The sequence below is a fragment of the Streptomyces axinellae genome (assembly GCF_039532135.1).
Lineage (GTDB): Bacteria > Actinomycetota > Actinomycetes > Streptomycetales > Streptomycetaceae > Streptomyces > Streptomyces axinellae.
In genome coordinates this window covers 113,653-225,845 of sequence record NZ_BAAARJ010000009.1, presented here as the reverse complement: position 1 = coordinate 225,845, position 112,193 = coordinate 113,653, and the positions used below count along the sequence as shown (strand labels likewise).

Below are 112,193 nucleotides of genomic sequence, written 5' to 3'. Positions count from 1 at the left end.
TCTCACGGGGGAGATGGTGATCATGTCAGGAGGCGGATTCGTCAGGCTGCCGGACGGCAGCGTGATCGTCGCGCTGACCCTGCCCGTCCCGCGTCGGCACGGCGCGGGGCACGGCACCGTCCCGCCGGCCCGGAGCGCGGGCGGAACCCGTCGCTCCGGTTCTGCCGGTGTGTCCGGCGCCGAGGGGCTGCTGCCCTCCCGTCGCTGGTCGGCGGCGGCGGACGAACCACACACGGTGCGCGAGGCCGTCCCGCGCAGACCCGGCGACGAGCAGTGCGTCCGGGTCCTGGTGCACGCCGGGAACCGGGCGCGCGCCCTGACCAGGCTGCGCAATCTCGGCCTGCGCGCGATCTATCTGAGAGGGAACGCGGAGCCGCCCTCGGCGGACGAGATCACCGCGGTCCTCCACCACCCGGAGGGCTTGGTGTGGCGCGCGGTTCCCGACGACGACAGGGAGTCGTGGCGCCCCATCGCCGCCCTGCTGCGCACCAGCGCCGCCTGACACCGGGTGGCGTCGGCCGAAGCCGTCCGGCGCGGCCTGACACCGACTGGTGCGAACCCACGCCGCGTGGTGCTGCCTGATGTCGGCTGACGAGGCCCTGCGGCTGCGGTGCGGCAGCGCTGTCCGGGGTCCTGCGGCGCATCGGCCCGGCCCCGCAACGCCGCCCGCCCCGCCCGGGAGCCCCTGGGCGCCCCGCCCGGGAGCCCCTGGGCGGGGCCTCAGCGCTCTGCCGGGGCCCCTGCGGCCCCGCGCCGCCCGGCGGCCGGGCGCGCTCGTGGGCGCGGGGAGAGCCGTACTCGTGCGGCATGGCGGTCCGGCCGCGTGCCGCGGGTGTGCTACGTCCCGGCGCGCGGGAGGCCGGGCGCCCGGTACCGGCCGGGTCAGGTACCGGGTGCGACGGGCTTGCCCGTCAGCTCGACGCCCGCGTCCCGCAGCTCGTCCAGCGCCCGCAGCACGGTGCCCTCGGCGACCCCGGCGGTCAGGTCGAGCAGCACCTGGGTCCGGAAGCCCTCGCGGGCCGCGTCCAGCGCCGTCTCGCGTACGCAGTGGTCGGTGGCGAGGCCGACCACGTCCACCTCGGCCACCTCGCGCGCCCGCAGCCAGTCGCCGAGCGAGACGCCGTTCTCGTCCGCGCCCTCGAAGCCGCTGTAGGCGGCCGAGTACGCGCCCTTGTCGAAGACCGCCTCGATCGAGCCGGAGGCGACGGCCGGGGCGAAGTTCGGGTGGAAGCCGATACCCTCCGTGCCCGCCACGCAGTGCGGCGGCCAGGAGTGCTCGTAATCCGGCTGTTCGGAGAAGTGGTCGCCGGGGGCGATGTGGGCGTCCCGGGTCGCGACGATGTGGCGGTATCCGGCCGACGCGTCACCGACCAGATCGGTGATGGCCGCCGCCACGTCGGCGCCGCCCGCGACCGCGAGGCTGCCGCCCTCGCAGAAGTCGTTCTGCACATCAACGACGATCAGTGCCCGGTGCATGGTGCACACCTTTCGGCTGGGTGGGTCGGCTGGATCGGCTCGGTCGGAGGGGTCGGCGCGCTTGCCGGGCTGCCGGCCGCGACCGCCGCGAACCGCCGCCCTTCACTTCCGAGACTAGACACTCCCCGCCGGGCGCGGCAGGGCACCCCGCCCCGCCGTCGCCCGCATGCGGCGCCCGTCCCCGCTGAGACGCGGCTCACACCTGCGCCGCCGGACCCGCCTGCGCCACCGCTCACACGTGCTCCACCGGCAACACCGGCTCCCCGCGCGAGAGCTGCATCGCCGACATGGGCAGCCGCGCCATGGCCGCCAGGTGCCGCTCCCGCGCCGTCTCCAGCGGCTCTCTGGCCACCACGCTGCCGCCCCGCACCAGCCGCACCTGGAGCTGGTGGTCGGCCAGCTCGGGCGGTACGGGGCCGGTGCCGACCACCTCCGACTCGGCCACCCCGGCCGAGTCCAGCGGACGTGCCGCCCACTTCGCGCCGCCCAGCGAGGACTTGCCGCCCATCGACCGCTTCGCCACCGGCCGCAGGGGCGCGCCCGGCTCGTCCGAGTCGGCCCGCGCCACCAGCTTGTAGACCATCGAGCAGGTCGGATGCCCGCTGCCGGTGACCAGCTGGGTGCCCACCCCGTAGGCGTCCACGGGCGCGGCGGCCAGGGACGCGATGGCGTACTCGTCCAGATCGCTGGTCACCACGATGCGGGTCTTCTCGGCGCCCAGGTCGTCCAGCTGCTGGCGGACCCGGTGGGCGAGCAGCAGCAGGTCGCCCGAGTCGATCCGGACGGCGCCCAGCTCCGGTCCGGCGACCTCCACGGCGGTGCGGACCGCTTCGGCCACGTCGTAGGTGTCCACCAGGAGGGTCGTGCCGCTGCCCAGCGAGGCGACCTGCGCGCTGAAGGCGTCGCGCTCGGTGTCGTGCAGCAGGGTGAAGGCGTGGGCGCTGGTGCCGACGGTGGGGATGCCGTAGCGGAAGCCGGCGGCCAGGTCCGAGGTGGAGTTGAAGCCGCCGACATAGGCGGCCCGGGAGGCGGCGACGGCGGCCAGCTCGTGGGTGCGGCGGGCGCCCATCTCGATGAGGGGGCGCCCGGCGGCGGCCACGGCCATGCGCGAGGCGGCGGCGGCCACGGCCGAGTCGTGGTTGAGGATGGAGAGGATCACCGTCTCCAGCAGGACGCACTCCGCGAAGGTGCCCTCCACGCGCAGCAGCGGCGAGCCGGGGAAGTACACCTCGCCCTCCGGATAGCCGAGGATGTCGCCCCGGAAGCGGTATCCGGCCAGCCACTCCAGCGTCGGCCCGTCCACCACGCCCTGCTCGCTCAGGAACGTGAGCATCCGGTCGTCGAAGCGGAAGTTCTCCACCGCGTCCAGCACGCGGCCGGTGCCCGCGACCACGCCGTAGCGGCGGCCCTCGGGGAGTCTGCGGGTGAAGACCTCGAAGGCCGAGCGCCGCTCGGCCGTCCCGGAGCGCAGCGCGGCCTGGAGCATCGTCAGCTCGTACTGGTCGGTGAACAGCGCCGTGGACGGCACCGCCACCGGCAGCCCCGTTTCCGGCTGCCGGGGATCTTCTGGGGGCAGGGCCCCGGGGGAATCCAGCACTGGTGGCTCACTTCGTGTGTTCGGGTCGGTCGCCTGTGAGCGTACCCCGCATCTCGTCATCTTGACGATATGCATCCGCGCGGCGGACCGGCGCCCGCCACGTCCGCCGGGCGAGCGGTGGCGCCGTGACCGTTCCGGCCGTCGGCGTTTCGGCACGCGGGCCCGCAGGGTGGCAGCATGGGGACCGTGAGTGTCGCCCCCACGGAGATCGAGCGCCCGGAAGCCGTCGAGGAACCCGTCGAGCTGCCAGAGCCCGACGTGCCCTGGGTCACCGTCGTGCACAACGACCCGGTCAATCTCATGAGCTATGTGACCTATGTGTTCCAGGCGTACTTCGGCTATTCGAAGGAGAAGGCGAAAAAGCTGATGCTCGACGTGCACCACAAGGGCCGCGCCATCGTCTCCAGCGGGAGCCGCGAGGAGATGGAGCGCGATGTGCAGGCCATGCACGGCTACGGCCTGTGGGCCACGCTGACGCAGGAGCGCTGATGGCGGGGCACTTCGAGCCGACGTCCGACGGCGGCGCGGCGATCGCGCTGGACGAGGTGGAGATCTCCATCCTCCGCAGCCTCGCCGTGCAGCTCGTGGAGCTGATCGGGCCGGGCAGCGAGCCCGCGTCCGGCCCCCCGCCCGCTCCCGCGTCCGATCCCGGATCCGGCGCCGGGGAGGGCCCGCAGGAAAGCCCCGCTCCCGGCGGCATCGACGAGGAGCTGGCGGGCATCGAGGGCGTCTCCTGGCCCCCGTTCGGCGAGGGCCCCACCGAGCCTCCCGCCGACCCCGCGCTGGCCCGGCTCTTCCCTGACGCCTACGGGCCAGGGCCCGAGGGGAAACCGGACGAGAAGTCCGGCGGCGGCATGTCCTCCTGCGGCGATGACGCGCCGGGCACGCCGGGTGCGTCGGCCCACGAGTCGAGCGCCGCGCGCGCCGCCGAGGTCCGGTCCGCCTCGGCCGAATTCCGCCGCTACACCGAGAACGACCTCCGCGCCCGCAAGCGCGCGGACGGGCTCGCCATGGTCCGGGCCCTGGACGGGCTGGAGCCGGGGGAGCAGGGCGCCGTGCTGACGCTGGCACCGGATGATTCCCGCCAGTGGCTGGGCGCGCTCAACGACCTGCGGCTGGCCATCGGGACGCGCCTCGAGGTGAGGGACGACAGCGACAGTGAGCTGTACCGGCTGCCCGACTCGGATCCCCGTAAGCCGATGATCATGGCGTATCTGTGGCTCGGCGGCCTCCAGGAGACCCTCATCGAGACGCTGATGCCCTGAGCGGCCAGGGGGCGGCGGGCCCGGCGGACACCGGGGTCGCGGGCGGGCACCGGAGGGGGCGTCCGTCAGGCGCTAGAGGGGCGATTTCAGGCCACTCCTCGCCCGTTAAATGAAGGGTAAAGACCGCTTAACGAACAGATCACGATGGCGACTCTTACGAGAACCATGTCCACGCCTGTCCTTTCTGGGCGTGGCATGCGTCACAAAAGCGGGGTCGATGTTCGTGGTAAACCTTCACGATCCGTATCCGGACACCACCCATGCCCGGATGCGGAGCGACGCCGGCCGACCGCCGGTACGCACAACTCCATCCGGGGGAAATCGGGAATTGACCCGGGGGCAGTCCGGGTCGGCATGGAGAAAGGCGCACCACATGACCTCCGAGCAGGTCGCGGACGACAAGGGGAACCCCGAGTCCGCAAGTAGGGGCGAGAACAGCGGCGTGGCAGGCGGTCCTTCCGACGAGGGCTACCAGCGAGGGCTGGGAAGCCGCCAGGTCCAGATGATCGCCATCGGCGGCGCCATCGGTGTCGGCCTGTTCATGGGAGCCGGGGCGAACATCGCCAAGGCCGGCCCCAGCATCATCCTGATGTACGCGCTCGCGGGCGTCGTCATCTTCTTCATCATGCGGGCGCTGGGCGAACTGCTCATGTACCGCCCGGTCTCCGGCAGCTTCGCGGAGTACGCGCGAGAGTTCATGGGGCCGTTCTTCGGCTTCGTGACGGGCTGGACGTACTGGCTGCTGTGGGTCGTGACCGGCATGGCCGAGCTGACCGCCGCGGCGATCTACATCCATTTCTGGTTCCCGGACATTCCGCAGTGGGTCAGTGCGCTGGTCTTCCTGGTGGTGCTGTTCGGCGTGAACCTGATCTCGGTGAAGGTCTTCGGCGAGGTCGAGTTCTGGTTCTCGATGATCAAGGTCACCGCGATCATCGGCATGATCGTGATCGGTCTCGGCGTGGTCACCCTGGGCTTCTCCCAGGCCGGTGACACCGCCTCCTTCACCAACTTGTGGGAGTTCGACGGCATCTTCCCCAAGGGCATCGGCTCCAGCCTGATGACGCTCCAGGGCGTGATGTTCGCCTACATCGCGGTGGAGCTGGTCGGCATCACCGCGGGCGAGAGCCAGGACCCGGAGAAGACGCTGCCCAAGGCGATCAACACGCTGCCGTGGCGCATCATCATCTTCTACGTCGGCTCGCTCGTCGTGATCCTGTCCGTGGTCAAGTGGACGGAGTTCGCCGAGGGCGTCAGCCCCTTCGTGGAGGCGTTCAGCAAGATCGGCATTCCGCTCGGCGCCGGCATCGTCAACTTCGTCGTGCTGACCGCCGCGCTCTCCTCCTGCAACTCCGGGATGTACTCCACCGGCCGCATGCTGCGCGACCTGGCGGAGAACAAGGAGGCCCCCGGCATCTTCGAGCGCCTCAACTCGCGGCAGTCCCCCGCGGTGGGCATCACCATCTCGGTGGCGCTCATGGGCATCGGTGTGATCCTCAACTACATGGTCCCGGAGAAGGCGTTCGCCTACGTGACCTCGGTCGCCACCGCGTGCGGTATCTGGACCTGGATGATGATCCTCATCAGCCACATCAAGTACCGCCGTGCCGTCGTGGCCGGGCGGCTGCCGAAGTCCTCGTTCCCCGCACCGGGCGGCAGCGTCCTCTCCTGGGTCGCGCTGTTCTTCCTGACCATGGTCCTGGTGATCGTGGCCATCGACGAGACGGCGCGGATCTCGCTGTACGTCGGCGCCGGCTGGGCCGTCGTACTGGGCGCGTACTGGCTGCTGCACGCACGCGGCACCGCGCACGCGCACCGCTCCTCGCGGGCCCCCATCGGAGCGGCGGCGGCCCCCGCCGCCGGCGTGCTGGAGCCCGAGGCCGCCACCGGCCAGGACTGATCCCGCCACCGGCCGGGACGGATCCGTCACCGGCCGGGCAGCGGCTCATCAGGGGCCGGACCGTACCGCTCACGCGTACGGTCCGGCCCTTCCGTGTGCCCGGACCGCGCCACCGCCGGTGAGGGGCGCGGAGGGGGTGGGAGGGGGCGGGCCCGGACCCGTGTGCGCGGGCACGCATATCCTGGCGGTCATGCTGACCATCACCCAGGAGCTGCACGACAAGATCGTCGCCCACGCCCGCCAGGACCACCCGGACGAGGCATGCGGCGTGATCGCGGGCCCGGCGGGGAAGGGCCGCGCCGAGCGCTTCATCCCCATGCTGAACGCCGCGCGCTCCCCGACCTTCTACGAGTTCGACTCGACCGACCTGCTCAGGCTCTACCGCGAGATGGACGACCGCGACGAGGAACCCGTCGTGATCTACCACTCGCACACCGCCACCGAGGCGTACCCCTCGCGCACCGACATCAGCTACGCCAACGAGCCCGGCGCGCACTATGTCCTCGTCTCCACCGCCGAGTGCGGCAACGACGAAGGCCCCTTCTCCTTCCGCTCGTTCCGGATCGTGGACGGTGAGGTCACCGAGGAGGAAGTGAAGCTCGTAGAGGCGTACTGATCCGCGAGTCTGAGACGGAACGGACCACATGCTGAAACCGGCATCCGGAACCGCGTCCGGGAATCGTTACGATGAGCCCATGGTTGTCCACGACGTGAGCGCATTCGGCAAGACCCCGGGCACGCTGCTCGTGGCGCGCCTGCACGTCGACCTGTGCCGCCTCGCCAGCGCGATCTGTCCGCGCCGAGCCCAGCGGGCCCCGCTCCCGTAGGTCCGGCCGGACCAGCTGGACACAGCCGCCGCCCGAGCCCGCCCGGCCCCCGGGCGGGCCCGCGCCGCCGCCCCGCGCGGCACAAGGTCCCGCACCCACCGCCGCACCCGCACACCCGCACAGCGCAGTCCCGCGGGCGCGGACCGGCCCGGCGGCCGTACAGCACCGCACAGTCGCACAAGCCGCACAGCCAGCCCTCCTCTCTCCTCTCCGATCTCTCCGACGGGAGCACACCATGGCCATCGAGGTCCGCATTCCGACCATCCTCCGCACCTACACCGACGGGCAGAAGGCAGTCCAGGGCACGGGCGCGACCGTGGGTGAGCTCTTCGCCGACCTGGAGAGCCGCCACACCGGCATCCAGGACCGCCTCGTGGACGGAGGAGAGCTGCGCCGCTTCGTGAACGTCTACCTGAACGACGAGGACGTCCGCTTCCTGGGCGGCATCTCCACCGAACTGAGCGACGGCGACAGCGTCACGATCCTCCCGGCCGTGGCCGGGGGCTCCGGGGCCCAGAGCTGATGCGCTACGACTCCCCGCTGGACGCCGTCGGCAACACGCCCCTCGTCCGGCTTCCCCGCCTCTCGCCCTCGGACGAGGTGCGGGTCTGGGCGAAGCTGGAGGACCGCAACCCGACCGGCTCCGTCAAGGACCGTCCGGCCCTGCACATGGTCGAACAGGCCGAGAAGGACGGGCGGTTGACCCCGGGCTGCACCATCTTGGAGCCGACCTCGGGCAACACCGGCATCTCGCTGGCGATGGCGGCCAAGCTCAAGGGCTACCGCATCGTGTGCGTCATGCCGGAGAACACCAGCGAGGAGCGGCGCCAGCTGCTGGCCATGTGGGGTGCCGAGATCATCTCCTCCCCCGCGGCCGGCGGCTCCAACACGGCGGTACGTGTCGCCAAGGAGAAAGCGGCCGAGAATCCGGACTGGGTGATGCTCTACCAGTACGGCAATCCGGACAACGCGGGCGCCCACTACGCCACCACGGGCCCCGAGATCCTCGCCGACCTGCCCTCGGTCACCCACTTCGTCGCCGGACTCGGCACCACCGGCACCCTCATGGGCGCGGGCCGCTATCTGCGCGAGCACCGCCCCGACATCAAGATCGTCGCCGCCGAACCGCGCTACGACGACCTCGTCTACGGGCTGCGCAACCTGGACGAGGGCTTCGTGCCCGAGTTGTACGACGAGTCCGTGCTCACGACCCGCTTCTCCGTCGGCTCCGAGGACGCGGTGACCCGCACCCGCGAACTCCTCGAACAGGAAGGCATCTTCGCCGGAGTCTCCAGCGGCGCCGCACTGCACGCGGCGATCGGGGTGGGCCGCAAGGCGGAGCGCGCGGGGGAGAGCGCCGACATCGTCTTCGTCGTGGCCGACGGTGGCTGGAAATACCTCTCGACGGGCCTGTACACGGCGGAGACCACGGATGAGGCGATAGCCGCCGTACAGGGCCAGCTTTGGGCATGACCTGACGCGGCGCCACGTGGACTGTGGCAGGGCGCACGCCGGTGCGGGCCCCGCATCGGCGTACGCCCCGGCACCGACGGCCACCCGGGCCTCCGGCCAGCCGGTCGTTCGGCCACCTGGCTGCCCGGCCACCCGGTCATTCGGCCAGATGCCTGACGTTCTCCCACGTCCGCGCGTCCACCTCGCCGACGCGCTCCAGCAGCCGGGCGAGGCCCGCCTCGGCCAGTCCGTCCGCCGCCAGATAGGCGGGCCCGGACGGGTCCTGGGGCGGCAGTACCGGATCGGGTGAGGGCTCGGAGGTCAGCCGGGCGAGCCTCGCCGAGTCGCCGCGTACCGCCAGCACGAGGAAGAGCCGCTCCTGGCCGTCCGGCAGGCTCGTACGCCAGACCTCCCCGGGGCGGGGCAGCGGCGCACCGTGCGCCCTTGCGGCGCGCGCCGCGTCCGCCGCGCCCTTGCGCCGGGGCCCGAGCCGCCCCCGTCCGTCCGCGACCGCCGCCACGAGGGCGAGCAGGACGACCACCGCGCCGAGCGCCGGCCACCACGACGTATCCATCCGAGCCCCGCCTTCCCCGCCTCTTCGGGATGTACGGCTTCGATGTACGGCCTGCCAAGATCCGCAGTCGGCACGACGCTACCCCCGGGCTGGTGATTCCGCCCACACCAGCGCTCTACCGAGGAGTCAGCCGGACCCGCGCGGCTTACGCTCGGAATTCCCCCTCGTCCACGACGTCCCGTCCACGGGCTGGGGACCACCCCGCAGGCCGCCAACGGAGGTTCCCGCTCAATGAAGCTCACCGTCGTCGGCTGTTCCGGGTCGTTTCCGTCAACGGAGTCGGCCTGTTCGAGCTATCTCGTCGAGGCCGACGGCTTCCGGCTGCTCCTGGACATGGGCAACGGCGCACTCGGCGAGTTGCAGCGCCACATCGGCCTGTACGACCTGGACGCCATCGCGCTCAGCCATCTGCACGCGGACCACTGCATCGACATGTGCGGCTATTTCGTCGCGCGCTACTACCGTCACGAGGGCGGCCGTTGTGCCCCCCTGCCGGTGTACGGGCCGGACGGCACCGAGGAACGGCTCACCACCGCCTACGCCGACGCCCCCTCCGACTCCTCGATGAGCGAGGTCTTCGCCTTTCGCCGGCTCACCCCGCACGGCGGCTTCGAACTGGGGCCCTTCCGGATCACCTCGGAACTGGTGGACCATCCGGTGGAGTCCTACGCGTTCCGCATCGAACACAAGGACAGCGGCCAGGTTCTCACGTACTCGGGCGACACGGGCCCCTGCGCCTCGCTCGAACTCGCCGCGCGGGACGCCGCGCTGTTCCTGTGCGAGGCGTCCTTCACCGACGGGAAGGAACACATCCCCGGGCTGCACCTCAACGGGCGCGAAGCGGGAGAGGCGGCGGCGCGGGCCGGCGCCGGACGGCTCGTCCTCACCCACGTGCCGCCGTGGACGGATCCGCAGATCAACCTGCGCGACGCGAAGGCCGCCTTCGGCGGACCGGTGGAGATGGCGCGGCCCGGAGCGGTCTACGAACTGTGAGCGGGCGCGCCCGCCCGTCTGCCCGTCTGCCCGGCGGGTGGGCGGGCGGGACGGGAACGGGCTACGAGAACCGTGCCGATAAAAGACCGTCCCCCGCCTCTTCGACGGGAGACGGGGGACGGGCGACGGGAGTGAGAGGGCTCCGCTACTTGGTGAGATCCTCGACCTCTTCGTCGGGCTCGCGGCCCGGGGTCTTGATGTCGAGGCGGACGATCAGGAAGCGGAAGAGCGCGTAGTAGACCGCCGCGAAACACAGGCCGATCGGGATGATCAGCCAGGGTTTTTCGGCGAGGCTCCAGTTGATGGCGTAATCGATGAAGCCCGCCGAGAAACTGAATCCGTCGTGCACGCCCAGCGCCCACGTCACCGCCATCGAGACGGCCGTCAGCACCGCGTGCACCACGTACAGCACCGGCGCGATGAACATGAAGGAGAACTCGATCGGTTCGGTGATGCCGGTCACGAACGAGGTCAGCGCCAGCGAAATCATCATGCCCAGCACGGCCTTGCGGCGGTGCGGCTTGGCACAGTGGGCGATGGCGAGCGCGGCGGCCGGCAGGCCGAACATCATGATCGGGAAGAAGCCGGACATGAATTGCCCCGCCGTCGGATCGCCCGCGAAGAACCGCGCGATGTCGCCGTGTACGACGTCACCCGAGGCATTCTTGAAATCGCCGAGCTGGAACCAGGCGACGGTGTTGAGGAATTGGTGCATGCCCACGGGGATCAGCGCACGGTTGATCAGACCGAAAATGCCCGCCCCGGCCGCGCCCAGCCCCGTCATCCACTCACCGAACGAGGTGATCGCGTCGCCGATGGGGCCCCAGATGAGAGTGAAGAGCACGCCGACGGCCAGGCCGACGAAGGCCATGATGATCGGCACCAGCCGGCGCCCGTTGAAGAAGCCGAGCCAGTCCACGAGTTTGGTGCGGTGGAAGCGCTGCCAGACGACGGCGGATATCAGCCCCATGAGCACGCCGCCCAGCACGCCCGGGTCGTTGTAGACGGCCGGGGTGTCCTCGCCCGCCTTGACGACGGCCTCGTGCACGGGGAACGCCTCAAGGACGTTCTTGTAGACCAGGAATCCGACGAGCGCGGCGAGCGCCGTGGAACCGTCGGACTTCTTGGCGAAGCCGATCGCGACGCCGATGCAGAACAGCAGCGCCAGATTGTCGAAGATCGCGCCGCCCGCGCCTGCGAAGGCAGCCGCGACGTCGTGCCACTTCAGCCCGTCGTCGCCGAAGACGTCGGGCTGCCCCAGCCGGTTCAGGATGCCGGCGGCGGGCAGCACCGCGATCGGCAGCTGCAGGCTGCGGCCGACCTTCTGCAACCCCTGGAACAGGCCGGAGCCCCGCTTCTTCGCGGGAGCAGCGGTGTCCGTGCTCATTGCGGTTTCCTCCAGATGAAGCGGGCGCCGCGCAGGGAGGAGGCCCGCTGATGGTCTAGTCCACGAGGGTGGTTTAGACCATTAGTAGCACGGCCATGTCGCGGCATGGAACGGCCAGTTCCGCGTGATATTGACCGCATGCGCGACCGCGTGCCCGCGTCCCCGGGAGGCCGGCGCGCCGCCGGCCGTCCGCTCTCTGCCGCGCCTCCCCCATGTCAGGAATTTGACATGGGGGAGGCGCGTATTTACGGTCACTGATGTCAAAGTCCTGACATTCGCTCTTCGCCGCCCGCCCGATCGCCGGAGGAACCGACCATGAGCACCCCCACAACGACAATCTCGGCCGACGCCGACCTGATCACCTTGGTGAACGTCTTCACCGTCGCCCCGGAACGGCAGAACGAGCTCGCCGACGCCCTCGACCGGGCGACCAACGGCGTATTCCTGGCCGTGCCCGGCTTCGTCTCCGCGAACCTGCACGTCAGCCTGGACGGTCAACGCGTCGTCAACTATGCGCAGTGGGCCGGGGAGCAGCAGTACAAAGAAGCGCTCCAGCGCCCCGACGTCCGCGAACACATCGCCGAGGTGGCGGCGATCGCGCAGGCATACGACCCGACCCTCACGCGGGTCCGCTCGGTCCACCGCCCCCACGGGCGGCGCGCGTGACCCCGTCGGCCGCTGTCCGGTGGCGTCGCCCGGTGGCGCCGCCCCGGTCGCCGACGGGCCCCGGGTCGGCGGGGCCGTCTCAGGCGCGGGTGTTCTCGTCCTCGATTTCCTCGGAGAGTTCCTCCGGTTCGCGGCCCGGTGTCTTCAGGTCGAACTTGGCGATCACGATCCGGAAGAGCGCGTAGTAGACCACCGCGAAGCCCAGGCCGATCGGGATGATCAGCCATGGCTTGGTCGCCAGGCTCCAGTTGATGACGTAGTCGATCAGTCCGGCCGAGAAGCTGAAGCCGTCGTGCACGCCCAGCGCCCAGGTCAACGCCATCGACACCCCGGTGAGCAGCACGTGGATGACGAACAGCGCGGGCGCCACGAACAAGAACGCGAATTCGATCGGCTCGGTGATGCCCGTCACGAACGACGTCAGGCCCACCGAGAGCATCAGGCCGCCGACCACCTTGCGCCGGCCGGGCCGTGCGGCGTGGGTGATGGCCAGCGCGGCGGCGGGCAGGGCGAACATCATGATCGGGAAGAAGCCCGAGGTGAACTGGCCGGCCGTCGGGTCCCCTGCCAGGAAGCGGTTGATGTCACCGTGGACGACCGTGCCGTCCGGTTTCTTGAAGTCCCCGAACTGAAACCACATGAAGGTGTTCAGGAACTGGTGCAGGCCGACCGGAATCAGCGCTCGGTTGGCCACACCGAAGATGCCCGAGCCCCAGGCCCCGAGGTCCGACATCCACTTCGAGAAGCTGGTGAGCGCGTCGCCCACCGGCGGCCACACCCACTGGCACAGCACCGCGAAGGCCAGCGCGACGAAGGCCATGATGATCGGCACCAGCCGGCGCCCGTTGAAGAAGCCGAGCCAGTCCACCAGCTTGACCCGGTGGAAGCGCTGCCAGAACCACGCGGACAGCAGGCCGACGATGATGCCGCCGAAGACCCCGGGATTCTGGAAGGTCTCCGCGCCGGCGGGCTTGCCGTTCTTGGCGAGGCAGGTGCCCTGCTCCGGATCGAAGACCGCGCCGGCGGCGCAGTCGGGAAACTGGTGGAGGATGTTGTAGTAGACGAGGAAGCCGGTGACGGCCGCCAGCGCGGTCGAGCCGTCCGCCTTCTTGGCCATGCCGATCGCCACACCCACGCAGAACAGCAGCGGCAATCCGAGCGCCGAGTCCAGCAGCGCGCCGCCCGCGCCCAGGAAGACCTTGGCCACATCCGTCCAGCCCAGCCCGTCGTCCCCGAAGATGTCGGGCTGGCCGAGCCGGTTGAGGATGCCGGCGGCGGGGAGCACCGCGATGGGCAACTGAAGGCTGCGGCCCATTTTCTGAAGGCCCGGGAAGAATCCGGAAGTCCACCTCTTCCACGGTCCCGGGGCGTTGGCTACGGTGCCGCTCACGAGCCTCCTCCTGACCGGTCGGTCCCTGGGGCCGGCCGTGCAGACGGTTGACGCATACTGGTGTAGACCTCTAATGCACGTCCACGGAGCGGCCGAGGGGGTGCTCCGCGACGCCAGTTAAACGTCATCTGTCGGCAGGGCGCGGACAGGCGCGCCCGCAGAGATGGGCTGAACGTGGGCTAATGTGACAAACGTGTCCTGAGGTCCACCGGCTCTGAACACCAGGAGAAGCACATGGCCACCAAGGCTGAGAAGATCGTCGCCGGACTCGGCGGACTCGACAACATCGAAGAGGTCGAGGGCTGCATCACCCGGCTCCGCACCGAGGTCAAGGACGCCTCCCTCGTCGACGAGAAGGCGCTGAAGGCCGCCGGCGCCCACGGTGTCGTCAAGATGGGCTCCGCGATCCAGGTCGTCATCGGCACCGACGCCGACCCGATCGCGGCGGACATCGAAGACATGATGTAAGGGGCGGCGTGCGGGCGCGCCGCTGCCGGGCCCCCGGCCGAACCTCCCCGGCCCGCCGCCGTGTTCGGCCCGCCCACCGTCGCGTTCGGCCGGTGCCGCGGGCCCGGATAGGCTCGCCTCATGTCACGAATCGACGGCCGTACGGCCGAGGAACTGCGCCCTGTCACCATCGAACGCGGCTGGAACAAGCACGCGGAGGGCTCCGTCCTGGTCTCCTTCGGTGACACCAAGGTGCTGTGCAACGCGAGCATGACCGAGGGAGTCCCGCGCTGGCGCAAGGGCAGCGGCCAGGGCTGGGTCACCGCCGAGTACGCCATGCTGCCGCGCTCCACCAATACCCGCGGTGACCGCGAGTCCGTCCGCGGCAAGATCGGCGGACGCACTCATGAGATCTCCCGCCTCATCGGCCGCTCCCTGCGTGCCGTGATCGACTACCGGGCGCTGGGCGAGAACACCGTCGTCCTGGACTGCGACGTCCTCCAGGCCGACGGCGGCACCCGCACCGCCGCCATCACCGGCGCCTATGTCGCGCTCGCCGACGCGGTGGCCTGGGCGCAGGAACGCAAGGTCGTCAAGTCCAAGGCCCAGCCGCTGACCGGCACCGTCGCAGCCGTCAGCGTCGGCATCGTGGACGGCACCCCGCTGCTGGACCTGTGCTACGAGGAGGACGTGCGCGCCGAGACCGACATGAACGTGGTCTGCACCGGCGAAGGCCACTTCATCGAGGTCCAGGGCACCGCCGAGGGCGCCCCCTTCGCCCGGACCGAACTGAACGGCCTTCTCGACCTGGCCGTGGCAGGCTGCGCCCAACTGGACGGGGCCCAGCGCACGGCACTGGGGCGCTAGCGGTTCGACGGCGCCGGGGCGTTCACCCGCTCCCGCCCGCCCGCTCCCGCCCGCCCGCTCCCGCCCGCTCCGGTGTTCGCCGTGGCGCGAATTTCGGAGGGGCGCCGCAGGTCAGGGGGTCGGCCCGGAACAGTCGGGCGCGGAGGGAAACTTTGCGCCCGCTTTGCACGTCTGTAGGGGTGCGGGCCGCACGTGTCGAACCGTGCGGTCCGACCAGCTTTTCGGGGGGCCGGCCCAAGGGAGCCGGGAAAACGGAGGGGGAAGCGGTGCTCCGCAAGACCACTGTCGCCGTCGCGGCGGCTGTCGTCCTGGGCATACCGGTGGTGTCCGGTTGTTCCGCGGTCGACAAGGCGCTCGACTGCGCCAACACGGCGGCCACCGTCGCCCAGGCGGCCGACGACCTCCAGCAGGCGGCGTCCGACGCGGGCGAGGACCCCACCCAGGCCAAGCGCTCCCTCGACAAGATCGACAAGAACCTGAAGACGATCGAGGAGGAGACCGACGAGGGAGATGTGCGCAAGGCCGTCACCAAGCTCGGCGACGCGGTGGACAGCGTCCGCACGGACGTGGACGCGGGCCGCACCCCCCGGACCGGTCCCGTGGGCGACGCGGCCGACGAGCTGACGAAGGTCTGCACCCCAGGCTGACCGGGCCCGGCCCAGCACGAAGGGCCCACCGGCGCCCCATGACGTGCCCTGCCCGCGCCGGACGGGATAATCGGTGCCCATGAGCACCCAGCGCCTGATCCTCGCCACCCGCAACGCCCACAAGGTCACCGAGCTGAAGGCGATCCTCGCCGAGGCGGGTCTCGACCTCGACCTGGTCGGCGCCGACGCCTACCCCGAGATCCCCGACGTCAAGGAGACCGGGGTGACCTTCGCCGAGAACGCCCTCCTCAAGGCGCACGCCCTGGCCCAGGCCACCGCGCTGCCCGCCGTCGCCGACGACTCGGGCCTGTGCGTGGACGTGCTCGGCGGCGCCCCCGGCATCTTCTCCGCGCGCTGGGCGGGCCGGCACGGGGACGATGACGCGAACTTGAACCTGCTGCTCGCCCAGCTCTCCGACATCGAGGACGCCCACCGCGCCGCCCACTTCGAGTGCGCGGCGGCCCTCGCCCTGCCCGACGGCACCGAGCGCGTCGTCAACGGCCGCCTGCGCGGCACCCTGCGCCACACCCCGGCAGGCGGCAACGGCTTCGGCTACGACCCGATCCTCCAGCCCGACGGCGAGACCAGGACCTGCGCCGAGCTGCACCCGGATGAGAAGAACGCCATCAGCCACCGCGGCCAGGCATTCCGCGCCCTGGCCCCCCTCGTCCGCACCTTGCTGACGGCGGACTGAAGGCCGCGCGCCGTGCGCCACTCGGGAGCGCGGGCGCGCGGCAGTGCGGAAGGTCAAGAAGGCCGGGGCGCGCGGCGCCGGGCCAAGCCGGGGGCAAGGGGCGCGCGAGGTCGTATCGGGCGCCGGGGGCTGCCGGGGCGTGCGCGGGTGTGCGCTGTGCGCGAGGGGGGACTCGAACCCCCACGTCCGAAGACACCGGCACCTAAAGCCGTCCCGTCTACCAATTCCGGCACTCGCGCGCGCAGATATCGTACTGCGCGCGCCCGCGCACTCACGGGGCCGGGGGTGAATCGGCACGGCACCGTGCGAGGCGGGCGCGGCGGGGTGGTGGGCGGGGTCAGAAGGTGGGCTCGTTGGCCTGGGCTCGGGCGAGGGCGCGGGCTTCCTCGTCGGTGCTGACCGAGGGCGGGGAGCCCTCCAGCGGCTGCTGGGCGGTTTCCTTCATGCACAGCACGGCAATGATGCCGATCACCGCGGCGCCCGACGCGTAGTACGCGGGGGCCAGCTTGTCGCCGGTCGAGTCGACCAGGGCCGTCATCACGCCGGGCGCGGTACCGCCGAAGAGCGCCGTGGCGACGTTGTAGCCGATGGACAGCGAGCCGTAGCGCACATCCGTGGGGAACAGCGCGGGCAGCGTCGCCGACATCGTGCCCAGCAGACAGACCAGGCAGGCGCCGAGCACCAGCAGGCCGCCCACGACCGCGATGAAGCTGCCCTGCTGGAACAGGGCGAAGGCGGGGATCGTCAGGACGGCGGAGCCGACCATGCCCGCCATCAGCACGGGCTTGCGGCCGAAGCGGTCGTTGAGGTGGCCCACCCGCTGGAGGACCAGGGCCATCGCCACCATGGCGATGATCGCCGCGACCAGTTCCATCGAGTTCTTGTAGCCGAGGGCGTCGGTGAGGTAGGCGGGCATGTAGGACAGCAGCATGTAGTCGATGACGTTGTACGCCGCCACCAGGCCGATGCACAGGAGCAGGGTGCGCCACTGCTCGGCGAAGATCGTCTTCAGTTCCTTCTGCGGCACGTTCTCCGAGAGCCGGGGCGTGCTGGCCTCCTCCACGCCCGCCTCCACCGGGTGCGACATCTCAGCGGCGCGCTTCTGGAAGGCCGGGGTCTCATCGAGCCTCATCCGCAGGTACAGGCCGATGACGCCGATCGGCCCGCCGACCAGGAACGGGATGCGCCAGCCCCAGGCGAGCATCGTGTCGGGGCCCAGCGTGGTGTTCAGGAGCAGCACGAGCGCGGCGGCGCCGGTGTAGCCGGTGAGGGTGCCCAACTCCAGGAAGCTGCCGAAATAGCCGCGCTTCTTGTCCGGCGCGTACTCGGCGATGAAGGTGGCGGCGCCGCCGTACTCGCCGCCCGTGGAGAAGCCCTGCACCAGGCGGCAGGTCAGCAGCAGCGCGGGCGAGGCGAGCCCGATGCTGGCGTAGGACGGGATGAGCCCGATGCAGAAGGTGCCCAGCGCCATCAGGATCATCGTCGTGGCCAGGACCTTTTTGCGCCCGATACGGTCGCCGAGCGGGCCGAAGAACAGCCCGCCGAGCGGCCGTACCAGGAAGGAGGCGGCGAAGGCGGTGAAGGACGCGAGAAGCTGGGTGCTGCCGGCCGGGAAGAAGACCTTGCCGATGGTGACCGCGAGATACGCGTAGATCCCGAAGTCGAACCATTCCATCGCATTACCGACCGCGGCGGCTTTGGTGGCCGTGCGGACCGTCTTCTCGTCCGTGACGGTGATATCGCTGCGGCGGATGCGGGGGCGCATCCGCCGTCTGACGGCGCGGAAGAGACTGCGGTGCCGCTTGAGGGCAGCCGGGTCGGGGGCCGGATCCTCGTGGTTCATCCCTCATGAGTACCGCACGGCGCCCGTCTTATACGGCACCAGGGGGCCTGCCGCCGATCGGGCGCTCAGGACAGCGGGCACGCGCTCATCAGGCGTCCGACGAGGCCAGGCCCAGGTCCTTGAGGAGCTTGGCGACGTGGCCGGTGGCCTTGACGTTGTAGAGGGCCCGCTCGACCTTGCCCTCCTCATCGACGATCACCGTGGAGCGGATGACGCCCGTGACCGTCTTGCCGTACAGCTTCTTCTCGCCGAAGGCGCCGTACGCCTCCATCGTCTCCTTGGACGGGTCGCCGGCCAGCGTGACCTTCAAGGACTCCTGCTCGCGAAACTTCGCCAGCTTCTCCGGCTTGTCGGGGGAGACGCCGATGACGTCGTAGCCCTGGCCGGCCAGCAGTTCGAGGTTGTCGGTGAAGTCGCACGCCTGCTTCGTGCAGCCCGGGGTCAGCGCGGCGGGGTAGAAGTACACGATCACCTTGCGGCCCCGGTGCGCGGCGAGGGAGACGTCCTTCCCGTCGGCGTCCGGCAGCGTGAAGTCGGGGGCGGTGTCGCCGGGCTCAAGTCGCTCGCTCATCGGGGCTCCTCTGCTGCTGGTTCACAGGTGGTTCTCACAGTGGCTCCCACCGGTCGTGATCACTCTCGGTGGGACCCTGCCCGAGCGTAGCCGGGTGGCGCCGATCGGGGGTGCCGTGGGGCGTCGGGCCCGGCGAGCTGACAGGATGTCCGGTAACACGGTAGGACGCAGGACTGACAGCGACAGCGACGGAGGCAGCTCGGTGCCGGAAGCCAGGACCCCCGCGGACATCGAGGCGGATATCGTCCGCAGGCGAGCCGACCTCGCCGCGGCGCTGGACGAGATCGCCGTACGCGTTCACCCGAAGACGGTCGTGGGAGACGCCAAGGCGAAGGCCGCGGCGGCGCTCGACCGCACCGCGGGCCGCGCGTACGTCGCCGCCAACCGCGTCGTCACCGACGTACGCGGGCAGTTCGTCGACCAGGAGGGCTCGCCCCGGCTGGAGCGCGTGGTCCCCGTCGCCCTCATCGGGGTCGCCCTCGTGGGCGGTGTGTTCGCACTCTCGGCTCGGCGCCGCCGCCGCTGAGGGGCTGAGATACGGTCGTGCCGTGAGCCCTGAGACCCCTGCCTCCCCGCCCCATGACAAGCTGCCCATCCGGATGCTGCACGACCGCGTGCTCGTACGGACGGACACCAGCGAGGGCGAACGCCGCTCCTCCGGCGGCATCGTGATCCCCGCGACGGCCGCCGTCGGGCGCAGGCTGGACTGGGCCGAAGTCGTCGCCGTCGGCCAGAACGTACGGACGGTCGAGCCGGGGGACCGCGTGCTGTACGACCCGGAGGACCGGGCCGAGGTGGAGGTTCGGGGGGTCGCCTATTACCTGATGCGGGAGCGGGACCTCCACGCCGTGGCCGCCGAACGCCTCCAGGGTTCGGAGGACTCGACAGGGCTGTACCTGTAAGGGCCCTGTGAGTCGTGAGAGCCCGTGATGAGCTGAGCCCGTGATTGAGCTGTGAGAGCCCTCGGACCGCGAGGGCCGGGGGCCTTTGAGGGCCCTCGACAGGTGAGGGCCCTCAGCTCGCGGGGGCCGGGCGGCCCGGCCGGTCAGTGGCCCGAGGTGGCCTTCAGGCCGACGACGGCCACCAGCAGCAGGCAGACGAAGAAGATCCGGGCCGCGGTGACGGGTTCGCCGAGGGCGAGCATGCCGATGACGGCAGCCCCCGCCGCGCCGATGCCGACCCATACGCCGTACGCCGTCCCGATGGGCAGCGACTTGGCGGCCAGCGACAGCAACACCATGCTCGTGGCGAATCCGGCCACGGTGAACACGCTCGGCCACAGCCGGGTGAAGCCCTCGGTGAACTTGAGTCCGATCGCCCAGGCGACCTCGACGAGACCGGCGGCGATGAGCAGGATCCAGGCCATGACGGCACCTCCGTGAGTGGGACTTCGGGGGTGCGTCGTCTTCGCTGGGCCCGGTACGGCGCGTCTCGTCGGGACCGGTCAGCGCACGCGGGCCGACCGGTCCTGGAACCGTAGCAAAGGGGGCGGGCGCGGGTGGTGGCCCAAGTCACCCTCCGGTTCACCGGTGGTGCGCGGGGCCGCTGAGGCACGTGGTCAGGCGGGGCCACCCGTGGTGAGGCCCACCAGCCCGCTCTCGTAGGCCAGGACAACCGCCTGCGTGCGGTTGGCGGCACCCAGCTTGGACAGCACATTGCCCACGTGGGTTTTGACGGTCTCCAGGCTCACCCGCAGTTCCGCCGCCGCCTCCTGGTTGGAGCGGCCCTGCGCCATGAGGCGGAGGATCTCGCGTTCCCGGACGGTGAGGGCGGGGGCCGCGGCGGAGACGGCGCGGGCGGCCGGGGCCGCGCGGCCGGTCGCCAGGCGGCGGACCGCCTCCGGGAAGAGGACGGAGTCGCCGGTGGCCACCAGCCGGATGGCGTGGGCGATCTGCCGGGCGGGCGCGCTCTTGCGGATGAAGCCGGCGGCCCCGGCGCGCAGCGCGTCGTAGACGTACTCGTCGTTCTCGAACGTGGTGATCACGACGATCTTCGGCGGATCGGCCGACGCGGTGCGCAGCAGCCGGGTCGCCTCGATGCCGTCCAGCCGGGGCATCCGGACGTCCATCAGCACGACGTCGGGGCGCAGCCGCTCGGCCATCCCGAGCACCTCGGCGCCGTCCGCCGCCTCGCCCACGACGTCGAGATCGGGTTTGGCCGAGAGCAGGGCGCGCAGCCCGGTGCGGGTCAGCTCCTCGTCATCAGCGATGAGCAACGTGATCACTGGCTCGGCGTCCGTGGTCATGGCGCCGACCGTAGCGGTATGCGGGCGGTCAGCCGCCAGCGCCCGCCTGGTTCGCCGTCCGGCCCGGCGGACAGTTCGCCGCGCAGCAGCCGGACCCGCTCGGCGACGCCCGTCAGGCCGTTTCCCCCGGCGGCCCTGCTGGAACTGCCGCAGCTGTCGGGGCCGGCGGTGCCGGGACGGGAGGGCTCGGCGGTGTCCAATGGATTGGTGAGCGTCACCTCCAGATGGCCGTCCCGTACGGCGATCAGCAGGCTGATCCGCGAATCCGGCCCGGGGACCGTACGTGTGCCGTGACGCAGGGCGTTGGTCAGGCCCTCCTGGACGATGCGGTACGCCTCCCGGGAGACCGCCGACGGGACTTTGGACAAGTCGCCCGAGGTCTCCACCCGGAGGTCCGCGCCCGCCTGCCGGACCCGTTCCGTCAGCGGGCCGAGGTCGGCGAGAGCGCGCTGCGGGGCGGTGGCCGGCTGCCGGGCGCGCAGGACGCCGAGCACATGGTCGAGGTCGTCCATGGCGGCGCGTGAGGTCTCCTCGATGCTGGTGAGAGCACGCCGGGCCGCGACCGGGTCGCTCTCCATCAGCTCTCCGGCGACGGCGGCCTGGATGGTGGCGGCGGTCAGAGTGTGGCCGATCGAGTCGTGCAACTCCTGGGCCAGCCTGTTGCGTTGGGCCAGCAGATCCCGCTGTTCCTCGACGGCCGCCAGCCGCTCGGCGGCGCGGTGGCCGAGCAGGGCGCGGGCGAGCGGTCGCGCCGCCGCCGCGCCGCCCACGGCGGACGCCCAGCCCAGTGCCAGGCTGGCGGCACCGACAGCCGCCGCCCACAAGCCCGGCCATCCGGCGGGCAGGTGCGCGGTCCCGCCGAAGACCGTGACCGCCCCGCCGCCGCCGAGCCATACGGCGGGAAAGAGTACGGCCGCGAACAGCGCGAGCCCGGCCACCGCCGTCGCCGCCGCGCCGAGCGCCATGTGTGCGGCCAGCCAGGCAGAGGCGCGTGCCGGATTCGCCCACCGGTCGGCGAAGGCGGGCCGGGCGACTGACCGGCGCGCGGCCGGACGCACTGCCGCCGACTGCTCAGCGGCCGAACGGCGGGTGGCCCTGCCGGCCGGGTCGGCGGGGGCGGGGAGTCCGGCGTCCAGCAGCAGGTTGGCCAGCCGCACCGCCGCGCGGCGGGACGCGCGGGGAGCGCCCATGGCGCCGACGGTCGCGCACAGGGCCAGCCCGAACACCGGGAGACGGAGCGCCGTCGGCCAGTCCGGCGGGGTGACGGCCAGTGCCACGGCCAGCGGCGGAATGCCGAGGAGCGCGCCGACGACCGCGTGGCTGCCGCCCCTGACGGCGCGCTTGCCGCCCCTGCCCAGGCGCTCGGCCAAGCCCGCGCCCAGGCCCCGGCCTGGGCCCGCGACTTTGCCCATGCCCGCGACTTTGCCCATGCCCTCGACCTTGCCCATGCCCTCGCCCTCGCCCCCGCCTGTGCTCACGGACCGCACCGTACCTTCGGGCCCCTCGGCGCACTTCCCCCGGAAGAGCCGGCTGGTCCCCCCGCCGATGGGGGAGCGCCGGATTCCCTCCCTGGGGGATGCGAGGGAACGGCGTCCGCTGGGAGGGTCGGCGGGGCCGAAGGCCGTGCCGCGAAATCCCCGTTCCCGAACTCTCGAAAGGCCGCCGTGAATTCGTCGCTCTTCTCATCCGCCAAATACCGCATACCCGCTGGGCCTCCGGTATCGGGAGCCGCCCGGGTGGGCGCGGCGGTGTGGCTTGTCGCCGTCGCGCAGTTCTTCGCCGTTCAGCTTGTTGTGCAGTCCGGCTGGCGCACGTCCTACAGTTGGGCGACCTTCAACATCAGCGATCTGGGCAACGTCCATTGCGGGATGTGGGATGTCTCCAGGCCGCGCTATGTGTGTTCGCCGCTGCACGACGTCATGAACGTCTCGTTCGCCGTGCACGGAGTGCTGTTGTCGGCCGGGGCGCTGCTGCTCGGTGGCTGCTGGGGGCCGGGCGGAATGTCGGTGACCGCCAGGGTGCTGCTCCTGATCGGTTGCGGCGGGTGGATTCTGGTCGGTTCCGTGCCCGCCGATGTGAACGAGAATCTGCATGTGCTGGGCGCGCTCTTCATCATGGGTCTGGGAAACATCGGGCTCGTGTGCGCGGGATTTCTGCGCCGGGATTCGCTTTTCGGGCGCGGCCGTCCGCGCGTGGTGACCCTCGCGATCGCCGCTGCCGCGCAGTTGGCGACATGGCTGTTCTTCGCGCAGGCCGACCCCGGTATCGGACTGGGCGCCATGGAAAGGGCGGCCGCGTTCGCGCTGGACGCGTGGGTGTCCGTGATGGCGGTATCGGTCATCCGCGCCGGAAATCCCGCCGGCCGGGCGCCCCGTGGCGCCCGGCCGGTCCCGGCTGCGGGGTGAGCCTGCGTCACCCCTGTCGCGCGCGCACCCTCACCAGCTTCGCTGGCTCTGGGTCCGTGGTACGCCGCCGCCTCCGCCGCCCTGGGCGCCGTTCTGGCCGATGCCGCCGTTCCCCGGGTCGCCGCCGCCGTTGACTCCGCCGGGGTCGTTCCCGCCGTTGGGGTTGCCGCCGTCCACTCCGCCGATGCCGGGGTCGCCGGTCGGGGGCGGGGGGGTCGTCGGGACGCTGGGCGGGGCCGTGGGCGTGGTGGGGCGGTCGGTGGGCCGGTCCGTGGAGGGGGGCGGTGAGACGGGGGTGTCCGAGGAGGGCGGCTGGGTGGTGGGGCCGTTGGTGCTGGGCGACTGGGTGCTGGGCAGGTCGGCGTTGCCCTTGGTGTCCAGCTTGAAGTCCTTGGCGGGGCGGCCCTTGAGGGCCGTCTTCGTGTAGGAGCCCCAGATCTTCGCGGGGAAGCCGCCGCCGTTGACGCGGGTTTCGCCCGCGGCGCCGTACAGCGGCTTTTGCACGCCGCTGTTCGAGTCCTGGCCCATGACGCTGACGACGGTGGCCAGGTCGGGGGTGTAGCCCGCGAACCAGGCCGCCTTGTCCTCCTCGGCGGTGCCCGTCTTGCCCGCCGCCGGGCGGCCCGCCGACTGGGCCGCCGTGCCGGTGCCGCTCTTGACGACGCTGCGCAGGATGGCCGTCGTGGTGTCGGCGGCGTCCCGGGGGATGGCCTGCTTCGGGTCGTGGTCGGGCAGGTTGACGACCTCGCCGCCGCGGGTGGCCTTGCGCACGAGACTGTAGGTGCCGTGCTTGCCGTGGTTGGCGAGCGTCGCGTACGCCTCGGCCATGTCCAAGGTGGAGGCCGTGGTGACGCCGAGGGCGATCGAGCCGTCGTCGGGCATGTTCGGCACGGACTCGGGGATGCCCAGATCGACCGCGGTGTCCTTGACCCGCTTGGGGCCGACGTCGATGCCCATCTGCGCGAAGACGCTGTTGACCGACTTGTCCATGGCCGTGGTGACGGGGATCTGGCCGTAGGACCTGTCGTCCTCGTTGGCGGGCGAGTAGTCCGTGCCGTGGCCGTCGCTGACGACCTCGCGCTTGTTGGTGCCGTCGTAGATGGTGCGCGGCGTGATGGGCGAGCCGCTCTGGGTCTTGGACTTGTTCTGGAGGGCCGAGGCGAAGATGAACGGCTTGAAGGTGGAGCCCACTTGGTAGTCGCGCCGCGTGGCGTTGTTGACGTACTGCTTGGTGTAGCCGATACCGCCGTACATCGCGACGACCTCGCCGGTCTTCGGGTCCACCGAGGAGCCGCCGGCCCGGACGTGCTTGTCGATCTTGCGGTTCTTCTTGTCGAGCCGGGACATCAGCTCCTTGTCGACTGCCTCGCGCATGGCCTTCTGCTTCTTCGGCTGGATCGTTGTGGTGATCCGGAAGCCGCCGGCGGCCAGCCGCCGCTCGTCGATGATGTCGTTGCCGATGAGGTGGTTCTTGACCGCTTCCACGAGATAGCCGCGCTCACCCGCCATGTTCCCCGGCGGCTTGGCCTTGTCGGGCTCGGGGAACTTCGCCCCGTCGCGGGACGCCTTGCTGAGCCAGCCCTTCTTGACCATGCCGTCCATCACGTACTCCCAGCGCGCGACGGCCCGGCGCTTGTTCTCCGGGTGGGCGCGGGTGTCGTACGCGTTGGGGGAGTTGACCAGCGCGGCGAGGTAGGCGCCCTCCTCCGGGGTGAGCTTGCCGACGTCCTTGCCGTAGTAGGCGTGGGCCGCCGACTGGATGCCGTAGGCGTTGCGGCCGAAGTAGCTGGTGTTCAGGTAGCCCTGGAGGATGTCGTTCTTGCTCACTTCGCGGTCGAGCTTGAGCGCGATGAAGAACTCCTTGGCCTTGCGGGAGACGGTCTGCTCCTGCTCCAGGTAGTAGTTCTTCACATACTGCTGGGTGATGGTGGAGCCGGACTGGCGGCCCTTGCCGGTGACCATGTTCCAGCCCGCGCGGACCATCGCCTTGGGGTCGATCGCCGACTCGTGGTAGAAGTCGCGGTCCTCGGCGGCCAGTACCGCGCGCTGGGTGGTCTTGGGCACCTGGCTGAGAGTGACGTTCTCCCGGTTGACCTCGCCGTCCCGGGCGATCTGGGTGCCGTCCGCGTACAGGAAGACGTTCGTCTGCGCGGCGGCGGCCTTGTTCGGCGCCGGAATGCTGACGAGCAGATATCCGGCGACCAGCGCACCGGAGACCAGCAGGACGATCAGCAGCACCCCGCCCAGCACCATCCGCCAGGTGGGCAGGAGGCGGCGCCAGCCGGTGCGGCGGCGTTTTCCGCCGGCCGTGGCAGGGGCGTTCGCCTCCTTCTCCTGGCCGTCGGCCTCGCTGTTCTGCTCGTCGCTCATGTCTGCAGGGACTCCTCGTCCAGGGTCGGGCGATGCGCGTGTACGCCCCGTAGAACACTGTCGCACCCTCCGCACCCGAGAACGAGGCGGGGCCACACCGGGAGTGACCGGCGCCAGGGCCGATCGGCCGGGGGTCTCACCCGGCCCGGTGATTAATCGGTGGCCGCTCACCCGGGGGTGAACTAGGCTCCGGCGCTTCGGTCTCGTACGGAAGTGCTACTTGGAAGACGGTGGAGGAGCTCGAAAGGATGCGCATACTCCGCCTCTATTTCGCCGTGGCCCTGAGTGGGTTCCGGCGCTACGCCACCTACCGGGTGGCCACGGCGGCCGGAGTCTTCACCAACACCGTCTTCGGATTCATCCTCGCGTTCACCTTCATCGCCCTGTGGCACGAGCGACCCCACCTGGGGGGTTACGACCAGTCCCAGGCGTTGACGTTCGTGTGGACCGGGCAGGCGCTGCTGGCCGCCGCCGCGCTGATGGGCGGCGGGTTCCAGGAGGAGTTCCACGAGCGGATCCGCAACGGGGACGTGGCCATCGACCTGTACCGGCCGGTGGACCTCCAGCTGTGGTGGCTCGCGTCCGACCTGGGGCGGGCCGCCTTCCACCTGCTGGGCCGCGGCGTCGCCCCGCTGACCGTCGGGGCACTGGCGTTCGACCTGGCACTGCCGGGGTCCCCGGCGGTGTGGCTGCTGTTCCTGGTGTCGGTGTGGGCGGGCGTGGTGGTGAGCTTCGCGCTGCGCTACCTCTTCGCGCTCTGCGGCTTCTGGCTGCTGGACGCGAGCGGGCTCGCCGCCCTCTCCTCACTGCTGAGCGTCTTCTTCTCCGGAATGCTGCTGCCGCTGACCCTCTTCCCCGGCGCGCTCGGCGAGGCCGTCCGGTGGCTGCCGTGGGCCGCCACGCTCCAAGTCCCGGCCGACATGCTGCTGGGCGTACGCCACGGCGGCTCGGCGGTGAGCGGCCTCGCCTTCCAGGCCGGCTGGGCGCTGGCCCTGCTCGGCGCCGGCCGGCTCCTCCAGTCGGCCGCCACGCGCAAGGTGGTGGTCCAGGGTGGCTGAACCGGACCGCCGGACGGCGAACGGGGTGCGGGAGGGGTGGCGGGAGGGGTGGCCGGATGAGGGGGGAGCGCGCCGCGTGCTGTGGGGGCTGCGCGCGTACGGCTTCATCGTGGCGATGTGGGTGCGCTCGACGATGGCGTACCGGACCTCCTTCGTGATCATGCTGGTCGTCAGCTTCGCCACGACGTTCCTCGACTTCGCCGCGATCGTGATCATGTTCTCCCACGTGAAGGAGCTGGGCGGCTTCTCGCTGCCCGAGGTGGCCTTCCTCTACGGCACCTCCAACGTCGCCTTCGGCTTGGCCGACCTGCTGCTCGGCCAGGCCGAACGGATCGGCCGCCGGGTGCGCGACGGCACGCTGGACGTCCTGCTCACCCGGCCCGTGCCGGTCCTCAGCCAGGTGGCGGCCGACCGCTTCGCGCTGCGCAGACTGGGGCGGATCTGCCAAGGGGGGCTGGTGCTGGGCTGGTCGCTCGTCCGGCTGGACCTGGACTGGAGCGTGGGCAAGGTGCTGCTGACGGTCTCGATGGTGCTGTGCGGCGGCGCCATCTTCGGCTGTGTGTTCGTCCTCGGCGGCGCTTTCCAATTCTGGGCGCAGGATGCCACGGAGGTGCAGAGCGCCTTCACCTACGGCGGCACGACGATGCTCCAGTACCCGCCCACCGTCTTCGCCGAGGACCTGGTGCGCGGGGTGACGTTCGTGGTGCCGCTGGCCTTCGTCAACTGGCTGCCCGCGCTGCGCGTCCTGGGCCGCGACGACCCGCTGGGCCTGCCCGGCTGGGTGGACTTCGCCGCCCCCGCCGTCGCACTGCTGTGCTGCGCGGTGACGGGCCTGGCCTGGCGGGCCGGGCTGCGCGCGTACCGCAGCACGGGCAGTTGACAGTCAGCTGACCGGCGGTCGAACGAGGTGACGTGGCAGCCGGCGGCGGTGAGCAGCGGGCAGCGGCACAGAGCAGGGGCGGCGCCCAGTCGCGGCGGCACGGAGCAGCGGTGGAGCAGAACAGCGGCGGCACACAGAGAAGGCACAGAGAAAGGGCGGGAGACCCGTGACGGCGAGCGATGAGGGCTTCATCGATGTGCGCGGCCTGGAGAAGTCCTTCACGGTCCGCCGCCGCGGCGGCCTCTGGCGGCGCACGGCCGAGCAGGTGCGGGCTGTGGACGGCGTCTCCTTCGCGCTGCGGCGCGGCGAGATGGCCGGGTTCATCGGACCCAACGGCGCCGGGAAGTCCACCACCGTCAAGATGCTCACCGGCATCCTGACCCCCACCGGCGGACGGCTCCGCGTCGCGGGCCTGGACCCGCAGCGGGAGCGCACCCGGCTGGTGCGGCGCATCGGCGTCGTCTTCGGACAGCGCACCACCTTGTGGTGGGACCTGCCGCTGCGCGACTCCTACGGGCTCGTACGCCGCATGTACCGCATCCCGAAGGCCCGCTACGAGGCCAACCTGGAGCGCTGCGTCGAACTGCTGGAACTGGGCGCGCTGCTGGACGTCCCGGTGCGCCAGCTCTCGCTCGGCCAGCGGATGCGCGGCGACATCGCCGCGGCCCTGCTGCACGAACCCGATGTGCTCTACCTGGACGAGCCGACCATCGGCCTCGATGTGGTCAGCAAGGCCAAGGTGCGGGACTTCCTGGTGGACCTGAACGCCGAGCGGGGCACCACGGTGCTGCTGACCACCCACGACCTGAGCGATATCGAGCACCTGTGCAAGCGGGTGGTGGTCATCGACCACGGCCGCCTCATGTACGACGGGGCGCTGGCCGGACTGCACGAGATCGGGCAGAGCCGGCGCACCCTGGTGGTGGATCTCGAACGCGAACTGCCCCCGATCGAGAAAGTGGACGGCGCCCGCACCGTGCGCACGGAAGGCCCCCGCCAGTGGCTCACCTTCCCCGCCTCGGCCAGCGCGGCCCCCTTGGTCGCCCAGATCGCGGCACGCTACCCGCTTGTTGACCTCTCGGTCAGGGAGCCGGACATCGAGGACGTGATCGCCCGGATGTACGGAACCTGAGAACGGCGGCCGGGATCCAGGGGCGGGGGCGAAGCCCCGTCGCCCTGCCCGGCGACGGCCCCGCGGCCGGGGGAGCGAACGGCGGACTCGTCGCCCTGCCCGGGCCGCAGCCTGCCCGGGGCCGAAGGGGTTTCGAAGGGGCGAAGCCCCTTCGTCGTCTCCGGCCGCGACGGCGCCCGGCCACGGCACCAGAGGGCCCGGCCGCATCACCGACAACAGCCACCACACCGCCCGCGCCCAATCCCCAGGCGGGAGCCGTCACAGCTTGGCGGGGCTGGCGCCCTTCAGGGCCGTGAGGTCCATGGCCTGTGCCATCGCGCGGTAGCCGTTGTCGCTCGGGTGCAGGTGGTCGCCCGAGTCGTAGGCCGCGCGCAGCCGCTCGGGGTGCGCCGGGTCGCGCAGGGCCGCGTCGAAGTCGACGACGGCGTCGAAGACCTTGCCCGCGCGGATCTGCTCGTTGACCGCCCGGCGTGTGGCATCCAGGCGCGGGGTGTAGCCCCGGTGGCCGCCGAAGGGCGTGAGCGTCGAGCCGACGACCCGCAGTCCGCGCGCGTGCGCCTGACGTACCAGATCCCGCAGCCCGTTCACGATCTTGTTCGGGTCGCGCTGGCGGGGCGGCTTGAGGATGTCGTTGAGGCCCATCTCGATGACCACGGCCTTCACGCCCGTACGGGAGAGCACGTCGCGGTTCATCCGGGCCAGCCCGCTGGGCCCGTTGTTGGGCGAGAACTTGCTGCCGTCCACCAGCACGCGGTTGCCGCTGACGCCGCCGTTGAGGACGCTCAGCCGGGGCGCGTCCCGTTCGGTGCGCAGCCGCTCGGCCAGGAAGTCGGTCCAGCGGCGGTTGGCGCCGGGGCTTGAGGTGATGCCGTCGGTGATCGAGTCGCCCAGCACGGCGACGGCGCCCTGGGTCTCGCTGCTCCACACATCGACCCCGGTGAGGTAACGCCAGTACGGGCTCTGCTGGTTGAAGGCCGTGCCGGCGGTCTCCTCGGCCCGGTCTCCCTCGGCGACGTAGCTGGTCTGACGCGCGTAGGGGTGGTAGGTGACGGGGCCGGAGGGGCTGGGCGAGTAGGTGGTGACCAGCAGGTCGGCGGCGTGCGGCACGTTGAGCCGGACCGCGTCGCTGGTGACCTCGCCGCCCGCGGGGATGGTGACCGCCGTCTTGTTGCCGAAGGTGAGCCGGCGCATGGTGCCCGCGGCGGCGGTGGGGTTGCTGGGCGCCGCCGCCAGGGCGACCGTCGCGTGCGAGATGGTCAGCGGGCGGTTGCCGAAGAGGTTGGAGAGCTGGATGCGGGCGCCGGTGCCGCCGACCGAGGTGTGCACCACGTTCCGTATCGACATGTTCGTGAAGCCGTCGCGGCTGTTCGGCTCGGCGGCGGCGGGGGAGGCCGACCAGCTGCCGACCCAGTTGCCCGAGGAGGCCGGGGAGGCGTTGTTGCGGGCCTGGGAGGATCCTCCGCCCTGGCCGCTGTCGTTGTCTCCGACCCCGATGAATATCGCGGTCGAGACGAGGACCACGATCGCCGCCAATCCGGCGAGCAGGGCATAACCCATGTTCCTGGTCACGCGCGGTCTGTCTCCTCGTCGAGCTGACGGAGCCCCCGGGCTCCGAATGGTCGGCAGTGCCATGATCCCACGATCGGGGCACGGCCTCCGTCGGGGGCCGCGCGCGGGAAGGGGCGCGTGGTACGCGGTGCCGCGCGGCCACAGCCTGCTGTCGGCGTCACATTCCGAAGCGCCCGAACAGACAGACGCGACAGAGGCGGAGTCCGTTCCACCCACCGCCTCGCGAAGGGGGCGGGGGAGAATGGGTGAGGGACGCTCCGGGTGACATGGGCATTTGGGGCTACGGACCTGGCTGACCTGGCGTTTCGCGCCGGGACTCCTCCGGGGTACGGAGAGTCCTGGCGGTGTCCAGGGGGACGGTGGAAGCGGATGGAACGGACAAACGAGGGTGAGCTGCCCACCCGTGAGGATGCCCACGTGAGGGCGATCACACGCGGAGACGCCGACCCTGACCCGGACTCCGGCGGGATCGGACCAGAGGGGGATCCCGCGTTGGGCCGTCCGGGCGAGGCCCCCGCGTCGGGGCGCCCCGAAGGGGCGCGGGACAGTGTCACGAGCGGCTCCGCCGCGCGGGGCGCGCCCCGCCCAGGGGCACCTCCCCACCCGGAGAGTTTGGGGGAGAACCCGCACCCTGCGAAGCACGGAGAGGGGCACCCCCTGCCCAGCACCAAAAATGAGGGCAGCAAAAAGACGCCGACAGACCCCGGCAAGCTCACCCCGGCCGACGAAGAGCGGCGGCGGGGCGTGCGGCGGATGAAGGGGATCGCCACCGGGGCGCTGCTGCTGATGGCCACCGTTTTCGTGCTGGCCAAGTGGGCGGGCCACACCGGCGCCGGTGGCTGGACGGGGTACGTCGCGGCGGCGGCAGAGGCGGGCATGGTCGGTGCGCTGGCCGACTGGTTCGCGGTCACCGCGCTCTTCCGCCGTCCGATGGGCCTGCCCATCCCGCACACCGCCATCATTCCGACGAAGAAGGACCAACTCGGGCAGAGCCTAGGAGAGTTCGTCGGTGAGAACTTCCTCTCCTCCGACGTGGTGCGCACCCGGCTGCGTGCCGTCGGCATCGGCAACCGGCTCGGCGCCTGGCTGGCCGAGCCCGCGCACGCCGACCGGGTCACCGCCGAGCTGGCCACGGCGCTGCGCGGGGCGCTGACCGTCCTGCGCGACGCGGACGTGCAGGCCATCGTCAGCGAGGCCGTCACCCGCCGTGCCACGGCCCAGGAGGTGGCGCCGGGGCTGGGCACGATGCTGGAGAAGGTCGTCGCGGACGGCGGTCACCGGCGCATCGTCGATCTGGTGTGCGTCCGCGCGGCGGAGTGGCTGGAGCTGCACAGCGACTCGGTGATGGACGCGGTCACCGGCGGGGCGCCCGGCTGGACGCCGAGGTTCGTGGACCGCAAGATCGGCGATCGCGTGTACCGCGAACTGCTGCGCTTCGTCACGGAGATGCGGGACATGCCCGACCACCCCGCGCGCGGCGCCGTCGATCGCTTCTTGTCCGACTTCGCCGCAGATCTCCAGTCCGATCCGGAGACCCGGGCCCGGGTCGAGCGGCTCAAGAACGAGGTCCTGGGCCGGGGCGAGGTGCAGGACCTGATCGCCTCCGCGTGGGGCGCCGTGCGCTCGATGCTGGTGGCCGCCGCCGAGGACGAGCGCAGCGAGCTGCGGGTGCGGGCGCGGACGGCGCTGCTGTCGCTGGGGCAGCGGATGTCCGGGGACGGGCGCCTCCAGGGCAAGGTGGACGGCTGGGTCGAGGGCGCGGCGGTCTATCTGGTGACCACCTACCGCGACGAGATCACCTCGCTGATCTCGGAGACCGTCGCGGGGTGGGACGCGGAGCACACCTCGAAGAAGATCGAGGCCCACATCGGCCGTGACCTCCAGTTCATCCGGATCAACGGCACCGTCGTCGGCGCGCTGGCCGGGCTCGCGATCTACACGGTGGCGCGGCTCTTGGGCGGATAGGCGGGGTCGCGGTGGCGGACCTCGCCGGACGTGGCCGCGACGCAGGCGGAGGCGCACCGCGGCTGCGGCCGGGCGCCTGGTCCGGTGTGTGAACACGGTCTTGTGGTTCTGAACGCCCTCTTGGAGGATCGGCTGATTCGTCTGGAGGGCTGGAGGGAGTACGACGTGAAACTGCTGCGCGTCGGATCGGTGGGAGCTGAACGCCCCGCGCTGCTGGACGAGTCCGGCACCCTGCGCGATCTGTCGGGCCTGGTCCGCGACATCGACGGAGCCCTGCTCGCGGATGCCGCCGCGCTCGACGGCATCCGCGAGGCCGCCGCCGCCGGAACGCTGCCGGAGCTGTCCGCGTCCCGCACCGGGACGGCGGGCACCGGCACCGGAACCGGCGCGGGTGCGGGTGCGGAGAGCCTGCGGATCGGGCCGCCGCTGGCCGGTATCGGCAAGATCGTGTGCATCGGGCTGAACTACCACGATCACGCCCGGGAGACCGGAGCACCCGTACCCGCGGAGCCGATCCTCTTCATGAAGGCCCCCGACACCGTCGTCGGCCCGCACGACACCGTGCTGATCCCGCGCGGCAGCGAGAAGACGGACTGGGAGGTGGAGCTGGCCGTCGTCATCGGGCGCACCGCGCGCTACCTCGGCTCGCACGAGGAGGCGCTGGCCTCGGTGGTGGGCTACGCCCTCGCCAACGACGTGTCCGAGCGCGCCTTCCAGACCGAGCGCGGCGGCCAGTGGGACAAGGGGAAGAACTGCGAGACGTTCAACCCCCTGGGCCCCTGGCTGGTGACCGCCGACGAGGTGCCGGACCCGCAGGCGCTGGCGATGCGCCTGTGGGTCAACGGCGAGCTGCGGCAGGACGGTTCGACCGGTGGCCAGATCTTCCCCGTCGCCGAGGTCGTGCGCTACGTCAGCCAGTTCATGACGCTGTACCCCGGCGATGTGATCAGCACCGGGACCCCCGCCGGAGTGGCCATGGGCATGGCCGAGCCCAAGCCGTATCTGCGCGAGGGCGACGTCGTCGAGCTGGAGATCACGGGCCTGGGCCGGCAACGGCAGGTCATGAAGTCCGCTTGAGCGAGGACCACATGGCAGGTCATGAAGTCGGCGTGCGCGCGGACCACATGACGTCCGCGTGGCCGCCGGTCACGCCTTCCGCGTGAACGAGCGTGCCGTCTCCAGCACCTGAAGGACCGCCGCCGCCTCGTGTGCCGTCACGGGCGGCGGTGTGCCCTCGTGCAGAGCGACGGCCACCGCGTCGTAGAAGGCCGGGTAGTCGCCGTCCAGCGTCGGCACCGTACGCACCTCGTCCAGCGCGCCGAGTGTGCCCCAGGCGAACTCCGGCTCCACACCCCACGGCATGCCCTCGGCGGGCCGGGCCCCCTCGCGCAGCGCGGCCTCCTGCGGGTCGAGCCCGGACTTCACATACGCCGCGCGGCTGCCCAGCACCCGGAAGCGCGGCCCGAGCTGGGCCGCCGTCGCGCTCATCCACAGATGGGAGCGGACGCCGTTGTCATGGGTCAGGGCGATGAAGGTGTCGTCATCGGCCCCGGCGCCCGCCCGGCGCACATCGGACTCGGCGTAGACCGAGGCGGCCGGGCCGAAGAGGGTCAGCGCCTGATCGACCAGGTGGCTGCCCAGGTCGTAGAGCAGCCCGCCCACCTCCGCCGGGTCGCCCGACTCGCGCCAGCCGCCCTTGGGCCGGGGCCGCCAGCGCTCGAAGCGGGACTCGAAGCGGTGCACCTCGCCCAGCGCGTCCTCGGCCAGGAGCGAGCGCAGGGTCAGGAAGTCGTTGTCCCAGCGCCGGTTCTGGAACGGCGCCAGCAGCAGCCCGCGGTCCTCGGCGAGCGCCGCCAGCTCGCGGGCCTCGGCCGCTGTGGGCGCCAGCGGCTTGTCCACGACCACCGGCAGCCCGGCCTCCAACGCGCGGCGGGTCAGCTCGACATGGGTGCGGTTGGGGGTGGCGACGACGACGAGGTCGAGCCGGTCCGCGTCGTCGAACAGCTCGTCGGCGGTGGCGAGGGTGCGGACCTCCCCGGTGCCGGGGCCGCCCGCGGCGCGCGCCCGCTTCTGGCGTTCGGGGTCGGAGGTGACGACCGTATCCAGTGCCAGCCCCGGCGTCGTGGCGATCAGCGGGGCGTGGAAGACCGATCCGGCCAGGCCGTAGCCGAGCAGGCCGACGCGGAGCGGGGTGACGGAGGTGTCCATGCGGTTCATGGGCCCCACCCTGGCAAAGCCCGCGCCCCGGAGCACACATCCGGCCCGCACGGATGGCGGGCGGCCCCTCCGCGCGGTCGGCCTCTCCGCGGGCCATGCGGGTCCTGAGCGGACCGGACGGCTGTCCGCGTGACCGGTGCGGTTGGCCGTCCCGTACGGGCGGGCGGGCCGGCGGCCTGTACCACCATCCGATGGGCCGTCACGTGCGTCCCGTCCGTCCTGTGCGTCCCGTGCGGGGCGGTGGGCCGGTCCGTTCGAGCGGCGCGCCCTGCCGGGTCCGGGCCCCGGCCTCCGCTCCGGCCCCCGTCCGGTCCGGGCGGGGCCCCGGGTCTCCGTCCCCTCCTGCCGGACTCCCGGCCCGCCGACGGCCGGACGGCGCGGCTCCCGGTGCCTTACGGCGTGCGTCCGGGCTGACCCCGCCCTCCCCTGCGGTTACGCTGAACGCGGCGGCCGGTCGTACACCGAGGTACCCCCCGCCGGCCGGACCACCACGAACCTGGCAGGAGCCCGCCCGTGGCAGAGCGCAAGCCCATCGAGTCCTGGCTCACCGACATGGACGGTGTGCTGATGCACGAGGGGATCCCCGTCCCCGGAGCCGACTCCTTCATCAAGCGCCTCAAGGAATCCGGACGCCCGTTCCTGGTGCTCACGAACAATTCGATGTACACCCCCAGGGACCTGCACGCCCGCCTGGCCCGCATCGGGCTGGACGTGCCCACGGAGAACATCTGGACCTCGGCGCTGGCCACGGCGCAGTTCCTGGACGACCAGCGCCCCGGCGGCACCGCCTACGTCATAGGAGAGGCCGGGCTGACGACCGCGCTGCACGACATCGGCTACGTCCTCTCGGACGCCGACCCCGACTACGTCGTCCTCGGTGAGACCCGCACCTACAGCTTCGAGGCGCTGACCAGGGCCATCCGCCTCATCAACGACGGCGCCCGGTTCATCGCCACCAACCCCGACGAGACCGGCCCCTCCGCCGAGGGCGCACTGCCCGCCACCGGCTCCGTCGCGGCGCTCATCACCAAGGCCACCGGCCAGCACCCCTATTTCGTGGGCAAGCCCAACCCGCTGATGATGCGCGCCGGCCTCAACGCGATCGGCGCGCACTCGGAGACCAGCGCCATGATCGGCGACCGGATGGACACCGACGTCCGCGCGGGCATGGAGGCGGGTCTGGAGACCTTCCTCGTCCTCACCGGCCTGACCAGGCCCGACGAGATCGAGCGGTACCCGTACCGGGCCTCCAGCGTCGTCGACTCCATCGCCGACCTGGTCGACAAGGTCTGAGCCGTACCGGATCCGGGGCCCGCCCGGCCGATGCCGGGCGGGCCCCCGGTCACAGGTCTGCCGTGGCCCTGGATCCGGCGCCCGTGCCCCTGCCCGGACGGATGCTGCCCGCCAGTCGGGTACTGAGCAGCGCGAAGAGCGCGCCCAGCGCCGCCCACAGGACCGCGTGCGCCGCGAGGGAGAGCACCCGGAAGTCCCACAGCAAGGTGGCGGAGACCGGTACCGCGTCGGGGTTGTCCGGGAGCAGGAAGAGCGCGGCGAGGGTGGCCACCACGGCGGCTGCCGCCGCCGACTGCCGCGCGGGCAGACCGTGTCCGGCGCGGCCGAGCCGCAGATGGAGCTGGCGTGCGAGCACCAGCCCCAGCACGCCGATCACCAGCGCGGCCACCCACAGCCCCTGCCGTTCGGTGACGGTGCCGCTGTCCCCGACGCCCGGCGGGTTGGCCGGGTAGCGCAGTCCGGGTAGCAGCGAGAGCGCGAGGAAACCGGCCCCGGCCAGCCCGAGGCCGCGCTGCCAGGCACGGCCGTCGTCCATGGGGGCGGTGCGGTGGACCAGCACGTAGGCGAGGGTGAAGAAGACACCGATGGCCAGGCCCACCACCACCGCGGTCACCACGAGACCGAAGTGCTGGGTGCCCCGGGTGAAGACCTCCTCGGCCTCGGCGGCGTGGGAGTGTCCCGCGTGTCCAGTGGGCCCCGCGTGCGCGGCGGCCGAGCGCTTCTCCTCCAGCCGGATCGCCCGGTCCATCAAGGGCTCGGCCAGCAGCAGCGAGAAGAGCCCGGAGGCCAGCCCGGCGAGCCCGCCGGCGCCCAGCCCTCGGCCGAGCAGGGGCAGCAGCGGGTAGGGAGTTGTCTCAGCGGAGACGGACATGTGTGCGCGCCCCGATCAGTGGCAGGGGGCGCCGAAGAGGTGGCGTCCGTCGTGCGAGAACTCGTGCAGGTAGTTGCCGGTGGCCGAGACGAGGTTGCCGTTGTCGACGAAGACGGCGTAGAGCGCGATCAGTGCCACGATCGCCGCCGCCGCGACGATCAGCCAGTCTCGCGTCCTGACCGTCGCGGAGTGGACGGCCGCCGGGTCGGCGGTGCCCGCTCCCGAGGCCGCCGTGGGTGTGCTGTGCGCGATGTGCGGGGACATTCGCCTGCCTCCTCCTGGGGTTTCCACGCCCCGTTGGCGGAGAAGCGACGGGTCAGTTCCTGACTCCCGTACGCGGCGCACGCGTACGGACACAGTGGCGGGACCGTCCCGGATTCGCACCGGCTTCCTGCGCACCGTCGCCTCGGTATGGAAATGTACTGCTCGGAGCGTTGCAGCCTGACATGTGCACTGTCAACAAGGCATCCGGCGCGCAGCGTTGTCCCACAGCCGCGCCCCGGCGCCCCCGCAGAGGCGGGACCAGCGCCCGTAACAGCTCTTCGACAGCTTCCGTGCCGTGAAAAACCGTGTGACACGATAGAGCGACGATTTGTCCATGGGGGCCGGGACGTTCCCGGGAGTTCGGCCAAAGGGGAGTGGATGTACGGCAGTTACGACCGTCGGCTGCCGCGCGCGGCCCGCGCCCGGCGCATCGCGTCCGTCGCGGCGGTGGGGGCGACGCTGCTGCTCGCCGGGTGTTCCTCGTCCTCGGACGACAACTCCGGCGGCGGTTCCGGAGGCGGCTCCGCCATCGGGCAGCGCCCCAAGTCAGAGTCCCCGTACTGGGTCAACCCCTCGGGAAGCGCCGCCAAGCAGGTCAGCGCGTACGAACGGGACGGCAGGAGCGGCGACGCCAAGCTCATAAAGAAGATCGCGAGCCGGCCGGTCGCCGACTGGATCACCCGCCCCGAGCCCCGCGCCGAGGTCGAACGGCTGACCAAGTCGGCCGACAAGGCCGACCGCAGCGCGCTGCTCGTCCTCTACAACCTTCCGCACCGCGACTGCGGCCAGTACAGCCAAGGCGGCGCCAAGAGCGCCGACACGTACCGCGCGTGGCTCGACAACATCGTGAAGGGCATCGGCGACCGCTCCGCCACGGTGGTGGTCGAACCGGACGCCATCCCGCACCTGCTGGCCGAGGGCTGCACCCCGCAGGAGTTCCACGAGGAGCGCTACCAGCTGCTGAACGAGGCCGTCAGCAAGCTCAAGCAGCTCCCGGGAACCAAGGTCTACCTCGACGGGGGCAACCCCGACTGGGTACGCGACCCCGGCGGCCTGGTCGAGCCCCTGAACCGCGCGGGCATCGCCAAGGCCGACGGCTTCGCGCTGAACGTCTCCAACTACCAGACCACAGCCTCCAACCGCGCCTACGGCAACAAGGTCTCCCCGATGGTCGGCAACAAGCCGTTCGTCATCGACACCAGCCGCAACGGCAACGGCCCCGTCGAGGGCACCGGCGACGAACAGACCTGGTGCAACCCCCCGGGCCGCGCCCTGGGCGAGACCCCCACCACGAAGACGGGCGACAAGCGGGTGGACGCCTACCTGTGGATCAAGCGGCCCGGCGAGTCGGACGGCGAATGCAAGGGCGGCCCGAAGGCGGGCCAGTGGTGGCCCAAGTACGCGCTGGGGCTGGCCCGCAACGCGGAGCGCTACTGATCTTTTCGTAAGTTAGGTGGGTGTGGTGGCCTCGTGGGTGGGAGGCTGTCGGGGTGGCTTATCGACCGTCGCCCTCTGCGGCGGGTTCTTCTCTTCCTCCTTTGTCCCGGCCGCAGTTGGCGGAGGCACGTCGTGTTCGGGCGGTCGAGTTGTTCGAGCAGGGTGTCTCGAATGCGGAGATCGCGCGGGCGGTGGGGGTGTGTGCCGAGAGCGTGCGGCGGTGGCGCCGGGTGTGGGAGACAGGCGGTGTGTCGGCCCTGCGCCGGCGTGCGGCCACCGGTCGTCCGCCCAAGCTGGACGACGCCCAGGTCGAGGCTGTTCGGGCCGCGTTGATACGAGGAGCCCAAGCTCATGGTTTCGAGGCCGGCCTGTGGACCCTGGAGCGAGTCGGAGAGGTCGTCACCCGGGTGACGGGGATGGTGCTGTCGCGGGCGTCGGTGTGGCGGGCCCGGACCGCCGAACAGGACTGGCTCACCCTGGAGCGATTACCCGCCTACGCTCCCGAACTGAATCCGGTGGAGCTGTTGTGGTCCTCTCTCAAGAAGCGTGAACTCGCCAACCTCGCCGATGTCACCGACGCCACCGAGCAAGGCATCCACCGCATCAACGCCAACCCCCGACTGCCATGGTCATTCCTCGCCCACACCGGCCTGACCATCCACCCACCACATCCACCGAACTTACGAAAAGATCAGTAGTGCGTTTGGTTTGGGTCATCTGGACGGTGGTCCGGGTATGCCGTTGGCGGACGCGCAGTGAGCGCGGATCGGGCCGCTACTCCCAGACCGGACGCCGAGGCGAGGCGGCCGGTGGCGGGACCACCGGCAGGTGATCGACGCGATCGCCTTCAAGGTCCAGACCGGATCACGGTGGGTTCACTTGCCCGAGAGATGCGGCAACTGGCGAGGCGTCTACAACCGATTACGGATGTGGGCCCTCGACGGCGCACCTGGAAGCGGGTGTTCACCGCACTGATGGCGCAAGCCGGCGCGGACGAGGACCTGAACTGGGCGGTCTTCACGTCGCTGGCATCTTTTTCCGGTCTGCCCGATGAGCACCTTCATCCTCAGACGTGACTGTGCACATTGATGACACTCCCGTCGGGTGCTTGGACAAAGAAGCGCCGGATCCCCCAGGGCTCCGTGGTCAAGGGATAGACCACCTGGTATCCACGGCGCTCGGCTGCGGTGTACGCGGCATCAACATCTTCGACTTCGACGGCCAGTCTCGATTGGGACGTATGAGGGTCCCATGGGTCTGCGGCAGGGGATACGACGGTCATCTGCGCCGTCGGATTATCCGGCGAGGCCAACATCAAGAAGCCGGGCTCGTCCATGCGCACGTCCATACCCAGGAAATCGCTGTAGAAGCTCCGGCTCTCCTCGATGTCTTGGGCCGCGACATTGGGCATGATTCGGCGAATTGTCATGCGCGCACTGTAGCTGAGGGCCGCTCCGACGATTTGATCCAAACGACAGGCCCTGCCCTGGCTGAGGGGGTCGGTGGCCTGGGCAGTATGCCCAGGGACCGTAGCGCGGCCTCCAAAGCCAGGGGTGGACTGATTCAGGCTGCCCCCCGGGGCACCGCGCCTGGCCAGGGATCAGTTGTCCGGGTTCACCTTCGGGTCGCCCGCTGTCACCGTCGTGTGCTGGGCTGTCGGGTCCACGTTGACCTTGAGCCACTTGGCCTTGGACGGGATGCCGTTCTTGTCGATGCCGTAGACCATCCACCAGCCGGGGGTCACCAGCGAGGGGTCGTCGGGGATGGTGGTGCGCAGGGTGCCGTCGGCGGACTTGCTCATCTTCAGGGCGACGGAGGACTGTTCGACGTTGGTCACGTGGGTGAAGGACCCGGGGCGTACCAGCCGCAGTTTCTTCAGTTTCGCCGCGTCCGTGCTCTTGAAGGACACGCTGTCGCCCAGCGACAGTGTCTTGCGGCTCTTGCCGACGTCCTGGAGGTCGGGCTGCTTTTTGCCCTTGTTGAGGTAGGGCGGGGTGTAGATCTCGATGCGCTGGTCGAACTGGCCGGGCTTGGTGTTGGCCTTGTCGGAGTAGAGCGAGTCCGAGCCGAAGGTCATCACGCGGCCGTCGGGCAGCAGCAGGCCGCCGGAGTGGTAGTTGCGGCCGACCAGGGGGGCCGCGGCCTCGGCGAAGGTGTTCTTCTTGGGGTCGTAGATCCCGGCCTTGAGTACGTTGCTGTCGCTCTTGCCCCGGTACTGGCCCGAGCCGTTGGTCGTCAGCACGGTGTCGTTCGGCAGGATGACGGAGCTGGGGTAGCGGACCTTGTCGTAGAGCCTGGGGCCGTCCTGGAAGCTCGGGTTGCTGGTACTCAGGTCAACGATGCGGGTCTTGTCGGTGGTCTTGTCGGACTCGCCGACCCCGCCGCCGCCCTCGACCATGTACTTGCGCGACTGCGTGGGCGGCAGCGGCACGGACATGGAGGTCTCCAGGGTGTCCGGGTCGCTCATGCCGGGGATCTTGGTGAACCGGTTGGTCTCCAGGTCCCAGACGCCGGGGATACGCCCCCTGTTGTCGGGGCCGTAGCCGGCGGTGGTGCCGCTGAAGAAGATCCGGTTCTGGCCGATCAGATGCAGTCCCGGATAGGTCGGGAAGAAGCGCGTCTTGGGCAGGTAGTGCCACTTCTTGGTGTCCGGGTTGTAGATCTCGTTCTTGCCCGGCACGACCTGGCCGATGTCGTCGAGTCCGGAGACGGTGAGCACCCTGCCGTCCTGGAGGGTGACCTGGGTGGGGTACCAGCGGGCCTCGTGCATCGGATCGACGGTGATGTAGCGCTCGGCCACCGGGTCGAACTCGTAGGCGTCCTTGATGCCCTGGAAGTCCTTCTTGTCGAAGGACATCTTCTGCGCGATGCCGTAGATGTTCCGCTTCTCGGCGCCTTGCAGCCCGCTGACCCGGTACTTGTCCTGGGAGCCCGTGGAGAACTCGCGGCCCTTGTGCGACGCCTCGGCGTAGACGCGGGCCAAGCTGGCCTCCACATGGACGCGGCCCATGGCGTCGGCCTTCTTCTTCGCGCGAGGAATGATCACGTCGTTCTGCGCGACGAAGGTCTTGCCGTTCTCCCGGCCGGTGAAGCGGGTGCCCTTCTTGATGGTCTTGGCCCGGTCGGGGTTCTCGTTGTAGAGGAACATCAGCCCGCCGGCCTTCTTCACATCGCCCTTGAGCGTCTCGTAACGCTGGGTGCCGCCCGCGACCAGCAGCTTTCCGTCGGGGAGCTGGTTGTGCCCGGAGCAGAAGAGGTCGTTGGGGGTGGGGATGTTCTTGAAGGAGTTCTTGACCGGATCCCACAGGACGGTACGGAAGGTCTTCGCGTCGAAGTTCTTGGCGTTGTTGCCGGAGCCCGCGACGAGCAGCACCTTGCCGGTGTTGAGCAGGGCCGCGTGGATCGTGTTGATCCGGTACTTCTCGGGGATGTCGACGATCTGCCAGTGGCCCTTCTCGGCCTTGTACTCCGGCTGGTTGATCTTGTACTCGTGGTACTGCGACGAGGCGAAGCCGTACAGCGCCGGCCCGTTGAATCCGGCGATCACGAGTACGACCGCCGTGCCGATGGCTATGCGCCTGGCCCGGCGGCTCGGTCGGTACTTCATTTCTTACGTCCCCCAAGGGCGATCTGCTTGGTCTCGTCGGGCGAGCCGGGCCTGCCGACGGCGCGGCCCTGCGCGGGCGGGCCCTGCGCGGGCGCGGGTGTCACGGGAAGCTGGGCCGTGGCCGCCGCCTCGTCGCCGTGGACGTCGTAGCCGGAGCCGCCGGAGCCGCCGGAGCCGCCGGAGCCGCCGGGGGTGGCGGACTGGGGGGCCTGTCCGGAACCGTGCCGGTGTTTCGTTCCCTGCTTGCGCTTCTTCTTCTCCGCGCGGACGGTGAAGCGCCACCCGATGATCGGCGCCGCCGTGATCAGCAGCGCGAGCGCGGCCCAGGTGAGCATCGCGGGGTGGTCGTGGCCCAGGTAGAGCGAGCCCACGAACGAGCCGCCGAAGATCAGGATGAAGAACAGGTGCACCCGGAAGGTGCCGAAGAGCGTGTCGGGGCTGGCCGAGTCGCCCTTGGGGGTCACCACGAACTTGCTCTTGCGCCGCAGCAGGGTGTCGAACAGGGAGCGGGCGTAGATCGGCGCGGACAGCGCGGACATCAGCATGCCGGCCAGGCCGCCGGAGCCTTCGGGCTCGTGCGGGGAGACGTTGTGCCGCCGGTTCCAGATGTAGAGGCCGATCTGGAGGGCCGTGGCGTTGCCGTACAGCGCCATCCACACGGTCGGGTCGATCTGCACGCCGGAGGCGCCCATGCCCAGGAAGAGGGCGCAGGAGAGGGCGGCGAGGATCCAGTTGAGCGCCGAGATCGGGTAGAAGATCATCAGCATCGTGTAGTTGAAGAGCTTCCCGAACGGCATGGTGCCCAGGCCGCGCCAGTACTGCTTGAGGATCGTCTCGTAGGTGCCGCGCGACCAGCGCAGCTGCTGGGTGAAGAAGTCCGTCCAGGCGTTGGGGCCTTCGCCGACGGCGAGCACGTCGGGGGTGTAGACCGAGCGCCACTTGTTGCCGGTGGCCGGGTTCTTGTGGCGGTGCATCTCGAAGCCGGTGGCCATGTCCTCCGTGATGGAGTCGTAGAGGCCGCCGATGGCCTTGAGGGCCGTGATGCGTACGGCGTTGCTGGTGCCGACGAACATCGGCGCGTCGTAGCGGTTGCCCGCGCGCTGGATGAGCGCGTGGAAGAGGAACTGCTGGCTCTCGGCCGCCTTGGTGACGAAGTTGTCGTAGTTGCCGTAGACCTGGGGGCCGATGACGAAGCCGACGTCCGGGTCGCGGAAGTATCCGAGCATCCGCTCCAGGTAGTTGGGCAGCGGGACGTGGTCGGTATCGACGCCCGCGAAGAAGTCGTAGTCGTCGCCGTGCGCGTCCAGCCAGGCGTTGTAGTTGCCGTGCTTGGTCTTGGCGCGGAAGGCGCCCTTGGCGGTGTTCCACTCCGGGACGCCCTTGCGGGAGAAGTGGTGTACGCCCAGGCGCAGGCACACGTCCTTGACCTCGGGATCGTCACCCTCGTCCAGCAGCCACACGTGCATGGTGCCCCGGTGCCGGACCCGGACGGCCGCCTCCAGGGTCTTGGTGACCATCTCGATCGGCTCCTTGCCGGGCACGAACGAGGTGAGGAAGGCGACGCGGGTGCCGGACTCGGGCACCACGGGTATCGGGTCGCGCGCGACCAGCGTGGCGTGCGCGTTGGAGACGACGTTCATCGTGCGGAACAGCTCGATCAGGCCGATGGAGACCAGCATGACGATGTCGAGCTGGAGCACCAGGTCGGAGACCTCGCCCTTGTCGCGGTGGGTCCAGTGCTGGGGCTGCATCAGCCACACGAGAAGCCCCGCCGACAGCAGCGGGGCGAGGCACAGGAGGAAGGCGGCGCGTATGCGGTGCGGTTCGTCGGCCAGCAGGCTGCGGTATCTGACGCGGTAGGGCTTGCCGGGGTCGGGCTGGTTCAGGGGCCCCGCCAGCCTGCTGTAGTGCTCGTAGTCGTAGCGGGGCAGGGCCTTGCGGGTCCAGCGGATGCCGCGCCCGGAGGTGCCGCCCGCTCTGCGCTGTCCCGGGATCCGCAGCTGCGTCGTCCGGCTGGAGTCCTGGCCGGCCTCCGGCGGTTGGGGGCCGGTTGGCGGCGTGGTCATCAGTACATCCCCCCACACGCGGCGCACCGCGTGTTCTCGTGCTGGCCCGCGTCCTCGGCCCCCTAGACGCTGGCGCGGCGTGGTTCGGCCGCTGGGTGCTGAGACAGCGACGGGCCGACTTCCGGTTCCATGGCGGCGGTCACGCTTCACCACGCTGCCTCCCCCCGGCGCGTGGTGCGGGATGCTCTGCCGCCCTGGCCCCCTCACCTGGGCGTCTACGCGGTTTTGTGGAGCGGTGACCCTACGTCAGGCTCCCGGACTCGCCGCTTGAACGCAAGGGCGGTAGCGGGCGGTTAAGCGCCATTATGGCGATATGGGCGTGACCGATGTGACGGATGCGTCATCGAAATATGGCTGCGACGTGCGTATTTGAGCCAGTCCGGCCGCACCTTCGGCCGTCTCTTGTCCGTACTCTGCCTGCCCTCTGCCTCGCTCCGGGCCCGCCCCTCGCTCACGCCCCGCTCATCCCGCGCCCACGCCGCCGGATCCGGCCGGCCGGACGAACTCGACCGCGTACGGGCCCGGACCGGCGTCCGTGGCGAAGGCCAGCAGCCGCTCGCCCTCCTCGGCCAGCGAGCGTTCCTCCTCGTCGGTGAGGCGGCCGAAGGGCGTCAGGGTGAGGGTGGCGGCCCGGCGCCGGGTGTCGGCCTTCCAGGTGCCGCGCACCCGGCCGTCCAGCAGGAAAGTGCCGGGCACCTGGCCGTTCCTGGTGGCCAGCGAGCGGCGCACGGTGTCGTCCATGAGGCGGGAGCGGTCGGCGTGGGAGAGGACGAGATTGTCGTACTCCGCCAGGAAGCGGGCGGGCAGCGGCAGTTCGGGGTCCGGGCGCGGTGCGTCGGGCAGGTCGAACAGCTCGCGGCCCTCCTCGTCGGCGAAGACCCGCAGCTGGGGCCGCAGCCGCTCCAGCACCTCCGCCAGCCGGGTCAGGCCCGACCAGGTCTGCGCGTCCCGCGCGGAGGCGGGCCCGAAGGCGCCCAGGTAGCGCAGCACCATCGTCTCCACGCAGGGCTCGGCGGCCGGGGGAGCGCCCAGCCACCTCTCCAGGGTCTCCAGCGCGGGCGGGCCCGAGCGGTCCCACAGCCCGCGCGGCGGCACCTGCACCAGCGGCAGCAGGTAGCGCGCCGCCATCGACAGGGCGCGCGCCTCCAGGTGGGGCCGGCGCTCCTGGAGCAGGGCACCCAGCTCGCTGCCGGTGAGCGGGCCCCCGGCCAGCAGTTCGCGGGCGGTCTGGGCGATCTGCCCGAGGTCCTCGCCGGCCAGTGCCCTGCCGTAGTTGGTGCGCAGGGCGCTCTCGTGGATGCGCTGGGTGAGGGGGCGCAGCTGACGGGCGTCGCGGTCGCTGACCAGGTGGACCGTGCCGCGCATGACGCTGATACGGACCAGCTCGCGCTCCGCCAGCTGCCGGGACAGCTCGTACGGGTCGAAGTCCGCCAGCCGCGTCCACAGGGCGAAGTAGGGCGGCTTGGGCGCCTGGGCCTGGATCCCGACGAGGTGTTCGACCGCCGCTCGTACGGGCATCCGGGCGCGCTCGATGAGGAGTTGACGGGCGAGCAGGGCCCGGGACAGCGCGGGCCGGGTGAGTCGGGTGAGTCGGGTGGGGTGCGCGGAGGACATGGCAGGAGTCTCGCCGATGCCCGGGCCGCCTGCTACGGACACGGCCGCGAGGCGCGGGGGCGGTGACCGGTCAGGTGGTGACGTGGAGAACCGTCACCGGTCAAGGTGGTGACGTGGAGATCCGTCACCGGTCAAGGCGGTGACGTGGAGAACCGTCACCGGTCAAGGTGGTGACGCTGAGATCCGTCACCGGTCAAGGCGGTGACGCTGAGATCCGTCACCGGTCACGGCGGTGACGGTGCGGGTCGGGTCCCGCGAGGGCGCCCCGGGCCATCGCTCGCCACGCGAGGGCCGGACCGCGTCGTGCGGCCCGGCCCTCGGTGTGGGGGGTGGCGTCCGTGGTGCGCCGTCTGGGGCGCCGTTCAGACAGCCGCGGTCAGAATTCGACGTCCGCGCAGGAGTAGAAGGCGTTGGCGGTGTCGGCGATCGTCCAGACGCCGACGATCATGTGCCGACCGGACTTGCCCTCGGGCAGCTTGCCCTCCGCCGTCCAAGTGGCGTCCGGTTTCTGCCCGTTCATCGGGACGGTCAAGAAGGGCTTGGACTCCAGGTCGGCACGGGTCAGCGGCTTGTCCGGGTCCCAGCCGTCCTTGGTGACGTAGTACGAGAAGTCGGTGGTGGAGTGCCGGGCGGTGATGGTCCAGCTGAAGGTGTGGTTCTGGCCCGCCTGGAGCTTGGTGGCCGGCCACTTCCCGCCGCGCGGGTCATCCAGTTCCTTGAAGCTCTCGTTGCCGGCGGAACAGATGGCGCCGTCCTTGGGCCCGGCCTCGGGGAAGCCCTTGGGGCCTTCGACACTCTGGGGCTCGTGCTGGATGGCGCCGCAGTCGGCCACCGTGCCGTCGGCGCAGAACGCCTGACGGCTCGTCGGATCCTGGCTGTAGCCGTGGCCCTGGGCCGAGCCGCTGGTGAACAGCATGGCGGCCCCTCCGAGGCCGAGTCCGACGACGGCAGCGGCGATCTTCTTGCGCATGCTCGCTCCTGGTGGTTCGTGGGGGTTCGGAGTTGCTCTGCGTGTGGGAGTGCTCTGCGGATGTGGGGGCGTACCGCTCTCGGTGGCCCTCATCGGTCTAGACCAAGTCGGAATGTAGTGGTGTCCGCAACGTCATGTCCAGACCAATGCAAGAGGAAGTTCTGTCTCCGTCCGCCCCTTCGCTGCTCGGGATGAACCGGGCCATGCGGTATGGATGGGGAAAATCACCGAAAAGAGATTGAGGTCATGCTCAACGCCACCCCCGGCGCCGGAGTCCGCGGCGCCCCCTCGCCCGGTGCCCTCGTGCTCGTCATCGGCGTGCTCTTCATCCAACTCGGCTTCCTGCTCTCCTACATCGGCGCCTTCCACCACCCCGACCCGCAGGGCATCCCGGTCGCCGCCGCCGCGCCCCGGCAGGCAGCCGAAAAGCTCGACAGGCTGCCCGGCCACCCCCTGGAGGTCACCGCGGTCAAGGACGAGAAGGAGGCCCGCCGGCGCATCGCCGAGCGGGACGACGAGGGCGCCTACGTGATGAACCCGCGCGGCAAGCAGGACACCTTGCTGGTCGCCTCCGCGGCAGGCGGACCACAGGCCCAAGCCCTGCGCAGAGTCGGCGAAAAGGCGGCAGTCGGCCAGGGGCGTCAACTGAAGGTCGAGGACGTCACCCCCACCGGAGACCAGGATTACGAGAGCCTCACCGCCTTCTATCTCATCGTCGGCTGGCTGGTGGGCGGCTACCTGATGGCCTCCCTGCTCGGCGTGACCCTCGGCACCCGGCCGGCCAGACCGGGCGCCGGGGCGCTGCGGCTGTCCGGCGTCGCCCTCTACTCCGTCCTCTCCGGACTGGGCGGCGCGATCATCGTCGATCCCGTACTGCACGCGCTGCCCGGCCACTTCGTGGCGCTGTGGTGGACCGGCGCGCTCATCGTCTTCGGGACGGCGGCCTTCACGATGGCGCTCCAGGCGTTCTTCGGGATCGTCGGCATCGGACTGGCCGTCGTCATCTTCGTCGTCCTGGGCAACCCCAGCGCGGGCGGCGCCTTCCAGAAGCACCTGGTCCCGTCCTTCTGGCGGGCCATCGGCGACTGGATCCCCACCGGCGCCGGCACCACGGCCGTGCGCAACATCGTCTACTTCTCCGGCAACGCGCTGGCCACCCCCATGGTGGTGCTGGCCGCCTGGGCGGTCGGCGGAGCCCTGCTGCTGCTCGTGGGTTCGCTGCGGCGCAGAGAACGGGGACCGGCCCTGCCCATCTGACGCCGCATCAAGTCCCAGTGGCGCGACCGGTGTACGGGGTGCACGGCAGCAGAGCCGTTGTCGTGCTCCGCGACCGTTCGGGACGGTCCGCTCTGCCGGCGACATGATCGGACCGTTCAGCGGTGCGGCGGGTGGCGGCCCTTGGCGGGTGATCGTTTTGAACGCCCTTCCGCGCAACCCCGTTGCACGGACCAGGAGAGCCCTTTAGGGGGCGGGGCCTGAGGCAGGCTCACGCGTGACGTCGCCGTCGGCTCGGCGGGGGAGTCCCGCGCTCTCCCTTGAAGCGATGGGAGCGTGGCCGCATGCCATTTATGGATCCGAACCTGGGGAGCCAACCGGTCCAGGAGAGCGGACAGGGACGAACGGACCACTCTTCTCCGCCGCCGTCCCCGCAGGGCCCACCGCTGCTCTCGGACAGTCAGCAGGAAGCACTGTTGGACGAGATATTGAGCGTGCTGGACGGCCCACCGACTACCGCCGCTGCCATGGAGGCGGGGACCCCTCTCAGGGCCGAGCGTTCTGATCGCTGGGCGGAGCCGCAGCACACTCCCGCCGGGAACCTGCTGCCGCGCAATTCGAGGAGGGAGCCACAGGGAGCGCCTCCCGGGGCCCCCTCCTACCAGGACCGGGTCCGTCTGGGGCAGGCAGGGGGCGGGCAGCAACAGCAGGAGACGGGGCGCGGGCAGCGACAACAGGGGGGCGGGAGGTGAGGCCGCGCGATAGGCGTCACCGAGCGTAGTCGCCCCTGTGGTGCCCGCTGTTGGGTCCTCCGGTCGCGCTCACCGGCCCTCGGCCGGTGAGCGCGACCGGAGGACCTCCGCCGGAGAATGCGCCACCATCACATGAACAAAAGGCCGGGTCCCCTTGGTTTCCCAAGGGGACCCGGCCTTTTCGCTGTACGCCGTCAGGGACTCGAACCCCGGACCCGCTGATTAAGAGTCAGCTGCTCTAACCAACTGAGCTAACGGCGCCTGCCCGCCGTTTCCGGCCGACAAAAGAAATACTACCCCCTCCCCGGGGGTGCTGATGACCACCCGGGTGGCCGCCGGGAACCCGGCGGACGGGGCTCTGACAGGCCGAGGCCCGACCGCCGGATCCCCGGAGCGCCGGGCTCAGATCGCCAGGGACAGCATCACCGGCGCCGCCTGTTTACTGAGCGTCTCCGCCGCCCTGCGCAGCCGGTGCGCCTCACCGACCGGCAGCGAGAGCGCCAGGCAGCTCACCGAGGAGCCCGCCGTCACGGGGACGGCCGCGCACACCGTGCCCACCGCGTATTCCTGGAGGTCGAGCATGGGGACGGTGGGCGGCTGGCGGTCCAGGGTGTTCAGCAGCAGCTGCTCGTCCGTGATCGTGCGCGAGGTCAGCCGGGCCGTCTTGTGCCGGGAGAGGTGGTCGCGTCTGCCGTCGTGGTCGAGCTGGCTGAGCAGGCACTTGCCGATCGCGGTCGCGTGCACGGCCGAGCGGAAGTCCACCCACTGGTTGACCGAGGGTGTCCGCGGCCCGTCCGCGACCTGCGTGGTCTCCAGCTCGCCGTCGTGATAGCGGGCGAAGTAGATGGCGGCGCCCACCGTGTCGCGCAGCTCGGTGAGGGTGCGCTGGAGCTGTTCGCGCAGCGCGCGGGCCCGGTCCACGCCCGAGCCCAGCAGGACCAGCGCTTCCCCGACGACGTACGAGTCGTCCGTGAGCCGGTGCAGGTAGCCCTCGCGGCGCAGCATCCGCAGCAGGTGGGACAGCCTGCTGGGCGGCAGCTCCGTCTCGCGGGAGATCTCCTCCTGGTGGATGCCGTCCCGGTGCCGGGCCACGCACTCCAGCACGCGCAGCGCGTAGCGGACCGAGCCGAAGAGCGCGGCGGGCTCCCGCTCGGGCTCCGGGGACGGGTCCCCGGATGGTTGGAGTAGCGCCACGGTGTCCCCCTGGGGTTGTGACCGTTTGCGTCCTGGCCGCTCCGTGCGGTCACGGCTGTAGGTCTCACGATAGCGGCCGGGACGGGGCCGCGTGGGCGGGGCCGCCGCTATCGGCATATGCCGAGCGCGTGAGTGCGCCCCCCGATGTGCCGCGCGTGCTCCTTGGCGTGCCGTGTGTGCGCCTCCTCGGTGTGCTGAGCGTGCGCCCCTTGGCGTACGCGGGCTCGCGCCGGGTGGCGCGAGCCCGCGACCGCGCCTGCACAGCACGGCTCTCACCGCACGGCTCTCACAGCACGGCGCTCAGGAACTCCCTGGTGCGCTCGTGCTCCGGGTCGCTGAAGATCTTCTCCGGGGCACCGGACTCGATCACGCGGCCCGCGTCGAACATCAGCACGTCGTCCGAGATGTCCCGGGCGAAGTTCATCTCGTGCGTCACGCAGAGCATGGTGATGTCCGTGGTGTGCGCGATGTCACGCAGGACGTCCAGCACCCCGGCCACCAGTTCCGGGTCGAGGGCCGAGGTGACCTCGTCCAGCAGCAGCACCTGGGGGCGCATGGCGAGTGCGCGGGCGATCGCCACGCGCTGCTGCTGGCCGCCGGACAGCTGGCTGGGGTACTTGTCCAGGTGGTCGGACAGGCCCACCATCTCGATCAGTTCGCGGGCCCGCTGCTCGGCCTCGTCCTTGGACAGGCCCAGCACGTGCACCGGGGCTTCGGTGATGTTCCGCAGCACCTTCATGTTGGGGAACAGGTTGAACTGCTGGAAGACCATGCCGATCTTCTTGCGGACCTCGCGCGAGTGCTTCTCGCCCGCGGGCACCAGCTTGCCGTTCTTCTCCTCGTGGGAGAGGTACTCCCCGGCGACCTTGATGGTGCCCTCGTCGGGCTTCACCAGCGTCATCAGCAGCCGCAGGATCGTGGTCTTGCCCGACCCCGAGGGGCCGATCAGGGTGACGTGCTTGCCGGAGGCCACGTCGAAGCAGAGGTTGTCGAGCACGACGTTCTCGCCGTACCGCTTGGTGACGTTGTCGAACTTGATCAGTTCGCTGCCGTCCACGGCCGGGTTGACGGTGTCCTGTGCCGGGATCGTCGCGGCGGTCGGGGTGCTCGGGGTGTTCTGGGTGCTGTCAGCGGACAAGACGACGCTCCAGGGCTCGCGTAAGCAGGGATGCCGGGTAGGCGATGAGGATGAAGGCGACACCCACCACGGTGATCGGCTCGGTCGGCAGGAAGGTGATCGCGGTGAACTGCCGTGCCTGGCCGAGCATGTCGAGCGCGCCGATGGTCGCGATCATCGGCGAGTCCTTCAGCATCGCGATCACGTAGTTGCCCAGCGCGGGCACCACACGGCGGATCGCCTGCGGCAGGATGACGGCGCCCCAGGTGCGGCCCTTGGGCAGGCTGAGCGCGGTGGCCGCCTCCCACTGGCCGCCCGGTACGCCGTCGATACCGGCGCGGTAGACCTCGGCGGTGTACGTCGAGTAGTGCAGCCCGAGCGCGAGGACGCCGGTGGTCAGCGCGGACAGGGTGACGCCCCACTCCGGCATCACATAGAACAGGAAGAACAGCTGCACCAGGAGCGGGGTGTTGCGGATGAACTCGGTGACGACCGTCACCGGCCAGCGGACCGCCTTCAGCGGCGAGCGCTGCGCCATCGCCCAGAGCAGACCGAGCGCGAAGGCGATGAGTGAGCCGAGCACCAGCGCCTGGAGCGTGACGAGCACGCCGTCCCAAAAGCGCGGCATGAAGTCGGCGACAGCCGACCAGTCCCACTTCATCGGGCACCTCCGGCGCTGGAGAAGTCACGCGAGACCTCCGTCTGCTGCCGGATGTTGAGCTTGCGCAGCACGCCGTCGCCCTTCTCCGGGGCCTGGCCGATGCCCGCCTTGGCCTTGCGCTCGACGGCACGCATGATGCGCGTGAGCAAGAAGGCCAGAACGAAGTACATGACCAGGATGATCGTGTAGACCGGGGCGCTCTGGCCGAGCGCGTTGCGCACCAGCGAGGCCCCGAAGGTGATGTCGCCGACCCCGAGCACGGACACCAGCGCGGTGCCCTTCAGCAGCTCGATCAGCAAGTTGTTGGCCGGCGGGATCATTTCCGGCCACGCCTGCGGCAGCGAGATCTTCGTCAGCCGCTGCCAGGGCGAGAAGCTGAGCGCGATCCCCGCCTCCTGCTGGGCCGGCGCGACGGCCGCCAGCGCGCCGCGCACGATCTCCGAACCGTAGGCCCCGTACGACAGGCCCAGCGCGAGGACGGCCGCCCACATCGGCACCAGCTGCCAGCCGAAGGCGACCGGCAGCACGAAGAACATCCAGAACATCAGCACCAGCGCCGAGGTGCCCCGGAAGATCTCCATGTACAGGCCGGAGACGAACCGTACGATCCACAGCCTGTTGGTCTTGGCGACGCCCACCACAAAGGCGACGAAGGCGCCCAGCGCCGCGCTGTAGACGGTCAGCTGGACGGTGACCCACACTCCCTTGAGGAGCAGCTCCCACAAACCCGCGGTGAGGTCCGTCATGCGCAGCGCTCCTTCGCGGTCATGGTGGTCATCTCCTCCGCGAGGAAGCCGAACGGCTTCATCACACGCAGCAGCTCACCGCTCTTCTTCATCTTCCGCAGCTCGCGGTTGAAGACATCCCGCAGATGTGTCTCGGTCTGCCGGAACGCGAAGGCGCCGGTGCCCAGGTCGGGCTTTCCCTTCAGCTTCGGAACGAAAGCCTCGGTGTACTCGGCCTTGCGGCTCTTGGTCTGCCTCACCACATTGCGGACGGTGACCGCGGTTCCGGCGAATACATCGGCCCTGCCCTGTTCGACGGCGAGCAGCCCCGCCAACTGGTCGGGGAGCAGGAGCATCTCCGACTCCTTGACGCCCTCCTCCTCGGCGTAGGCGATTTCGGCATATCCCGTACCCGTCGCCATTTTGGCTCCGGCCTTCTTGATGTCCGCGTAGGTGCGCAGGTTCTTCGGATTTCCCTTGCGCACGATAAAAGCGTCCCGCATCTCGTACTCGGGATCGGCGAAGAGCACCTGCTTGCAGCGCTCGGGCGTGATGTACATACCAGCCGCTACGACATCGAACTGCTGCGAGTTGAGACCCGGGATCAGCGAGTTGAATTCGGTCGGGAAGGGCTGGACGTCAGGGATGCCCAGCCGCTTGAAGATGATCCGGGCGATCGCGGGCGAGCTGCCCGTCAGCTCCCCGTCCTTGTCGATGTAGCTGTAGGGCTGTTCACCGGCGAGGCCCAGCTTCACCGTGCCCTGGGCCTTCAGCCGCTCCAGCAGTTCTCCCCCGTTCCCGGCGTCCGCACTGGACACCCGACTGCATGCGCTGGTCGCACCGAGCGCGCTCACCGCGCCCAAAGACGCCGCCGCGGCGAGCATCGAGCGGCGGCTGAAACCTCTTCCGGCACTTCCGGTGTCGTTCCTTTGTGGTGGAGCCATGGGCGCGCGGCTACCCAACTCCACCGAAGATATGCGGGCCGAATCCAGCCGCTCACGGGGTCGCGCCAAGGGCTCCCGCTGCGTCACCATTGCCGGGTAAATGACCACCCTGGTGCGGAGGCACGATGGCTGATCGCTTCATTGAAGTCTCGTTGGACAAGCGGGGAGTGAGCTGCACCGCAAAGCTTCTCGACGACCGTGCGCCGATCACCTGCGCCGCCGTGTGGGACGCGCTGCCGCTGGGCGGCGACGTGTATCACGCGAAGTACGCGCGCAACGAGATCTACGCCCTCATTCCCCCCTTCGCGCCCCAGGAGCCGCCCCTGGAAAATCCCACCATCACGCCCATTCCCGGTGACCTCTGCTATTTCACCTTCTCCGACACGCAGTTGAGCACCTCCTCGTACGGATACGAGGCGGCGGCCGAACAGCGCGGGGCCGAGGCGGCACACAGCAACCGCGCCACCGTGATCGACCTGGCGCTCTTCTACGAGCGCAACAACCTGCTGATCAACGGTGACGCGGGCTGGGTACCCGGAATTGTCTGGGGCTCGATCGTCGAGGGCCTGGACGAGATGGCGGAAGCCTGCCAGGACCTGTGGCGCGCGGGCGCGCTGGGCGAGACCTTGAACTTCCGCAGGAAGTGACCGTAAGCCGGGGTGTGGGCAGGCGTTTCGCGGGGCGGAACGGGTGGGCACACCCCGGCCACCGGGCAGCAGCCGCGTACGAGACGTGAGGGCCGCGCGGGCGGGGGCGCCCCCACGCCCGCCGTTTCCCTCAGCCCATCGCGGACGGCACTCCACTGGCGACCCCGGCCTCGAACAGCGCGTGCGACGCGGCGAGCACCAGCGCGTCAGCGTGCCGGGCCCCGACAATCTGCACCCCCACCGGCAGCCCCCGCTCATCCACCCCGCAGGGGACCGACGCGGCCGGCTGCTGGGTCATGTTGAACGGGTAGGTGAACGGCGTCCACTCGGTCCAGCGGCGCATCCCGGACCCGTGCGGCACCTCGGCCCCCGCCTCGAACGCGGTGATCGGCATCACCGGGGTCACCAGCAGGTCGTACCGCTCGTGGAAGGCCCCCATGAGCTTTCCGAGCGCCATCCGCACATCGACGGCGGCCAGGTACTCCAGCGCACTGCGGGCCGCGCCCTCCTCGCAGATCTCCCGCAGGCCGGGATCGAGGCGCGCACGCTGCTCTTGGCCGAAACTCTCCGTCACCCGGGCGGCACCGCTGAACCACAGCGTGTGGAACGCCTCCACCGGGTCCGCGAACCCGGGATCCGCCTCCTCGACCCGCGCGCCCAGCTCCACCAGCAGGTTCACCGCGCCCCGCACGGCCGCCGCGACCTGGGGACCGACGCCGACCCGGCCGCCGAAGTCGGGGGAGTAGGCGACCCGCAGTCCCCGTACGCCCTCCGCGCCGGCCGCCAGCGCGCCCCGGTAGCTGTGCGGCACGGGGCCCAGCTGCGACCAGTCGCGCGCGTCAGGGGCGGTGATCACGTCCATGAGCAGGGCCGCGTCCTCCGCGTCCCGCGTCATCGGGCCCACGTGCGCCAGCGTGCCGAAGGCGCTGGCGGGGTAGATCGGGACTCGCCCGTACGTCGGCTTCAGCGCGAAGATCCCGGAGAACGACGCCGGAATGCGGACCGAGCCCCCGCCGTCCGTCCCGAGCGAGAGCGGACCCGCACCGGAGGCGACCGCCGCCGCGCTGCCGCCGCTGGAGCCGCCGGAGGTGCGCTGCGGGTCGTAGGGGTTGCCCGTCACGCCGTGCCGGGGGCTGTCGGTGACGCCCTTCCAGCCGAACTCGGGGGTCGTCGTCTTGCCGAGGAAGACGGCGCCGCCCTCGCGCAGCCGGGCGACAGCGGGAGCGTCCTCGTCCCAGGCGCCGTCCGGGGCGTCGGCGCTGACGGCCCACGAGCCCCGCAGCGTCGGTGCGCCGCGCTGGAGGAGGATGTCCTTCACCGTCACGGGCACCCCGTCGACCGGCCCGGCCGGCTCCCCGGCGGCCCAGCGGGCGGCCGAAGCGCGGGCCGCGGACAGGGCTTCCTCGGCATCGACGCGGACGAAGGCGTTGAGCCGCTCCTGCGCCCGCACCGCGCTGTCGAGGGCGGCACGGGTGACCTCCACGGGGGTGAAGTCCCCCGTCTCGTATCCGGCGACCAGCTGGGTGGCGGTCAGCGCGTTGAGATCGGACATGGCGAAACCTCCCGAGGAGAGTCCGGAGCGGCCCGGCGAAGTGCCGGGGTGAACTCCGGTGGCAGAGAGCTGAGGGCCGGGCCGGGGCCCGGCGGGGAGCCTGGCCGTTGCCCGCGGGCCGGGCGGACACGCAGGGCGACGCGCGCGAGGCGACATGCGATGGGCGTGCGGCGGCGGGCGCACGCCGTCTGGCGCGTCCGGCTCAGGGCGTGGGGCCCGGCGTCGCCGTCGGGACGTAGCCGAGTTTCTTGTCGACGACGTTCAGCAGCGGCTCGCCCTTCTCCCAGCGGTCGAAGTTGTCCAGGAACTGCTCGCACAGGTCGTCGCGCCAGCCGGCCGTGTCGCCGCTCATATGGGGCGAGATCAGCAGGCCGGGCACGTCCCACAGCCGGCTGTCGGCGGGCAGCGGCTCCTCGGCGAACACATCGAGCGCCGCGCCTTTGATGCGGTGTTCGAGCAGCGCGTCCACCAGGTCGTCCTCGACGACGTGCTGGCCTCGTCCGACGTTCACGAAGTGCGCCTCGGGCTTCATCCGGGCGAACATCCCCGCGTCGAACATGCCGGCCGACTCGCTGGTGAGCGGGGCGACGCACACCACCCAGTCCGCCTGGCCGACGAGCGAGGGCAACTCGCCCGTGGCGTGGACCCGTCCGAATTCCGCGTCCGTCTCCCGTGCCGTGCGGCCCACAAGGTCCACGGTGACACCGAGTGCCAGGAGTGTGCGGCCGATTTCCCGGCCGATGGGGCCCGAACCGACCACCGTCGCGCGAGTTCCGCCGACGCGGAATGTCTCACGGTGCCGCCAGCGTCGCTGTCGTTGCAATTCCCATGTGCCACGAAAATCCTTGGCCATGGCTAGCACGAGCCCCAGTACATATTCGGCAATGGGGCGGTCAAAGACGCCTCGCGCATTAGTGATGACCGTCTCGTCCGAGTCGGCCAGCGCCGGAAGCAGACGGTCCACTCCGGCGCTCGGCGTGTGCACCCAGCGGGGCCTCGGGCCCTCGCCCGGCCACGCCTCACGCACCGCGTCGGAGAGAAAATCCCAGACCAACAGCACATCAGCGCCGGGAAGTTGACCGGCCAAGGTGTGCTCGTCGGCGTGCACGACACGGGCACGTCCCGCCAGTCGATCGAGCCGGGGAAGCGGCTCGGCGTCGAGGACAAGAACGCAGGTTTCGGACATAGGCAGGAAACCGTTTCGAAACGAGGGGACGGTTGGCTGTGCGGGTGACCGCGGGAAGACCGGGGGAAGAGCGAGAACGCGCCTCAGATGGGAGGATTGACCACGGTAGGGAGCAGAAACTACCTTCGTCAACAAAGACATCTGCCCCGGCGTCCCGGCTTCTGACCGGCTTTGCTATTCCTCTGACTTCCCTTGACTCAGGGGCCTTCTGGCCATGAGCCACCCCTCCGTTCTTTTGGGGCCACGAAAATGGACGTCTCCTTCCTCGGCGGACCGCTGCCGCAACGCGGCGTGGGAATCGTCGCTCCCTTCGACTTCGCGCTGGACCGTGAACTCTGGCGCTGGGTGCCGGACGACGTGTCCTTGCACCTGACACGCACCCCCTTTGTGCCGGTCGAGGTCAGCCTCGACCTCGCCCGCCTGGTCAGCGAGCACGAGACGCTGCGCGAGGCGGTCAGGGCCCTGTGCGCGGTGGCCCCCGAAGTGGTGGCCTACGCCTGTACGTCCGGCAGTTTCGTCGGCGGCACCGCCGGCGAGCGGGCCATGGTGGCCGCCATGGCCCAGGCCGGCGAGGTCCCCTCGCTCACCACCTCCGGCGCCCTCCTGGACGCGCTGCGCGAGATCGACGCGCGGCGCATCGCCCTCGTCACCCCGTACACCAAGTCGGTGACCGACTCCCTGGAGGACTACCTGGACGAGGCGGGCATCGGGATCACCGGGCGCTGCTATCTGGGCCTGACCAGGGAGATCTGGCGCGTGCCCTACCGGGATGTGGTGGACATGGCCAGGGAAGCGGCGGTGGACGCGCCCGACGCGCTGTTCATCTCCTGCACCAACCTCCCCACCTACGACGTCATCCCCCAGTTGGAGGCCGAGCTGCGCATGCCGGTCCTCTCGGCCAACCAGGTCACCATGTGGGCGGCGCTGCGCGGCATCGGCAAGGAAGCCGTCGGCCCGTACCAGGCCCTCCTCGACCCCGTCGCCCGGCGCGGCCCGGCGGCCATGACCCCCTCCCAGCCGCTCTCGCACGAGGGCGACGGCCTCACCGAGCCCGACGACCAGACACCAGGACCCGAGCCGGAGGCGGCGCTCGCCGGGGCAGGCACAGAGCCGTCCGATCCGCTGGAGGGCACCTCGGAGCTGGGCTACGGCCAGCAGGCCCACCCCGACGACTGGAGCGGCGGCGCCCAGCCCCCGCTCTGACCGCCCCCGTCCCGCCCCACCGCATCCCCACCCACCTCACCCGCACCCACAGGAGGCGTAGATGGCACAGGCGGCACAGGCATCCGCACCAGCGGTCGGATTCCTCTACCCCGGCTACTCGGCCGAGGACGACTATCCCCGGCTGGAGCGGATCCTCGCCGAGGCGGGAGCCGACGTCAGGCTGCCGCTCGTGCACACCGACATCGGGGAGGACGCCCACCGCGTGGACGCCCTCCTGGAGATGGGCTCGGCCGCCCGGCTCGCCGCCAAGGTGGCGGAGGTCAAGCAGCAAGGCGTCCAGGCCGTCGTGTGGGCCTGCACCAGCGCCAGCTTCGTCTTCGGCTGGGACGGCGCGCACGACCAGGTGCGCGAGCTGTCCGCCACGGCCGGGCTGCCCGCCTCCAGCACCTCCTTCGCCTTCGCGGGCGCGGTGCGCGACCTGGGCGTGGAGCGGGTGAGCATCGCCGCGACCTACCCCGAGGATGTCGCGGAGCTGTTCACCGGCTTCCTCAAGGCCGCGGGCGCCGAGGTCGTCGCCATGCGCGGCAGCGGCATCATCACCGCGGCCGAGGTGGGCACCTGGGGCGAGGAGGAAGTGCTCGCCCTCGCCCGCGGCGGCGACCACCCCGAAGCCCAGGCAGTGCTCCTCCCGGACACCGCCCTGCACACCGCCGCCTGGATCCCCGCGCTGGAGGAAGAGCTGGGCAAGCCGGTCCTGACGGCCAACCAGGTCACGGCCAGGGAGGGCCTGCGCCTCCTCGACCTGGACGTACGCTGCCCCGCCCTGGGCGCGCTTTTCGCCTGACGGCGGCCAGGGCACGCCGCACTGTGCGCACGGGTGTGCCCGTAAGGGCGGCTTGCTTCGCACTGCTTCGGCGATATACCGAAGCCGGGCGGCAGCGCCCGCCAGGCGCATCCACTGACCAGGACATGGATGATCGCGGCGAACAGCGTTGCATCAGGCGTTTCCCGCTTCCCGCCGCCCTGCGGGCGGTCCCGCGTCCTGCCGCCCTGCGGGCGGTCCCGCGTCCGGTTCGCCGCACAGGGCACTGTCCCAGCAGCCAGATCAGCACGCACGGGTACGTGCACCACGTGCACGTCGGTGACGCCGCCGGGAGGCCATCCGCGCTCTGTCCCGCGGCAGTGACGAAGTGCGGCCCGAGCAGCGCGGTCCTCCCCGGTTGCTCATCGCCCGGCGTCCCCTCGCGGATCGCCGCCGCTCTCCTCGATCCCGTACTCCGCGCGAAGCTGTGCGACCCGCTTGTCCTCCGTTCCGCGCCGCGCCACCAGGCCGGAGATCAGCGCGGTGCCCCCACCGACGACGAGCGCTGTTGCCGCTGTCAGCACGGCGCGGAGTGTGGCCGACAGTTGGTGGTGCGCCGACAGGTTCCATGCGAGGTACGCGCCGGCGACCAGAGCGCAAACGCCCCATACGACGGCGACGCAGCCAGTCGCCTGCCGTGCTGTGTGCTTTTCCGCAACTCCGGGCCCGAAGATGTACTTGCCGGCTGGGGAAGGGGGTTCAGTCATGCTGATCGCTCACCGCTCGTACTCGTCGTTCCAGGGCGGTAGTGGCTACCGACCCCACTGCTCCTGCCTGTGTCAGGGACAGAACGATCGACCTACCCAACTCCTCGACTCGCACGCCCACATAGGGCAACGCCTTGGTGATCGAGCGATGCCCGGTCGTGGCGACGGACCCGCGAGGGCGGTTTGCCGTCGGGGGTGAGGACTGCCCCACGCGCTCGGCCGAGAATTGACAGTTTGTTACTCGCTGCCACTGGGTTCTCTGGTACGCCTGGCCGAATGGTCGAGACCCGACAGGGCGCGCCGTCGAGCTGATCTCCGACAAGTGGACCGTGGTCGTGCTCTACGGCCTCAGCAGGGGCCCGGTGCGCCATGGGGAGCTGGCCGAACTGATCGGCGGCATCTCCCGCAAGGTGCTCACCCAGACCCTCCGCCGGCTTGAGGCGCACGGACTCGTCCGCCGCCACGCCTACGCCGAAGTGCCGCCCCGCGTCGAGTACGAGCTGACCCCGCTCGGAGCGACGCTGATCGACCCGATCCACACGCTCACCGAGTGGGCGAGGGCGAACGGCGACGCGGTGCTCGACGCACTCGACGCCGCCGCCCCCGAGTCGGCCGCCCCCAGCGGCTGAGGCCACCGCCAGGGCTCGTCCCGCGGCGTGCCGCCCGGCACCCGGCACCCGGCACCCGGCACCCGGCACCCCGGGAGGTGCGGCGACCGGCGCCCCGGTGGACAGCGGGTCCCGGGAAGACAGCGGCCGTCCGGTGCGTTGTACCTGGTCGCGTCCCGCCTTCCGCAGGACGCGTGCGCGGCGCTCACCGGCCCCGCGCACCGCACGCGCGAACAGCGCGCACCACCCGCGCGCGGACGCGCACGGCACACGCGCAGAACAGAGAGAGGCAGCATCGTGGGCGACGACGCACAGGCCGACGGGAACCCCGCCGACGGAAACCCCGGAGCGGGCATACGGGGCGAGGCCCGGGGCACGGCCCCGGTGCCGCTGTCCATCCTGGACCTGGCCAACGTGGGCAGGGGCCACACCGCCAGTGACGCGCTGGCGGCGGCCACCCGCGCCGCGCGGCTCGCCGACAGCCGCGGCTTCACCCGGTACTGGGTGGCCGAGCACCACTCCATGCCGGGTGTCGCCAGTTCCTCGCCCGCGGTGATCCTCGCCCACCTCGCGGCCCACACGCAGCGGGTGCGGCTCGGTTCGGGCGGGGTGATGCTGCCCAACCACGCCCCGCTGGTGATCGCCGAGCAGTTCGGCACGCTGGAGGCGCTCGCGCCGGGCCGTATCGACCTGGGCCTGGGCCGCGCGCCGGGCACCGACGGGGCGACGGCGGCGGCGCTGCGCCGTACCGAGCAGCTGCGCGAGGGCGCGGAGGACTTCCCGCAGCAGCTCGCCGAGTTGATCCGGTTCCTGGACGACGACTTTCCCGACGGCCACCGGTACGCGCGTATCCACGCCGTTCCCGGCCCGGTACAGGCCGAGGGGCCGGAGGCGCGGCGGGCCGCCCACCGGCCGCCGGTGTGGCTGCTCGGATCCTCCGGCTTCAGTGCCCAGCTGGCCGGCAGCCTCGGGCTGCCGTTCGCGTTCGCGCACCACTTCTCGGCGGCGAACACCCTGCCCGCGCTGGACCTGTACCGCGAGTCCTTCCGCCCCTCGGAGGTGCTCGCGGAGCCGTACGCGCTGATCGGCGCCGCCGCGCTGGCCGCCGAGGACGAGCGGGAGGCGTACCGCCAGGTGCTGACGGGGGCGCTGTCGATGGTGCGGCTGCGCACCGGCCGCCCCGGACTGATCCCGACGCCGGAGGAGGCGGAGGGCTATGCCTTCAGCCCCGTCGAGCGGGACTTCGTGGACGGCTGGCTGGGCAACGTGACCTACGGAACGCCGGAGGCCGTACGGGAGGGGCTGGACGCGCTCGTGAAGCGGACCGGCGCCGACGAGCTGATGCTCACCGCCAACGCGCACACGCCGGACGTCCGGGTCCGCTCCTACGAACTGATCGCCGACGCCTACGGGCTGCCCGCCGGGCGCGAGGGCGGTGGCGGCTCCGCAGCCGCCGGTCCGGCCTGAGCCGAAGCCGAGGCCGGTGCCGTCGAGGACGACGACCAGGACAGCAGTTCGGCGATCCGGTCGGCCTCCATCGGTTTGGCGTAGTGCCAGCCCTGCCCGGTGTCACATCCGATCCGGCGCAGCCGCTCGGCCTGCGCCGGACCCTCGACGCACTCGGCGGTCACGGTCAGGCCGAGCTTGTGCGCGAGCTGCACGAGCGCGGTCACGATCGTCTCGTCGGCCGGGTTCTGGTGCCGCGCTGTGCGGAAGCCGCGGACGAAGGTGCCGTCCAGCTTCAGCGCGCGCACCGGTAGCCGACTGAGGTAGGCGAGGTTGGAATAGCCCGTGCCGAAGTCGTCGATGGCGATGCGCACGCCCATTTCGGACAGCGCCTGGAGGGCCTGGAGGGGACGGCCGGCCGAGCCCATCACCGCGGACTCGGTCAGCTCCAGCTGGAGCAGCCCGGAGGGCAGCCCCGTCTCCTCCAGGATGTCGGCCACATCGCGCACCAGGTCCGAGTCCCACACCTGGCGCACCGCCACGTTCACGCTCACATACAGCGGCGGCCCCGGGTGCTCCAGCATCCAGCGGCGGGCCTGGCGGCAGGATTCCTCCAGGACCCAGCGGCCGAGCGGCACGATGGCGCCGTTCTCCTCGGCCAGGCCGATGAAGCGGTCCGGGCTGAGCGTGCCGAACTGCGGGTGCCGCCAGCGCACCAGGGCTTCGACGCCGCGCAGTACGTCATCGGCGAAGCCCACGATCGGCTGGTACTCCAGCACGAACTCGCCGCGCTCCACGGCCCGTCGCAGCGTGCTGGACAGCGCCTGCCGGGTCATCCGGTGGGCGTTGCGCTCCGGGTCGAACAGGGTCCAGCGGGCCTTGCCGTCCGCCTTGGCCCAGTAGAGCGTGGTGTCGGCGGCCTGCATCAGCTCGGTGGGGCTCGTCCCGGCCGTCTCGCGTTCGACGACGCCGATGCTGGCGGAGACGGACAGCCGCTGGCCCGCCAGGTCGAACGGCCGCTGGAGCGCGGCCAGTACCGACTGGGCGAGCTGGGTGAGCTGCTCGGTGCCGGTCGAGGATTCGACCAGCAGCGCGAACTCGTCGCCGCCCAGCCGTGCCACCAGGTGGCCGCCGCACTCCTCGGTGCCGGCCTCGGCGCACTGGGTCAGCCGCTGGGCGACCGCGTCCAGCAGGCTGTCGCCGACCCGGTGGCCGAGGGTGTCGTTGACGGCCTTGAAGCCGTCCAGGTCGATGTAGCACAGGCCGGTCCGGCCGGTTGCCGAGTCGGCGAGCGCCGCCGCCAGCCGTTCGAAGAACAGGGTGCGGTTGGGCAGCCTGGTGACCGGGTCGTGCATCTGAAGGTGGCGCAGCCGCTCTTGGAGGTCGCGCCGCTCGCTGATGTCGGCGATCGACAGCAGCGCCTCGCCCTCGCGTTCGGTGGGGGTGACGGTGATCTCCGCCCAGAGCGGATGCCCGTCGGCGTGCTTGAGCCGCCGGGTGCAGGACATCCGGTCGGTGCGGCCCTGGAGTGCCTCGTCGTAGGCGCTGCGCACCCGGCCGTCCAGTCCGAGCCCGGCCAGCTCGGCGACGGCCCGGCCGGTGATCCGGCGGGGGTCGGCGCCCAGGAGGGTGCCCAGCGCGCGGTTGGCCGTCAGTACCCGGCCGTCCCGGTCGAGGATGGCCATCGGCAGCTGAGCCGCGTGGAAGGCGGCTCGGAAGTCGCTCTCGCTGTGCCCGTTGTGGGAGCGCCGTCGCCAGCGCTTGGCGTTACTTTCCGTGATGATTTGGGGTTGCGTTACGAGGGCGTCGCCGGAGTCTTTGCCCGGTCCTTCGAGGGGTCCGTTCACCGATCGCTCCGCGGGGGGCTCGTCTCGTGCGGATCGGTCGGCGGAGGGCCCGTGGGCCGCCCAGGGGAGGATCCGCGCTGGAAATGTGCCGATCATAGAGGTTGGCGCAACAGCGGAGCCAGTGTCTCCGCGGCTGGTGCCGGTCACTGGTGCGGCTGGGGCGGGAGTGCGGGCGCGAGGGTGACCGTTTCTGCACCGGTGCCGACTGCACCCTGACCGCTTACGACCGAGCATTACGAAGAGTAGTCATATTGTGGTTGACTCGACCGGCCTACCGGAACGGGGCAAAGGCGGACTTACGGGGTCAGTGTGGGAAGGGTCCGCAATCCTTTTCCGGTGAGGTCGAGACGTGGCGCTGCCGTCTGTACCCGAGGGAGTGGCGGCACGGCGCGCCGGGCGCCGTGCCCGCTTCCCAGGCCCGGGTCCGCGGCACCGCGTGGGCGCGATCCTCACCGCGTTGACCGCGTTCATGGGGTTCGGGCTCGTGGCGGGGCCCCTGCACGCCGTGGCCGCCGGTATGCCGTGCGCGCTGCCGCGTACCGACGCGCACCATTCGCTGGGTCTGGACACCTGGAACGCCTCCTATCCGCGTCCCGAGGGGACGCTCGACGCCGCCCTTCTCTTTCTTTCTTTCCCCGATGCACCGCCCTCGGCCACCCCTCGGGAGCTGACAGCCGACCATTTCCCGGCGACATCCGATTTTTTCGCCCGCGCCTCGTACGGAAAGTTCCGGCTCAGACCGCGCCCGATCGACCGCTGGATCGAGATGCCCAAGCCTTCGACGGCGTACGGGATACGCCGGGACTGGAGCCCTGACCTGCGGGGTTCCTATCTGCGTGACGCTGTGGCCGCCGCGGACCGGCATGTGGACTTCAGCCGCTACGACGTCATCTATCTCGTCGCGGACCCAGATGCTCCCGGCGTGGACTCGGATGCGACAAAAGTAGTCAACCTCGATGAGCCGATCGCTGCGGACGGAACAGAACTGAGCCGCCTGGTCACCGTGTTCGAACAGAGCCCCCCCGACCGGAATGTCCTCGCCCACGAGACGGGCCACCTCTTCGACCTGCCCGACCTGTACGAGCGCCCCGCCGACGGCAAGGCCGACTGGGACACCCGGGTCGGGGACTGGGACCTGATGGGCAGCCAGTTCGGACTGGCCCCCGAGCCCTTCGGCTGGCACAAGTGGAAGCTCGGCTGGCTCGGCCGCCGCAACATCGCCTGCGTCGGCGGCGGAAACCCCGCCCCCGACGAGACCCGCTACACCCTGCGCCCCCTGGCAGCACCGGCTCGCGACGGGGGCGGGCACGCGGGCCGGCGCGCCGGCGGGCACGCGGAACCCGACGGCACCCGGCTGGTCGTCCTGCGCACCGGCGGGCACCGGGCCCTCGCGATGGAGATCCGCGTCCGCGAGGGCAACGACAGACAGCTGTGCACCCAGGGGCTGCTCCTCTACCGGATCAAGAGCGACACCCCCTCGACCCACGGCCCCGTCGAGGTGGTCGACGGTCACCCCGGCGCCCGCCGCTGCGCCGGTGCCTCCGTCCACCCCCAGCTCGCGGACGCCCCGCTGGGGGAGGGGGAGAGCTGGGCGGACCCGCACGACGGGATCCGCGTCGAGGTCACCGGGCGCACATCCGGCGGGGACTGGGAGGTCAAGGTCACCCGCGGCGGAGGCGGGGTCGGCTGATACGAGGCCGATGGGGCGGCCTGGGCGAGGGCCGGGAGTGGTGAAGGGCGGGAGCCCGTGCACGCCGAAGGCCCCCCGCTTTCGCGGGGGGCCTTCAAGCTGTCTGTGCGCCGTCAGGGACTCGAACCCCGGACCCGCTGATTAAGAGTCAGCTGCTCTAACCAACTGAGCTAACGGCGCCTGCTGACGTCGTAGACCTTAACATCACGTTCCGCGAGAGCGGAAATCGATTGTCCGAGCACGGGCCTCCGACCTGCGCCGCAGCCTCTTCAGGGCTTGGCGGGCGGTACGTCGCCCGGGACGCGGTCCCTCATGAGGTCATGGCCGAACTCGATCATCTTGCGCGCGTACTCCTCGGTCCAGCGGGCGCGGTCCGCGATCGTGGCGTCGGCCAGCTTGTCGAAGCGCTTGGGGTCCGCGAGCTGGGCCGCGGCCACCGCCTGGTACTCCATGGCGCGGTCGGCGGCGGCGCGGAAGGCCAGCACCAGCTCCGTCGAGCGGTCCAGCAGCTCACGCGGGTCGGTGAGCGATTCCAGCCCGAAGAAGTGCTCGTCGTCGGCCGTGGCCTCGGACGGTTCGAACAGCAGCGGTGCGGGACGGCGGTAGCTTGGCGCCCCGCCGTCGCCGCTCCCCCCGGCGGAGGAGCGCGAAGGGTCCGGAGCCGAGTGCGGCTCAGACATGTACATACCTCCAAGGTCGTGGGCCGCCCTCCATTGTGCGCCCGAGGGCACCACCCGCGCACGGGCCGTACGCCTTCCCCCGGGGCTCCCCCGGGGCTCCCCCGGGGCTCGCCCGGATTCGCCTGGATTCGCTGGGTCCGCTTCGCTGGGTTCGACCGGGGCCCCTCCGTCGGGCGGCTCACCTCCGGGCCGCTCACCTACGGGCCGGGAGGGCCCGGTCCAGGGGGACCGTGTGCCGGGCCAGGTGGGACAGGACCGCCTGATGGGCCTCCCAGCCGTCCGGGGCCCGGGACACGGCGCCGAGCTGGACGGGCTCCGTCGCCGGATGGTCGTCCAGCAGCTCGGCGACGCCCGCTCTGCACACCACCACGCACGCGTGCCGGTGCCGGGAGGCCAGCACGCACAGGCGGCCCGTCTCCAGGTGGAACTCCGTCGCGTCGGGCCGTCCCGACAGCGGGTGGAGGATCACCGTCACATCGAACTCCCGCCCCTGGAGCCGGTTCGCCGTATCGACGGTGACCCACGCGGCGCTTCCCGCGCCCCTGCCGTCGCCCCGGTCGCTCCCGCTGTCCCGGCCACCGCTGTCACCGCCGGAGGGTCCCGCCAGCCCGGCCAGCGCGGCGCGCACCGCAGCCGCCTGGTCGCGGTGCGCGGTGCCCACCGCGATCCGCGCGGCCGTCAGCGGCACCCCTGACTCCGCCGAGGCCCCGGTGGCGGCCCGCTCGCTGTGCGCCACCCCGCCGCGCTTGAGCATCCGGTGCACCAGCCGGGCGACGGCCGCGACCGCCTCCGGGTCGGTGCGGGGCGTGCGCGCGGCGGGCAGCTCCAGCAGGCCCCAGCCCTCCCGCGCCGCCTCGTCCAGCACCTCGTCCAGAGGCGAGCCGTCGGGCGGGACGGTGAAGGCGAGCCGCCGGTCGCCGGGCCCGGTGCCGCTGCGGAAGGGCGTGTACGGGTAGAACGCGTCGGACACCAGCGGCGCCGCCGAGGCGGGCAGCCGCCAGGAGACCGGCAGCCGGTGCTGGGGCAGGTCCGGATTGTGCCCGAGCAGCGTGCTGACGGCGCTGGCCGACGGGTCGTGCACCTGGCCCGCCCACTGATCGGCGCCCACCTGGCTGAAGGGGTCCAGCTGCCCCGGGTCGCCCACGAACAGCGCCCGCTCGAAGAGCCCGGCGACGGCCAGCAGCGCGTCCGAGCGCATTTGGTACGCCTCGTCCACGATGGCGTGCCGCCACGGCTCCTCGGGCTTGACCCACGCCCACTTCGCGGCCGTGGACACGACGACGTCCAGCCCGGCGAGGTCGGCCGCCTTCGCGGAGGTCCGCACGGCCGGATGGCGGTCGAGCACGGGGTCGTAGGGCCGGGGCTCGCTGCTGTGCAGCCGCCCGACCGGCAGCTCGGGGTCGGCCGTGGCCAGCCGGTCCACCAGGTCATCGACCTGCGCGTTCGTCTGGGCGATCACCATCAGCGGGTGCCCGGCGGCGGCCAGCTCGCGGGCCGCGCGCACCACGAGCGTGGACTTGCCCGCACCCGGCGGGGAGTCCACGACCACGCCCCGGTACCGGCCCTCCAAGGTGTCGGCCAAGATCGCCTCGGTGGCGCGGGCCGCGGCCCGCGCGGGCAGCTCCCCGGATCCGGGCCCGGATCCGGGGGCGGCCCCGGCTCCGGCGGTGGCTCCGGCTTCGGTGGCGGTGGTGGCGGCTCCGGACGCGGACGCGGAGGCGGACGCGGGCGAGGTCACAGCAGGTCCTCCTGGGTCAGCGGGTTGGGCTCCTCGGCGGCCGGCTCGCCCGGCGGCCCGCCGTGCGTCCACGGGGTCTCATCGGGCTCGGGCAGCCCGGGGCCCCCACGCGGCGCGTGCTCGAACAGCGTCCAGCACACCGCCTCACCCGGCTCCGGCACCGTGCCGGGCGCGGGCTCCCGGCCGCGCCCCATGCCGCTGAGCAGCCGCAGCGTGAGGACGCCGGGGGACGGCGACTCCACCAGCTCGGCCCGCTGCTGACCGCCCTGGGGCAGCGCCCGGTGCAGCTTGTCCGCGCCCGCCTCCGGCCCGGCCGCGCCCCCGCCCGCCAGCAGCGGCGCATCGCTCGTCCGTACGGTCACCAGCGGGCGGGGCGTGGGCCGTTTCCCTTCCGAGTACGCCATCTCCACGCCCGTCACCTCCGCCCGGAACGCCTCGCCCGCCAGCCGCCGTACGGCCATGACCAGCGGATCGTCCAGCGCCTCCTGCGCCTCCAGCTCGGCCTGCCGCTGCTCGCGCATGGCGAGCTTGCGCGCCGCGGTGACCGCGTCGTCCCTGCGCGGCTGCGGGGGCTCGCCCGAGCGCAGCCGGTCCCGGTGGTGGGTGTAGGACTGCCGGTCGCGGCGCCATCTGTCGGGCACATGCCCGGCCTCCGGCAGCGCGCGCAGCAGGTCGATGCCCTGCCACATCGCCTCCCAGGTGGGCCGCAGCTGGGCGGCGATCAGCGCACGCACCTCCTCCTCGGCGCCCGGGACGCCCTTGTCGTAGCGGGCGATGGCCGGGGCCAGCAGCCGGTTGTCGAACGCCGGATCGGTCGCGGGCCCGGCCGGGGGCACCAGCAGCTGACCCCGCTCGTCCCGGCCCAGCTCGGCGCGGCGCGCCGCGTCCGCGCCGCCGGCCTCGTCCGGCGGCGCGATCCAGGCCAGCAGCGCACCCAGGTGCTGGTCCTCCAGATGACTCTGGCCCGTCGCCCAGTGCCGGGTCAGCAGTCCGGTCATCGGCAGCAGCAGCGACGAGCCGGGCACCCGGGCCCGCTCCGCGTAGTGCGTCAGCCAGCGCCCGAGCAGCGGCACCCGCGCGGGCGCCGGATAGGGGGCGTGCGGGTCCTCCTCGGCGGTGCGCCGGAACCGCATCGAGCGCCCGAGCAGCCGTACGAAGGAGATGCCGGGCGCGGACGGTACGAGGATCTGCGGCGCGTCCGCGCACAGCTCCGCCTCCACGGTGACCCGCTTGCCCGTCTCCGGATCGGTCTCCTTGCGCTCGACCAGCTCCACCTCGTCCTGGCACGACTCCAGGTGCGGCAGCAGCGCCTCCGCGAGCCGCGCGAGGAACGCGAACCGCAGATCGCGGTCGCGGGGCTGGGGGATGGTCAGCAGCTCCGGCGCCTCCCGCTCCGTGCCGAGCAGCGCTCCCAGCGGCGCCCCGGTCTCACCGGCGGTCGTCAGCGGCACCAGGACGAGAGGCCGCCCGGCCAGCCGCCGGTGCCGCACCGTCGCCACCGGCTGGGCCCGGCCCGAGGCCATCGCCTCCATCCGGGCCAGCGCGCTGATCAACGACATGAGCGCACCCCGCCTCCCGCGCCGGGACCCGGACCCGTGACTGCCACGTCGTCCGATTCCTGTGCCGCCGCGGCCTCGGGAGCTGCTCCCGTTTCCCCGAGGGCTTCCGCCTCGCGAAGGGCCTCTGCCTCGCGAAGGGCTTCCGCCTCGCGAAGGGCTTCCGCCTCGCGAAGGGCTTCCGCCTCGCGAAGGGCTTCCGCGCGCAGGGCCGCCGCTCTGCGGAGGGCCGTGGCGGCGGGGTCGAGTGCGGCTTCCGCTTCCACTTCCGCTTCGGGGGCGGGGGAGGCTGCGGGGGGCGCGGCGGCGGTCAGGACCTGGGTGACCGTGGTCAGGCCGCCGAGCTCGCCGCGGACCGAGCGGCCCAGGGCCGCGACCGCGCCGCGGCTTCTGGCGCGCTCACGGCAGTGGAAGGCCAGCTCACAGGTGGACAGGCACTCCGGCGCGTAGTCGGCGGGCACCGACTCGACGGCCGCCGTCAGGGACGGCTGATCCTGGGTGGGGGCGAAGTGGACGCCCTCGGGCAGTTCGGCGGCGATCTCCTCCACATGGGTCAGCCGGGCGAGCTGGCGGCGGGTGGTGGCGATCTGTTTGCGCAGGTCGAGCAGGCCGGCGGCCGGGTTGTTGCTGAAGTCCTCGGGGCACACGAGCAGGGCCCGCTCGCGCACTGTCGGGCGCTCCCGCACGGCCGGACGCTGCTCCGCGGCCGGATGCTCTTCCTCGCCCGCGACGTCGCCGAACTCCTGGGGCGCGCCGTCGCCGAACTCCTGGAGCGCCAGCGCGTACACCGCGGCCTGGCGGGCGGCGGCGCCCACCTTGGCCGGGTCGGCAGAACCGTCCAGGATCGGGAAGGACTTGATCTCGATGATGCTCACGTGCCCGTCCGGATGGACGGCCAGCGCGTCCGGCTCCAGATACGCGGTGGTGCCCGCCACCTCCAGCGTGAGCATGGGGTGGTCCAGCAGCGTCCAGCCGCCGACGGCCGCCGCCTCGGCCAGCGCGAGCCGGGTGCGGGCCGCGCGCCCGGCGGGGCCGTCGGCGGCCAGGTCCGGCGCGGCGGCCTCGCCGGGGTCGGGGCGGGCCTCCCCCGTGTGCTCGCACAGCAGCGCGAGCAGCGCCTCGCCGCCGTCGGCCTTCACCCGTGCCTCGAAGGCGTTGCCCCGGATGAAGGCGAACTGCGACTGGCCGAAGGGCGCGGGGGAGCCCAGCGCCTGGGCCACGGCGCCCTTGTCCACCCCCGCGCCGTCCAGCAGCGCGCGGCGGCGGCAGCCGGGGTTGGCCGCGAGGGCCGCCAGTGCGCGGGCGTCCATGGGGCGCTGCGGCACATCCGGCCCGCCGCGCAGCTCGGCGAGCCGCCGGGGCGGAACGGGCGTCGCCGCTTGCCGGGGGAGGTCCGGCTGCCGTGGTTCCGGCGGCGCGGCGTCCGCCGGATGCGGTGCGGGATGCGGGGTGGGAGTCATCGGCTGTGGCCTCGGGGGAGGGGTGTGGTACCCGCGGAAGTCTGGCATCCCCCGCTGACAACCCGCTCGCTGACAACCCGCTGACGACGGCCCTCCCCGGCTGCCCCGGTCCCCCGGCAGGCTGCTTCCGGGGGCCCTGCGCGAAGATGGAGGGGAGCGGTTTCCCGAGGAGCCGCGATGTTCGGATTCGAGAGGTTCCCATGTCAGCGCGCATCTTGCTGGTCCGCCACGGTCAGACCGAGTGGTCGGTGTCCGGCCAGCACACAGGCCGAACGGACATCCCGCTGCTCGACGAGGGGCGCAGGATGGCGAAGCTGCTGGGCGAGCGGCTGCACCGCGCTCCCTGGAACGGCCTGCCGGGCACCGAGGTGCTCACCAGCCCGCTTTCCCGGGCGCGCGAGACCTGCGAGCTGGCCGGCTTCGGCGGCGCCCGCGACTGGGACGCGCTGATGGAGTGGGACTACGGCGAGTACGAGGGACTGGCCCCCGACGCCATCCGCGAGCGGGCGGGCCAGGACTGGTTCATCTGGCGGGACGGCGTACCCGGCGGCGAAAAGCTCGCACAGGTCGCCGGGCGCGCCGACGAGGTCATCGACCACGCCCGTGCGGCCGACCGGGATGTGCTCGTCTTCGCGCACGGCCACATCCTGCGGGTCCTGGGCGCCCGCTGGCTGGGCCACGAACCGTCCTTCGCCGCCCGCCTGCGCCTGGACCCGGCGTCCTTGTCGATCCTGGGCTGGGCCTACGGCCGGCCCGCCATCGACCGCTGGAACGACACCGGACACCTGGACTGACACCCCACCGCCACCCAGGACGGACGGGCCGCCACCCGTCACTTCGGGCCGGCGGCGGCGTCCCCGCGTCACCACCTGAACCGGTGACGGTCGCGACCCGGCCCCGTACCGGCGACGGCAGCGCCTTCCCGTCCGTCCCGGAACGGGTGACGACGAGCGCTCCGCCCCGCTAGGCCGTGGCCGCTTGACGGGCGAGGAACCCGGCCACGGCGGGCTCCCTGCGGAAGGAGCGCAGCCGCCCGGCGGCCGTCTCCAGCATGGAGCTGATCCGGGTGGACTGGACGGGCCCGAGGAAGTCCAGCGCGCGCGAGCCCGCCGCCGCGGCCTCCTCCGCCTGCCCCTGCGCCGCCAGATCCCCCGCCAGCTCCGCGGTGAACAGCGCCCGGTTCCGGGTGAAGTGGGGGTCCTGGAGGGCGACGGCGCGCTGGGCGTGCTCGGCGGCGCGCTCCCACAGCCCCAGGGCCGACCAGCACTGGGCCTCCAGGCCCTCCAGTTCGGCCTCCCCGAAGAAGCTCATCCACTCCGGATCGGCGTCGCCGGGGCCCTGCGCGAACAGCCGGTGGGCGCGGGCCAGGGCCTGCTGGCAGCCCCGCCGGTCACCGAGCCCCGCCCAGCCGCCCGCCTCGCGCAGCGCGAGCAGCGACATCAGATGGTGCGAGCCCAGCTGTCCGGCGGCCTGCTGTCCCGCCTGCGCCGCGCGGACGGCCTCACGGGGGCGCCCGGCGTCGCGGGCGAGGAAGGCCGTGTTGCAGAAGGCATGCGCCTCCAGCGCCGCGTCCCCCGCCACGCGCGAGGTGGCCAGCGCCTCGGCGTAGTGCGAGCGCGCGTCGTGGTAGCGGCCGGAGTCATGGGCCAGCCAGCCCACGGAGATGGCGAGTTCGCCGGCGCCCGCGTGCAATCGGTCGCTGACCGACTGGCGTCGGGTGCCCGCGTCCAGCAGTTCGTAGGCGGCGCGCAGCGATTCACCGGCGCGCCGGTAGAGCCCGGCACCGCCGTGCCGGTCATCGAGCACCCGGATCTGGCGTACGGCGCTCTCGACCGCGCGGGCCTCGGGGTCTTCGGCGTGCGGCGAGACGGGACGGACGCGCCGGCGCGTGGCGGCGGAGGCGTGGGGGGCGGCACCGCCGACGGACGATGCGGCAAGGGCGGCGGGTCCGCCGGTCATGAACGCGCGACGTAGCACGTCGCTCTCCTCGTGGTTCTCGGGACAGTTCGCGAAGTCGTAGGGGGCGAAGTCGTAGGCATCGAAGTCGTGAGCATCGAGTTCGTGAGCATCGAGGTCAGGGGACTCGTGGTCAGGGGGGCCGTCGTAAGGAGCGGTGTGCAGGGCGAGTTCGGCTAACCGGCCCAACTCGTCGAACGCATCGGGCGCATGGGGGGCACCGGAGGCGTCGAAGGCGTCGGGCGCGTCGAACTCGCCGAAGCCGTCGAGGCTGTCGAAGCCGTCCAAGTCGTCGAGCGTCTCGATCTCATCGATGGCCGGGGCGTCGGACGGGTCGGGTCGAGTGAGCGGAGTGAGGGGAGTGAGGGGGGTGGGGGAGACAGGGGCGGGAGGGGGTGCGGGAGGCGCGGAGGCGGAGAGGGGCCGGACGTCGGGAGGCGCGGATGGTTCCTGCTGGGAACGGGAAATCGTGGATTCCCCGCAGCGCACTGTCGGTTGCCGGGGCGCTTCCCCTGGATCGCGCGCCCCGCGAACGCGCGCCGCGCGACCACGGACGGACTCCCGGGGTGCGAAGCCCATGTCAGTGAGTGAGTAACCCGGAAACATGTGCAGAAACACGCGCTCGTAGGCGTAGTTGGGACATCTGATTTCGCCGGCCTCGACACGGCCGATGTAGCGCGCGTCGCAGGAGACCTGTTCGCCGATCTCGCGCGCCGAGCGGCGCACGGCGGCGGCGAATTCGCCGGGTGAGAGAAGCCCTCTGAGCGCTCGGAAAGCGGTGTTCGGGCTGAGCTGCGGTCGTGGTGACGTTGGAGGTGACGACGCCATGGCCGAAACGTACAGCCTGTGATGAGCCCGACACCCTGAGTTTGGCTACAAACGGGATATCTCACCCCGCTTCTGCCATGAAACGCCATCCATCGCGCTGGTATGCCGCCGTAGCCCTTGACAGGTACAGGCGTTGGTCCTTGCACAGCGACCGCGGAGGAGCGTCCCCATGTTGGACACCGATGGAGGCATCGGCCCCCAGGCTGGGCCCTGTGACCTCGTGACCGTGCCGGCCCGGCACGGCCTGGAGGCAGTCGACATCCTCAGACTGCGCGACGGTGTCGGCCCCGTGCTGCACGACCACACGGGCGACACCCTCGGCTTCCTCGTCCCGCCCGGCACGGCCGACGGCTGGGACCTGCCGGGCAGCGCGTGCACCCAGACCTACCCGCACGCCTCCCGCGCCGTCCCGTCCGCACCGCCCGTCGCGGGCGCGGGATGGCTGGTCCCGCCGGAGGGCGCCATCGCCCAGGCCACCGAGCCCGCCGAACTGCGCGCCGCGCTCGGCGAGGCGGCCAGGACCATCGAGGCCGCGGGCCGCCGCGTCTAGCGATGGCCCCCCTCCAGGAGCGCCCCCCTCCAGGAGCGCCCCCCTCCAGGAGCGGCCCCCCTCCAGGAGCGCCCCCCCTCCAGGAGCGGCCCCCGTCCAGCGGTGGTGCCCGTCTAGCGGTGGTCCGCGTCTAGCGGAGACCCCCGTCCGGCAATGGGCCCCGCCCCGTCGCGGCCCCGGAAGACGGGCCCCTCGCGCGCGGGAACACGGGTGCCGGCGGATACTGGCCCCGTGGCACGGAACGGAAAGCGGCGGGGCGGGCGGCGGGACAGGGAGCCGGTGACCGCCGAGGTCGCCGGGGGCACCGCGCGGCTGGTCCCCGACCCGGACCGGCCGCGCGCCTGGACGCTGCTGCTCGACGGGGCGCCCCAGTCCCACGTCGATCTCGACGACCCCGCGCACCTCGGCTTCGAATACCAGCGCAGATTCGGCCATATCGCCGACCTCCTCGCCCCGCCGGGGCAGCCCGTACGGGTGCTGCACCTGGGCGGCGGTGCCCTCACCCTGGCCCGCTACATCGCCGCCACCCGCCCGCGCTCCACCCAGCAGGTCGTGGAGGCCGACGAGGCGCTGACCCAACTCGTCCGCGGCGAACTGCCGTTGGAGCGGAGCTGGCGGATACGGGTCAGAAGCGGTGACGCCCGCGAGGCGCTGGGGAAGCTGCCCGAGGGGTGGGCCGATCTCGTCGTCGCGGATGTCTTCAGCGGTGCCCGCACCCCCGCGCACCTGACCAGCGCCGAATTCCTCGCGGAGGTGCGGCGCGTGCTGCGGCCCGGCGGGTGGTACGCGGCCAACGTCGCTGACGGCCCGCCACTGCGCCACCTGCGGGGCCAGGTCGCCACCGTGGCGTCGGCCTTCGGCGCGTGCTGTGTGCTCGCGGACCCCGCCGTGCTGCGCGGGCGGCGGTTCGGCAACAGCGTGCTGCTCGCGGCCGACGGCCAGTTGCCGGTGGAGGAGCTGACCCGGCGCACCGCGGGGGACTCCCACCCGGGGCGGGTGGAGGCGGGCCGCTCCCTGGAGGCGTTCACGGGCGGCGCCCGGCCGGTGACCGACGCCTCCGCCGAGGCGTCCCCGCACCCGCCGGAAGGCACGTTCGGATAGCACGCGTTCACGTGGCGCGTGTTCACGCGGGGTGCGTTCGGACAGGGCGTGCCCGGGGCGAGCCGTGGGAGAAGGGCACGGGAAGGAAGGAGGCCGGGGCCAGGGGGAAGGGGGAGGGGAAAGGGGAGAGGGGGAAGGAAGAAGGGGGCGGCGGGGCTCAGCCGTTGAAGGATTCGACGCGGGGGTTCCCGTCCTCCCAGCGGCAGAAGACCGACCAGGTCGTGCTCCCGTTGGTGAAGGTCACCCGGATCCAGTGGGACTGGTTCCAGATCCGCATGTCCCAGCCGGGTTCGGGCGTCGCGGACACCAGCGTCGCCGAGTCCCGGCCCAGGTCGAAGACCGCCCGGCCGCCGGGCACCGTCGTGCCCTTCACCGAGCCCGTCGAGGGAGCGGCGCCCGGGGACGCCGGGGGTGTGGGGGTCCTGGAGGAGCGGGGCCGGTCCGTTTCCTTGTCCGGCTTCCTGGTGGGGGTGTCGGAGGGGCCGGGCGAGGGGGAGCGCGGCCGGGGGCGGTGGGTGGAGGAGGACCGCGGGTCGGCGTGCGGGTCGGGCGTGCCGGACACGGGCAGGGCGCGCGGTGGATCGTAGGAGGTGCCGGACAGCACCGTGTGGACGCCGCACCAGGAGAGCGTGACGGCCGCACCCGTGGCCAGCGTCCACGCTCCCGCGTGCACCCAGGGCGGGCGCAGGAGTCGTCGGAGGGGGTGCATCCCCGCAGCCTAGATTGCGCGGGCATGCCGTACGGTGCCGCCCATGGCAAGTGTGCTCGTGGTCGAGGACGACCAGTTCGTGCGCTCGGCGCTCATCCGGCACCTCAGCGATGCCGCCCACACGGTCCGCAGTGTGGGTACGGCTCTTGAAGCGCTGCGCGAGGTCGCGCAGGTGGGTTTCGATGTCGTCATTCTCGATCTCGGGCTGCCGGATCTGGACGGCGCAGAGGCGCTGAAGATGCTGCGCGGGATCACGGATGTCCCCGTGATCATCGCCACCGCGCGGGACGACGAGACGGAGATCGTCCGGCTGCTCAACGCGGGCGCCGACGACTACTTGGTCAAGCCGTTCTCCGTGGCGCACCTCTCGGCCCGGATGGCGGCCGTGCTGCGCCGGACGCGGGGCGCGGAGCCCGGCACGGGCGGGGGCGAGCGGGTGCTGCGGGTGGGCGGGCTCGCCATCGACCCGCTGCGCCGCCAGGCCGAACTGGACGGGGTGTTACTGGACCTGACGCGCCGGGAGTTCGACCTGCTGGCCTTTCTCGCGCGCCGCCCCGGGGTCGTCGTCCCGCGCCGGGAGTTGCTGGCCGAGGTGTGGCAGCAGTCGTACGGGGATGACCAGACCATCGACGTTCATTTGTCATGGCTGCGGCGAAAATTGGGTGAAACGGCCGCCAGTCCGCGCTATCTGCACACCCTGCGCGGCGTCGGCGTCAAGCTGGAGCCACCGGAGCGGGACGGGGACCTATGAGGAGCGGGATCCGGGCGGGAGGTGCCTGGTGAGAGGGCGGCCCCCGGCGGGCGGGGCGCCCTCGGCCGGCCGTGCGTCTCCACTGGGCGGGGCGTCTCCGGCGAGAGGCGGGTGCCGGACGGCAGGCGGGCGGCGATGAGATGGGCGCTGGTGAAGGTCTGTCTCGCCGTGACGGTGATGGTGGTCGTGGCCTTCGCCATTCCGCTCGCCCTGGTCGTCAAGGAGACCGCGCGCGACCGCGCGTTCGCCAACGCCGAGCGGCAGGCTTCCTCCATCGGCCCGGCCCTCGCGATCACCACCGACCGGCGGGAACTCCAGCGCGCCGTCGCCATCACCCAGGCCGGAGCGCACGGCAGGATCGCCGTCCACGTGCCCGCCATCAGCGGTGAGGGCCGGCGCGGCAAGGGCCGTGACGATGTGCGGGTGGGCCGCTCCCGCGCGCCGGCCGAGCGGCTGGCCACCGCCCAGCGGCGCGGCCGGGCCTCGACCGTGCACGTGCCCGGCGGCTTCGCGCTGCTGCGGCCGACGGCCGTGGCGGGCGGCGAGGTCGCCGTCGTGGAGATCTTCGTGCCCGATGAGGAGGTCACCAACGGCGTCGCCACCTCCTGGGGGGTGCTCGCCGCCGTCGGTGTCGCGCTGATCGTCGGCTCCGTCGCGGTCGCCGACCGGCTCGGCACCCGGATGGTGCGCCCGGCCGAGCGGCTCTCCGCAGCCGCGCACGCGCTCGGCGAGGGCAAGCTGGGCGTACGGGTGCCCGAGGAGGGGCCGACCGAACTGCGCTCGGCCGCCACCGCGTTCAACTCCATGGCCGACCACGTCGTCCAACTGCTGGCCAACGAGCGGGAACTGGCGGCCGACCTCTCCCACCGGCTGCGCACTCCGCTGACCGTCCTGCGGCTCAACACCGCCTCGCTCGGAGACGACGACGCCGCGGACCAGACCCGCAAGGCCGTCGCGCAGCTGGAGGGCGAGGTGGACACGATCATCCGCACCGCGCGCGAGCAGCGGGCCCAGTCGCCGGGCGCCGAGGTCACCACCGTCTCGGACGCGGCCGAGGTGATACGGGAGCGGATGCGGTTCTGGTCCGCGCTCGCGGAGGACGAGGGGCGCGAGGCGCGGGTAGCGGGCGTCGAGCGGCCCGTACGGGTGCCGGTCGCGCGGGCCGAACTGGCCGCCGCCGTGGACGCGATGCTCGGCAACGTCTTCCGGCACACCCCCGAGGGCACCGCCTTCTCCGTCGATCTGCACAGTGGCGGCCCCGCCAGCAAGGCCGTCATCGTGCTGGTCTCGGACGCCGGACCCGGCATCGGCGACCCGGACACCGCGCTGCGCCGGGGACACGGCGACGGCGGCCCCGGCTCCACCGGGCTCGGCCTGGACATCGTGCGCCGCGTCGCGGAATCGACGGGCGGCGACGTACGCCTGGGGCGCTCGGTACTCGGCGGCACAGAGGTACGGGTGTGGCTGGCCTTGCAGGACGCGCCCCGTGGGCGCGCCGGGGGCCATGGGGCGGGCCAGGTGAAACACCGGGTGCGGCGGCGCGGCAAGCGCGGCTGACGGCGGGCGGCAGGCAGCGGGCGCGGCTGACCGGCTCCGGGCGCGGCTGACCGCGCTCGGCCGCGGGCGGCGGGCCGCGAGTGGGGGCCCGGGGGCCGGTCGGTCGGTCGCTGGGCGGAAGCCGGTCGGCCGCGGGTCGAAGACGAGTCGGAGGCGGGCCGCGGGCCCGCCTCGGCGCCGGCGGAAGGCCGCTGTCTCAGGGGGCCCTTTCCGCGCCCTTAAGAGACCCATAAGGACGCCAACCGCTGCCAAGAATAAGGGGTTTGCCCTTTTCCGGAGCAGTAGCGTGCTGCTCGATCCCGTCCCCCCACAGATCGAGGCACCACAGCTATGACGAACACAGCGGGCCACCGTCGCCGCACGAGCCGCGGCGCGAAGCTGACCATGGGCGCAGCGGCAACAGTCCTCGTAGCAGGTGGCGGCTTCCTGCTCGCGGGCAACGCCACCGCGGGCGAGGAGGGCGCCGAGGCCCCCGAGGCGCAGGGCACCCCCTTCGCCCCGTACGTGGACACCTCGCTGCAGCCCTCCTACGACCTGCTCCAAAGCTCCGAGAAGAGCGGGGTCAAGGAGTACAACCTCGCCTTCGTGACCAGCGGCGGCGGCTGCGCCCCCAAGTGGGGCGGCAGCCAGGAACTGGCGGACAACCCCGTGGCCAAGCAGATCCCCGACCTGCGCGCCAAGGGCGGTGACGTCCGGGTCTCCTTCGGCGGCGCCAACGGCTCGGAGCTGGGCCTGGTCTGCGACTCGGCCGACGAGCTTGCCAAGGCGTACGGCAAGGTCATCGACACCTTCGACCTCAAGAAGATCGACCTGGACATCGAGGGCGCCGCGCTCCCCGACACCAAGGCGAACGAGATACGGGCCCAGGCCATCGCTTCCCTCCAGAAGAGCCACAAGGGCCTGGACGTCTCCTACACCCTGCCGGTCATGCCCGAGGGCCTCACCCCGCCCGGCGTCGCGCTGCTGGAGAACGCCAAGAAGAACGGCGTCGACATCTCCGCCGTCAACATCATGGCCATGGACTACGGCCCCTCCTTCGACGGCGACATGGGCGAGTACGCCACCCAGGCCGCCACCGCCACCCACAAGCAGGTCCAAGGCGCCCTCGGCCTGGACGAGGCCAAGGCGTGGAAGGCGCTGGCGGTCACCCCGATGATCGGCGTCAACGACGTCGCGGTCGAGGTCTTCAAGCCGGACGACGCCAAGCAGGTCAAGGAGTTCGCCGACAAGAACGGCATGGGCTGGGTCTCCATGTGGTCCGGCACCCGTGACAAGGCGTGCCCCGGCGGCGCCAAGGACCAGGCCGACCCGACCTGCTCCAGCATCGAGCAGGGCGAGTTCGAGTTTTCCAAGGCGTTCGTGAGCTGACCGGCCCGCCCGCCCCCGGCCGGGTCCCTCCCCCGTGAGGAATCCGGCCGGGCCCCCACTCCCGCCACGACTCCGGACGAGATTCCCGATTCCTCCAGTTCTGAGGACCTGACGGCCCGGCAGCAGCCACCGGACCGTCCTCCCGGCCGGTGAGCACCCACCGGCCCGGTAGGCGGGGCGCGACGGCCTTCCACCCCCCACACCCGTCGCGCCCCGTTCTCCGCCGCCTTCCGGCGCGCGGGGCCCGGAGCGCGGGCGGGCCCCGCGGCCGGTCAGCCCGCCTCCGGGCCCGCGCCCGCGTCCGGGTACGGGTCCACGTCCGGCAGCCTGCCCGCCGCCGCCACCCGCGCGTACCACAGCGCGCTCGCCTTGGGCGTGCGCCGCTGGGTGGCGAAGTCCACGTGCACGGCCCCGAAGCGCCGGCTGTAGCCGTACGCCCACTCGAAGTTGTCCAGCAGCGACCACAGGAAATAGCCCCGCACATCCGCGCCCCGGGACATCGCCTCGCGCATCGCCGTGAAGTGCTGCCGCAGGTAGGCGATCCGGCGCGTGTCGTGCACCAGGCCGTCAGCGCCTGGCACGTCCTCGTAGGCCGCGCCGTTCTCGGTGACGTACAGCGCCAGGTCCGGCGCCTCGCGGTGGTGGCGCAGCAGCAGTTCCGTCAGGCCCTCCGGATCGACGCTCCAGCCCATGGCGGTGCGCTCGCCCCCCGACTGGTGGAAGGAGATGTGCTCGGAGCCCGGCCAGGGCGAGTGCGCGCTCGCGCCGTGCCCGTCGTCCCGTACCGGCGTGCCGTCCGGGGCCGCCGCGTCCGGGTCGGGGCCGGAGACCAGCGTCGGGGTGTAGTAGTTGAGCCCGAGCGCGTCCAGGGGCTGGTGGATGGCGGCCAGGTCGCCGTCGCGCACACAGCTCCAGTCGGTCAGGTGCGCGGTGTCGGCGAACAGGTCCTCGTCGTAGACGCCGTGCAGCATGGGCCCGGAGAAGACGCGGTTGGCCAGCGCGTCGATCCTGCGGGCCGCCTCCAGGTCGGCGGCGGAGCCCGAACGGGGCCGTACAGCGGCCGTGTTGAGGCTCACCATCAGCTGGGCCCCCGGCGCCGCGGCGCGCACCGCCTGGGCCGCCAGGCCGTGCCCGAGGTTGAGGTGGTGTGCTGCGTGCAGCGCCGCCACCGGATCCGTGCGCCCCGGCGCGTGCACCCCCGAGCCGTAGCCGAGAAACGCGCTGCACCAGGGCTCGTTGAGGGTCGTCCACTGCTGTACGCGATCGCCCAGCGCCTCGGCCACCAGGTGCGCGTACTCCGCGAACCGGTAGGCCGTCTCGCGCGCGGGCCAGCCGCCCTGACCACTCTGCCCGCTCTGATTGCCCTGCTCCAGCGCCTGGGGCAGGTCCCAGTGGTAGAGGGTGAGGAACGGGGTGATGCCGCGGGCCAGCAACTCGTCGGCCAGCGCCCGGTAGAAGTCCAGTCCGCGCTGGTCGGCCTTGCCGCGCCCGGCGGGCTGGACGCGCGGCCAGGAGACGGAGAAGCGGTAGGCGGTGAGGCCGAGTTCCGCCATGAGGGCCACGTCCTCGCGGAACCGGTGGTAGTGGTCGCACGCCCGGTCGCCGGTATCGCCGCCGTGCACCTTGCCCGGCGTGCGGGAGAAGGTGTCCCAGATCGAGGGCGCCCGGCCGTCCTCGTCCGCGGCGCCCTCCACCTGGTACGCGGCGGTCGCCGAGCCCCACAGGAAGCCCTGGGGGAAGCGCACCTCGCCCGCCGGGGCCGCGACCCGCTCGGCGGCCCGTCCGGAGGGCGTGGCCTGGTCCTGAACTGTCATGGAACCGCTCCCAGTTGTGTGCAGGAGGAAGGGAAAGAGAAGGCAGAAGAGAGGGGGGATGGCAGAAGAGAGTGACGCGGTCAGCCCTTGACCGCTCCTTGCATGATGCCCCCCACGATCTGCTTGCCGAAGACTGCGAACGCCACCAGCAGCGGCAGCGTCCCCAGCAGCGCACCCGCCATGATCACCGACTGGTCCGGCACATAGCCCCGCCCGAGCCCGGTGAGCGCCACCTGCACCGTCGGGTTGTCCTGGGTGAGGGCGATGATCGGCCAGAAGAACTCGTTCCAGGCCATCACGAACGTCAGCATCCCCAGCACTGCCATCGCGGGCCGCGCCGCCGGGAAGACCACGTGCCACACCACCCGCAGGCTGTGTGCCCCGTCCATCCTCGCCGCCTCGATCAGCTCGGTGGGCAGGGCGCTGATCAGGTACTGCCGCATGAAGAACACCCCGAAGGCGCTCACCAGCATCGGCAGGATCACCGCCTGGAGCTGGTTGGCCCACTCCAGCTTCGCCATCGCCATGAACAGCGGGACGACGCTGAGCTGCGGCGGCACCATCATCGTGCCGATCACCAGCACCAGCAGCAGATTCCGCCCCCGGAAGCGCAGCTTGGCGAAGGCGAAACCGGCCAGCGTGGCGAAGGCCACCGTGCCGATCGAGATGGTGCCGGCCACGAACACCGTGTTGAACAGGGCCTTGCCCATGTTCGCGTCGCTCCAGGCGATCCGCAGGTTGTGCCCCAGGTTGCCGCCGAACCAGAACGGCGGAGGCGTGCTGGCCAGCCGCTGGTTGTCCCGCGAGGCCGCGATCGCCGTCCACAGCAGGGGCAGCAGCGAGCCGAGCGTGAAGACGAGGAGCACGGCGTGGCTGAACCACCCACCGCGTAGATGTCTGCGCACTGTCGTCACCGTCCCTCAGTGGCTCTTGCTCAGTCGTCGGGTGATCAGCCAGTAGAAGAGGCCGATCACGATCAGAATCAGGAACATCGCCCAGGCCACCGCGGCCGCCCGCCCCAGATGGAAGGCGAACCAGCCCTGCTCGTACAGGTACAGCCCCAGGGTCTGGAACTGGTGCGAGCCGCCGCCGGTCTGCGAGCCGCCGAACAGCAGCGGCTCACCGAACAGTTGCGTGGCGCCGATCGTGGAGACGACGACGGTGAACAGGATCGTCGGCCGCAGCGAGGGCACCGTCACATGCCGGAACTGCTGCCAGCGCGAGGCACCGTCCAGCTCGGCCGACTCGTACAGGTCATCGGGCACGGCCTGCATGGCGGCCAGGTAGATCAGCGCGTTGTAGCCGGTCCACCGCCAGATGACGATGCTGGAGACGGCGAACTGCGAACTCCAGGTGCCGTTCTCCCAGTCCACCGGGTCCAGCCCCACCAGCTGGAGCGCCCAGTTGGCCATGCCGTAGTCGCGCCCGTAGAGCATCGCGAAGACCAGCGTGGCCGCGGCGACCGAGGTGGCGTACGGGGTCAGCAGCGCTACCCGGAAGAAGGCGCTCCCGCGCAGCCGGTAGTGCAGCAGATGCGCCAGCCCCAGCGCCATCAGCAGCTGCGGGACGGTGGAGAGGACGCCGATGGTGAAGGTGTTGCGCAGCGCGTTCCAGAAGAACTCGTCCTCCAGCAGCCGGGTGTAGTTCTGCAGCCCGGTCCACTCCATCTCGGTCGGCCGGTGCAGCGAGACCCGGTGCAGCGAGGCCCAGCCGGTGTACAGCAGCGGGAAGAGGCCGAAGGCGGCGAAGAAGGCGAAGAACGGCGCCACGAACGCGTAGGGGCTCCAGCGCGCGTCCCACCGGTGCAGCCGCCCCGCGCGCGGGGCGCCGCCGCTGCGGGATCCCGCGCTCTTCCGCACGCCTGGCCCGCCGGGCCGCTCAGTCCTCAGCAGCGTCATCGATCTTCTTCGTCGCCGCGCTCCAGCCCTCGTCGGGCGACTTGCCCTGCTGCTCGACCTGGAGGATGCCGATGTCGCCGATGTACTGCTGGATGATCTGGTCCTTCGGACCGAGCACCACATTGGGGATGCCCCGGGCCGCCGCCGAGTAGATCTTGCCGATCGGCGCGTCACCGAAGTAGGGGTGCTCGGCGTCCTTGACGGCCGCCATGTCAAGGGCCTTGGCCGAGCTGGGGAAGCTGGCCTGCTTCTCGAACAGCTTGGCCTGCTGCTCGGGCGCGGTCAGCCAGGCGGCCAGCTTGACCGCCTCGTCCTTGTTCCTGGCGTTCTCCGGGACGGTCAGGAAGGAGCCGCCCCAGTTGGCCGGGCGGGGCGCGGGCGCCACATCCCACTTGTCCGCGCCCTTGTCGCCCGCCTTCTCCTTGATGTAGCCGAGCATCCAGGGCGGGCACACGACGGTGGCGAACGCGCCATTGGCGTACGCCTGGTCCCACTGGGTGTCGAACTGCTTGAGCTTGGCGGTCATCTTGCCCTTGACGGCCTTCATCGCCAGGTCCCAGGACGTGCGTACGGCGGTGCTCTCCTTGTAGTCGAGCTTGCCGTCGGACGTGTAGTTCTTGTGCGCGTACCCGGAGGCGGAGGCGTTGTAGAGCCCGGCGGCGCCGTCCATGAAGCTCACGCCCTTGGGCGCCTTCTCCGTGAAGCGCTCACCGGCATCGACGTACTTGCCCCAGTCGCCCGCCCACAGCTTGCCCACCTCGTCCCGGTCGGTGGGCAGCCCCGCCTTTTTGAACAGGTCCTTGCGGTAGCACACGCTCATCGGCCCGATGTCCGTGCCCAGGCCGATGACCTTGCCGTCCTTGGCGCGTGCCTGGTTCCACTTCCAGTCGAGGAAGTCGCTCTTGCGCACCCCGGGCGCGTGCGCGAGGTCGGTGAACTTGTCGGCCTGGACGGTCGCCAGCTCGTTGATGTTGCCGACCTCGGCCGCCTGGATGTCGGAGAGCCCGCTGCCCGCCGAGAGGTGGTTGAGGAGCGCGGGGTAGTAGTCCTCGTTGCGCTCGGTGGCGTTCTCCTTGATGTGGATTCCGGGGTGGCTCTTCTCGTACTCCTTGTAGAGTCCCGCTTGCTTGTATCCGAAGACGCCGAAGACGCCGACGGTCACGGTCGTCTTTCCCTTGCCGTCGTCTCCTGTCGAGGAACCGCTGCCGCCGTCCTCCGCGCAGGCCCCCAGGAGGGAGCCGGCAAGCACGGCCGAAACCCCGGCTGCCGTCAGGCGCTTCACGGGGCGTGAGCGCAAGAATGTCCGTCTGCTGTCGCGCATGTTCGCGTCCTCCCGAACGTACGGGTTGTGTAGGCGAAGAGTGCGGGGGGATATTGTGGGAGCGCTCCCAAAGTGATGAGTTGAAGACTTGCCGAGCCCCGGACGGGTGTCAAGACACGCGGCGCCAACTCACGTGGAACTGGTTGTAGTTGAATGATCCCCGGCCGCCCCGGCCCGGGGCGCCGACGGTCCGGAAGAGCGGGGAGGCACGATGGCAGCAGTGCGCGACGGGCAGGCCGGAGGCGGGCCGCCCACGCTGAGCGGCGGAACCGGGCCCCTGGGCGGAGCGCCGCCGCACCGCCCCACCCTGGAACAGGTCGCCCGCCGCGCCGGCGTCGGCCGCGGCACCGTCTCCCGCGTCATCAACGGCTCGCCCCGGGTCAGCGAGCGCACCCGCGCCGCCGTCGAGGCCGCCGTCGATGAACTGGGCTACGTCCCCAACCGGGTCGCCCGCGCCCTGGCCGCGGGCAGCGCCGACGCGATAGCGCTGGTCATCCCCGAACCGGAGACCCGCTTCTTCGCCGAGCCCTACTTCTCCGGCATCCTGCACGGCGTCAGCTCCGAACTGGCCCGCGCGGACATGCAGCTGCTGCTCACCTTGCTGCACAGCCAAAAGGAGCAGGACCGCTTCGCGCAGTACGCGGCGGCCCACCGCATCGACGGCGTACTGCTGGTGTCCGTACACGCCGACGACACGCTGCCCGACCTGCTGGCGGAGGCCCGGATCCCCGCCGTGCTCAACGGCCGCCGCTCCGCCGCCGAGCCCCTTCCCTACGTCGATTGCGACAACGTCGGCGGCGCCCGCGCCGCCGTCGCACACCTGATCGCGCGAGGCTGCGAGACGGTCGCCACCATCACCGGCCCCCCCGACATGTACGCGGCACGCTGCCGCGCCGACGGCTACCGCGAAGCCATCCGCGACGCCGGTCACCCCGAGGACGAACTCCTCGTCGCGCCGGGCGACTTCACCGAGGAGAGCGGCCACAGCGGCATGCGCCGTCTGCTGGCCGACCGGCCCGGCATCGACGCGGTCTTCTGCGCCTCCGACGTGATGGCGGCCGGCGCCCGGATCGCCCTGCGCGAGGCGGGCCGGCGCGTGCCGGACGATGTGGCGCTCGTCGGCTTCGACGACTCGGCCGTCGCCCGGCACATGGACCCGCCGCTCACCACGGTCCGTCAGCCGATCGACGAGATGGGCCGGGAGATGGCCCGCGTGCTGCTGGAACTGCTGGGCAAGTGGACGCCGGGCGCCGCCTACCCGGCCCCGCCCGCCCAGCCGGCCCCCTCACCCCGCCCGCCCGGCGCGGGCGACCGCACCCACCGGGTACTGCCCACCGAACTGATCCGCCGAGGCTCGTCATAGCCCGGCGCCGGGTGCGGGCCGAGCCGGTGGGCCGAGTGGCCGATGCGCGTTGCGTCTGACGGGGGACACAACGCCGCCGGGGCCATGTTCCGGGTGCGCGCGAGGCCCCCGCTGTCGTTTGCTTCCCTGATATGGCCCGTACAACGACCGCAGCCGTGACTGCGACAGCGCATTCCAGGACGAGGACGACGGGAACGTCGGGAACTTCGAGAACGGCGGGGACGGCGGGGTCGGCGGGGTCGGCGGGGACGTCGAGAGAGGGGCCGGGGAAGTGGGCGGGGGCGGATCGCCGGGCAGTTGTCGGGGCCTGCGCCGCGGCCCTCTTCCTCAGCGCGTTCGGCGGCCTCGCCGGCCCGGCCCCGGCGCACGCGTCCCCCGTCCCCCCGCCGATGCCGCCCCCCGTGGCCCCTGTGACCCCGGTGAGTCCTGTGACCGATGGAGCACCGGGCATCCCGGCGCTGCCCTCCATCCCGTCCCGGCCGTCCTCACCCCCGCACCAGGGGACAGGACCGGCCCCGGGCAAGGGGAAGGGGACGGAACCGGGAAAGGACCCGGGAAAGGGCCCGGGAAAGGACCCGCACCCGGGCAAAGGCCCGGAACCCGGCAAGAGTTCACCCCCGGGCAAGGACCCGGCCCCGGGCAAGGACCCGGCCCCGGGCAAGGACCCGGCCCCGGGCAAGGGATCGGAACCGGCCGGGAAGCCGGGCGGTGAGAAGAAGGACGACCACCCGCCCCGCGTCCCGGCCGGGTCGTCCTGGACCCGTCCCGTGACGATGCAGCACGTCCGCGTCTCCCAGCGGTACGGCGTCAAGGGCAACTGGGCGGCCGGCCACCACACCGGCATCGACCTCGCCGTCCCCACCGGCACCCCGGTCCACTCGGTCGGATCCGGCACGGTCGTCTTCGCCGGGAACGCGGGCGCCTACGGCAAGGCCGTCACCATCCGGATGACGGACGGGAAGTACACGCTGTTCGCGCACATGTCGAAGATCTCCGTCAAGGCGGGCAAGCGCGTGCACGCCGGCACCCCGCTCGGCCACTCCGGCAACACCGGCCGCTCCACCGGCCCCCACCTCCACTTCGAGGTACGGGCCAAGCGCGGCTACGGCTCCGACATCGACCCCGTCCGCTACATGGCGGGCCACGGCGTCCGCCTGCCATGAGCCGCGTACCGGGGCGTGGCCGGACCCGCACCCGGGGGCCCGCGGGGGGCCGAGGCCGCCTGCGAGAGCGTGTACGCAGCCGCCCGCGACGGCTCGTGCGGGCCCCGGCAGCGCCGCGCCCCCGGGTGGGGGCCGCCCGTCGCCGTCGCGGCAAGCGGGCGGGCCCGGCCGCCGCCGGCGCCCTCCTGCTGGCCGCCGTTCTCTCCATGACGGCGGACCCGCCGTCGGCAGCGGGCCTCTCCCCGGGTCCGGCCCCGCCCCCGGCGGCGCTTCCAGGACCACAGCCCCCGCCTGAAATCTCGTCAGCTCTCGCCCCCGCACCCGAACCGGGCTCAACTCCCGATCTGGACCCGTCGCCCCCAAGAACCCCGCCGAACTCATCGGCCTCATCGGATTCGCTGCCCTCGTCGGCCCTCTCCGCCCCCGCAGCCCCCTCGGCCATGTCGCCCCAGGCCCCGCCCACCCGCTCACCCCTGGCGCAGGGCGTCACCGCCACGCCCGAGGGCCGGTTCCGCATCACGCTGTACGAGGGGCATCACACCTCGGGCCGGGTAGTGGGGGAGGCCGACCTCAACTGCTTTCCTTCGGCGGGCAGTACCCATCCGCGCCCGGAGGAAGCCTGCGCGGCCCTGGCCAGGGTGTCGGGCGACTTCGCGAGGCTGCCCGCCCACATCCGCCGCTGCCCCCGGCCGGCCCATCCGGTGACGGTCGTGGCCGAGGGGACCTGGCGCACTCACCCCCGTGGCTTCGCTCACACGTACGCCGGTCTGTGCGCGGCCGGAGCCGAGAGCGCCCGCGTATTTGACCTGAGCCCCACCTGATCCGTCACCCCCGGCGGTCGCCCCGCAAACCTTGCGCGCCCCCGCATCCCCCCGCCCCCGCGTCCCCTTCCGGCCCCGCACACACGACCGGGCGGTCGGTGCCGCTTGCGCGACTCCGACCGCCCGGTTGACGGTGCCGGTACGGACGGCCTGGGCCGCCCCTCCGGTCAGCGGTTGGCGGTGCCGTTCCCGGAGAGCACCGGGATGTCGTCCACGAGGTGGGAGAGCGGCTCGTCGCCCTTGGCCTGGGTGGAGTTCTCGGTGCACTGCTGGTTCTGCGGGCTGGACAGGACGTTGACGTCCTGGACCGCGATCGGCACCAGGCCGACGAGGGCACCGGCGTTGACCTTGGCCGGCAGGCCGATGCAGGGCTTGTTCAGCGAGCCCTGGATGAGCTGGTTCTGCGCGCTGTGGTTGCCCTTGGTCGTGGCGTTGCCGTACGCGCTCTTCGCGCCGTTGCCGTTGACCGAGGTCGTGCCGGTGTCGTTCCCGGCGGCGAAGGCTTGCGGAGCGGCCACGGCGGAGAGACCGGCCAGCGATGCTGCCACGGTGGCGGCGGCCATCATCATCTTCTTCATCGAGCGAAACCCTTCAGGAGGAGGAACCCCCAGCGTGGAAGCTCCTACCTGTGCCAAACACGCCATTCGGCTGCGAGTTGCGCGCGATCACCCGAACAGATGGCGGTAATCCGGCCCACACGGCCGCGGGACCCCTTTTTCGCCCCGCGCGGGAACGAGAAAGCCCCCGCCCGGGTTTCCCCAGGTCGGGGGCTTTCTCGTAGAGGGTGATCGACGGGATTTGAACCCGCGACATCCTGGACCACAACCAGGTGCTCTGCCAACTGAGCTACGACCACCATGTCCGATGCTGACGAGAGATCCTCGACGAGGTCCTCCTCGCACCGGCCGATACGAGTGTACAGGGTGGGCGAGGGTGCTCGCGCACTCGTTTCCGGGTCAGGGCCGGGACGGGACCACGTGCTTGGCGGCGATCTTCTTGGCCGTGTCCGAGTCCGGGCCCGGGTGGGGCACGAAGACGGCCTCGCGGTAGTAGCGCAGCTCCGCGATGGACTCGCGGATGTCGGCCAGCGCACGGTGGTTGCCGTTCTTCTCGGGGCTGTTGTAGTAGGCGCGGGGATACCAGCGCCGGGCCAGCTCCTTGACCGAGGAGACGTCCACGATGCGGTAGTGCAGGTGGCTCTCCAGGGCCGGCATGTCCCGGGCGAGGAAACCCCGGTCGGTGCCCACCGAGTTGCCGCACAGCGGGGCCTTGCCGGGGTCGGGGGCGTGGGCGCGGACGTATTCGAGGACGCGGTTCTCCGCGTCGGCCAGCGTCGTGCCCCCCTCCAGCTCCTCCAGCAGGCCGGAGGCGGTGTGCATCTCGCGCACCACCTCCGGCATTGCCGCCAGCGCGGGAGCGGGCGGGCGGATCACGATGTCCACACCGTCCCCGAGCACGTTCAGCTCCGAGTCGGTCACGAGCGCGGCCACCTCGATGAGCGCGTCACCGGACAGCGAGAGGCCGGTCATCTCGCAGTCGATCCACACCATGCGATCGTTCATGCGCTTCACACTACGTGACCCACAGCGCTCAGCCTGCCCCGCGGCCTCGCTGGCCGGGTAGCCGGGGCGCATAGACGTCCGAGTCTGGTTTGCCCGGTTCTATGCTGTTATCCCGACTATTCGGGGCATTCCGGTTTTCCCGTGCCTCACGTCGCTGACCGTGCTCACCGCCCGCCTCGGCCCGCTCGCCGTGCTGGCCGGGCTGCCCGTACGAGCCGGCCTGGCCGTGGAAGCCGGCCTGGCCGTGCGGGCTGTGCTGGCTGGGGGGCGCCGCCTCGTTCCGGGCGCCGCGCTCCCTGCGCATCCGCAGTTCGCGCTGCTCCCTGAGATCGCGGGGATCCCGGTGCTCCCGATGCTCGCGGGATTCCCGTTGCTCCCGGTGCTCCCGATGCTCCGAGGGCGGGCGCTGCTCCGGCGGCACGCGCCCGGGCTCCGGTCTGGGCCCCCCGCCGGCTCCGGCGCCCGGCTCGGCGCCACCGGGGCCCAGCGGCCCGGCCCCCGGCTGCCCCATGTGCGCCTGGGACAGCCGCAGCGGGCTGTCCGCACCCTCCTCGCCGTCCGGCCGCCGAGCCCGGTACGCCGCGCGGTACGCGGCGGGCGAGGCGCCGAGCTGGCGGCGGAAGTGACCGCGCAGCGCGACGGGGGAGCGGAAGCCGCAGCGGCCCGCCACCTCGTCCACGGAGTAGTCGGACGTCTCCAGCAGGCGCTGCGCCTGGAGCACGCGCTGTGTGATCAGCCACTGCAGTGGAGCGCTCCCAGTAAGAGACCGGAAGCGCCGGTCGAAGGTGCGGCGGCTCATGTACGCACGCGCGGCGAGAGTCTCCACGTCGAACTGCTCGTGGAGGTGTTCCAGCGCCCAGGCGACGACCTCCGCGAGCGGGTCGGCGCCGATCTCCTCCGGTAAGGAGCGGTCCAGGTGGCGGGGGTGGCCGCCGGTCTCCTGGCCGCTGCCCCTGCGGGGTGGTACGACCAGGCGCCGGGCGAGGGCTCCCGCCGCCTCGGCGCCGTGGTCCGTACGGACGACATGCAGGCACAGGTCTATACCCGCCGCCGTCCCCGCCGAGGTGAGGATGTCGCCGTCGTCCACGAACAGTTCGCGTGGATCGACGTGCACCGCGGGATAGCGCTTGGCCAGCGTCGGCGCGTACATCCAGTGGGTGGTGGCCGGGCGGCCGTCGAGAAGTCCCGCCGCCGCGAGAACGAAGGCGCCGGTGCACAGCCCGATGATCCGGGCTCCCTCCTCGTGCGCGCGGCGCAGCGCGTCCAGTGCGGCGGTGGGCGGTGGCTGGGTGATGGAGCGCCATGCGGGGACTACGACGGTGCCGGCGCGGGAAATCGCCTCCAGCCCGAACGGCGCGCTCAGCTGGAGCCCACCGGTGGTGCGCAGCGGCCCGTCCTCGCCGGCGCAGACCAGCAGGCGGTAGCGGGGAACTCCCGCGTCCTGGCGGTCGATTCCGAAGACGGAGAGCGGGATGGAACTCTCGAAGATGGGACCACCGCTGAAGAGCAACACCGCCACGATCTCGCGCCGGCGGCGCGCGGCCAGCTTACGCGTCTCAACTGGGCCGTTCGTGGAGTCCTGGCTCATTGGAACTAAGCCCCCCTCAATCGTTGTGTTCCTCTCGGTCCATGCACATCCCCCGCTTTCCCCCGCAGCGAAAGCCAAGATCGAATCTACTGCGTCGGGTGAGGTGGGCGGTGCAAGTTCGGCACCCGACGTTATGTCGACAAGGCAACTTGGCGTGAAGCATTCGATCACGAAGCGTTTCACTCAACGCCTCTGCTGGGAAGTGCGCATGCCCTCTCTGCCCCGTCACCGTAGGGTGCACACCCGCAGGTCGCTCCTTTCGTCCCTGGTGACAGGGGGGTTGGGCGAGGGCGGTGACAAGGGCTGGGACTCGGCCTCAAGTTGGCCGAAAAACGGCGGAAGTCAGCTGCGGGATCCAGTCAGCGGCGGGGCGTGCGCCGGTAGGGCGAAGAGGCGCGTGGGCTCGTGGTGTGCCTGGTCAGCCCCCGACGCGCGGGCTACAAGACGGTGCGTGGCTCCGTGCGCCCGCCCGTGCGCCGTTGTGCGCCGCGACAGGCTGCGTTGCGCCACCGCTACAACTGGCTCGGACGGCGTCCTCCTCTGTGCGCACCCGAACCCGTACGCCCGTGCCGCCCCCGGTGCGGGAGCGCCTGCTCGGCCGCCGGCCGCACCTCTCCGCGCGCGGACCGGCGCAGCAGTGCGTGGCAGGCCGCGGTGACCGCGGCGAGCCCCGCCGTGGTCGCGAAGGCCCCGGCCGGGGAGGAGCCGCACATCAGCAGCACCACCGGTACGAGTGCGGTGCTGAACGCCGCCCAGCGCACCACGTCGCTCACCTGGTCGGGCGCGGCGCGGGTGGCCGCAGCGGCGCGGGTGACCGCAGATGCGGTACGTGGCGTGACGGGGGTGGCACGGGGGGTGTACGAGGTGGCGGGCACGGTGTGTTCAACGCGGCTCGGCTACCCCGGTCACTGGCTGCCCGGCGGCCGTCCGGGGGTCGTCCGGCGGGCAGCCGCGTCAAGGGCGCGCGTAAGGGGCGTAACGCGGCATTGCGCTGGGGCCCTCGCTCAGGCATGCTCCGGGTTCAACGCGCCACCGGTGGCGGCTACTCCTGCCTGGGCAAGGGGGGAGTGCGGCCGTACCCTTTGGGTAAGGGACTTGGGAAGACGATTCCCAGTCGTCATCCGTGCAGGCACCACCTGAATCCGAGAGAGCGCAAGCCGTCCGTCGTCCCTCTGCACAGAGGACTCACTTCGCCGAGACACTCATGGCAGGACACGAGATCCCTGACCCAGCAGACCGCAGGCAGATCGCCGATTCCACGGCGGTGCCCGAAGCGGCGGACGACGCCCGCCATTCCTGCGATCCGGCTTTCCAGCACGGCGTCGTGGTGGGCTTCGACGGCTCCATGTCGAGTGAGCGCGCACTCGCCTACGCCATCGGCATGGCCTACCGCTCCGGCTCCGGCCTGATCATCGTCCATGTGGCCAACCGGCTGCCGACCACCGTATGGGCGGGCTGTGAGCCGCCCGTCTTCGTGGACGTCCCCGACCACCGCACCGAAGTGCTCGGACTCGAACTCGCCTGCGCCGAGCACCTGTCGGAGGTGCCCTGGATCCTCGTGGAGCGCGGCGGAGACATCTGCCACGAACTGGAGGAGGTCGGCAGGGAGTACGCGGCCGACGCCATCGTGGTGGGCTCGACGCACGGCCTGGTCGGGCGCCTCTTCGGCTCCGTCGCCGGCCGTCTGGCGCGCCGCGCCCAGCGCCCCGTCATCGTGGTCCCCTGACCTTCCGCCCGGCCCGAGGTGCTGTCCCGGGCCCAACCCCGGGGCGGATGCGGGGACTTCGGGAGAAGGGCGCCGCGAAATCTACCCAGCCGTAGGGGTGCATTGTGAGCTTGTGAGGGGCATACCAAGAACACACGGGTGACCGTGAGCCCAAGGCGCGCTGCCGGGCGGGAGGTGACGGTCCCGTACGGCGGCCCACCCGCCGGCGTAATGGGCGACGCCGGCACAGGGGAGGCGGGATCCCGCGCGGTTGGTGGCCCGCGCGGGGTTCCGCCCATTCTCCGGCCCCTGTCCCGCTGTCCGGCCCGTTATGGGGCCCCCGCTTCTCCGCGGCCCCGTCTCACTCCACCGTGACGGACTTGGCGAGGTTGCGGGGCTTGTCGATGTCCCGGCCCAGCGCCAGTGCCGTGTGGTAGGCGAGCAGCTGGAGGGGGATGCCCATCAGGATCGGGTCCAGCTCGTCCTCGTTCTTGGGGACGACGATCGTGTGGTCGGCTTTCTCCTGCTCCTGGTGCGCTACTGCCAGGATGCGACCGCTGCGCGCCTTGATCTCCTCCAGCGCGGCCCGGTTCTTCTCCAGCAGGTCGTCGTCCGGGACGATCGCGACCGTCGGCATCGCCGGTTCGATCAGGGCGAGCGGGCCGTGCTTCAGCTCGGAGGCCGGGTACGCCTCGGCGTGGATGTAGGAGACCTCCTTGAGCTTGAGGGACGCCTCCAGCGCGACGGGGAAGCCGCGCACCCGGCCGATGAAGAGCATCGAATGCGCCTCGGCGTACTCCTGGGCGAGCTTGGCGATCTCCTCCTCCTGCGCCAGGATCTCGGCGATCTGGCCGGGCAGCCTGCGCAGACCCTCGATGATGCGCTTGCCGTCCTTGACCGACAGGTCGCGAGTGCGGCCCAGGTGCAGGGCGAGCAGGCCGAAGGAGACCACGGTGTTGGTGAAGCACTTGGTGGACACGACGCAGACCTCGGGCCCGGCGTGTACGTACACCCCGCCGTCCGCCTCGCGGGCGATGGCCGAGCCGACGACGTTGATGACCCCCAGGACGCGGGCGCCCTTGCGCTTCAGCTCCTGGACGGCGGCCAGCGCGTCGTAGGTCTCGCCCGACTGGGAGACGGCGATGTAGAGGGTGTCGGGATCGACGACCGGATTGCGGTAGCGGAACTCGCTGGCCGGCTCGGCGTCGGCCGGGATGCGGGCCAGCTCTTCGATCATCTGGGCGCCGATCATGCCCGCGTGGTAGGAGGTGCCGCAGCCCAGGATCTTCACGCGGCGCACGGCGCGCGCGTCGCGCGGGTCCAGATTGAGACCGCCCAGGTGCACCGTCGCGAAGCGGTCGTCGATCCGGCCGCGCAGCACCCGGTCCACCGCGTCGGCCTGCTCGGCGATCTCCTTGTGCATGTAGGTGTCGTGGCCGCCCATGTCGTAGGACTCGGCGGCGTACTCCACCGTCTCCGGCGAGGAGGAGGTGCGCGAGCCCTCCGTGGTGTACGTGCGGTAGTCCCCGGCCTTGATGGTGGCCATCTCGCCGTCGTCCAGGGTGACGACCTGACGGGTGTGCGAGACGAGGGCCGCGACATCGGAGGCCACGAACATCTCGTTCTCGCCGATGCCCAGGACGACCGGCGAGCCGTTGCGGGCCACCACGATGCGCTCGGGGAAGTCCGCGTGCAGCACGGCGATGCCGTAGGTGCCCTCGACGTGCCGCAGCGCCTCCTGGACGCGGGCCTCCAGCCGCTCGCTCTGGGCGCGGGCGATCAGATGGACCAGCACCTCGGTGTCGGTGTCGGAGACGAAGGTGACACCGTCGGCCGCGAGCTTGGCGCGCAGCTCGGCGGCGTTGTCGATGATGCCGTTGTGGACGACGGCGACCTTCTCGTCGGGGTCGAGGTGCGGATGCGCGTTCACATCATTGGGGACGCCGTGGGTGGCCCAGCGGGTGTGGGCGATACCGGCGGTGCCGGCGAAGCGCTTGGGGACGCGTTCTTCCAGGTCGCGCACCCGGCCCTTCGTCTTCGCCGTCTTGAGGCCGGCCGGCTTGCCGCCGCTGCTGCTCTGGATGGCGATCCCGGCCGAGTCGTAGCCGCGGTACTCCAGCCGCTGGAGGCCCTCCAGCAGAAGCGGAGCAGTGTCACGCTTGCCGATATATCCCACGATTCCGCACATACTGCTGATGCCTGCCTCTCGTCGTGCTGTGGTGCTGTCGCTCCGCCGTGCTGTGGTGCTGTCGCTCTTCTGGGGGCTGCTTCGCGTCGGTGGTCGCGTCGGCGGATGCCGGGCGCCGTCGGGTGCTCCGTCAGCCGTGGCCGGTGTGTGCCTCAGCCGTAGACGAGGCGGCGCAGCTGTCTGAGGGACAGCGAGGGCGGCGCCACGGCGCGGTGGGGCAGTTCGGCCTCGATACGGGTGAAGATCTCCGCATTCGTCAGCCCTTTGGCCTGTAGCTCGCGGTGACGGCGGCGGACGAACTCGGGTGCCGTCTCGTCGAAGTACGCCAGGACGTCCAAAATCACCCGGGCCGCCTCGCCGCGCTGGAGCGACGTGGTGCGGACCAGATAGTCGACGAGGTCGTCGTGAAGGGGCGTCCGGGCTTCGAGCACCCGACGATACTGCTGGCTCGACGACCGGATAGCAAGAAATCTGCCCGATTCCGGGCACGGGCGTGGCGCCCCGTCTGCATCTGCCCGTGTGCCCGTGTGCCCGTGTGCCCGTGTGCCCGCGCGTCTGGGTGTCTGTGTGTTCGCGTGCCGGTGCGTTGTGTTCGCGTGCCGGTGCGTTCGCCTGTCCGTCTGTCCTGTGGTCCGTCTGCCTCTGTGTTCGTCGGGCCGGCGACGGAGGCATGCGGCAGGGGTGCCGCCCGGACTGCCCGGGCGGCACCCCTGTGGTGGGCGCGGCCTGCTTACATTGCCAGTTCGGGGGTGGTGTTCCAGTAGGAGACGGTGGAGTTGTCGCTGAGGGCGAGGCCGGCGCCGGGAGCGGTGAGGGTGGCGGTGGAGCCGGTGCCCTGGAGCTTGCGGTTGGCCAGCTCGACGGTCAGTTCCTTCTCGCGGTGCATGTTGTTGGCGTCGCCGTCCTCCAGGCTGAGGGAGGCGTAGGCGGACGTGCCCGGCTCCAGCGAGACCACGGACTGCGGCTGGCCGCCGCCCACCGCGATCGGGGACTGGGCGTTCGGGTAGCCCACGAACGGGTATCCGTACAGGTCGCAGCGGCTGTCGCCCTGGTTGGTGGCCTTGAGCAGGACGACCGGTGCGGTGCCGCCGGTGCGCTTGAGCCTGACCTGCACCGTGCCCACGTCGCACGCCTTCCTCTTGACACCCGAGGCCGTGGACTGGGACCTGACGTCCTCGCCGCCGCCCCCCTTGCCGTCCTTGCCCTCTTTGCCGTTCTCCTGCTTGCCCTCGCTGTGCTGCGAGCCGGAGCCCTTGGCGCCCGCGTCCTTGGACGCGGCGGCCTTGGTGTTGCCGGCGGCGTTGTCGTCCTTGCCTCCGCTGCCCCCGTCACTGCCGCAGGCGGTCAGCGACAGAGCGGCAGCGGCGGCCATGGCGACGAGGCCGGCGGTACGGACGCTACGGCGAGTGTGGCGTGTGGTCTTCACAAGGATCCCCCCACGGGTATCGGATGCGGCGAGGCCACCCGCGTTCCCCGGGGTGTCCTGGCCATCTTCTCTGCGTGCTCTGCGTTCTCTGCTCGGTACATTCATTGAGATGCCGACCGGCCGGTGGTTGTTCACGAGGTTGTGTCCGCGTCCTGTAACAGCGGCAGCCGCCTCCGGGGCGCCGGGCGAGCGGCGGCCGAGGTCCCGTAGCGGGTGGCGGCAGCGGCGGGTCTCGTGCGCTGCCCTCTTCCGGGGCGGGCTCCCGGAGGGCACCATGCGCAGTGCCGGTAGTCAGCGCTCAGCAATCGGTGCTCAGCACTCAGTGCTCGGCAAGCAGTGTCAGGGACCTGGCTTTCGTTGAGTGGGCGCCACCGTAAGGGAACGGCTCTTCGAAGGGATCGCTGATGGGACGACGACGAATCAGACCGCTCCTGATGATCTGTGCCGCACTCCTCGCCGTCACCGCGCTGCCCGCCGCCCAGGCCGGGGCGGAGGCCGGTGCGGGGGCTCGGACGGGACCGGACCGTGGCACGGGCGCGGGAGTGGGGCCGGGCGCGGGCGGGGGTGTGGACGTGAGGAGGCATACGGCCGCGCGGACGGACGGCGGGCAGGGCGCCAGACCACTCGATCAGGTGGTGCCGGCCCCGGCCTCCGTGCGGCCGGAGGGCAAGCCGTACGCGATCACGTCGAGGACCGTGATCCGGGTGAGCGGCGGGGCGACGGGCGCGGCGTCCAAGGAGGCGCTCCGGATGGCCGGGCAGCTCGCGGAGCTGCTGCGGCCCTCGACCGGATACCGGCTGCCCGTCACCACCCGCCCCGGTCGTGACGGCATCCAGCTGCGGCTGGTCGGCGACCGCAAGCTCGGCTCCGAGGGGTACCGCCTGGAGGCGGACAAGCGTGCGGCGGTCATCAGCGCCAAGGAGAGCGCCGGGCTCTTCCACGGGATGCAGACGCTGCGGCAGCTGCTGCCGGCCGCCGTCGAGGCGCGTACCGAGCAGCCGGGCCCCTGGCTGGTCGCGGGCGGCACCATCACGGACAAGCCGCGCTACGCCTACCGGGGCGCGATGCTCGATGTCTCGCGGCACTTCTTCTCCGTCCCCAAGGTGAAGCGCTACATCGACCAGCTCGCCCTCTACAAGATCAACAAGCTGCATCTGCACCTGTCCGACGACCAGGGCTGGCGTATCGCCATCGACTCCTGGCCCCGGCTGGCCCAGTACGGCGGCAGCACCGAGGTCGGGGGCGGACCCGGTGGGTACTACACCAAGGCCGACTATCGCGAGATCGTCCGCTACGCCTCGGCGCGGCAGCTGACCGTCGTACCCGAGATCGACATGCCGGGCCACACCAACGCGGCGCTGGCCTCCTACGCCGAACTGAACTGCGACGGCAAAGCACCTCCCCTCTACACCGGTACCGAGGTCGGATTCAGCTCGCTGTGCGTCCCGCTGGAACGCACCTACGACTTCGTGGACGACGTGATCAGGGAACTGGCGGCCATGACGCCCGGCCCCTACCTGCATATCGGCGGGGATGAGGCGCACTCCACCAGTCATGCGGACTACGCGGCCTTCATGAACCGCGTCCAGCCCGTCGTCGCCAAGTACGGCAAGCAGGCGATCGGCTGGCACCAGATCACCGGCGCCACCCCCGCCAAGGGCACCGTCGCGCAGTACTGGGGCTATGACCGGACCAGTGCGGCGGAGCGCGCGCAGGTCGCGGACGCCGCGAAGAAGGGCACCCGGCTGGTGCTCTCGCCCGCCGACCGCACCTACCTCGACATGAAGTACGACAAGGACACGCCGCTGGGCCTGTCCTGGGCCGGGTTCGTGGAAGTGCGGCGCTCCTACGACTGGGATCCGGGGACCTATCTGGAAGGCGCCCCGGCCGGCTCGGTCCTCGGCATCGAGGCACCGCTGTGGTCGGAGACGCTTTCGAACAGCGCGCAGGCCGAGTACATGGCATTCCCGCGCCTGCCGGGCGTCGCCGAGCTGGGCTGGTCGCCGGCCTCGACCCACAACTGGGATGGCTATAAGCACCGCCTCGCGCAACAGGCGTCCCGCTGGGATCAGTTGGGCATCGACTACTACCGCTCGCCGCAGGTGCCGTGGCCTGGACGGTGAACTCTTCGTAGACACTCCGGTCCTGGCCCCCGATCCCCGTCTTGGGCCCGGCCCTGGCCTGGGCCCGGCCCTGGCCAGGGGCAGGGGCAGGGGCTGCGGCTGGGCTGGGGCTGGAGTCGGGAAGGTTACGGCGGCGGACGGCAGGCGGCGGGCCGTGGACGGCCGGGCCTGGTCGGTGATCGGGGTCAGCGCGGCGGGAACGGGACCAGACAACGATCCCACTCGTCCGCCGCCTGGCGCAGACCGGCGGCGGTCGCCTTGATCTCGATGACGTACTCGGTCAAGCGCTCGTCGCCATCCAGCCACGGGGGCGCCGCCTCATGAGAGAGATGGACGCGTACGGGGCCCGAGCCGGTGTGGCCGAAGGCCAGGACGGGCTCCAGGAAGTGAAGGTCCAGATGTGTGCCTGCCGGTGTCGCTCCTCCGGCGGCGCGCAGCCACGGCGAGATCTGGCGCGCCTCGTCGGTCAGGAGACAGGGGGCAGTGAAGGACCAACTGCCCTCGGGCGTGGTCACCTCACCCCCGGCGACCAGCCAATTGTCGTCGTACTGGTCACCGCTGACCACCGGGAACTGGTAGCGCAGCGGACGCAACGTGATGCGATGTTCGTGATCAGTGAGGAGCACCGCCCAAGGATGTCAGGCACCGTCCGGCGCCCCTCACCTCACCGGTCCGAACGGCGGAAGGCGTCGCCCCGGCCGTGTACGACCAGGATGCCTCGATCCCTGGCCTGTTCCGGACCCACGGCGAGTTCAGAAGCGGTCCAGTATGGCCTTCTTGGCGAGGCGGAACTCCTCGTCCGTGAGCACCCCGGAGGTGTGCAGCTCGCCCAGCTCCCGCAGCCGCCGCAGCAGGCCGTCATGATCGGTCGCGTCGGCGGCTGAAGTGCCGCCCGAGTGGCCGCCCTTGGTGAGAACGGGGGGCATGGCTTCCTGCGCCGGGCCGGAGGTTCCGGCGTAGGAGGCGGCCTCCTGGGAGCGGGGGTGCGGCAGGCGCGCGACGATCGCGGCGGCCAGCAATACCGAGCCGCCGGTCTCGCGGGCCTGCCGCACTCCCCACAGCATCAGGCAGTTGGGGTCGTGCTGCGGCTTGAGCGTGGGGTGGGTGCCCTTCGGGTGGAAGCGGAGGCTGCCGCTCTCCCAGCCGAGGGGTGGGGTCCAGTCCACGCCGTCCAGCTCGTGGAGTGCGAGGCGGCGCGGGCCGCCGGAGGTCTTGCTCTGCTCCGCCATCCAGTTCCACTCGATCTGGACGCGCTCGCCGTCGAAGGACGCTGTCCCGTCCGTGCCCGAGGCGGTCAGCGGGACCGGCGGGCCGGGCAGCAGGAAGCGGTCGCAGGGGCTGTCGGGTACCTCTTCCAGCAGCAGCGCGTTGCGCACCTCCTCGACGAAGTACGCGGCCACGCCCGTACGGTCCTTCTCCACCGCGAGCTGGTAGGGATCCGAGGCGTCCGGCAGCCGCCCGCTGGCCACTTGAGAGAGGGGGTCGGCGCCGTCGCGGAGCCGGAGCCGGAGTCTGCCGCCCTTCCGTCCGCCGGGCTCGTACGCGATACCGGCCACCGCGTGCAGCGGTACGGCGACTTCTCCAAGGGTTTTGCGCAGTTGGTGTACCCGCCGTTCGGTGCCGGGCACGATCCTGACGGTCTCCCCGTCGAAGGTCCATGCCCCGGCACGTTGGAGGATTTCCGCCATAGGCTGATTATTTCGGCTGCGGCGGCGAGGGTCATCCCCCCGAGGAATTCAGAGCCCGAGCGGGCCGCTGGTCTCCCGACTCAGGAGGCCGGCGGGTGCTTCAGACGCCCACCCCCAGCTCGCGGGCGATGAGCATGCGCTGGACCTCGCTGGTGCCCTCGCCGATCTCCAGGATCTTCGCGTCCCGCCACATGCGGGCGACCGGATACTCGTTCATAAAGCCGTAGCCGCCATGGATCTGGGTGGCCTCGCGCGCATTGGTGACGGCGATCTCGGAGGAGTAGAGCTTGGCCAGGGCCGCCTCCTTCTTGAACGGCTCGCCCGCCAGCAGCCGCGAGGCCGCGTCCCGCCAGGAGATGCGGGCGGTGTGGGCGCGCATCTCCATGTCGGCGAGCTTGAACTGGATGGCCTGGTTGGTGCCGATGGGCTTCCCGAAGGCCGAGCGGGTGTTGGCGTAGCGCACCGATTCATCGACGCAGCCTTGTGCCAGGCCCGTGGCGAGGGCGGAGATCGCGATTCTGCCCTCGTCCAGGATGCGCAGGAACTGGGCGTAGCCACGGCCCTCTTCGCCGAGCAGGTTCGCCTCGGGTACGCGGACATCGGAGAAGGACAGCTCGTGGGTGTCCGAGGCGTTCCAGCCCACCTTGGAGTACGCGGGTGCGACCGTGAAGCCGGGGGTGCCGGAGGGGACGATGATCGTGGAGATGCGCGGTGTGCCGTCCTCCTTGCGTGCGGTCACGGCGGTGACGGTGACCAGGCCCGTCATCTCCGTGCCCGAGTTGGTGATGAACGACTTGGTGCCGTTGATCACCCACTCGCCCGTGGCGGTGTCCCGTACGGCCGTGGTGCGGGTGCCGCCCGCGTCCGAGCCGCACTCGGGCTCCGTCAGCCCGAAGGCGCCCAGCATCTCGCCCGCGCACAGCCGGGGCAGCCATTCGTGCTTCTGCTCTTCCGTGCCGAACAGGTACAGCGGCATGGCTCCCAGGGAGACGCCGGCCTCCAGCGTGATGGCGACGGAGGAATCGACCCTGGCCAGCTCCTCCAGGGCGAGACAGAGCGCGAGGTAGTCGCCGCCCATGCCGCCGTACTCCTCGGGGAACGGCAGTCCGAACAGTCCCATCGCGCCCATCTGGCGGACGATGTCGTACGGGAACGCGTGCTGTTCGTAGAACTCGCCGATCTTGGGCGCCACGACGTCGTGGGCGAACTCCTCAACGGTCCTGCGCAGTTCCTCGTGCTCGGACGAGAGGCGGTGGTCGAGAGCCATACTCACATCTCCTTGGGCGAGGCCGTGCCGCTGAGAGCGCGGACCGTGCGGGAGGGACTGGGGCGGCCCAGGTGCTCCGCCATCCACAGACTGGTGCTGCTGAGAAGGTCCAGATCGACGCCCGTTTCGATGCCCAGACCGTGCAGCATCCAGACGAGGTCTTCGGTGGCGAGATTGCCCGTGGCGCTCTTGGCGAAGGGGCAGCCGCCCAGGCCACCGGCGGAGGCGTCCACCGTCGCGACGCCGTGCTGGAGCGCCGCGAGGGTGTTGGCGAGGGCCTGGCCGTAGGTGTCGTGGAAGTGGACGGCCAGACGGGGGGTGGTAGCGGGGGCGGATCCGGGATCGGCAGCGGCTTCGGTGTCGTCATTGTCGGGCGTCCGGGCGGGGGCCGTTCCCGAGGCGGGCAGCCCGGCCTCGTGCAGGGCGGCGAGCAGCGCGCTCACATGGCCGGGAGTGGCCACGCCGATGGTGTCGCCGAGGCTCAGCTCGTCACAGCCCATGTCCGCCAGCGACTTGCACACCCGCACCACTTGGGCGACCGGTACCGGGCCCTCCCACGGATCGCCGAAGCACATGGACAGATAGCCGCGCACCGTGAGCCGCTCCTCCTTGGCGCGGGCCACCACGGGCTCGAACATCGCCAGCGCCTCATCCACCGTGCGGTTCAGGTTGGCGCGGGCGAACGACTCGGTGGCGCTGGCGAACACCGCGACCTGCCGCGCCCCCAGCGTCAACGCCCGCTCCAGCCCCCGGGCATTGGGCACCAGGACGGGGAGCGACACATCGGCGGGCTCGCTCAACCGGCCGGGGGCGGCGGCGTCGGCCGGGTCGGCGGGGCTGTCCGCCGGGGCGGGGCGGGCCGAGGCAGCCGGACTGGGGGAGCGGGGGTGCTCCGCGTCGCGCAGGCCGCTCACCAGGGGATACAGCTCCTCGGCGTCGGCGAGCTGGGGCACCCACTTGGGGTGCACAAAACTGGTCGCCTCGACGGTGCGCAGTCCGGCCGCCACCAGCCGCTTGATGAACTCCGCCTTCACCGCGACCGGAACGACCGCCTTCTCGTTCTGCAACCCGTCGCGCGGCCCCACCTCGTGGATACGGACCCGCGACGGCAGGCCCGCCAGGGGGAAGGCCATGGGGAGCCCCGAACCGCTTCCGGCCCCCGGCTCTGCTCCGCTTCCGGCATCCGTCATCACGACACCTCCTTCTCGGCGGGCTTCCCGACGGGCTCCTCGGCGGGCTCGTGCGGCTCCACAACGGCGAGCACCTGATCCATGGCGACGGTGCTGCCCGCGATCACGTCCAACTCGGTCACTGTCCCGGCGTGCGGCGCCGTGATGACGTGCTCCATCTTCATCGCCTCCACGACCAGCAGGCTCTGTCCCTCCGCCACCTCGTCACCCACCGCTGCCTTGACGAGGGTGACCGTGCCGGGCATGGGGGCGGTCAGCGCGTCCGCGCCCTGGGCGGCGCCCGCGCCTCGGAGCGCGGCCTCCACCGGATCGTGGTCCCGGAGCTGCCAGGTCTCGCCGTCTCTGCCGAGCCAGATGGCGGGGGAGCCGTCGTCCGCCTTGCCGAGGGCGTGGGTGAAGGTGTGGCTGATGCCGTCCCACTCCAGGCGCAGGCGTGTGCCCGACCTGATCAGCCGGGCGCGGACCGGGGGCGCGCCCGCCACGCTCACCTCGACATCGCGCGGATCCCCGGTGGCCTGGCGAGGTTCGTCGGCAGGGCGGCTTGCGGGAATGTCGCGCCGTTCGAGCCCGGCGGGGGTGGCGTGGCCGTGCGGGGCGGCGTGGCCGTGGGCGTTGTCGGGGCCGGTGGCCGGGCCCGCTGGGCGGATGTGGACGGCCACCGGTTCTTGACCCGTCAGCCGCAGGTGGTGCACCGTCCAGGCCGGCTCGTCGCCCAGCCGCCAGCCGGAGCGGACCGCGAACGGGCTGACCCAGCCGCCCACTTCACGGCCTGCCCTGTCCCCGGATGACCGCACTGCCTCCGACGGGGTGCTGCCCGGGACGGTCCTCGCCGACGGCGTTTCCGGTGCCGTCGCCGCCTGCCGCAGGAGGGCCGCCGCGCCGTAGACCTCTTGGGGCACGCCCTCCGGCAACAGTCCGGCCGCCGCGCTGTCCACCAGTCCCGTGTCCAGTTCGCCGGCGGCGACCCGGGGGTGGGCGAGCAGGCCGCGCAGGAAGGCGGCGTTGGTATCGACGCCCAGCACCGTCGTGCGGGCGAGGGCCGCACGGAGCCCTCGCAGCGCGGAGGGGCGGTCCGGGCCCCAGACGATGATCTTGGCCAGCATCGGGTCGTAGAGCGTGCCCACCTCGGTGCCCTCCGTCAGGCCCGAGTCGGTGCGCACTCCGTCGCCGTCCGGCTCTTCCAGCAGCAGCACCCGGCCTGCCGAGGGCAGGAAGTCGACCTGGCCCTCGTGTCCGCCGGCGGCGAGCCGGGCGGTCTCCGCGCAGATACGGGCCTCCACCGCGTGGCCCTTCAGCGCGATGTCTCCTTGCCCGAAGGCCAGCGGCTCCCCGGCTGCGGCCCTCAGCTGCCACTCGACCAGGTCCAGTCCCGTGGTCAGCTCGGTGACCGGGTGCTCGACCTGGAGTCGGGTGTTCATCTCCATGAAGTAGTAGGCACCGGAGCCGTCGCCTGGCACGATGAACTCCACGGTGCCCGCCCCCCGGTAGCCGCACGAGCGCGCTGCCTCGACCGCTGCCTCGCCCATCGCCTGACGGGTCGCCTCGTCCAGCAGGGGGCTGGGGGCCTCCTCGATGATCTTCTGGTGACGCCGCTGGAGGGAGCATTCGCGCTCCCCGAGGTGCAGCACCCCGCCGTGCCCGTCGGCCAGCACCTGGATCTCGATGTGGCGGGGCCGGTCCACCCAGCGCTCCACCAGCAGCCCGTCGTCCCCGAAAGAGCTCCGAGCCTCCCGCCGCGCCGCGGCGATCTCCTCCGGCAGCACCGCTTCGTCCCGCACCAGGCGCATGCCCTTGCCGCCGCCGCCCGCCGAGGGTTTCAGCAGCACGGGCAGGCCCGTCTCCAGGGCGGCGACGGCCAGTTCGGCATCGGTCAGGCCGCTGCCCGAGGAGCCGGGGACGACGGGGACGCCCGCGGCGCGCACCGTCTCCTTGGCGCGGATCTTGTCACCCATCAGCTCGATGGCCTCGGCGGGCGGGCCGACAAAGGTGAGCCCGGCCTCGGTGCAGCGCCTGGCGAAGTCGGCGTTCTCCGCGAGGAAGCCGTAGCCCGGGTGGACGGCCTGGGCGCCGGTGCGGCGGGCGGCCTCCAGCAGCCTGTCCGCGCTCAGATAGCTCTCGGCGGCCGGGGGCGGACCGATGCGCACGGATGTGTCGGCCTCCCGCACATGGTGTGCGTCGGCATCGGCGTCGCTGTGCACCGCGATCGATCGGATGCCCAGCTTCCGCAGGGTGCGGATCACCCGTACCGCGATCTCTCCCCGGTTGGCCACCAGCACCGAGTCGAACATCGGCCCTCTCCTCGCGCTCGTCATCCCGCTCGCCTCCAGCACGGCCGCCCCGGCCTGCCCGTCCGTTCCCGCCTCCGGCCGGCCCACTGGTCCGGTCCACCGGCCCGGGCCGCCCCCGCCTCGTCCGGCCCCGGCCGCTTCGTCCATTCCGTACGGTCCTCCGGCTTGTACGGCCCTTTCCTCTTGTGTGCCCTGGCGCCGTTCACATGCGGAAGACGCCGAACCGGGGCGCCTCCGGGTCGCGGTGCGGCAGGGGCGCGTTGGCGCATGCGGTGAGCGCCAGCCCCAGTACCTGCCGGGTCTCCAGCGGGTCGATCACGCCGTCGTCCCACAGGCGGGCCGTGGCGTAGTAGGCGTTGCCCTGGGATTCGTACTGCTCGCGCACCGGGGCGCGGAACGCCTCCTCGTCCTCGGCGCTCCACTCCTCGCCGCGTGCCTCCATCTGGTCGCGCCGCACGGTGGCGAGCACGGCGGCGGCCTGTTCGCCGCCCATTACCGAGATCTTCGCGTTCGGCCACATCCACAGGAAGCGGGGACTGTAGGCCCGGCCGCACATCGAGTAGTTGCCCGCGCCGTAGGAGCCGCCGATGACGACCGTCAGCTTCGGCACTCGGGCACAGGCCACGGCGGTGACCATCTTGGCGCCGTGCTTGGCGATGCCGCCCGCCTCGTAGTCCTTGCCGACCATGAAGCCCGAGATGTTCTGCAGGAACAGCAGCGGGATGCCGCGCTGATCGCACAGCTCGATGAAGTGGGCGCCCTTCTGGGCCGATTCGGAGAACAGGATGCCGTTGTTGGCGACGATGCCCACCGGATGGCCGTGAATTCTGGCGAACCCCGTCACCAGCGTGGTGCCGTACTCGGCCTTGAACTCCTGGAAGCGCGAGCCGTCCACCACCCGGGCGATCACTTCCCGGACGTCATAAGGCGTCCGGGAGTCGGCCGGCACCGCCGCGTACAGCCCCGCCGGGTCGAACGCCGGCTCTTCCGCGGCTTGCACGGGCCAGGGCAGTGAGGCGGCATCCGGTGGCGCGGGCAGCGTGGCGACGATATGGCGGACGATACGCAGCGCGTGCGCGTCGTCCTCGGCCAGATGGTCGGTGACGCCCGAGATCCGCGAGTGGGTCTCCCCGCCGCCCAGTTCTTCGGCGGTGACGACCTCGCCGGTCGCGGCCTTCACCAGGGGCGGGCCGCCCAGGAAGATCGTGCCCTGTTCGCGCACGATCACCGCCTCGTCGCTCATCGCCGGGACGTAGGCGCCGCCCGCCGTGCAGGAGCCGAGCACCGCGGCGATCTGCGGGACACCGGCCGCGGACATCCGCGCCTGGTTGTAGAAGATCCGGCCGAAGTGCTCGCGATCGGGGAAGACCTCGTCCTGCAAGGGCAGGAAGGCGCCGCCCGAGTCGACGAGATACAGGCACGGCAGCCGGTTTTCGAGCGCGATCTCCTGGGCGCGCAGGTGCTTCTTGACCGTCATCGGGTAGTAGGTGCCGCCCTTGACCGTGGCGTCATTGGCCACCACGACCACCTCCCGGCCGGCCACCCGGCCGATACCGGTGATCAAGCCCGCTGCCGGTGCCGCGCCCTCGTACATCCCGTCCGCCGCGAGCGGGGACAGCTCCAGGAAGGGGGAGCCGGGGTCGAGGAGCGCGTCCACCCGCTCGCGTGGCAGCAGCTTGCCGCGTGCCGCATGCCGGGCGCGGGCCCGCTCGCCGCCCCCCAGCCGGGCGTGGGCGAGCTTCTCGCGGAGCCGGCCCGTCAGCTCGCGGTGCGTCTTGCGGTGTTCGGCCGCCGCGTCGGAGGACGGATCGAGGCCGCTTCTCAGGCGGGGCCAGGCAGGCTCGCGCCCACTGCCGGCCCACACCGTCTGCTCGTCCATACCGCTGGCCCCCTCACTCGCACGACATGCCCCGCGCACCACACGCAGGGCCCCACGCACCACACGCCACGCACCGCGAGTTAGCCATCGTTAACTCGCTCCCTCAAGGTTAACGCTCACTAACCCGGCTGTCTAGAATGGTTCCTATGGGCACCAGGACAGCCGCAGACTCAGCCGCACCGAGCCGACGGGAGCAGATCCTGCGGGAGGCCGCCCGGCTCTTCGCCGAGCGCGGCTTCCACGGCGTGGGGGTCGATGAAATAGGGGCAGCCGTCGGCATCAGCGGGCCGGGTCTCTACCGTCACTTCGCGGGCAAGGACGCGATGCTGGCCGAGCTGCTCGTCGGCATCAGCGAGCGGCTGTACGACGGCGGGCGGCGCAGGTCCGAGGAGTCGGCGGCGGCCGGGCTCGAACCCGCGGCGGCACTGGACGCGCTGATCGACGGGCACATCGACTTCGCGCTGGACGACCGTGAGCTGATCACTCTCCACGACCGCGAGCTGGACCGCCTGCGGGACGCCGAGCGCAAGCAGGTCCGCAAGCTCCAGCGGCAGTATGTCGAGCTGTGGGTCGAGGCGGTCCGTGCGCTCTACCCCGACCTGACCGAGCTGGAGGCCAGGGTCTCGGTGCACACCGTCTTCGGCCTGCTCAACTCCACGCCGCACCTGGGTGGACCCTCCTCGATGCCCGACCGCGAGACGACGGCCGCGCTGCTGCACCGCCTGGCGCGCGGCGCGCTCTCCGCAGCCGCCCCCGGGGCCGCCCCGGGCGGTTCCGGGGCCACCGCGGGCAGCTTCAGCGTCGCCCCGGACGGCCCGGAGGTCGCGCTGGGCAGCTGACCGATGCGGTGCTGGGCAGCTGACCGGGGCCGCTCTGGACAGCTGAGGTGACCGCTCGGTAGCTTTGAAGTGAGCTGAGCAAGCGCTTAGCCACGGCCAGGGTGACGAGGAGGCGTGCTGTGCGCCGCACGGTGTTCAACGAGGACCACGAAGCGTTCCGCCAGACGATCCGCGACTTCATCGCGGCGGAGGTCGCGCCCCACTACCCGGAGTGGGCCGAGCAGGGCTACGTCCCGCGTGAGCTGTACAAGAAGCTGGGCGAGCTGGGGGTCTTCGGTATCGAGGTGCCCGAGGAGTACGGCGGCGCGGGCGAGACCAGCTTCAAGTTCAACGCCGTCATGACCGAGGAGTGCGCCCGCGCCGGCGTCAGCTTCGGCGGATCCAGCGTGCACACCGCCCTGTGCCTGCCCTACCTGCTCAAGTACGCCAACGAGGAGCAGAAGAAGCGCTGGCTTCCCCCCTTCGTCTCCGGCGAGATGATGACCGCCATCGCCATGACCGAGCCGGGCACGGGCTCGGACCTGGCCGGGATGAAGACCACGGCCAAGCTCTCCGAGGACGGCACCCACTACATCCTCAACGGCGCCAAGACCTTCATCACCGGCGGCGTCCAGGCCGACCGCGTCCTGGTGTGCGCCCGCACCGCGCCTCCCACCCCGGAGGACCGGCGCGGTGGCATCTCCATTCTCGTCGTGGACGCCAGGAGCGAGGGATACGCGGTCGGGCGCAAGCTCGAAAAGCTGGGCCTGCGCACCTCGGACACCGCCGAGCTGTCCTTCTCCGACGTCAAGGTCCCGGTCGAGGACCTGCTGGGCGAGGAGGGCGAGGCGTTCTCCTACCTCGGCCAGAACCTCCCCCAGGAGCGGCTCGGCATCGCCCTGGGCGCCTACGCGATGTCGGCGGCTGCGGTGCGCTTCGCCCACGACTACGTCAAGGAGCGCACGGTCTTCGGCAAGGAGGTCGCCTCCTTCCAGAACACCAAGTTCGTGCTCGCCGACTGCAAGGCGGACGTGGACGCCATGCAGGCCGTCGTCGATCGCGCTCTGGAGGCCCTGGACGCCGGTGAGCTGACGCCCGCCGATGCCGCGTCCGCCAAGTTGTTCACCACCGAGCTGGCGGCGCGCGTGATCGACAAGTGCCTCCAGCTGCACGGCGGTTACGGATACATGCTCGAATACCCCATCGCCAACCTGTACGCCGACACCCGCGTCTCGCGGATCTACGGCGGCACCAGCGAGGTCATGCGCTCCATCATCGCGAAGTCGATGGGTCTGTGAAGCCTGTGAAGCCTGTGAAGCCTGTGAACGGCGCCGGTCTCCATGCCGCACATCCGGCACCATCTCCCGCATGAGCCGAGAACTGACCTCCCTGCTCGATCTGCTCGACCTTGAGCGGATCGAGCACGACATCTTCCGCGGCGGCAGCCGGGCCTCCATCGTCCCGAGGGTCTTCGGCGGCCAAGTCGCGGCGCAGGCGCTCGTCGCCGCCTGCCGTACGGTCCCCGCGGGGCGGCTGCCGCACTCCCTGCACGCCTACTTCCTGCGTGCGGGAGACCCGGGAGCGCACATCGTCTACACCGTCGACCGGATACGCGACGGGCGCTCCTTCACCACCCGGCGCGTGGTGGCCGTTCAGCACGGGCAGCCGATCTTCCACCTGTCGGCGTCCTTCCAGGTGCACGAGGACGGGATGGAGCACCAGGAGCCCATGCCGCAGGCGCCCGACCCGGAGACGCTGCCCACGGCCGAGGCCATCCTGCCGCGCTACAAGGAGTTGTTCACCGACCCCCGGGTCCCCGAGACGTTGCTGAAGGCCCGCGCCGCCGTGGATCTGCGGTACGTGGAGGAGCCGCCCTTCGGCCGGGTCGGCAGGCCGGGCGAGCCGCGCTCGCAGGTGTGGTTCCGCACCAACGGCAAGCTGGACGGCGAGGCGGACGAGCCGATGCTGCACATCTGTCTGGCGACGTACGTCTCGGACATGACGCTGCTGGACTCCGTGCTGCTCGCGCACGGCAGGGGCGGCTGGGCGGTCGGGGACGTGGTCGGGGCCAGCCTGGATCACGCCATGTGGTTCCACCGGCCCTTCCGGGCGGACGAGTGGCTGCTCTACGACCAGGAGTCGCCCACCGCGCAGGGCGGCCGAGGGCTCGGCAGGGGGCGGATCTTCACCAGGGACGGACGGCTGGTGGCTTCGGTCATCCAGGAAGGCGTCGTCCGGATACCGAGGGGAAGCGCCGGAAACCCCGGAAACGCCGGAAACCCCGGAAACCCCGGAAACCCCGGAAACCCCGGAAACCCCGGAAACCCCGGAACCTCCGGAAATACAGCCGCGGCTCGTCAGTCCGCGGGGGATGCCGTCCGTTGACCGGAGGGTCAGCCGGTCAGCCCCGCCGCCTCCAGCAGGTAGGCCGTCATCGGCTCGTAGAAGCGGGGGTCGGCCACGTGGTCGTCCAGTGGGACGGCCACCTCCAAGGTCCCCTCGGCCTCGCCGAGGAAGAGAGCCGGGTCGTTGCAGTCGGCGAAACCGATCGCGGTCAGCCCGTGCTGGGCCGCCCGGCCCGCCCAGCCGTGGTCGGCCACCACCAGTTCGGGCAGTGCCTCTCCGGCGTGCTCCAAGGCGCGCAGCACTCCCGCCATCGGTTCGGGGGAGTGGGTGTGCCACAGGGAGGCGCCCCGCTCGTAGACCGCCACACCCGAGAACTGCACGATCACGCCCTCGTCCGCGTACACCCCCAGGGGCGTACGGACGATGTCGCATCCGGCGGCGCGCAGCGCCATGGCGAGGACGCCGTGCATGTCCAGCAGCGCGCCCGGATGCCCCGTCGCGAACAGCACGCGCCGCCGTCCCTCGGCGGCCTTGCGCAGCTCGGCCGCCGCCCGGTCCAGGGCGCCGAGGGTCAGCTCGGGGTCGATGGTGTCCTGGCCCGTGCGGTAATCCGGATCGTCGTTGACGCCACAGCGCTCGGCCATCACCGCGAGCACGTCCTGCTCGTCCGCCCAGCGGTCGCCCAGCTCCAGGCCGAGCCAGTAGTGCCGGTCGCCGTTGGCGAGCTTGCGGTAGTGATCGAGGTTGTTCTCCCGTGGAGTGGCGACATCCCCCGCGATCCGGGTGCGCACCAGGTGATCGGCCAGTTCGTCGCGCGAGGGCGCGTCCGGGAGCGGCAGGGGGAGTGGCACGGGCAAGAGAGGCTGTGACATGTAGCCATTGTGGCTCGTACGGGCGCTCGATGGACGCCGTGTCCAAAAGGCGGCCTTCAGGTCCGCCACAAAGGTCCAGGCATCCGGTGGCCGTCGCGGCCTTACCCTCGCCCCCATGACCAGCAGCGAACATTCTCCGGCCGAAAGCGAGCACCCCGCGGCCGACAGTGGAACACTTCCGGTCGGCGGCGGGCAGCCCCGGCCCGGGGGCGGTGACGTCCCCACCGGTGGCGAAGGCTCCGCGAGCACCGATGGACGCCCGGATGGAGGGCGGAAAATGCCCCGGGGTCCCGTGGACTCCTCCCGGGTGCCCCGTTACGCGGGCCCGGCGACCTTCGCGCGGCTGCCCCGCCTCGACGAGACACAGGGGCACGCCGACGTCGCCGTCGTGGGGGTCCCGTTCGACACCGGCGTCTCCTACCGCCCCGGCGCCCGCTTCGGCGGCAACGCCATCCGGGAGGCGTCCCGCCTGCTGCGGCCCTACAACCCGGCACAGGATGCCGCGCCGTTCGCGCTGGCGCAGGTCGCGGACGCCGGGGACATCGCGGTGAACCCGTTCGACATCGGCGAGGCCGTGGAGACGGTGGAGGAGGCCGCCGGATCCCTGCTGGCATCCGGTGCCCGGCTGATGACGCTGGGCGGCGACCACACCATCGCGCTGCCGCTGCTGCGCGCGGTGGTCCGCGAGCACGGCCCGGTCGCGCTGCTGCACTTCGATGCGCACCTGGACACCTGGGACACCTACTTCGGGGCCGCCTACACCCACGGCACCCCCTTCCGCAGGGCGTTCGAGGAGGGGCTGCTGGACACCTCGGCGCTCTCGCACGTCGGTATCCGGGGGCCGCTGTACGGGAAGCGCGATCTGGATGAGGACGCGCGGATGGGCTTCGGCATCGTGACCTCCGCCGATGTGATGCGGCGCGGAGTGGACGAGGTGGCCGACCAACTGCGGCAGCGCATCGGCAGCCGCCCCCTGTACGTGTCGGTGGACATCGACGTGCTCGACCCCGCGCACGCGCCGGGCACCGGCACCCCCGAGGCCGGCGGGCTCACCTCGCGGGAGCTGCTGGAGATCCTGCGCGGGCTGTCGGACTGCCATCTGGTCTCGGCGGATCTGGTGGAGGTCGCGCCCGCCTACGACCACGCGGAGATCACCTCTGTCGCCGCCTCGCACACGGCCTATGAGCTGACGACGCTGATGGCACGGCAGATCGCGGCATCCCGGGAAGGGGGCGCCGGTACCGCTTAGCGGCGCCTCGGAGCCCCTGGGATCCCGGGGCTCCGAGGCTCGGCAGGGTGGGGCGGGGCGGGTGGCGGCGAGGATCCGGGTGCCGGTGAGCGCGGGTTTCCGGCCGTGTTGCGGACGGTGTGCAACCGGTTGCTTGCATGCTGTTTCGGCCGCCGGGGGTGCGGGATCACCCAACGCTGCTGGTGGGCGGGGCTTGACGCCGAATGGCGACTCATGCCGAGCCGGTCACTATCTGCCACTGGTTTAACACGCGACGTTACCGAATTTGATCGGTCGATGTGCATTCCGTGGAAGTTCTCGACAGACTGCACACGCAATCCCGCGCGGGACGGCGACGCGGCGCGGAAAGTAGCAGAGCTGGCCTCGTGGGGGGTGCCCGCCTGCAGCGCCCAGGGACGCGTCGCCGCGGCCGGAGCGGCCCGGTGGAGCCAGCGGCTCACCGGGCCGCCTCCGGTTCCCGCCCGCTGCGGCCCGCCCGGAGACGATCCCGCACCCCC

The 112,193-nt window shown here is 71.5% G+C and carries 101 protein-coding genes, 4 tRNA genes, 2 pseudogenes and 2 riboswitches; of the genes and pseudogenes, 48 read left to right on the top strand and 59 right to left on the bottom strand.

Features of this window, described 5'->3' with window-relative positions:
- Positions 1-235: 235 nt before the first annotated feature.
- Positions 236-502 carry a hypothetical protein gene (locus ABD339_RS15930; protein ID WP_344566685.1) on the top strand — a complete coding sequence of 89 codons (267 nt, stop codon included), beginning with the start codon at positions 236-238 and terminating at the stop codon, positions 500-502.
- Positions 503-882: 380 nt separating this feature from the next.
- On the opposite strand, the gene ABD339_RS15925 is transcribed toward ABD339_RS15930, so the two are convergent.
- The gene (locus ABD339_RS15925) at positions 883-1,476 is read right to left on the bottom strand and encodes an isochorismatase family protein (protein WP_344566488.1); all 594 of its coding nucleotides are present in this window, start codon (positions 1,474-1,476) and stop codon (positions 883-885) included.
- A 232-nt stretch (positions 1,477-1,708) separates the two neighbouring features.
- Positions 1,709-3,070 carry a nicotinate phosphoribosyltransferase gene (locus ABD339_RS15920; RefSeq protein WP_425576007.1) on the bottom strand — a complete coding sequence of 454 codons (1,362 nt, stop codon included), beginning with the start codon at positions 3,068-3,070 and terminating at the stop codon, positions 1,709-1,711.
- A gap of 180 nt (positions 3,071-3,250) precedes the next feature.
- Between ABD339_RS15920 and clpS the strand changes: the two genes are divergently transcribed.
- The 7 genes from clpS (at position 3,251) to ABD339_RS15885 (ending at position 8,535) form a co-directional block, all read left to right on the top strand.
- Entirely contained in the window at positions 3,251-3,562 is a 312-nt protein-coding gene (gene clpS, locus ABD339_RS15915) for an ATP-dependent Clp protease adapter ClpS (RefSeq protein ID WP_344566484.1), read from the top strand.
- Positions 3,562-4,338, top strand: a complete 777-nt coding sequence (locus ABD339_RS15910; RefSeq protein WP_344566480.1) for a DUF2017 domain-containing protein — start codon at positions 3,562-3,564, stop codon at positions 4,336-4,338. The genes clpS and ABD339_RS15910 overlap by 1 nt, the downstream gene beginning before the upstream one ends.
- Before the next feature lie 373 nt (positions 4,339-4,711).
- The gene (locus ABD339_RS15905) at positions 4,712-6,235 is read left to right on the top strand and encodes an amino acid permease (protein WP_344566478.1); all 1,524 of its coding nucleotides are present in this window, start codon (positions 4,712-4,714) and stop codon (positions 6,233-6,235) included.
- Between the two features lie 190 nt (positions 6,236-6,425).
- Positions 6,426-6,851: a M67 family metallopeptidase gene (locus ABD339_RS15900; protein WP_344566476.1), complete on the top strand. Its 426-nt coding sequence runs from the start codon at positions 6,426-6,428 to the stop codon at positions 6,849-6,851.
- A gap of 79 nt (positions 6,852-6,930) precedes the next feature.
- Complete coding sequence (locus tag ABD339_RS15895; RefSeq protein ID WP_344566474.1) at positions 6,931-7,062, top strand: putative leader peptide; 132 nt, start codon at positions 6,931-6,933, stop codon at positions 7,060-7,062.
- A 235-nt stretch (positions 7,063-7,297) separates the two neighbouring features.
- Complete coding sequence (locus ABD339_RS15890) at positions 7,298-7,585, top strand: MoaD/ThiS family protein (RefSeq protein ID WP_344566472.1); 288 nt, start codon at positions 7,298-7,300, stop codon at positions 7,583-7,585.
- Positions 7,585-8,535, top strand: a complete 951-nt coding sequence (locus ABD339_RS15885) for a PLP-dependent cysteine synthase family protein (protein WP_344566470.1) — start codon at positions 7,585-7,587, stop codon at positions 8,533-8,535. Before ABD339_RS15890 ends, ABD339_RS15885 begins: the two co-directional genes overlap by 1 nt.
- A gap of 136 nt (positions 8,536-8,671) precedes the next feature.
- Here the strand turns inward: ABD339_RS15885 and ABD339_RS15880 are convergent, their stop codons facing one another.
- Positions 8,672-9,088 (bottom strand): type II toxin-antitoxin system PemK/MazF family toxin, encoded by a 417-nt coding sequence (locus ABD339_RS15880; RefSeq protein ID WP_344566468.1) that lies wholly within the window; start codon positions 9,086-9,088, stop codon positions 8,672-8,674.
- A 231-nt stretch (positions 9,089-9,319) separates the two neighbouring features.
- On the opposite strand from ABD339_RS15880, the gene ABD339_RS15875 reads away from it, so the two are divergent.
- Positions 9,320-10,081 (top strand): MBL fold metallo-hydrolase, encoded by a 762-nt coding sequence (locus tag ABD339_RS15875; protein ID WP_344566466.1) that lies wholly within the window; start codon positions 9,320-9,322, stop codon positions 10,079-10,081.
- Between the two features lie 145 nt (positions 10,082-10,226).
- On the opposite strand, the gene ABD339_RS15870 is transcribed toward ABD339_RS15875, so the two are convergent.
- The gene (locus tag ABD339_RS15870; RefSeq protein ID WP_344566464.1) at positions 10,227-11,468 is read right to left on the bottom strand and encodes a PTS transporter subunit EIIC; all 1,242 of its coding nucleotides are present in this window, start codon (positions 11,466-11,468) and stop codon (positions 10,227-10,229) included.
- Positions 11,469-11,783: 315 nt separating this feature from the next.
- Here ABD339_RS15870 and ABD339_RS15865 point away from each other — a divergent pair, with 315 nt between their 5' ends.
- Positions 11,784-12,134, top strand: a complete 351-nt coding sequence (locus tag ABD339_RS15865) for an antibiotic biosynthesis monooxygenase family protein (RefSeq protein ID WP_344566462.1) — start codon at positions 11,784-11,786, stop codon at positions 12,132-12,134.
- A 79-nt stretch (positions 12,135-12,213) separates the two neighbouring features.
- Here the strand turns inward: ABD339_RS15865 and ABD339_RS15860 are convergent, their stop codons facing one another.
- Positions 12,214-13,449, bottom strand: a complete 1,236-nt coding sequence (locus tag ABD339_RS15860) for a PTS transporter subunit EIIC (protein WP_344566683.1) — start codon at positions 13,447-13,449, stop codon at positions 12,214-12,216.
- 273 nt (positions 13,450-13,722) lie between these two features.
- Here ABD339_RS15860 and ABD339_RS15855 point away from each other — a divergent pair, with 273 nt between their 5' ends.
- The 4 genes from ABD339_RS15855 (at position 13,723) to rdgB (ending at position 16,179) form a co-directional block, all read left to right on the top strand.
- Positions 13,723-13,992, top strand: a complete 270-nt coding sequence (locus tag ABD339_RS15855; protein ID WP_344566681.1) for a PTS sugar transporter subunit IIB — start codon at positions 13,723-13,725, stop codon at positions 13,990-13,992.
- A gap of 120 nt (positions 13,993-14,112) precedes the next feature.
- Complete coding sequence (gene rph, locus ABD339_RS15850; RefSeq protein ID WP_344566460.1) at positions 14,113-14,838, top strand: ribonuclease PH; 726 nt, start codon at positions 14,113-14,115, stop codon at positions 14,836-14,838.
- 266 nt (positions 14,839-15,104) lie between these two features.
- Positions 15,105-15,485 carry a hypothetical protein gene (locus ABD339_RS15845; RefSeq protein WP_344566458.1) on the top strand — a complete coding sequence of 127 codons (381 nt, stop codon included), beginning with the start codon at positions 15,105-15,107 and terminating at the stop codon, positions 15,483-15,485.
- Positions 15,486-15,564: 79 nt separating this feature from the next.
- Positions 15,565-16,179 (top strand): RdgB/HAM1 family non-canonical purine NTP pyrophosphatase, encoded by a 615-nt coding sequence (gene rdgB, locus ABD339_RS15840; RefSeq protein ID WP_344566456.1) that lies wholly within the window; start codon positions 15,565-15,567, stop codon positions 16,177-16,179.
- A gap of 157 nt (positions 16,180-16,336) precedes the next feature.
- Here the strand turns inward: rdgB and ABD339_RS15835 are convergent.
- The 3 genes from ABD339_RS15835 to bcp form a co-directional block, all read right to left on the bottom strand.
- Positions 16,337-16,418: transfer RNA gene (locus tag ABD339_RS15835), tRNA-Leu, on the bottom strand.
- Positions 16,419-16,516: 98 nt separating this feature from the next.
- Positions 16,517-18,022 (bottom strand): MFS transporter, encoded by a 1,506-nt coding sequence (locus tag ABD339_RS15830; RefSeq protein WP_344566454.1) that lies wholly within the window; start codon positions 18,020-18,022, stop codon positions 16,517-16,519.
- Between the two features lie 88 nt (positions 18,023-18,110).
- The gene (gene bcp, locus ABD339_RS15825) at positions 18,111-18,593 is read right to left on the bottom strand and encodes a thioredoxin-dependent thiol peroxidase (RefSeq protein WP_344566451.1); all 483 of its coding nucleotides are present in this window, start codon (positions 18,591-18,593) and stop codon (positions 18,111-18,113) included.
- Positions 18,594-18,795: 202 nt separating this feature from the next.
- Here bcp and ABD339_RS15820 point away from each other — a divergent pair, with 202 nt between their 5' ends.
- Together ABD339_RS15820 and ABD339_RS15815 are read left to right on the top strand one after the other, a co-directional pair.
- The gene (locus ABD339_RS15820; protein WP_344566449.1) at positions 18,796-19,119 is read left to right on the top strand and encodes a DUF3618 domain-containing protein; all 324 of its coding nucleotides are present in this window, start codon (positions 18,796-18,798) and stop codon (positions 19,117-19,119) included.
- Between the two features lie 73 nt (positions 19,120-19,192).
- Positions 19,193-19,495, top strand: a complete 303-nt coding sequence (locus tag ABD339_RS15815; RefSeq protein WP_344566676.1) for a GroES family chaperonin — start codon at positions 19,193-19,195, stop codon at positions 19,493-19,495.
- A gap of 143 nt (positions 19,496-19,638) precedes the next feature.
- On the opposite strand, the gene ABD339_RS15810 is transcribed toward ABD339_RS15815, so the two are convergent.
- From ABD339_RS15810 to ABD339_RS15800, 3 genes are all read right to left on the bottom strand, one after another.
- The gene (locus tag ABD339_RS15810; RefSeq protein WP_344566447.1) at positions 19,639-19,959 is read right to left on the bottom strand and encodes a DMT family transporter; all 321 of its coding nucleotides are present in this window, start codon (positions 19,957-19,959) and stop codon (positions 19,639-19,641) included.
- Between the two features lie 29 nt (positions 19,960-19,988).
- Positions 19,989-20,048, bottom strand: a riboswitch (guanidine-III (ykkC-III) riboswitch).
- Positions 20,049-20,151: 103 nt separating this feature from the next.
- Positions 20,152-20,838, bottom strand: coding sequence for a response regulator transcription factor (locus ABD339_RS15805; RefSeq protein ID WP_344566445.1), 687 nt, complete (start codon positions 20,836-20,838; stop codon positions 20,152-20,154).
- Positions 20,835-22,316, bottom strand: coding sequence for a histidine kinase (locus ABD339_RS15800; RefSeq protein ID WP_344566443.1), 1,482 nt, complete (start codon positions 22,314-22,316; stop codon positions 20,835-20,837). The genes ABD339_RS15805 and ABD339_RS15800 overlap by 4 nt, the downstream gene beginning before the upstream one ends.
- 258 nt (positions 22,317-22,574) lie before the next feature.
- On the opposite strand from ABD339_RS15800, the gene ABD339_RS15795 reads away from it, so the two are divergent.
- On the top strand, positions 22,575-23,243 hold the full coding sequence (locus ABD339_RS15795) for a DUF998 domain-containing protein (protein WP_344566441.1): 669 nt from the start codon (positions 22,575-22,577) through the stop codon (positions 23,241-23,243).
- A 30-nt stretch (positions 23,244-23,273) separates the two neighbouring features.
- Here ABD339_RS15795 and ABD339_RS15790 read toward each other — a convergent pair whose 3' ends face one another.
- Positions 23,274-25,613: a transglycosylase domain-containing protein gene (locus ABD339_RS15790; RefSeq protein ID WP_344566439.1), complete on the bottom strand. Its 2,340-nt coding sequence runs from the start codon at positions 25,611-25,613 to the stop codon at positions 23,274-23,276.
- A 248-nt stretch (positions 25,614-25,861) separates the two neighbouring features.
- Between ABD339_RS15790 and ABD339_RS15785 the strand changes: the two genes are divergently transcribed.
- From ABD339_RS15785 to ABD339_RS15775, 3 genes are all read left to right on the top strand, one after another.
- On the top strand, positions 25,862-26,671 hold the full coding sequence (locus tag ABD339_RS15785) for an ABC transporter permease (protein WP_344566437.1): 810 nt from the start codon (positions 25,862-25,864) through the stop codon (positions 26,669-26,671).
- A 115-nt stretch (positions 26,672-26,786) separates the two neighbouring features.
- On the top strand, positions 26,787-27,551 hold the full coding sequence (locus ABD339_RS15780) for an ABC transporter permease (RefSeq protein ID WP_344566674.1): 765 nt from the start codon (positions 26,787-26,789) through the stop codon (positions 27,549-27,551).
- Between the two features lie 166 nt (positions 27,552-27,717).
- The gene (locus ABD339_RS15775) at positions 27,718-28,683 is read left to right on the top strand and encodes an ABC transporter ATP-binding protein (protein WP_344566436.1); all 966 of its coding nucleotides are present in this window, start codon (positions 27,718-27,720) and stop codon (positions 28,681-28,683) included.
- 258 nt (positions 28,684-28,941) lie between these two features.
- On the opposite strand, the gene ABD339_RS15770 is transcribed toward ABD339_RS15775, so the two are convergent.
- A complete protein-coding gene (locus ABD339_RS15770) occupies positions 28,942-30,240 on the bottom strand; it encodes an SGNH/GDSL hydrolase family protein (RefSeq protein WP_344566672.1) in 1,299 nt (432 codons plus the stop codon).
- Between the two features lie 669 nt (positions 30,241-30,909).
- On the opposite strand from ABD339_RS15770, the gene ABD339_RS15765 reads away from it, so the two are divergent.
- Together ABD339_RS15765 and ABD339_RS15760 are read left to right on the top strand one after the other, a co-directional pair.
- Positions 30,910-32,217, top strand: a complete 1,308-nt coding sequence (locus ABD339_RS15765; RefSeq protein ID WP_344566671.1) for a DUF445 domain-containing protein — start codon at positions 30,910-30,912, stop codon at positions 32,215-32,217.
- Positions 32,218-32,382: 165 nt separating this feature from the next.
- Positions 32,383-33,294, top strand: coding sequence for a fumarylacetoacetate hydrolase family protein (locus ABD339_RS15760; protein ID WP_344566435.1), 912 nt, complete (start codon positions 32,383-32,385; stop codon positions 33,292-33,294).
- Between the two features lie 69 nt (positions 33,295-33,363).
- Here the strand turns inward: ABD339_RS15760 and ABD339_RS15755 are convergent, their stop codons facing one another.
- The gene (locus ABD339_RS15755) at positions 33,364-34,434 is read right to left on the bottom strand and encodes a Gfo/Idh/MocA family protein (RefSeq protein WP_344566433.1); all 1,071 of its coding nucleotides are present in this window, start codon (positions 34,432-34,434) and stop codon (positions 33,364-33,366) included.
- A gap of 513 nt (positions 34,435-34,947) precedes the next feature.
- Here ABD339_RS15755 and ABD339_RS15750 point away from each other — a divergent pair.
- Positions 34,948-35,727, top strand: coding sequence for an HAD-IIA family hydrolase (locus tag ABD339_RS15750; protein WP_344566428.1), 780 nt, complete (start codon positions 34,948-34,950; stop codon positions 35,725-35,727).
- Positions 35,728-35,776: 49 nt separating this feature from the next.
- Here ABD339_RS15750 and ABD339_RS15745 read toward each other — a convergent pair whose 3' ends face one another.
- Both ABD339_RS15745 and ABD339_RS15740 read right to left on the bottom strand, forming a co-directional pair.
- A complete protein-coding gene (locus tag ABD339_RS15745) occupies positions 35,777-36,598 on the bottom strand; it encodes a CbtA family protein (RefSeq protein ID WP_344566426.1) in 822 nt (273 codons plus the stop codon).
- 15 nt (positions 36,599-36,613) lie between these two features.
- The gene (locus tag ABD339_RS15740) at positions 36,614-36,862 is read right to left on the bottom strand and encodes a hypothetical protein (protein ID WP_344566424.1); all 249 of its coding nucleotides are present in this window, start codon (positions 36,860-36,862) and stop codon (positions 36,614-36,616) included.
- Between the two features lie 32 nt (positions 36,863-36,894).
- A riboswitch (cobalamin riboswitch) is annotated at positions 36,895-37,016 on the bottom strand.
- 224 nt (positions 37,017-37,240) lie between these two features.
- Here ABD339_RS15740 and ABD339_RS15735 point away from each other — a divergent pair.
- The 3 genes from ABD339_RS15735 (at position 37,241) to ABD339_RS33820 (ending at position 39,274) form a co-directional block, all read left to right on the top strand.
- Positions 37,241-38,299, top strand: a complete 1,059-nt coding sequence (locus tag ABD339_RS15735; protein WP_344566422.1) for a glycoside hydrolase family 6 protein — start codon at positions 37,241-37,243, stop codon at positions 38,297-38,299.
- A gap of 20 nt (positions 38,300-38,319) precedes the next feature.
- Positions 38,320-38,997 (top strand): helix-turn-helix domain-containing protein, encoded by a 678-nt coding sequence (locus ABD339_RS15730; RefSeq protein ID WP_425575998.1) that lies wholly within the window; start codon positions 38,320-38,322, stop codon positions 38,995-38,997.
- 67 nt (positions 38,998-39,064) lie between these two features.
- Complete coding sequence (locus tag ABD339_RS33820; RefSeq protein WP_425576006.1) at positions 39,065-39,274, top strand: transposase; 210 nt, start codon at positions 39,065-39,067, stop codon at positions 39,272-39,274.
- Between the two features lie 91 nt (positions 39,275-39,365).
- Here ABD339_RS33820 and ABD339_RS15725 read toward each other — a convergent pair whose 3' ends face one another.
- The 5 genes from ABD339_RS15725 to ABD339_RS15705 all read right to left on the bottom strand — a co-directional run bounded on the left by ABD339_RS15725 (position 39,366) and on the right by ABD339_RS15705 (position 46,556).
- Positions 39,366-39,728, bottom strand: a complete 363-nt coding sequence (locus ABD339_RS15725; protein WP_344566418.1) for a VOC family protein — start codon at positions 39,726-39,728, stop codon at positions 39,366-39,368.
- 171 nt (positions 39,729-39,899) lie between these two features.
- Entirely contained in the window at positions 39,900-41,906 is a 2,007-nt protein-coding gene (glxA, locus tag ABD339_RS15720; protein ID WP_344566416.1) for a radical copper oxidase GlxA, read from the bottom strand.
- On the bottom strand, positions 41,903-43,972 hold the full coding sequence (locus ABD339_RS15715; RefSeq protein ID WP_344566414.1) for a glycosyltransferase family 2 protein: 2,070 nt from the start codon (positions 43,970-43,972) through the stop codon (positions 41,903-41,905). The genes glxA and ABD339_RS15715 overlap by 4 nt, the downstream gene beginning before the upstream one ends.
- A 462-nt stretch (positions 43,973-44,434) precedes the next feature.
- Positions 44,435-45,586, bottom strand: a complete 1,152-nt coding sequence (locus ABD339_RS15710) for a winged helix DNA-binding domain-containing protein (RefSeq protein WP_344566412.1) — start codon at positions 45,584-45,586, stop codon at positions 44,435-44,437.
- Positions 45,587-45,962: 376 nt separating this feature from the next.
- The gene (locus ABD339_RS15705; protein WP_344566410.1) at positions 45,963-46,556 is read right to left on the bottom strand and encodes a lytic polysaccharide monooxygenase auxiliary activity family 9 protein; all 594 of its coding nucleotides are present in this window, start codon (positions 46,554-46,556) and stop codon (positions 45,963-45,965) included.
- Positions 46,557-46,802: 246 nt separating this feature from the next.
- Here ABD339_RS15705 and ABD339_RS15700 point away from each other — a divergent pair, with 246 nt between their 5' ends.
- Positions 46,803-47,813, top strand: a complete 1,011-nt coding sequence (locus tag ABD339_RS15700) for an ABC-2 transporter permease (RefSeq protein WP_344566408.1) — start codon at positions 46,803-46,805, stop codon at positions 47,811-47,813.
- A gap of 897 nt (positions 47,814-48,710) precedes the next feature.
- Here the strand turns inward: ABD339_RS15700 and ABD339_RS15695 are convergent.
- The 6 genes from ABD339_RS15695 to ehuB form a co-directional block, all read right to left on the bottom strand.
- Positions 48,711-48,784 (bottom strand) — tRNA-Lys (locus tag ABD339_RS15695).
- Between the two features lie 141 nt (positions 48,785-48,925).
- Positions 48,926-49,717 carry an IclR family transcriptional regulator gene (locus ABD339_RS15690; RefSeq protein WP_344566406.1) on the bottom strand — a complete coding sequence of 264 codons (792 nt, stop codon included), beginning with the start codon at positions 49,715-49,717 and terminating at the stop codon, positions 48,926-48,928.
- Positions 49,718-50,003: 286 nt separating this feature from the next.
- Entirely contained in the window at positions 50,004-50,774 is a 771-nt protein-coding gene (gene ehuA, locus ABD339_RS15685) for an ectoine/hydroxyectoine ABC transporter ATP-binding protein EhuA (protein ID WP_344566670.1), read from the bottom strand.
- Between the two features lie 70 nt (positions 50,775-50,844).
- Entirely contained in the window at positions 50,845-51,495 is a 651-nt protein-coding gene (gene ehuD / locus ABD339_RS15680; protein WP_344566404.1) for an ectoine/hydroxyectoine ABC transporter permease subunit EhuD, read from the bottom strand.
- Positions 51,492-52,241 (bottom strand): ectoine/hydroxyectoine ABC transporter permease subunit EhuC, encoded by a 750-nt coding sequence (gene ehuC / locus ABD339_RS15675; protein WP_344566402.1) that lies wholly within the window; start codon positions 52,239-52,241, stop codon positions 51,492-51,494. Before ehuC ends, ehuD begins: the two co-directional genes overlap by 4 nt.
- Positions 52,238-53,164, bottom strand: coding sequence for an ectoine/hydroxyectoine ABC transporter substrate-binding protein EhuB (gene ehuB, locus ABD339_RS15670; RefSeq protein WP_425575997.1), 927 nt, complete (start codon positions 53,162-53,164; stop codon positions 52,238-52,240). Before ehuB ends, ehuC begins: the two co-directional genes overlap by 4 nt.
- A gap of 125 nt (positions 53,165-53,289) precedes the next feature.
- On the opposite strand from ehuB, the gene ABD339_RS15665 reads away from it, so the two are divergent.
- Positions 53,290-53,811, top strand: coding sequence for a DUF3830 family protein (locus ABD339_RS15665; RefSeq protein ID WP_344566400.1), 522 nt, complete (start codon positions 53,290-53,292; stop codon positions 53,809-53,811).
- A 130-nt stretch (positions 53,812-53,941) separates the two neighbouring features.
- Here ABD339_RS15665 and ABD339_RS15660 read toward each other — a convergent pair whose 3' ends face one another.
- Positions 53,942-55,363, bottom strand: coding sequence for an amidase (locus ABD339_RS15660; RefSeq protein ID WP_344566398.1), 1,422 nt, complete (start codon positions 55,361-55,363; stop codon positions 53,942-53,944).
- Between the two features lie 202 nt (positions 55,364-55,565).
- Complete coding sequence (locus tag ABD339_RS15655; protein WP_344566396.1) at positions 55,566-56,549, bottom strand: D-2-hydroxyacid dehydrogenase; 984 nt, start codon at positions 56,547-56,549, stop codon at positions 55,566-55,568.
- A 249-nt stretch (positions 56,550-56,798) separates the two neighbouring features.
- Between ABD339_RS15655 and ABD339_RS15650 the strand changes: the two genes are divergently transcribed.
- Both ABD339_RS15650 and ABD339_RS15645 read left to right on the top strand, forming a co-directional pair.
- On the top strand, positions 56,799-57,752 hold the full coding sequence (locus ABD339_RS15650; RefSeq protein ID WP_344566394.1) for a maleate cis-trans isomerase family protein: 954 nt from the start codon (positions 56,799-56,801) through the stop codon (positions 57,750-57,752).
- A 61-nt stretch (positions 57,753-57,813) separates the two neighbouring features.
- On the top strand, positions 57,814-58,557 hold the full coding sequence (locus ABD339_RS15645) for a maleate cis-trans isomerase family protein (protein ID WP_344566392.1): 744 nt from the start codon (positions 57,814-57,816) through the stop codon (positions 58,555-58,557).
- A gap of 71 nt (positions 58,558-58,628) precedes the next feature.
- Here the strand turns inward: ABD339_RS15645 and ABD339_RS15640 are convergent.
- Both ABD339_RS15640 and ABD339_RS15635 read right to left on the bottom strand, forming a co-directional pair.
- Positions 58,629-58,745 (bottom strand): annotated as a pseudogene (locus ABD339_RS15640) (transposase); the annotation flags it as partial.
- Between the two features lie 192 nt (positions 58,746-58,937).
- On the bottom strand, positions 58,938-59,282 hold the full coding sequence (locus ABD339_RS15635) for a hypothetical protein (RefSeq protein WP_344566390.1): 345 nt from the start codon (positions 59,280-59,282) through the stop codon (positions 58,938-58,940).
- Between the two features lie 308 nt (positions 59,283-59,590).
- Between ABD339_RS15635 and ABD339_RS15630 the strand changes: the two genes are divergently transcribed.
- Positions 59,591-59,911 (top strand): winged helix-turn-helix transcriptional regulator, encoded by a 321-nt coding sequence (locus ABD339_RS15630; RefSeq protein WP_344566667.1) that lies wholly within the window; start codon positions 59,591-59,593, stop codon positions 59,909-59,911.
- A gap of 273 nt (positions 59,912-60,184) precedes the next feature.
- Complete coding sequence (locus tag ABD339_RS15625; RefSeq protein WP_344566665.1) at positions 60,185-61,357, top strand: LLM class flavin-dependent oxidoreductase; 1,173 nt, start codon at positions 60,185-60,187, stop codon at positions 61,355-61,357.
- Here ABD339_RS15625 and ABD339_RS15620 read toward each other — a convergent pair.
- Positions 61,297-63,183, bottom strand: a complete 1,887-nt coding sequence (locus ABD339_RS15620) for a putative bifunctional diguanylate cyclase/phosphodiesterase (RefSeq protein WP_425575996.1) — start codon at positions 63,181-63,183, stop codon at positions 61,297-61,299. The genes ABD339_RS15625 and ABD339_RS15620 overlap by 61 nt on opposite strands.
- A 469-nt stretch (positions 63,184-63,652) precedes the next feature.
- On the opposite strand from ABD339_RS15620, the gene ABD339_RS15615 reads away from it, so the two are divergent.
- Positions 63,653-64,873: a M6 family metalloprotease domain-containing protein gene (locus ABD339_RS15615; protein ID WP_344566661.1), complete on the top strand. Its 1,221-nt coding sequence runs from the start codon at positions 63,653-63,655 to the stop codon at positions 64,871-64,873.
- A gap of 106 nt (positions 64,874-64,979) precedes the next feature.
- On the opposite strand, the gene ABD339_RS15610 is transcribed toward ABD339_RS15615, so the two are convergent.
- From ABD339_RS15610 to ABD339_RS15590, 5 genes are all read right to left on the bottom strand, one after another.
- A tRNA-Lys gene (locus ABD339_RS15610) sits at positions 64,980-65,053 on the bottom strand.
- Positions 65,054-65,142: 89 nt separating this feature from the next.
- Entirely contained in the window at positions 65,143-65,553 is a 411-nt protein-coding gene (locus ABD339_RS15605) for a hypothetical protein (protein WP_344566388.1), read from the bottom strand.
- A gap of 193 nt (positions 65,554-65,746) precedes the next feature.
- Entirely contained in the window at positions 65,747-67,291 is a 1,545-nt protein-coding gene (locus ABD339_RS15600) for a DEAD/DEAH box helicase family protein (RefSeq protein WP_425575995.1), read from the bottom strand.
- Positions 67,288-68,850, bottom strand: a complete 1,563-nt coding sequence (locus ABD339_RS15595; RefSeq protein ID WP_344566386.1) for a hypothetical protein — start codon at positions 68,848-68,850, stop codon at positions 67,288-67,290. The genes ABD339_RS15600 and ABD339_RS15595 overlap by 4 nt, the downstream gene beginning before the upstream one ends.
- Complete coding sequence (locus ABD339_RS15590) at positions 68,841-70,307, bottom strand: hypothetical protein (protein ID WP_344566384.1); 1,467 nt, start codon at positions 70,305-70,307, stop codon at positions 68,841-68,843. The genes ABD339_RS15595 and ABD339_RS15590 overlap by 10 nt, the downstream gene beginning before the upstream one ends.
- Before the next feature lie 200 nt (positions 70,308-70,507).
- Here ABD339_RS15590 and ABD339_RS15585 point away from each other — a divergent pair, with 200 nt between their 5' ends.
- A complete protein-coding gene (locus ABD339_RS15585) occupies positions 70,508-71,101 on the top strand; it encodes a histidine phosphatase family protein (protein WP_344566382.1) in 594 nt (197 codons plus the stop codon).
- A 169-nt stretch (positions 71,102-71,270) separates the two neighbouring features.
- Here ABD339_RS15585 and ABD339_RS15580 read toward each other — a convergent pair whose 3' ends face one another.
- Both ABD339_RS15580 and ABD339_RS33815 read right to left on the bottom strand, forming a co-directional pair.
- The gene (locus tag ABD339_RS15580; protein ID WP_425575994.1) at positions 71,271-72,551 is read right to left on the bottom strand and encodes an NsdA family TPR-like regulatory protein; all 1,281 of its coding nucleotides are present in this window, start codon (positions 72,549-72,551) and stop codon (positions 71,271-71,273) included.
- 245 nt (positions 72,552-72,796) lie between these two features.
- Positions 72,797-73,091 (bottom strand): annotated as a pseudogene (locus ABD339_RS33815) (tetratricopeptide repeat protein); the annotation flags it as partial.
- Between the two features lie 169 nt (positions 73,092-73,260).
- Between ABD339_RS33815 and ABD339_RS15575 the strand changes: the two are divergent.
- Together ABD339_RS15575 and ABD339_RS15570 are read left to right on the top strand one after the other, a co-directional pair.
- Positions 73,261-73,641 (top strand): hypothetical protein, encoded by a 381-nt coding sequence (locus tag ABD339_RS15575; protein WP_344566380.1) that lies wholly within the window; start codon positions 73,261-73,263, stop codon positions 73,639-73,641.
- A gap of 231 nt (positions 73,642-73,872) precedes the next feature.
- Entirely contained in the window at positions 73,873-74,742 is an 870-nt protein-coding gene (locus tag ABD339_RS15570) for a spermidine synthase (RefSeq protein WP_344566378.1), read from the top strand.
- A gap of 157 nt (positions 74,743-74,899) precedes the next feature.
- Here the strand turns inward: ABD339_RS15570 and ABD339_RS15565 are convergent, their stop codons facing one another.
- Entirely contained in the window at positions 74,900-75,451 is a 552-nt protein-coding gene (locus ABD339_RS15565; RefSeq protein WP_344566376.1) for a hypothetical protein, read from the bottom strand.
- Between the two features lie 43 nt (positions 75,452-75,494).
- On the opposite strand from ABD339_RS15565, the gene ABD339_RS15560 reads away from it, so the two are divergent.
- The 3 genes from ABD339_RS15560 (at position 75,495) to ABD339_RS15550 (ending at position 79,127) form a co-directional block, all read left to right on the top strand.
- Positions 75,495-76,202 (top strand): response regulator transcription factor, encoded by a 708-nt coding sequence (locus ABD339_RS15560; protein ID WP_344566374.1) that lies wholly within the window; start codon positions 75,495-75,497, stop codon positions 76,200-76,202.
- A gap of 135 nt (positions 76,203-76,337) precedes the next feature.
- The gene (locus tag ABD339_RS15555) at positions 76,338-77,759 is read left to right on the top strand and encodes an ATP-binding protein (RefSeq protein ID WP_344566372.1); all 1,422 of its coding nucleotides are present in this window, start codon (positions 76,338-76,340) and stop codon (positions 77,757-77,759) included.
- 330 nt (positions 77,760-78,089) lie between these two features.
- Entirely contained in the window at positions 78,090-79,127 is a 1,038-nt protein-coding gene (locus ABD339_RS15550; RefSeq protein WP_344566370.1) for a chitinase, read from the top strand.
- A 272-nt stretch (positions 79,128-79,399) separates the two neighbouring features.
- On the opposite strand, the gene ABD339_RS15545 is transcribed toward ABD339_RS15550, so the two are convergent.
- From ABD339_RS15545 to ABD339_RS15530, 4 genes are all read right to left on the bottom strand, one after another.
- On the bottom strand, positions 79,400-80,941 hold the full coding sequence (locus ABD339_RS15545) for a glycoside hydrolase family 1 protein (RefSeq protein WP_344566368.1): 1,542 nt from the start codon (positions 80,939-80,941) through the stop codon (positions 79,400-79,402).
- A gap of 80 nt (positions 80,942-81,021) precedes the next feature.
- Entirely contained in the window at positions 81,022-81,846 is an 825-nt protein-coding gene (locus ABD339_RS15540) for a carbohydrate ABC transporter permease (protein WP_344566366.1), read from the bottom strand.
- A gap of 15 nt (positions 81,847-81,861) precedes the next feature.
- A complete protein-coding gene (locus ABD339_RS15535) occupies positions 81,862-82,839 on the bottom strand; it encodes a carbohydrate ABC transporter permease (RefSeq protein ID WP_344566364.1) in 978 nt (325 codons plus the stop codon).
- On the bottom strand, positions 82,820-84,160 hold the full coding sequence (locus tag ABD339_RS15530; protein WP_344566362.1) for an ABC transporter substrate-binding protein: 1,341 nt from the start codon (positions 84,158-84,160) through the stop codon (positions 82,820-82,822). Before ABD339_RS15530 ends, ABD339_RS15535 begins: the two co-directional genes overlap by 20 nt.
- A 211-nt stretch (positions 84,161-84,371) precedes the next feature.
- Here ABD339_RS15530 and ABD339_RS15525 point away from each other — a divergent pair, with 211 nt between their 5' ends.
- The 3 genes from ABD339_RS15525 to ABD339_RS15515 all read left to right on the top strand — a co-directional run bounded on the left by ABD339_RS15525 (position 84,372) and on the right by ABD339_RS15515 (position 87,507).
- The gene (locus tag ABD339_RS15525) at positions 84,372-85,523 is read left to right on the top strand and encodes a LacI family DNA-binding transcriptional regulator (protein WP_344566360.1); all 1,152 of its coding nucleotides are present in this window, start codon (positions 84,372-84,374) and stop codon (positions 85,521-85,523) included.
- Between the two features lie 428 nt (positions 85,524-85,951).
- Positions 85,952-86,686 (top strand): M23 family metallopeptidase, encoded by a 735-nt coding sequence (locus ABD339_RS15520; protein WP_344566358.1) that lies wholly within the window; start codon positions 85,952-85,954, stop codon positions 86,684-86,686.
- Between the two features lie 440 nt (positions 86,687-87,126).
- On the top strand, positions 87,127-87,507 hold the full coding sequence (locus ABD339_RS15515) for an SSI family serine proteinase inhibitor (protein WP_344566354.1): 381 nt from the start codon (positions 87,127-87,129) through the stop codon (positions 87,505-87,507).
- A 167-nt stretch (positions 87,508-87,674) separates the two neighbouring features.
- On the opposite strand, the gene ABD339_RS15510 is transcribed toward ABD339_RS15515, so the two are convergent.
- The 5 genes from ABD339_RS15510 to ABD339_RS15490 form a co-directional block, all read right to left on the bottom strand.
- Positions 87,675-88,085: a rodlin gene (locus tag ABD339_RS15510; RefSeq protein ID WP_344566352.1), complete on the bottom strand. Its 411-nt coding sequence runs from the start codon at positions 88,083-88,085 to the stop codon at positions 87,675-87,677.
- Between the two features lie 205 nt (positions 88,086-88,290).
- A tRNA-His gene (locus tag ABD339_RS15505) sits at positions 88,291-88,363 on the bottom strand.
- A gap of 100 nt (positions 88,364-88,463) precedes the next feature.
- A complete protein-coding gene (gene orn / locus ABD339_RS15500) occupies positions 88,464-89,069 on the bottom strand; it encodes an oligoribonuclease (RefSeq protein WP_344566350.1) in 606 nt (201 codons plus the stop codon).
- A gap of 28 nt (positions 89,070-89,097) precedes the next feature.
- A complete protein-coding gene (locus ABD339_RS15495; protein WP_344566348.1) occupies positions 89,098-90,657 on the bottom strand; it encodes a helix-turn-helix domain-containing protein in 1,560 nt (519 codons plus the stop codon).
- A gap of 512 nt (positions 90,658-91,169) precedes the next feature.
- Entirely contained in the window at positions 91,170-91,532 is a 363-nt protein-coding gene (locus tag ABD339_RS15490) for a hypothetical protein (RefSeq protein WP_425575993.1), read from the bottom strand.
- 329 nt (positions 91,533-91,861) lie between these two features.
- On the opposite strand from ABD339_RS15490, the gene ABD339_RS15485 reads away from it, so the two are divergent.
- Complete coding sequence (locus ABD339_RS15485) at positions 91,862-92,383, top strand: universal stress protein (RefSeq protein ID WP_344566346.1); 522 nt, start codon at positions 91,862-91,864, stop codon at positions 92,381-92,383.
- Positions 92,384-92,723: 340 nt separating this feature from the next.
- Here ABD339_RS15485 and glmS read toward each other — a convergent pair whose 3' ends face one another.
- The 3 genes from glmS to ABD339_RS15470 form a co-directional block, all read right to left on the bottom strand.
- Positions 92,724-94,550 carry a glutamine--fructose-6-phosphate transaminase (isomerizing) gene (glmS, locus tag ABD339_RS15480; RefSeq protein ID WP_344566345.1) on the bottom strand — a complete coding sequence of 609 codons (1,827 nt, stop codon included), beginning with the start codon at positions 94,548-94,550 and terminating at the stop codon, positions 92,724-92,726.
- A gap of 152 nt (positions 94,551-94,702) precedes the next feature.
- Entirely contained in the window at positions 94,703-94,981 is a 279-nt protein-coding gene (locus ABD339_RS15475) for a hypothetical protein (protein WP_344566343.1), read from the bottom strand.
- 299 nt (positions 94,982-95,280) lie between these two features.
- Entirely contained in the window at positions 95,281-95,976 is a 696-nt protein-coding gene (locus ABD339_RS15470) for a DUF4232 domain-containing protein (RefSeq protein WP_344566341.1), read from the bottom strand.
- Between the two features lie 404 nt (positions 95,977-96,380).
- Between ABD339_RS15470 and ABD339_RS15465 the strand changes: the two genes are divergently transcribed.
- The gene (locus ABD339_RS15465) at positions 96,381-98,099 is read left to right on the top strand and encodes a beta-N-acetylhexosaminidase (protein WP_344566339.1); all 1,719 of its coding nucleotides are present in this window, start codon (positions 96,381-96,383) and stop codon (positions 98,097-98,099) included.
- A gap of 185 nt (positions 98,100-98,284) precedes the next feature.
- On the opposite strand, the gene ABD339_RS15460 is transcribed toward ABD339_RS15465, so the two are convergent.
- The 6 genes from ABD339_RS15460 to ABD339_RS15435 all read right to left on the bottom strand — a co-directional run bounded on the left by ABD339_RS15460 (position 98,285) and on the right by ABD339_RS15435 (position 106,411).
- Positions 98,285-98,725: a WapI family immunity protein gene (locus ABD339_RS15460; protein ID WP_344566337.1), complete on the bottom strand. Its 441-nt coding sequence runs from the start codon at positions 98,723-98,725 to the stop codon at positions 98,285-98,287.
- Between the two features lie 126 nt (positions 98,726-98,851).
- Positions 98,852-99,787: a DUF4429 domain-containing protein gene (locus ABD339_RS15455; RefSeq protein WP_344566335.1), complete on the bottom strand. Its 936-nt coding sequence runs from the start codon at positions 99,785-99,787 to the stop codon at positions 98,852-98,854.
- Between the two features lie 100 nt (positions 99,788-99,887).
- Complete coding sequence (locus ABD339_RS15450) at positions 99,888-101,054, bottom strand: acyl-CoA dehydrogenase family protein (protein WP_344566333.1); 1,167 nt, start codon at positions 101,052-101,054, stop codon at positions 99,888-99,890.
- 2 nt (positions 101,055-101,056) lie between these two features.
- The gene (locus ABD339_RS15445) at positions 101,057-102,244 is read right to left on the bottom strand and encodes a hydroxymethylglutaryl-CoA lyase (RefSeq protein ID WP_344566331.1); all 1,188 of its coding nucleotides are present in this window, start codon (positions 102,242-102,244) and stop codon (positions 101,057-101,059) included.
- Positions 102,244-104,532, bottom strand: coding sequence for an acetyl/propionyl/methylcrotonyl-CoA carboxylase subunit alpha (locus ABD339_RS15440; RefSeq protein ID WP_344566655.1), 2,289 nt, complete (start codon positions 104,530-104,532; stop codon positions 102,244-102,246). Before ABD339_RS15440 ends, ABD339_RS15445 begins: the two co-directional genes overlap by 1 nt.
- Positions 104,533-104,734: 202 nt before the next feature.
- On the bottom strand, positions 104,735-106,411 hold the full coding sequence (locus tag ABD339_RS15435) for a carboxyl transferase domain-containing protein (protein ID WP_344566329.1): 1,677 nt from the start codon (positions 106,409-106,411) through the stop codon (positions 104,735-104,737).
- A gap of 146 nt (positions 106,412-106,557) precedes the next feature.
- On the opposite strand from ABD339_RS15435, the gene ABD339_RS15430 reads away from it, so the two are divergent.
- From ABD339_RS15430 to tesB, 3 genes are all read left to right on the top strand, one after another.
- Positions 106,558-107,250, top strand: coding sequence for an SACE_7040 family transcriptional regulator (locus tag ABD339_RS15430; protein ID WP_344566327.1), 693 nt, complete (start codon positions 106,558-106,560; stop codon positions 107,248-107,250).
- 119 nt (positions 107,251-107,369) lie between these two features.
- Positions 107,370-108,527: an acyl-CoA dehydrogenase family protein gene (locus tag ABD339_RS15425; protein ID WP_344566325.1), complete on the top strand. Its 1,158-nt coding sequence runs from the start codon at positions 107,370-107,372 to the stop codon at positions 108,525-108,527.
- Positions 108,528-108,597: 70 nt separating this feature from the next.
- Positions 108,598-109,614, top strand: coding sequence for an acyl-CoA thioesterase II (gene tesB, locus ABD339_RS15420; RefSeq protein WP_344566323.1), 1,017 nt, complete (start codon positions 108,598-108,600; stop codon positions 109,612-109,614).
- Positions 109,615-109,622: 8 nt separating this feature from the next.
- Here the strand turns inward: tesB and ABD339_RS15415 are convergent, their stop codons facing one another.
- The gene (locus ABD339_RS15415) at positions 109,623-110,447 is read right to left on the bottom strand and encodes a phosphatase (RefSeq protein ID WP_344566321.1); all 825 of its coding nucleotides are present in this window, start codon (positions 110,445-110,447) and stop codon (positions 109,623-109,625) included.
- Positions 110,448-110,724: 277 nt separating this feature from the next.
- On the opposite strand from ABD339_RS15415, the gene speB reads away from it, so the two are divergent.
- Positions 110,725-111,696, top strand: a complete 972-nt coding sequence (speB, locus tag ABD339_RS15410) for an agmatinase (protein WP_344566319.1) — start codon at positions 110,725-110,727, stop codon at positions 111,694-111,696.
- Positions 111,697-112,193: the final 497 nt, after the last annotated feature.

What these genes read in the sequence shown, in the direction of transcription:
- ABD339_RS15925 (WP_344566488.1), bottom strand. Translation starts at nt 1,476, where the DNA reads ATGCACCGGGCACTGATCGTCGTTGATGTGCAGAACGACTTCTGCGAG.
- clpS (WP_344566484.1), top strand. Translation starts at nt 3,251, where the DNA reads ATGGGGACCGTGAGTGTCGCCCCCACGGAGATCGAGCGCCCGGAAGCC.
- ABD339_RS15910 (WP_344566480.1), top strand. Translation starts at nt 3,562, where the DNA reads ATGGCGGGGCACTTCGAGCCGACGTCCGACGGCGGCGCGGCGATCGCG.
- ABD339_RS15905 (WP_344566478.1), top strand. Translation starts at nt 4,712, where the DNA reads ATGACCTCCGAGCAGGTCGCGGACGACAAGGGGAACCCCGAGTCCGCA.
- ABD339_RS15900 (WP_344566476.1), top strand. Translation starts at nt 6,426, where the DNA reads ATGCTGACCATCACCCAGGAGCTGCACGACAAGATCGTCGCCCACGCC.
- ABD339_RS15895 (WP_344566474.1), top strand. Translation starts at nt 6,931, where the DNA reads ATGGTTGTCCACGACGTGAGCGCATTCGGCAAGACCCCGGGCACGCTG.
- ABD339_RS15890 (WP_344566472.1), top strand. Translation starts at nt 7,298, where the DNA reads ATGGCCATCGAGGTCCGCATTCCGACCATCCTCCGCACCTACACCGAC.
- ABD339_RS15885 (WP_344566470.1), top strand. Translation starts at nt 7,585, where the DNA reads ATGCGCTACGACTCCCCGCTGGACGCCGTCGGCAACACGCCCCTCGTC.
- ABD339_RS15880 (WP_344566468.1), bottom strand. Translation starts at nt 9,088, where the DNA reads ATGGATACGTCGTGGTGGCCGGCGCTCGGCGCGGTGGTCGTCCTGCTC.
- ABD339_RS15875 (WP_344566466.1), top strand. Translation starts at nt 9,320, where the DNA reads ATGAAGCTCACCGTCGTCGGCTGTTCCGGGTCGTTTCCGTCAACGGAG.
- ABD339_RS15870 (WP_344566464.1), bottom strand. Translation starts at nt 11,468, where the DNA reads ATGAGCACGGACACCGCTGCTCCCGCGAAGAAGCGGGGCTCCGGCCTG.
- ABD339_RS15865 (WP_344566462.1), top strand. Translation starts at nt 11,784, where the DNA reads ATGAGCACCCCCACAACGACAATCTCGGCCGACGCCGACCTGATCACC.
- ABD339_RS15860 (WP_344566683.1), bottom strand. Translation starts at nt 13,449, where the DNA reads ATGGGCCGCAGCCTTCAGTTGCCCATCGCGGTGCTCCCCGCCGCCGGC.
- rph (WP_344566460.1), top strand. Translation starts at nt 14,113, where the DNA reads ATGTCACGAATCGACGGCCGTACGGCCGAGGAACTGCGCCCTGTCACC.
- rdgB (WP_344566456.1), top strand. Translation starts at nt 15,565, where the DNA reads ATGAGCACCCAGCGCCTGATCCTCGCCACCCGCAACGCCCACAAGGTC.
- ABD339_RS15830 (WP_344566454.1), bottom strand. Translation starts at nt 18,022, where the DNA reads ATGAACCACGAGGATCCGGCCCCCGACCCGGCTGCCCTCAAGCGGCAC.
- bcp (WP_344566451.1), bottom strand. Translation starts at nt 18,593, where the DNA reads ATGAGCGAGCGACTTGAGCCCGGCGACACCGCCCCCGACTTCACGCTG.
- ABD339_RS15815 (WP_344566676.1), top strand. Translation starts at nt 19,193, where the DNA reads ATGCTGCACGACCGCGTGCTCGTACGGACGGACACCAGCGAGGGCGAA.
- ABD339_RS15810 (WP_344566447.1), bottom strand. Translation starts at nt 19,959, where the DNA reads ATGGCCTGGATCCTGCTCATCGCCGCCGGTCTCGTCGAGGTCGCCTGG.
- ABD339_RS15805 (WP_344566445.1), bottom strand. Translation starts at nt 20,838, where the DNA reads ATGACCACGGACGCCGAGCCAGTGATCACGTTGCTCATCGCTGATGAC.
- ABD339_RS15790 (WP_344566439.1), bottom strand. Translation starts at nt 25,613, where the DNA reads ATGAGCGACGAGCAGAACAGCGAGGCCGACGGCCAGGAGAAGGAGGCG.
- ABD339_RS15785 (WP_344566437.1), top strand. Translation starts at nt 25,862, where the DNA reads ATGCGCATACTCCGCCTCTATTTCGCCGTGGCCCTGAGTGGGTTCCGG.
- ABD339_RS15780 (WP_344566674.1), top strand. Translation starts at nt 26,787, where the DNA reads ATGTGGGTGCGCTCGACGATGGCGTACCGGACCTCCTTCGTGATCATG.
- ABD339_RS15770 (WP_344566672.1), bottom strand. Translation starts at nt 30,240, where the DNA reads ATGGGTTATGCCCTGCTCGCCGGATTGGCGGCGATCGTGGTCCTCGTC.
- ABD339_RS15755 (WP_344566433.1), bottom strand. Translation starts at nt 34,434, where the DNA reads ATGAACCGCATGGACACCTCCGTCACCCCGCTCCGCGTCGGCCTGCTC.
- ABD339_RS15745 (WP_344566426.1), bottom strand. Translation starts at nt 36,598, where the DNA reads ATGTCCGTCTCCGCTGAGACAACTCCCTACCCGCTGCTGCCCCTGCTC.
- ABD339_RS15740 (WP_344566424.1), bottom strand. Translation starts at nt 36,862, where the DNA reads ATGTCCCCGCACATCGCGCACAGCACACCCACGGCGGCCTCGGGAGCG.
- ABD339_RS15735 (WP_344566422.1), top strand. Translation starts at nt 37,241, where the DNA reads ATGTACGGCAGTTACGACCGTCGGCTGCCGCGCGCGGCCCGCGCCCGG.
- ABD339_RS15725 (WP_344566418.1), bottom strand. Translation starts at nt 39,728, where the DNA reads ATGACAATTCGCCGAATCATGCCCAATGTCGCGGCCCAAGACATCGAG.
- glxA (WP_344566416.1), bottom strand. Translation starts at nt 41,906, where the DNA reads ATGAAGTACCGACCGAGCCGCCGGGCCAGGCGCATAGCCATCGGCACG.
- ABD339_RS15715 (WP_344566414.1), bottom strand. Translation starts at nt 43,972, where the DNA reads ATGACCACGCCGCCAACCGGCCCCCAACCGCCGGAGGCCGGCCAGGAC.
- ABD339_RS15710 (WP_344566412.1), bottom strand. Translation starts at nt 45,586, where the DNA reads ATGTCCTCCGCGCACCCCACCCGACTCACCCGACTCACCCGGCCCGCG.
- ABD339_RS15705 (WP_344566410.1), bottom strand. Translation starts at nt 46,556, where the DNA reads ATGCGCAAGAAGATCGCCGCTGCCGTCGTCGGACTCGGCCTCGGAGGG.
- ABD339_RS15700 (WP_344566408.1), top strand. Translation starts at nt 46,803, where the DNA reads ATGCTCAACGCCACCCCCGGCGCCGGAGTCCGCGGCGCCCCCTCGCCC.
- ehuD (WP_344566404.1), bottom strand. Translation starts at nt 51,495, where the DNA reads ATGAAGTGGGACTGGTCGGCTGTCGCCGACTTCATGCCGCGCTTTTGG.
- ehuC (WP_344566402.1), bottom strand. Translation starts at nt 52,241, where the DNA reads ATGACGGACCTCACCGCGGGTTTGTGGGAGCTGCTCCTCAAGGGAGTG.
- ehuB (WP_425575997.1), bottom strand. Translation starts at nt 53,164, where the DNA reads ATGGCTCCACCACAAAGGAACGACACCGGAAGTGCCGGAAGAGGTTTC.
- ABD339_RS15665 (WP_344566400.1), top strand. Translation starts at nt 53,290, where the DNA reads ATGGCTGATCGCTTCATTGAAGTCTCGTTGGACAAGCGGGGAGTGAGC.
- ABD339_RS15660 (WP_344566398.1), bottom strand. Translation starts at nt 55,363, where the DNA reads ATGTCCGATCTCAACGCGCTGACCGCCACCCAGCTGGTCGCCGGATAC.
- ABD339_RS15655 (WP_344566396.1), bottom strand. Translation starts at nt 56,549, where the DNA reads ATGTCCGAAACCTGCGTTCTTGTCCTCGACGCCGAGCCGCTTCCCCGG.
- ABD339_RS15650 (WP_344566394.1), top strand. Translation starts at nt 56,799, where the DNA reads ATGGACGTCTCCTTCCTCGGCGGACCGCTGCCGCAACGCGGCGTGGGA.
- ABD339_RS15645 (WP_344566392.1), top strand. Translation starts at nt 57,814, where the DNA reads ATGGCACAGGCGGCACAGGCATCCGCACCAGCGGTCGGATTCCTCTAC.
- ABD339_RS15635 (WP_344566390.1), bottom strand. Translation starts at nt 59,282, where the DNA reads ATGACTGAACCCCCTTCCCCAGCCGGCAAGTACATCTTCGGGCCCGGA.
- ABD339_RS15615 (WP_344566661.1), top strand. Translation starts at nt 63,653, where the DNA reads ATGGGGTTCGGGCTCGTGGCGGGGCCCCTGCACGCCGTGGCCGCCGGT.
- ABD339_RS15605 (WP_344566388.1), bottom strand. Translation starts at nt 65,553, where the DNA reads ATGTCTGAGCCGCACTCGGCTCCGGACCCTTCGCGCTCCTCCGCCGGG.
- ABD339_RS15595 (WP_344566386.1), bottom strand. Translation starts at nt 68,850, where the DNA reads ATGTCGTTGATCAGCGCGCTGGCCCGGATGGAGGCGATGGCCTCGGGC.
- ABD339_RS15590 (WP_344566384.1), bottom strand. Translation starts at nt 70,307, where the DNA reads ATGACTCCCACCCCGCATCCCGCACCGCATCCGGCGGACGCCGCGCCG.
- ABD339_RS15585 (WP_344566382.1), top strand. Translation starts at nt 70,508, where the DNA reads ATGTCAGCGCGCATCTTGCTGGTCCGCCACGGTCAGACCGAGTGGTCG.
- ABD339_RS15575 (WP_344566380.1), top strand. Translation starts at nt 73,261, where the DNA reads ATGTTGGACACCGATGGAGGCATCGGCCCCCAGGCTGGGCCCTGTGAC.
- ABD339_RS15565 (WP_344566376.1), bottom strand. Translation starts at nt 75,451, where the DNA reads ATGCACCCCCTCCGACGACTCCTGCGCCCGCCCTGGGTGCACGCGGGA.
- ABD339_RS15560 (WP_344566374.1), top strand. Translation starts at nt 75,495, where the DNA reads ATGGCAAGTGTGCTCGTGGTCGAGGACGACCAGTTCGTGCGCTCGGCG.
- ABD339_RS15555 (WP_344566372.1), top strand. Translation starts at nt 76,338, where the DNA reads ATGAGATGGGCGCTGGTGAAGGTCTGTCTCGCCGTGACGGTGATGGTG.
- ABD339_RS15550 (WP_344566370.1), top strand. Translation starts at nt 78,090, where the DNA reads ATGACGAACACAGCGGGCCACCGTCGCCGCACGAGCCGCGGCGCGAAG.
- ABD339_RS15545 (WP_344566368.1), bottom strand. Translation starts at nt 80,941, where the DNA reads ATGACAGTTCAGGACCAGGCCACGCCCTCCGGACGGGCCGCCGAGCGG.
- ABD339_RS15535 (WP_344566364.1), bottom strand. Translation starts at nt 82,839, where the DNA reads ATGACGCTGCTGAGGACTGAGCGGCCCGGCGGGCCAGGCGTGCGGAAG.
- ABD339_RS15530 (WP_344566362.1), bottom strand. Translation starts at nt 84,160, where the DNA reads ATGCGCGACAGCAGACGGACATTCTTGCGCTCACGCCCCGTGAAGCGC.
- ABD339_RS15525 (WP_344566360.1), top strand. Translation starts at nt 84,372, where the DNA reads ATGGCAGCAGTGCGCGACGGGCAGGCCGGAGGCGGGCCGCCCACGCTG.
- ABD339_RS15515 (WP_344566354.1), top strand. Translation starts at nt 87,127, where the DNA reads ATGTCGCCCCAGGCCCCGCCCACCCGCTCACCCCTGGCGCAGGGCGTC.
- ABD339_RS15510 (WP_344566352.1), bottom strand. Translation starts at nt 88,085, where the DNA reads ATGAAGAAGATGATGATGGCCGCCGCCACCGTGGCAGCATCGCTGGCC.
- orn (WP_344566350.1), bottom strand. Translation starts at nt 89,069, where the DNA reads ATGAACGATCGCATGGTGTGGATCGACTGCGAGATGACCGGCCTCTCG.
- ABD339_RS15495 (WP_344566348.1), bottom strand. Translation starts at nt 90,657, where the DNA reads ATGAGCCAGGACTCCACGAACGGCCCAGTTGAGACGCGTAAGCTGGCC.
- ABD339_RS15485 (WP_344566346.1), top strand. Translation starts at nt 91,862, where the DNA reads ATGGCAGGACACGAGATCCCTGACCCAGCAGACCGCAGGCAGATCGCC.
- glmS (WP_344566345.1), bottom strand. Translation starts at nt 94,550, where the DNA reads ATGTGCGGAATCGTGGGATATATCGGCAAGCGTGACACTGCTCCGCTT.
- ABD339_RS15465 (WP_344566339.1), top strand. Translation starts at nt 96,381, where the DNA reads ATGGGACGACGACGAATCAGACCGCTCCTGATGATCTGTGCCGCACTC.
- ABD339_RS15455 (WP_344566335.1), bottom strand. Translation starts at nt 99,787, where the DNA reads ATGGCGGAAATCCTCCAACGTGCCGGGGCATGGACCTTCGACGGGGAG.
- ABD339_RS15450 (WP_344566333.1), bottom strand. Translation starts at nt 101,054, where the DNA reads ATGGCTCTCGACCACCGCCTCTCGTCCGAGCACGAGGAACTGCGCAGG.
- ABD339_RS15445 (WP_344566331.1), bottom strand. Translation starts at nt 102,244, where the DNA reads ATGACGGATGCCGGAAGCGGAGCAGAGCCGGGGGCCGGAAGCGGTTCG.
- ABD339_RS15440 (WP_344566655.1), bottom strand. Translation starts at nt 104,532, where the DNA reads ATGTTCGACTCGGTGCTGGTGGCCAACCGGGGAGAGATCGCGGTACGG.
- ABD339_RS15435 (WP_344566329.1), bottom strand. Translation starts at nt 106,411, where the DNA reads ATGGACGAGCAGACGGTGTGGGCCGGCAGTGGGCGCGAGCCTGCCTGG.
- ABD339_RS15430 (WP_344566327.1), top strand. Translation starts at nt 106,558, where the DNA reads ATGGGCACCAGGACAGCCGCAGACTCAGCCGCACCGAGCCGACGGGAG.
- tesB (WP_344566323.1), top strand. Translation starts at nt 108,598, where the DNA reads ATGAGCCGAGAACTGACCTCCCTGCTCGATCTGCTCGACCTTGAGCGG.
- ABD339_RS15415 (WP_344566321.1), bottom strand. Translation starts at nt 110,447, where the DNA reads ATGTCACAGCCTCTCTTGCCCGTGCCACTCCCCCTGCCGCTCCCGGAC.
- speB (WP_344566319.1), top strand. Translation starts at nt 110,725, where the DNA reads ATGCCCCGGGGTCCCGTGGACTCCTCCCGGGTGCCCCGTTACGCGGGC.